We start from the raw sequence: 115,343 nt of genomic DNA on the forward strand, positions 1-115,343 counted from the left end.
TCGCCGACGCGGAACACGGCCACGTGGCGCCCCTGCAGCAGCGCGCACACGCCCGTGTCGGGTACGATGTCGGTCAGGGGACAGATGGCCGTCCAGTTGTCGGCGCTGGCGCTGTTCAATTCATTCATTGCATTCATGGCTCACGCCTCCACGGCAAGGATGGGGATCACGGTGCTGCGGCGTTCAAGGGGTGTAGCGGGCCGGATCTGGCCCCGCTCTTCGACGAACACCACGTTTTCATCGTTCTTCCCGCTGTTGACGAAGTGGCGGAAACGCTGGCGCACGGCGGGGTTGGACACGGCTTCCTTCCACTCGCAGGCATAGGTGTCGACCACGTGCTGCATGTCCGCTTCCAGCTCGTGGGCGATGCCCAGGCTGTCGTCGATGATGACGCGCTTGAGGTAATCGAGGCCCCCTTCCAGGTTGTCGCGCCACACGCTGGTGCGCTGCAGGCGGTCGGCCGTGCGCACGTAGAACATCAAAAAGCGGTCGACATAGCGCACCAGGGTGGCTTCATCGAGATCGGAGGCGATCAGTTCCGCGTGGCGCGGCTTCATGCCGCCGTTGCCGCACACGTACAAATTCCAGCCCTTTTCCGTGGCGATCAGGCCGATGTCCTTGCCTTGCGCCTCGGCGCATTCGCGCGTGCAGCCCGAGACGCCGAACTTGATCTTGTGCGGCGTGCGCAAGCCCTTGTAGCGGTTTTCCAGTTGAATGGCGAAACCCACGCTGTCGGCCACGCCGTAGCGGCACCAGGTGGAACCGACACAGGATTTGACCGTGCGCAAGGATTTGCCGTAGGCGTGGCCCGATTCGAAGCCGGCCGCGATCAGCTCTTCCCAGATGGCCGGCAACTGGTCCACGCGGGCGCCGAACAGGTCGACCCGTTGGCCGCCCGTGATCTTCGTATAGAGGCCGTATTTTTTCGCCACCATGCCCACGGCGATCAAACCGTCGGCCGTCACTTCGCCGCCCGGCATGCGCGGCACGACGGAATACGTGCCATCCTTCTGGATGTTGCCAAGGAAATAATCATTACTATCCTGCAAGCCGGCGTGGACGGGCGTCAGCACGAAATCGTTCCAGCACGAGGCGAGGATATTTGCCGCCACGGGCTTGCACACGTCGCAGCCCAGGCCTTGGCCGTGGGCGGCCAGCAGTTCGCCGAAGCTGCGGATCTTGCCCACGCGGACCAGGTGGTGCAGTTCCTGGCGCGAGTAGGCAAAGTGTTCGCACACGTGGTTGTTCACGGCCAGACCCTGCTTCTGCATTTCCGCCTTCATGATCTGCGTCACCAGCGGTACGCAGCCGCCGCAGGCGGTGCCGGCCTTTGTGCAGCTTTTGAGGGCAGCGATGGTGGTCGCGCCATCGGCGACGGCCGCGCACAGCGCGCCTTTCGACACGTCGTTGCACGAGCAGATTTGCGCCGCATCGGGCAAGGCGTCCACACCGAGTCCCGCCTTTTGCTGGCCGTCCGCCTGCGGCAGGATCAGGAATTCGGGGAACTCGGGCAGCTCGATTTTATTGAGCATCATCTGCAAGAGCGTGCCGTATTCGCTGGCGTCGCCCACCATCACGCCGCCCAGCAGGTATTTGCCGCAGTCGGAAACGACGATCTTCTTGTAGATCTGCTTGCGCTCGTCCATGAACTGGTAGGAGCGGCTGCCCGGCGCATTGCCGTGCGGGTCGCCCAGGCTGGCCACGTCCACGCCCATCAGTTTGAGCTTGGTGCTCATGTCGGCGCCCTTTGAACGACGCTTCGCCCTCCTCCTGCAACAGGTGGCGGGCAGCGATGCGCGCCATTTCGTAGCCGGGCGCCACCAGGCCGAACACCAGGCCGCCCCACAGCGCGCATTCGCCGATCGCGTAGATGTCCGGGTCGGACGTGACGCAGCTGTCGTCGATGGCGATGCCGCCGCGCGGCCCCACCTCCAGGCCGCAGGCGCGCGCCAGCTCGTCGCGCGGGCGGATGCCGGCCGAGAAGACGATCATGTCCGCTTCCAGGTGGCTGCCGTCGGCGAACTGCATGCGGTGCGTGGCAGATTCGCCATCAAGGATGGCCAGCGTATTCTTTTGCGTGTGCACGGTCACGCCCAGTTCCTCGATCTTGCGGCGCAGGACGCGCGCGCCGCCCTCGTCGACCTGCACGGCCATCAGGCGCGGCGCGAATTCCACCACGTGGGTGTCGAGCTGCAAATCGCGCAAGGCCTTCGCGCATTCGAGGCCCAGCAAGCCACCGCCGATCACCACGCCCGTGGTGGACTTGGCGCCCCAGGCCAGCATGGCTTCCAGGTCTTCGATGGTGCGGTAGACGAAGCAGCCATCCCTCTCCTTGCCCGGCAGCGGCGGCACGAACGGCGTGGAACCGGTGGCGAACACGAGTTTGTCGTAGATCAAGACTTCGCCCGTGCTGGCTGTGACGGTTTTCGCCGCGCGGTCGATGGATACGGCGCGCGCATTGAGCTTCAACACGACGTTGCCCTTGTCGAAGAAGCCGGGCGCCACCAGCGACAGATCCTCGGCCGACTTGCCGCTGAAAAATTCGGACAGGTGTACGCGGTCGTAGGCGGGACGCGGCTCTTCGCACAAGACGGTGACGGACAAGTGCGGCGCGTTTTCCAGCGCCAGGCGTTCGAGGAATTTATGTCCGACCATGCCATGGCCAAGGACGACGATCTTCAGGGGGTGGTTCATTGCGTTCTCCTCAGGCCGCGGCCATGTTCGGTTCGGCCGCTTCGCGGGTAAAGCGCACGGCGATGGCGCACAGGGCCGAGACCACCACCAGCGCGCTCAGGATGATCAGGGTCTGGCGGATGTCGCCCGTGCCCTTCATCAGGAAGCCGGCCGCCACGGCGCCCACGTTGCCGCCCGCGCCGATGATGCCGGCCACGCCGCCCAGCGCGCGGCTGTCGATGAAAGGCACCAGCGCATAGGTGGCGCCGCACGCCATGTGGGTGAACAGGCCGAAGACCAGCATGGCGATAACGGCATACGTGACGCTGTCGACCTTGGCAAACCACAGCAAGCCCACGCCTTCGCCGATCATCAGCATGAACAGCAGGGTGACGCGGCTGTTCAGGTTGCCGCGCAGGGCCAGTTTGTCGGACAGCCAGCCGCCCAAAGCGCGGGCAAACAGGGCCAGCAAGCCGAAGCTGCCGGCGGCCAGGCCCGCCGATTTCAACGACAGGCCGAAATGGTCGACGTAGTAGACGGCGGCGATGTTGTGGATGAAGATCTCGATGCCGAAGCAGGCGCCGTAGGTAACGAACAGCAGCCACACGCGATAATTGCTGCTGGCGGCCTTGAAGCTGGCCCAGCCGCCTTTCTTTCCCCCCTCAATAGACACGCCAGCCTTGCGCAAATCCGAGTAATTGCCTTCCGGGCAATCCTGCGTGTAGCGCCAGTACAGCACGGCCATGACCAGCATCAGCACGCCCGGCACCAGCAGCGCCACGCGCCAGCCCAGCGACTCGGACACGCCCAGCATCACTACGGCACCGAGCAGCAAGGGCATCAAGGCCTGTGCCGCGCCGCCGCCCGCATTGCCCCAGCCGGCGGCCGCCGCATTCGCCGTGCCGACGACGCGGGGGGCGAACATCACGGAGGTGTGATATTGCGTAATGACAAAGCTGGCACCGACGGCGCCGATGCCCAGGCGGAAGAACAGGAAACTTTCATAGCTTTGCGACGCGGCCACGCCCAGCACGGGAATGGCGCCCAGCAGCAGCAAGCCCGTATAGGTCTTGCGCGGGCCGTAGCGGTCGCACAAGGGTCCGACGATCAGGCGCACGAGGATGGTGATGGCGACGGCGGCGATATTGATGTTCGCCACTTGCGCCAGGGAAAGGCCGAACTCGCCCTTGATGACCGGCATCAGCGGCGCGCAGGCGAACCAGGCGAAGAAGCACACGAAAAATGCCATCCACGTCAGGTGGAATGCCCGCATGGGCGGCGTGGCGAGGGAGAAGAGCGCGATGCTTGTTGCTTTTTGGCTGGCCATGATGGTTTCCCGAAGTATCCCGAAAATAACAAAAATGCAAACAAAAACGGCGCCCGCCCCCGCCGATGGAAAAAATCAGCCAGAGCGGACGCCGTTGTCCAGGTGGTCCGTCGTTGGACCGTTGTGCGTTTATTCAGGGGATCGCCGTTGATCCGTATCTCCTGTTTAGCAAGCGCCGTGCCAGGCCCGTCCCAAGGGGGACGTCCCCTATCCGCACGGTCTTTGCGCCAGATCATGGCATCTGGCGGTGCAGGCGCGCCTCTTCTTGGTGCGTCGCGGAACTCGAAAGTGGCAATGATTGTCTAATTATTATTGAGTTCATCAAGCGGAGGCCGGCATGCTCGGGCAACTGCGGCAATGGCAGTCACGGCACGGTGTGGCGCATGCGCTGGCGTGCGCCTGCGTGGGGGCGTTGTTGATCGCCTGGAGTAACAGTGCCGCGGCGCAAGATGGCTCCCCCGAACCCAGGGAGCACAGCGAACTGGACGCGACCGTGTTCGCACCGTTCCACGCCGCGCGCGGCGAGCGGGTCACGCAGGCGCGCAGCGCGCAGTCACGTACATTTATTGTGCGCCTCACTTATCCGGACGAGGGCCGCCCCCATGCGGTGCGCTGGACCTTGACCCTGTCCGGCCCCGGCCCGCAAGGGGCCGTGCTGCAGCGCTGGTCGGGCACGGAACAGGTGGGCGCCGGCGGCAAGAGCGTGAACTTGCCCTGGGATGGCCGCGCCGATGCCGATGCGCGCGAACGGCGCATGCTGGCGCCGGACGGCTTGTACGCGCTGCGCCTGCTGGCCGTGGCCGATGCCGGCACCCCACGCGAGGCGCAGGTGGAACAGCAGTGGCAAATCCAGGTGCAGCGGGGCGCCAGCACGGCGCCCAGGGTGCCCGCCTTCCGGGCCGGACTGCTGCAGCTGCCCAGCCTGGACGGCCAGCCTGGCTACCGCATCGTCTACGCCAACCTGCACAGCCAGACGCGCCACAGCGACGGCGGCGCGGCGCTGAACGACTGCCATGGCGCGCAGAAACCGCAAACGGCGCCCTTCGGCCCCATCGATGCATACAAGTATGCGCAAGATCACGGCCTCGACGCGCTGCTGACATCCGAGCACAACCATATGTATGACGGTTCCGACGGCACCAACAGCGCGGCCGAGCCAGCCGAAGCAAAAACCCTGTACCAGACGGGGCTGGCCGAAGCGGCCGCGTACACGGCCGCGCACCCGGGCTTCCTGGCCCTGTACGGCATGGAATGGGGCGTCATCAACAAGGGCGGCCACCTGAACATCTTCAACAGCGAGCAATTGCTGGGCTGGGAAAGAAATGCCCGGGGCGAACTGCTGGCCGACGTGGCAACGCCGAAAAGCGACTACGCCGCCCTGTATGCGCTGATGCGCGAACGGGGCTGGATCGGCCAGTTCAACCACCCGGCGCAAACGGGCCAGTTTCTCGTCTACGGCCAGCCGCTCGGCTACACGCCGGACGGCGACGCGGCCATGGTGCTGTGCGAAGTCATGAACACGTCCGCTTTTTCCACCAACGACGGGGAAACGGAGACGCGGCGCAGCAACTACGAGGCGGCCTGCAACCGGGCCCTGGCGGCCGGCTACCACGTGGCCTTCAGCAGCAACCAGGACAACCACTGCGCCAACTGGGGGGCGTCGTACGGCAACCGCACGGCCGTGCTGGTGGCCAGCCCGGCCGCCGGCATGCCCGTGTCGCGCGACAGCTTCCTCGACGCGCTGCGCGCGCGCCGCGTGTTTGCCACCATGGACAAGCACGCGCAACTGCTGTTCACGGCAAATGGCAAGCTGATGGGCGAGCGATTCGACAACCACGGGCCTTTGCAGCTATCCACCCATTTCAGCAACGACACGGGACGGCAAGCGGCCGCCGTCGCCATCTTCCACGGCGTGCCGGGCGGCAACGGTTCCGTCACGCAAGTATCGGACCAGGCCGAGCTCACCCTCACGCCCGCGCCCGGCCCCCATTTCTATTACGCAAGGTTGACGCAAGACGACGGCAATATCGTCTGGTCGGCGCCCGTGTGGATCAATCAGCTGCCGTGAACGCGCCCCCGGCCAATAGCAGCAGGTTTTCCCTCGCACGATTGCCCGTCGTGGCGGTTACGCACACTGATCTATGGCAACATGGCAACGCCGTTTTGACAACAAGGCGGCGCAACCGTCAATGCCAGGGAACAGGATGAAACCAAAAGCACTGATCATCGCCAATATTGAAGAGTTCTTTGCTGGAGCCGCTGACCGCAGCGGGCTTCAAGTTCTCGCCAAGCCAGCTGACCTTCAAGCGCACGCAGAACGAATTCATCCAGACCATCCATTTCCAGGCCAACCGATACAACGAAGAGCATGTCTGCGTGGCATTCTGGAGCCACTATCAGGTTGCGTCCAGGTCCTACGCATCGTGGCACACGGCGCGCTACAGCCGTGAACCTGTCAACCATATCGTTGGCGGCGTGGCGGACTGGAATATCCCGAACTGGCAATTCCCTGTCATCGATGGCAAACAGGACAAAGAACACCAGCTCGTCGATCCATCCCATCGGGCAACCGTCATGGCTTGCCTGCGGGACAATCTGCTGGCGTTGGCCATTCCCTGGCTCGACCACCGGTCCAACTGGGAAAATGCGGCCCTGGCCCTGGTCGAAGCGCAAGACTCGCATGCCAGGGCCTGCGATTTCTATCTGATGGCGGGCAAGCAGGAAAAAGCCTTGTGGGCCTTGAACGAAGGCATTGCCTACTGGGAAAGAAATCCCCAGGCATCTGATCCGCAAGAAAAAGAGGAGATCGCTTTGCGTATGGATAAATACTTCAATGCTTGAACACCCTACACCATGACCGAAATCACTTGTCCCTACGATGGCGACTGCGGGCGCCATTTCGACCCCAGCGCAATGGATGCCTCAGATGAAGCGTTCTTGAAAACGGCCATCGGCAAAAAAATGACATTCATGTTCCTGCACTGCCCCGCATGCGCAAGGACGTTCCAGTTCAATCCGGTCGCCTGGACAGCGCAGGCTTGCGAAGCCGTCGTCCCCAAGGCCGCCAAAGTAGCGAAGCAAAGCGGCAAGCAGCTGGAAAAATGGCTGGCAAGCGAAAAAGTGGCCCTGCCCCAGGCCTATCTCGAGCACCTGCGCAGCGGAAAGCCGCGTCCCGGCGTGGCGATTGTCAGCGATGAAGATCACTTCACGCTGTACAGCCTGGACGCGCTGTGTCAAGACGTCGAGGTGGATGGAACAAGGTATCTGGCAGTCAGGCAGCTGGCCGGCTTTGCGCAAACCCTGGCACAGGCGGCGGGCACGGATTCGAAGCAGGCAGCGCCGTTCAGTCTGGCCGAGCTGGCGGCCTGCCTGTCCATCGGCGAGGAAAACACGCGCATCCTGTTCATCGACAGCCGCGACAACGATGCATTGTGGATTTATCACCCTGACGGCGGCGATGTCGAAAAGACGCGGCTTACCGTGAGCGCCCTGACCGAACCTGGCGCCTCCTGAACGGCGCGACAGGCCGCAGATTCTGCGGCCTGCATCCATTCCAGCAAACAATATTAGAAAAACATGTTATTTTTCAAATAGTCGTCCCTAGACACTGGTTCCCCACAGCAATCCGTGGCACCATGGCTGCGCCGTTTTGCCTGCAAAGCGGCCTCCATCGGACCAACCAGGAAACCCACCATGTCGTCATATCGCACCTTCGCCAGCAGCATGCTGCTCGGCCTGGCCGCAGCGGGCATTGCCCATGCGCAAGCCCCCTCCCCTGCCGCCGCCAACACCGATCCCCATTTGTGGCTGGAAGAAGTCCTCGGCGACAAGCCGCTGGCCTGGGTCAAACAGCATAATGCCGTCACCACGAAGGAACTGGAAAGCCAGCCCGGCTTCGCAGCCCTGCAGGCGCGCCTGAAAACCATCCTCAACTCGAAGGAACGCATTCCCTACGTCAGCAAGGAAGGCGAGTATTACTACAATTTCTGGCGCGACGCCCAGCACGTGCGCGGCATCTGGCGCCGCACCACCCTGGCGCAGTACCAGCAGGCCGAACCCGCGTGGGAAACCGTGATCGATCTCGACCAGCTGGCCGCCGGCGAGAGTGAAAACTGGGTCTGGGGCGGCGCCTCCTGCCTGTATCCGAAGGGCGAACGCTGCCTGATTTCCCTGTCGCGCGGCGGCGGCGACGCCAAGGTGGTGCGCGAATACGACGTGGCGAAACGCGCGTTTGTCGACGGCGGTTTTACCCTGCCCGAAGCGAAGGGCAGCGCCAGCTGGATCGACCAGGATACCTTGTTCGTCTCCACCGATTTCGGCCCCGGCTCGATGACCAGTTCCGGCTACCCGCGCATCATCAAGGAGTGGCAGCGCGGCACGCCGCTGGCGCAGGCGAAAACCTTGTATGAAGCGAAACCCGACGACCTGAGCGCGGGCGCCTACAAGGATTTCACGCCCGGCCACGAACACCAGTTCATCGAGCGGCAGATCGTTTTCTACAGCGGAGAAATGTTCCTGCGCGACGGCGCCGGCTTGAAGAAAGTGCCGAAACCGGACGACGCCACGGCCTTCACCGTGCGCGATCAATTGATCATCACCCTGCGTTCGGACTGGAAGGTCAACGGCAAGACCTATGCGCAAGGCTCGCTGCTGGCCACGGATTTCAAGGCCTTCATGCAGGGCGGGCAGGCGCTGGAAGTGCTGTACGCGCCCACGGCCACGTCGTCGCTGGACAATGTCACGGCGACGAAGTCGGCCATCCTCGTGACCACCCTGGACAAAGTGAAAAACCGCCTGACGGAACTGCGCCACGTGAACGGCAAGTGGCAGCGCCGCGCCGTCGATGCGCCGAAACTGGGCACCCTGGCCGTCAGCGCGCTCGATCCCGTCGACTCCGACCAGTATTTCCTGACGGTAACCGACTTCCTCAATCCAACCACCCTGTACCTGGGCACGGCGCAGAGCGACAAGCGCACGAAAATCAAGTCGCTGCCCGCCTTCTTCGATGCCGCGCCGTACAAGGTGGAGCAGTTCGAATCGACGTCGAAGGATGGCACCAAAGTGCCGTATTTCGCCATCATGGGCAAGAAGACGAAGTTCGACGGCCGCAATCCCACCGTGCTGTATGGCTATGGCGGCTTCGAAGTGTCGCTGAAACCGAGCTACAGCGGCATCATCGGCGAAGCGTGGCTGAACAAGGGCGGCGTGTACGTGCTGGCCAATATCCGCGGCGGCGGCGAATTCGGTCCCCGCTGGCACCAGGCGGCGCTGAAGGAAAACCGCCAGCGCGCGTATGACGATTTCATCTCGGTGGCGCAGGACTTGATCAAGCGCAAGGTCACCAGTCCGCGCCACCTGGGCATCATGGGCGGCAGCAATGGCGGCCTGCTGACGGGCGCCGTGCTGGTGCAGCGTCCCGATTTGTTCAACGCCGTCGTCAGCCAGGTGCCGCTGCTCGACATGCGCCGCTATAACAAGATGCTGGCGGGCGCCTCGTGGATGGGAGAATACGGCGACCCGGATGTGGCGGAACAATGGGCATACATCAGCAAGTACTCGCCGTACCAGAACGTCTTCAAGGACAAGAAATATCCGCGCGTGCTGTTTACCACCTCGACGCGCGACGACCGGGTCCACCCTGGCCATGCGCGCAAGATGGTGGCAGAGATGGAAGAGCAAGGCCACGACGTGCTGTACTGGGAAAACACGGAAGGCGGCCATGCGGGTGCCGCCAACAACGACCAGCAGGCGCTGATGTGGGCGCTGACCTACACCTTCCTGCACGAGCAGCTGAAGTAAAGAAGTTGAAGTAAACGGGGCCCGACGGGCCTTGCGCAAGCAAAAACGCCTGCACCGGAGACTCCGGCGCAGGCGTTCTGCATTTGGCCTTTACTTTGCCTGCGCGCTGGGGCGCTCGGCGATGCGGTCGCGGTAGGCTTGCAGGTTGGATAAACCTTCCGCGCCGGGACGGTACTTCATCAGCCCGCGCGCGAATTCCAGCGCGCAGAAAGCCGTGATGTCGGCAATCGTAAACCGCTCGCCGGCGATGTAGGGCTGGCTGGCCAGCACCTGGTCCAGCCATTGCGCCGTTTCGCGCAGCTTGCCCGCCTGCGCCGTGGCGAAATCGGGAAACTGCGGGTTTTCCAGCGCCACCAGGGCCGGATGGCCGTGGCGCACCCAGTTGGCGGCGGCGCTGAACAGGTGCAGTTCCACGCGGCGGTCGGCCATTTCAATGAAGGCGCGCTCCTCGAAGCCTTCGCCCATCAGGTTCGGCTGCGGCTGCAAGCCTTCCAGATACGTGCAGATGGCGCGCGTCTCGGTCAGCACGCGCCCGTCGTCCAGCTCCAGCACGGGCACGCGGCCCAGCGGGTTTTTCGCCAGGAAGGCGGGATCGCGGTGCTGGCCCGCCATCAGGTCGAGCGCCACTTCCTCGATGCCGATAATGCCCTTCTCGGCGATGAACATGGTGACGCGGCGCGGATTGGGCGTGCGGGGGCTGATAGTCAGTTTCATGTGCAGGTCTCGTCTCGTTGTAGTGGTGGATGGTGTTGACAATCATCTGAAGGACTGGCCGGTGGCAGTACGGTCAGTCGCCCATCATACCAGCGCACCGCCATGGTGCGGCGCCCCTGGCGCGTTGACTTTGCCCCCGTTTCGCCTTAGATTGCTGTACGGGAACGCTGGCCTTCAGTTCCAGCGATGTCCCCCAACCGCCATCAACGCCCACGGCCTATCCGCCCGCCGGCGGGCGTTTTACTCATGAACGAAGGGCATACCATGCATCGCACACCGACTCCGCGTTTCCGCCGCAGCCAACTGGCCGCCGCCATCCTGGCACTGACCGCCGCCACCGCCTTCAGCCCGGGCCACGCCGCCCCGGCCGCCAGGCACGCCTCGGCCAGCCACGCCATCGGCACCACCACGCAGCTGCCGCGCGGCGTCACGCCCTTGCACTATGCGCTGTCGATCACGCCGGACGCCGCCGCCGCCACCTTCAAGGGCGCAGCGGCCATCAAGGTGGCCGTCGACACGCCGACGGCCAGCATCACCTTCAATGCCTTGAACCTGGCGTTTGCCGCCGCCGCCATCGAAGGCGCGGGCGGCAGCAAGCAGGTGACGCGCAAGATCGAGTTCGATGCGGACAAGCAGACGGCCACCGTGCATTTTGCCGAGCCGCTGGCCAAGGGCGAATACCTGTTGCGCATCGACTACAGCGGCAAGATCGGCACGCAGGCGACGGGCCTGTTCTCGCTCGACTACGACACGCCGCAAGGGCGCCAGCGCGCGCTGTACACGCAATTCGAAAATTCCGACGCGCGCAGCATGCTGCCGTCGTGGGATGAACCGGACTACAAGGCCACCTTCGCGCTGGACGTGATCGTGCCGAGCAGCCAGATGGCCGTCGGCAACATGCCCATCGCCAGCAGCGAAGAGCTGGGCAATGGCATGAAGCACGTGTATTTCGCCACCACGCCGCGCATGTCGACGTATCTGCTGTTCTTCGGCCTGGGCGACTTCGAACGGGCGACAAAGATGGCCGACGGCACGGAAGTGGGCGTCATCACGAAAAAGGGCGCGCTGGCGCAAAGCCGCTTCGCGCTCGACGAGTCGGCCGCCCTGCTGCGCGAGTACAACGATTATTTCGGCGTGCGCTATCCGTTGCCCAAGCTCGACAACATCGCCGCGCCGGGCCGCAGCCAGTTCTTCGGCGCCATGGAAAACTGGGGCGCCGTCTTCACCTTCGAATACGGCCTGCTGCTCGACCCGGCCATCTCGACCCAGTCGGACAAGGAAAACATCTACACCACCCTGTCGCATGAAATGGCGCACCAGTGGTTCGGCGACCTGGTCACCATGCGCTGGTGGGACGACCTGTGGCTCAACGAAGGCTTTGCGTCGTGGATGGAAAGCCGCACCACGGAGCGTTTGCACCCCGAGTGGAACACGGCCCTGTCCAACGTGGGCGGGCGCGAATCGGCCATGAGCCAGGACGCGCTGCGCACCACGCACCCGGTGGTGCAGCGCATCGCCACCGTGGAACAGGCCAGCCAGGCCTTCGACGGCATCACGTATCAAAAGGGCGAAGCGGTGATCCGCATGCTCGAAGCGTATGTGGGCGCCGACACGTGGCGCACGGCCGTGCGCAGCTACATGCGCAAGCATGCGTATGGCAATACGGTGTCGGACGACCTGTGGCGCGAAGTCGATGCGGCCGCGGGCAAGCCCGTCAGCGCCATCGCCCATGATTTCACCCTGCAGCCGGGCGTGCCGATGATCACCGTGGGCGACGCCGTGTGCAGGAAGGGCAGCACGCGCGTGACCCTGACGCAGACGGAATTTTCCAAGGACCAGCCGGACAAGAAGCCGCTGTCGTGGAAAGTGCCGGTGATCGCGTCGACCGTCGGCAACGGCAAGCTGGCCAAGGTGGTGCTCAAGAACGGCAAGGCCACCCTGAACGTGCCCGGCTGCGGCGCCCTGCTGGTGAATGCGGGCCAGAGCGGCTACTACCGCACCCTGTACGCGCCCGCCGGCACGCACGCGCTGGCGGGCAGCTTCGCGCGCCTGGCGCCGATCGATCAACTGGGCTTGCTGGCGGACAGCCAGTCGCTGGGCATGGCGGGCTTGCAAGACCCGGCCGGTTTCCTGGAACTGGTGAAAGCCACGCCCCTGTCGGCCGATCCGCAAGTGCTGGGCCGGGTGGCCGCATCGCTGAACGGCCTGTATGAGCAGTATGCGGGAGATGATGCCGCGCGCCAGCAGGCTTTCGGCCGCTTCGCCATGGCGCGCCTGGCGCCGATGATGGCGCAGACGGGCTGGGAAGCGCGCGCTGGCGAAGCGTCGAGCGTGGCGACCCTGCGCGGACGCCTGATTGCCATCCTCGGCGACATGGGCGAGCCCGGCGTGATCGCCGAGGCGCGCCGCCGCTACGCGGCCAGCGAGCAAGACCCGTCCGCCATGCCCGCGCCGCTGCGCCGCACCATCCTGGGCGTGGTGGCGCAGCATGCGGACGCCGCCACCTGGGAGCAGCTGCACGCCAGGGCGCAGCAGGAAAAGACGCCGCTGGTGAAGAACCAGCTGTACGACCTGCTGGCATCGAGCGATGATCCCGCCCTGGCGCAGCGCGCGCTGGCGCTGGCGCTGACGGATGAACCGGGCGTGACCAACAGCCCGGCCATGATCTCGCGCGTGTCGCGCACGCATCCGGAACTGGCCTTCGACTTTGCGCTGGCGCACCTGGAGCAAGTCAATGCGCGCATCGACGCCAGTTCGCGCAGCCGCTACTTCCCGCGCCTGGCAGCCGGCTCGGCGCAGCCGGAGATGATCGCCAAGCTGGAAGCGTACGCGCAGGCCAACCTGCCGGCCAGCGCGCGCGGCGACGCCGACAGTTCCGTGGCCGGCATCAAATACCGCATCAAGGTACGCGCCGAGCGCCTGCCGGCCGTCGATGCGTGGCTGGCAAAACAGGCCGGCTAAGTGGTTTCCCGGCGCCGCGGCGCCGGGAAGTGATGAAAACGCAGGCAAAAAAAAACCGGCTTCGCAAGGTGCGGTAGCCGGTTGAAACGCTGTTTCAGAGCGCAGGGATAAAACGGGAAAAACACATGAAAAAGTGGAAATCGTGCCGGTCATTGAGGTGTCCGGCAACCTTGCGCCCGGGGTTTCCGTGCGCCATGTGTCCACTATGCCAGTCCTTCATTGAGTCAGGCTTAGGACTTCATTAAATCCCCGCCCAATTCCTGCATTTCCCTTGCCCCGCCCTGCGGATCTTGCCATAAAACAATTTTTACATGTCTGGTGCCGATGGTTGAGCTCACCGGCTAAGCTGTTGAGTCATGCCTGCATCCTATCGCTCCCGGAACGTAGTGATTTGCGCACCGCATGCTGTGTGCCAACGAATGCATCATAACAGCGCCATATGACCGCCTTATGACGTAGCTCTAACATTGCGCGCGCGCCGCCGCGCGGATCGCGTACCATTCCCCCATCGCCCTTGTCCCTTCTGCCCTCATGTTCAGCCAGAACCGCCGCCCGCCCTCAGCCATCCGCACCGCCTTCCTGCTCGCCTGCGCCGTGCTGGCGTCCTGCACGCCCCTGCCTCCGGCGCCGGCTCCCGCGCTGGCCGTTCCTGCCGCCCCTGCCGCCATGCCCGCGCCCGCGTGGCAGCAGCCGGGCATGCAGCTGCTGCACATCGTGCCAGCAGAATCCCTGCTGACCATCACCGTGCGCCGCGGCGGCGCGCTGGCGCGGCTCGGGCATGACCACGTGGTGGCCAGCCGCACCCTGCAAGGCGTGGTGGCGCCCGCGCCGGGGCGCGCGCAGTTCCGCTTCCGCCTGGACGAGATGAGCGTGGACGAGGAAGGCTTGCGCCAGGCGGCCGGCCTGTCGACGACGCCGTCGGCCGACGCCATCGCCGGCACGCGCCACAACATGCTGGTGCGCGTGCTCGAGGCCGAGCGCTATCCGTGGGTCAGCATCGAGGCGCGCCGCACGGGCGACAAGCAGGTGCTCGATGCGGACATCACCCTGCATGGCGTGACGCGCGCGGTGCGCTTGCCCGTGCGGATCGAGCAAGCGGCCGATGGGCGCAGCCTGCAGGCCAGCAGCAGCCTGCTGCTGAAACAGAGCGACTTCGGCATCGTGCCGTTTGCCGTCCTGGGCGGTGCCATGGCCGTGCAGGATCAGATGGAACTGGCGTTCCGGATTACCGCCCGGCAAGACCTCAGCGCGCCAGGATCAGGCGTAAGCCCAGGCCGATGAAAATGGTGCCGGCCACGCGGTCCAGCCACAGGCCGGCGCGCGGGCGGCGGTTCAGCCACAGGCCGACGGCGCCGGAAAAATAGCCGAGCAGGCCGAACAGCACGCACGCCTGCGCCGTGAAGACCAGGCCCAGCTGCGCCGTCTGCCAGCTGGCATTGCCCTGGCCGGCAACGATAAACTGCGGCAGGAACGAGAGGAAAAACAGCACGACTTTCGGATTGATACTGTTGGCAAACAGCCCTTTGCCGAACAAACGCAGCAAGGACTCGTCGGGCAAGGCGGCCGCGCCATCGACTCTGGCGCCGCCACGGCTGCGCAAGGCGCCGATGCCCAGCCACACCAGGTACAGCCCGCCAGCCACTTTCAGCGCCGTAAAGGCCGTGGGCGAGGCGGCCAGCAGGGCCGATACGCCGATGGTCGCCAGCACGGTGTGCGTGAGGCAGCCAAGGGCGCAGCCCAGGCCGAAGGCCATGCCCTGGCGGCGCCCGCGCGCGACATGCCCACGCCCAGCACCATCAGGTTGTCGGGGCCGGGACTGGCGGTGATCAAAACGGCGGCGGCCAGGAAGGCCAGGAACTGGTCAGGACTGAGCATGAATATCTCGCAGGCAAAAGCCGACATGATACCGGAGCGGCCGCCATGCCGGCAGGGCAGGAAATTGCCCGTGTGTCACCGAGAGTCGATTAAAATGAGCACTCCACAGCAAACGGCGTTGCCGCCATTTCCCGCGCGACCACCACCCAATCCATCGATGCCAGCCCACCCGCCCCTTTCCCGCCACCGCGCTCCCAGCTCCCGCGTCTGCGCCTGGCTATGCGGCTGGCCGCTCCTGCTCGGCCTGCTGTTCGGTCTGCTGGGCCTGGCGGGCGCCGCGCAGGCGGCACCCTTGCCCCTGAGCAAGCAAGGCATCGCTCATCTGGATGATGGCGGGCAACTATTTCTCGCCAGTAATGACGCCGCGCCTGCCGATGCGGCCGCCCTGCCCGCCTGGCTGGCGCGCCAGCGCCCGGCCGGCCAGGTCGACCTGTTCGGCGGCGCCTACTGGCTGCATGCGCAGGTGCGCAACGACAGCGGCGAAGCGGCCTGGGTCATCGACCCGAACGACACCCTGATCGACCTGGTCGACGTCTACGTGTATGGCCCCGGGCCGCACACGCCGCCGCAGACCTTGCTGACGGGCTACCAGCGTCCGCACGAGTATTTGTTGCACTACGGCAGGAACGTGCAGCTGGCGCCAGGCGCCACGTATGACATCCTGATCCGCTTTTCCAGCCCTTATTACGCGCGCGCGCCCCTGTTCGGCGTGAAGACGCAGCAAGACTACCGCAAGCTGGTGGGCAAGGAAAACTTCCTGATGGTGGCGTCCATCGGCGCCTTGCTGGCGCTGGGCCTGTTCAATTTCTTCATCTTTTCCATCACCCTGGACAAAGCCTCGGCGTATTACGCGCTGTACGTGCTGATGTATGGCCTGGCCTGGGCCATGACCTTCCACGTCTTTGCCGACCTGTTCGACTGGCACCAGCTGCAGCTGCATTACGTGCCGTTTTTCCTGCTGCCCGTCTTCAGCACCCTGTTCTACATGCATTTCCTGCACCTGCGCGACTACTCGCCCCTGCTGTACCGCCTCAGCAAGGTCAACCTGGTGCTGCCCCTGCTGCTCTTGCCCAGCTGCTTCTTCGCCCTGTCGTATGCGCACACGCTGGCCACCATCGCCATCAGCATCTGGATGCTGCTCGCGCTCGTCTGCGGCATCGTCGTCTGGCGCCGCGGCTACCAGCCGGCGCGCTTCTTCGTGCTGGCCTTCGTCGCCCTGATGCTGCCCGGCTTTCTGATCCTGCCGGCCAACCTGGGCCTGATGCCGGCCATGGTGGCCAACGCCCAGCTGGTGACCTTGCTCGGCGGCACCTTGGACGGCTTGCTGCTGGCCTTTGCCTTGGCCGACCAGATCCGCCTGCTGCGCAACAACCTGGAACAGCGGGTGCAGGAACGCACCCTGGCGCTGACCCTCAGCAACGACGCCCTGCTGAAAGCCAAGGAGCACGCGGAAGTGGTCAGCCGCCACCGCATCGATTTTCTGTCCGCCATGAGCCACGACATCCGCACGCCGCTGGCCGGCGTGATCGGCATGCTGAAATTCGCCCTGCGCGACCAGTCCGTCAAGGGCCGCACGCAGGAATACCTGCGCATCGGCCTGCACAATGGCGTCTCGCTCTTGACCATTCTCAATGACATCCTCGATTTCTCGAAGATCGACGCGGGCAAGCTGACCCTGGAAACGGTGGATTTCGACCTGCTGGCGCTGATCGGCGACGCGGCCGGCATCGTGCAGGGCCAGGCCGACGCCAAGAGCCTGCTGCTGCGCCGCGAGCTGGCGCTGGACTTGCCCCGCTACGTGCGCGCCGATCCCACGCGCCTGCGGCAAATCCTCATCAACCTGCTGGGCAACGCGCTGAAATTCACAGCGAATGGCGAAGTGCTGCTGGAAGTGCGGCGCGCCCGCACGCCGCCGCGCCGCGATGGCCGCAGCGACATCGAATTCATCATCAGCGACACGGGCCCCGGCATCGACGCGGACACCTTGCCGCGCTTGTTCCAGAAATTCGAGCAGGCCGACCATTCCACCACGCGCCGCTACGGCGGCACGGGCCTGGGCCTGGCCATCTGCAAGGAACTGGTCGAACTGATGGGTGGCACGATCGGCGTGGAAAGCCGGGTCGGCATCGGTTCGCGCTTTCATTTCACCTTGCCGCTGACGCCCGGCAGCGCGCCCGCGGCCGATGCGCGCCGGCCGGCACGCCAGGCGCGCCATGCCTGCCGCCTGCGCATCCTGTGCGCCGAAGACGTGCGCACCAACCAGATCATCATCGGCACCCTGCTCGAAAGCATGGGCCATGACGTGACCATCGTGGAAAACGGCGAGCAGGCGCTACGCGCGCTGGGATCCGGCCCCTACGACTGCGTGCTGATGGATGGCCGCATGCCGGAAAGGACGGCGAACAGGCCGCGCGCCTGATCCGCGACGGCGGCAACGGCCAATTCCCCATTCCCGACGCGCACATTCCCATCATCGCCCTGACGGCCAACGCCAGCGAACATGACCGGCAACGCTACCTGGCCGCCGGCATGGACGACTTCCTCAGCAAGCCCGTCGACGAAGCGCTGCTGTTCGAGAAAATCGACGCCGTCATCGACCTGCTGCTGGCGCGCGGCCACGCCCTGCCGCCCGCTGCGTCCGCCGGGGACGACACGCTGGCGCGCCAGTTCGGCCTGGACGACGCCGGCGGCGCGCAGGCGCAAACGCCGGCGCCGGCCGATCCCATGACGGCGCCCGTGCACATCCTGCCGCTGGCGGGCCTGTCGCCGCAGCACTTGCAGCGCATCGCACAAGCGTTTTTGACGGAAGCGCCGCGGCGCCTGGACCTGGCTTGCCACGCCGTGCGCGACGGCAATGCCAGCGCAGCGGCCGCCGCCTTCCACGCCTTGAAAGGCAGCGCCGGCTACCTGAGCCGCCCCACCCTGCACGGCCTGTGCCACCAGATGGAAACCCTGGCCTCGAACGGCCAGCTCGATAACGTGGAGCAATTCCTGCCGCAGCTGCAGGCGGCGCTGGAGGTGGCGCGGCGCGACCTGGAAAATCAGCCTGGAGCCTGAGGCAGCCAGCCACGCGATTGCAGCCACGCCAGCAACAGCCGCGGCCAGGCGGCCGGCTCGCTGCCCGGCTTGCCCAGGCCCCAGCCATGGCCGCCGTGCCGGAACTGATGCAGCTCAAACGGCACGCCCGCGCGGCCCAGGGCGGCGGCCATCAATGTACTGTTTTCGGGCGGCGACACGCGGTCATCGAGCGCCTGCGCGATGAAGGCGGGCGGCGTGCGCGCATCGACGTGCCATTCCACCGACAGCGCATCGCGCGCCGCCTGCGTGGGGCGAGCGCCCAGCAGCTCTTTCTTCGCATGCGTCGTGTCGAACGGCGGCTGCATGGTCAGCACGGGGTACAGCAGCACGACGAAATCGGGCCGCGCCGATACGCCATCGATCGCATCAGCGGGCGCATACAGGGCGGCGTCCGGCTGGACGGCCGTCATGCCGGCCAGGTGCGCGCCGGCGGAAAAACCCAGCATGCCGATGCGCGCCGGGTCGATGCGCCACTCGGCGGCGCGCGCGCGGAGCACGCGCATGGCCCGCTGGCCATCCTGGAACGGCGCGGCAACGCCGCCGCCCTCCCGCGGCAGGCGGTACACGAGTTCAAACGCCGTGATGCCCTGCGCCTGCAGCCAGGCGGCGGCCGGTCCGCTTTCCTTGCCCGCCTCGATATGCGCATAACCGCCGCCGCTGACCAGCAGGATGGCCGTGCCGTTCGGCTGCGCCGGGCGGTGCACGATCAGGTAAGGCTGCTCCACCTGCGTGATGGAACCCCTGGCGCTGGCGCGCTGCGGCCCCGGCGCCGCGCCACCGGGCGGCGCGCCTGGCCACAGGAAAATCGAGCCGCCGGCGCGGCGCCCGCGTGCAGGTGGATCAGGACAAGACACAGCAGCATCAGGCCTTGCATGACTAGAAATCCGTCTCGCCCTGGATCACGGCCGGATAGCCCGTCATGGCGCGCGAAGTCTGCATGCCGGCCATCACGGCCGCCTCCACGCAGCCCGCATTGATGCCCGTCCTGATCCAGTCGCCCGTCAGGAACAGGTTACTGAAGCCCGACTGGTCGGTGGCCAGCCGGTACTGCGTGCTGTTCACCACCGACATCACGTAGCGCTCGGACGGGTCGACGTTGGCGCGCCAGTACTGGCTGTCGAAGCGCGCCGGCCCGGTGCCCTGCTTCGCGTCGACCAGCCATTGCCACGGGAACGCGCCCGGCGCGCCCGCCTCGGGCCACAGCGCGCCGATCTCGCGTTCCAGCTGGTGCAGCGCGCCCTGCTTCGCCCTGGCCGCGCAGCGGGCGGGGAAATCCGTATCGGTGACGGGCGGGTAGCTGTCGACGGGGAAGGCGCTGCAAAAATACGAGACGTTTTTCGGTTCCAGCCCCGCCGGCCAGTCCTCGTGCGCCAATAGTTGATCCATCGGTGCCCACGTATCGTACGGCTCCGTGAAGGCCGACAGCACGGGCTGCTGGCCCTTCGGCTGCGTGGTCCAGCCCATCTGCGCCAGGTTTTTGTTCAGCCACACCTGATAAGCCTGCGTGGCCACCGTTTTCACCTTGTCCGATGCCAGTTGCAGGGCCGGACTTTGCGCCAGCAGCTGCGGGCACAGGGCCGGCAGTGAGCCGATGGAAATGCCGAACACCACCTTGTCAAAATCCACGCCCTTCTTCAGGATCGTGGCGGGCAGCTGCCGGCCGAACGCTTGCTGGTATTGCTGCGGCCAGTCGCTCCAGTACGATTCCAGGTTGACTTCCTGCCCTTGCAGCAGCGCCGCTTGCGCTGGATCAAGCTGCGCATAGTCGGGCGCGCTGGGCCAGCAAGCCAGGCCCTTGACGTCGACCAGCGGCGCATAGCCGGCTGCCGGATCCTTCAATTGCACCTGCTGCGTGATGCGGATGCTGTCGATGTCGCCCGCGCCCGGCACCAGTTCCTCCACGCGCTGGAAGAACTTGAATTCCACGCCCCGTTTTTTCAGCACCTCGTACAGCGGCGTAAAAATCGTGTCGCCCATGCCGGCCTGCATCTTGAACATGATGCCGCCCTTGTAGGCCAGGCCGATGCGCGCCATCGCCCGCAGCAAGGTGCCCGCCTCGATGTTCGGCTTGGCGAAATCGCCGCCCTCGTAGGCGAACACCAGGTCGTAAAAGCCGCGCACGGGCGCCGAATTGACGCTGAACTGCTCGTCGCCGCCATGTTTTTTGAGCCAGGCACGGAAATCGATGTCGTTGATGACGTCGAAGCCGTGCTTGAACACGCCATCCTCGAACATGCCTTTCATGACCGTGATGCCCAGGTCCAGGCAGGTGAACAGGCGGCGCAATTCATCGTCGCCATCGATCAGGGCGCGGTAGCGCAGGCGCAGCCAGGCGCGGATGCCGTTCAGGGTGCTGGCCAGCAGCTGGTGGCGGGCCTGGTCGTGGCGCGTGGAATCGGGCGCCAGGTCGGCCACCAGGGCCGCCAGCGCGCCCACGGACAGGCCCACGTCCAGCCCCAGTTCATCGGCCTGCCCCACCACTTCATCGGCCAGGCGGCGCAGCCAGCCCGGCCACACGCCTTCGCCCTGCGATGCACTGGCACGCACGATGCGCGCATCGGCATCGGCCACCTGCCGGATCTGGCGCAGCCACTGCTCGATCCAGCCCACCATGGCGATGGCCATCTGCCACAGCGTGATGTCTTCGCCGCCCTCGCCCGGCTCGCCCGGCAAGGTGGGAAAGACGATCGACCAGTTGCGCCACTTGCCCTTGACGTCTTCCGACAGGGCCACGTAATCGTGCTGCTTGAAAGCGTCGCGCCAGGTGGCCAGCGGCGATCCGGGCGGGCGCTCCAGGCTGGCATACGCTTCCTTGATCATCCTGAAGGCGTTCGCGTAGAAGCCGAACCAGATGTGCAAGCCGTGTTCCTCGATGCGCTGGCCCGCCTGCGCATTGCGCCCGCTGGCGCCCTTGCCGCCCAGGCGCCAGCCCAGCTGGTAGACGGTAATGGCGTGCCGGTTTTGCCAGCCCGGCTGGTTCGTCAAATAATACGCCGCCGTCATGGCGGCCACGCCGCCGCCGAGGATGGCGATCTTTTCCGGCGCGATGCGCGAGTTGTCGACCAGCTCCTCGCCCGGCATGGCCGTGAAGTCGAAATTGACGTTGAACGGCAAGATCGCCGCCTGCGGCCCCAGCTGCAAACCCAGGGTCTGGTCCAGCGGGAAGCTGTCGAAAGCGTGCACCGTGCATTCGTATTCATAGCCGAGCAGGCGCGCGCTGTGCAGGCGGTTGATCTCGGCCGGCGCGGCCACCAGGGCCTGGTACACGGCTTTCACGCCCGCGCTGTCGGGGAATTGCTTGAGGAATATCTGGTCGATGCGTGGATTGCGCAGCAAGGACAGGATATCGGCCCAGCCGGCCTGGTCCATGTCGAAGAAATCGGAGATGGAGAGGAAAATCTGGAATGCCTGCTCGATGAGTTCCAAAAAGCTGTTGACGGGTTTGTGCGGCCCCGTCTGCACGGTGGCATTGACTTCGAGCAGCGGGTGCAGGGCCAGTTTCGTTTCCGGCGAGAAATGCTGGAAACCCTTGGCGGCGACGGAACAGCGCAGCGGCTCGCTGCCGGCGGCGGGAATCTCGTAGTCGCACAGGTATTTCGGATAGCCGAACAGTTCGCGCCCGTTGATCAGGGCCATCGCGTCATCGACAAAAATATGGCATGGATACCAATAGATATGCGCGAGCTTGCCCGCCGCATCCATTTCGCCCACCATGATCCAGGTGACGATGTCGACTTCCGTGATCCAGCCCTTGGCCTGGTCGACGGGGTTGCTTGAATCCGCATGGTTGACGCGCGTAAACGTCAGCATCACGTACGTACGGCGACAGGGCTTTCAGGGTCATCTTGCTGCCTGCCACCTGGTTCAGGGTGGTATTCACGGTCGCTTGCAATTTCGCCAGATCGCCGCGGACAAAATAGCCGTACATTTCCGACTGTTTCAATTGCAGCGGCGCATGCATCATCACCGAACCGCCCTGATAGATATACGAAGGTCTTGCCGAAGGTGTCGCCGTCATTGCCCTGTCCCCTTTAAGTTTCATTCAAACAAGATTTCTACAGTGTATTTGAGAAAGATCAATGAATGATATGAAATAAATTAAAGGATTTGCCAAGATGCATAGGCTCAGCCGGAAGGGGCAGGGACAAGCGTGAGGCAAGCGGCAGCCATCCGGTGTAGGATGGATCATCCGTGCAAAGCAGGCGAACTGACCCTGAAATGATTACTACCGACTACGTATCCACCTATTCCGGCAACCGCTTTTATCCCTTGCGCCCGCATATCGACAAGGTCGCCATCGAAGACATCGCCCACGGCCTCGCGTACCAGTGCCGCTTCAATGGACAGACGCAAGTGTTTTATTCGGTCGCCCAGCACAGCCTGATCGTCGCCGAGCTGGTGCCGCCCCCTTTGCGCCTGGCCGCCCTGCTGCACGACGCGGCCGAAGCCTACCTGGGCGACATGGTGAAGCCCTTGAAAGTGCTGCTGCCGGAATTTGCCGTGCTGGAAGACAAGGTCAGCGCCATCATCGCCGCCACGTATGGCCTGGATTTTTCCGACTACGCCCCCATCAAGCGGGCCGACCTGATCGCGCTGGCCACGGAAAAGCGCGACCTGATGCCGCACTCGGCCGAGCGCTGGGCTTACCTTGACGGCATCGCCCCCTTGCCCGGTATAATCGAGGCCATGGGCCCGGCCGAAGCCAAGCAGCGCTTCCTGCATGCGTTTGCCCGGCTGAGCGGGCTTGGGCTTGCGGCATGACGGCGTTTGCCCAGCCTCGCGAACGGGCGCTAAGCCCCGGTTTTTGCACGGCTTTTTTAGATATCCACAGCAACTGTGGATAAAGTTGTTGATAAGCCCCTCTTGACAAGCCGCAACGCCAGTATTGATGCGGGTTTCAATAATTTGCTGATTTCACAGGCAATTTTTTACCCCAATGAAATCAATGACTTAGGACCATGGGTTTGCGCCAACGCAAAGTTATTCGACAGCCATGAAAATATATTTTGCTGTGCATAAGCAATCCTGCCCAGACCGTCTTGCCTGAACAGCATTATTTTGACAAACCCCGCAGACTGGCATAGTGTGGAGTGAGCGAGCACGATCAACGGTGGATAAACGCATGAATATGGATAGCGACAGTTCCGCCAAGGGGGCGGACGAACCGGACTGGCTGGTCGATGAGCCGCTGGAACGGGCAAATGCGGCGGCAGAGACTGCCAACGCAACACCATGGCGCGTGCTGATCGTCGATGACGATGTCGACGTGCACGTGGTGACCAAGTTCGCCCTCAGCCAGGCCAGCTTCCAGGGCCGCAGGCTGAGCTTTCTGCACGCCTACTCGGGCGCCGAGGCGTTGACCTTGCTGCGCAGCACATCCGATATTGCCGTGGTGCTGCTCGATGTCATCATGGAAACCCAGGATGCCGGCCTGCAAGTGGCGCGCCAGGTGCGCGAAGACTTGCACAACAGTGCCGTGCGCATCATCCTGCGCACGGGCCAGCCTGGCCAGGCGCTGGAACACCGCATCATCATCGACTACGACATCAACGATTTCTGGTGCAAGACCGACCTCACCACGCGCAAGTTGTTTACTACCGTGATCGCCTCGCTGCGCACCTACGCCACCTTGCGCGAAGCGCAGCAACAGCTTGCCGAACTGGCCGCCGCCCTGGCCCAGTGCGGCGATGCGCCACCGGCGCCAGCCGGCGGCACGCCCTGATCGGGCGCAGCTACTTTCAGTCATAAAACAAGAGTACTGGATGGGCATACAGGCTTGTGCCCTGCCCCATTTTGGCCCATCTTGCCAACCCTTTGCATGGACTGAACGACCCCGATTTCCTAAGTGGCGGATTGTTAAGCGCTTTTTCAGATATCCACACGGACTGTGGATATCTTTGTGGATAAGCGCCTATTGACAGCCTTCAAAGCCACAGCCCGTGCGGCTTTCAATAAACTGCTCAATCAAACAGCAAAAATAAAATCCATTAAAATCAAACACTTAGAAAATCACACATAATCACAAGAAAATTATTTCGCCAATTTCGCTAACTCATCATTTGTGCATAACTGAGCCATAGTGATCAATCCGACAATATCGGACTGCGGCCACCGGCAACACAGTTGCCGTGCGGATACTCAATGCACGGTCTGGCGGCGCTGCTCCGGGTGCAGCAGCACGCGCTCGATCAGTTCGGGGGCGATATTGTATGACTTCAGGTATTCCAGCGCGCACAAGGTACTGAAGGCCGCCTGCACGGCAATGCCCAGATCGACGATGTCGGACATCTTCTGGTCGACGCGGGCGTGCCGCACCGCGGGGTTGACGGGCATATGCAGCGTTTCTGTGGAATGAGGCATGATAAGCAACTCCTGCGTAGGGGACGGAGAGATGAAATGGCGTAGCGGTGCGAACCGCGCCAGCGGACAGGGACAGCGGTCATGTTGCCGCTCAAAGTATTGCCGATAAACTCACGATGTCAATGGCAGGGAAACATGAGCCACGGTTTTTTTCTTGCAGGCACAAGCAAAGCCGAAAGCGGTGGACAAGCCCGCTCGGCCACGGCGATAATCAGCCATGCCCTCGCCTTCGCCCCTTCCGCCCGACCCGTCCCGCCCGCAGCCCGCCTCGCTTGCCGACCTGTTCTTCTCGTTCACCTGGCTGGCCCTGCAGGGGTTCGGCGGCGTGCTGGCCGTGATCCAGCGTGAAATGGTCGAGCGCAAACGCTGGCTGACGCAGGAGGAATTCCTGGAAGACTGGGCCGTGGCGCAAATCATGCCGGGGCCGAATGTCGTCAACCTGTCGCTGATGGTGGGCGGACGCTATTTCGGTTTGAAAGGCGCGCTGACGGCGCTGGCCGGCATGCTGGCCGTGCCCCTCGTCATCGTCTTGCTGCTGGGTGTGCTGTACACGCGCTTTGGCGACAACCCGCAGATGGCGGGCGCCCTGCGCGGCATGGCGGCCGTGTCGGCCGGCATGATCGCCGCCACAGGCGTAAAGCTGGCGACCGCGCTGGCCAGGCATCCGCTGCCCCTGTGGCTGACCTTGCCCATCGCCGTGCTGGGTGTGCTGATGGTGGCGATCTTCCGCTGGCCCCTGCTGTACATCCTGCTGGGCCTGGGCGGCATCGGCTGCCTGCTGACGTACCGGAAGCTGTCCGCATGACGCCGCCATTGCAACTGGTGTTGAGCGCGGGCGACTGGCTGAACCTGTTCGGCCACTACCTGATGCTGTCGCTGATGTCGATCGGCGGCGCCATTTCCACCACGTCCGAAATGCACCGCTTCCTCGTCGAACAGCATGGCTGGCTGACCCCAGGCGCAATTCAACGAGTCGATCGCCATCGCGCAAGCCGCCCCCGGCCCCAACGTGCTGTTCGTCGCCCTGATGGGCTGGAACGTGGGCATGAACGCGGGCAGCTACACGGCCGCTTACCTCGGCGTATTCATCACGATGGTGGGCATCATGCTGCCCAGCACCACCCTCACCTACGTGGCGGCCCAGTGGGGCTACCGCAACCGCGACCTGCGCCCCGTGCGCGCATTCAAGCAAGGCATGGCGCCCATCGTCGTCGCCCTCCTGATTTCCACGGGCATGATCCTGGGCGGCGCCAACCACGACATCCGCACGGACTGGCCCCTGTGGAGCCTGTCCATCGTGGCCGGCCTGATCATCTGGCGCACGAAGATCCATTTATTGTGGCTGCTGGCGGGCGGTGCGATCCTGGGCTGGCTGCAGCTCGTCTGACCTTACACGGCCAGGTGGCGCTTCACGTCCTCGCCATCCATCTGCGCCGCCTTGCCACTGGCCACCACCTGCCCCCGCGACAGCACAATGAAGTCGTCGGCCAGCTCGCGGGCGAAATCGAAATATTGCTCGCACAGCACGATGGCCATGTCGCCGCGCTGTTTCAACAAGGAAATGACCCTGCCGATATCCTTGATGACGGAGGGCTGGATGCCCTCGGTCGGCTCGTCGAAGATGATCAGCTGCGGCTCGGCCAGCAGGGCGCGGGCGATGGCCAGCTGCTGCTGTTGCCCGCCCGATAAATCACCGCCGCGCCGCTGCAGCATCTCCTTGAGCACTGGAAACAGCTCGTACACGTGGGGATCGATGCGCGCCGCTTGCCTGCCCCGTTTCACCGCCATGCCCATCAGCAAGTTTTCCTCGACCGTCAGGCGCGCAAAGATATCGCGTCCCTGCGGCACGTAGGCGATGCCCAGCTTTGCGCGCGCATGCGGCGTCATTTTCGTGATGTCGCGCCCCTGGAACACCACCGTGCCCTGCGCCACGGGCAGCACGCCCATCAGGCATTTCAGCAAGGTCGTCTTGCCCACGCCATTACGCCCCAGCAAGGCCAGGCATTCGCCCTTGCGCGCCGACAAGTTGATGCCGCGCAAGGTGTGCGAGGAGCCATAGTATTGATTTAACTGTTGTACTTCCAGCATAGTCTGTGATCTCCCCTATTACCTTCCCAGATAGACTTCGATGACGCGCTCGTCCGCTTGCACCTCGTCCATGCGCCCCTGCGCCAGCACGGCACCTTCATGCAGCACGGTGACGATGCCTTGCCGGGCGATTTCCGTGACGAACCCCATGTCGTGCTCGACCACCATGATCGAATGTTTGCCGCGCAATTCATTGAGGAGTTCCGCCGTGCGCGCTGTTTCCGCGTCCGACATGCCGGCCACGGGCTCGTCCAGCAAAATCAGCTGCGGCTCCTGCATCAGCAGCATGCCGATTTCCAGCCACTGCTTTTGCCCGTGCGACAGCAAACCGGCCGGCCGCGCCTCGTGGCCATGGAGGCGGATCAAACGCAAGACCGCTTCGATCCTGCCCGCCTGCTCGGAAGACAGGCGCGCAAACAGGGTGGGCGCCACGCGCTTGTCCATCTTCATCGCCAGTTCCAGGTTGTCGAACACCGTGTGCTGCTCGAACACGGTGGGCCGCTGGAACTTGCGGCCGATGCCGGCGTGGGCGATCTGCGCTTCCGTCATGGTCGCCAGATTCATGGTCTGGCCAAACCATGCCGTGCCGGACGTGGGCCGCGTCTTGCCCGTGATCACATCCATCATCGTCGTCTTGCCCGCGCCGTTAGGGCCGATGATGCAGCGCAACTCACCCACGGAAATATCGAGGCTCAGCTTGTTGATGGCCTTGAAGCCGTCAAACGACACGCTGATGTCTTCCAGATACAAAATGGCGCCATGCGTCGTATCGACGCCCTCGCCTTTTACGCGCGAGTACGTGGGGCCAGCCTCGGTGCTGGCCATGCCGGGCAACATGCGGATGCTCATGCGGCCTCCTCTGCCACGGGGGCTTGCGTTTGATCTTGCGCAACACGCCCAGCATGCCTTGCTGCATGAACAGGGTGACGCCGATGAACAGCAAGCCCAGCGCGAACAGCCACAGTTCCGGCAAGGCTGCCGTGAACCAGCTTTTCAAGCCGTTGACGGTGAAGGCGCCCAGAATCGGGCCGATTAAAGTCCCCCGCCCGCCTACCGCCACCCACACGACCATCTCGATGGAGTTGGCGGGCGACATCTCCGACGGATTGATGATGCCCACTTGCGGCACGTACAGGGCGCCGGCAATGCCGCACAGCACGGCCGACAAGGTCCACACAAACAGCTTGAACCACAGCGGGTTGTAGCCGAGAAACATCAAGCGCGCCTCGCTGTCGCGCACGCCCTGCAGCACCCTGCCCAGTTTCGAGCGGACGATGGCGCGCGCGCCCACCAGCGCCGCCAGCAGGAAGGTGAGCGTCAGCAGGAACAGCACGGCCCGGGTGGCGGGCGCCGTGATGCTGTGGCCCAGTATCGTCTTGAAATCCGTGAAACCGTTGTTGCCGCCAAAGCCAGTGTCATTGCGGAAGAACAAGAGCATGAAGGCATACGTCATCGCTTGCGTGATGATGGAAAAATACACGCCCTTGATGCGCGAGCGAAAGGCAAAGTAACCAAACACGAAGGCCAGCACCCCCGGCACCAGCACGACGAGGGCCATGCAGTACCAGAAATGTTCCGTGAAGGCCCAGTACCAGGGGTAAGTCTTCCAGTCGAGAAAGACCATGAAATCGGGCAAGCTGCTGTGGTACTGGCCCTGGTCACCGATGGCGCGCATCAGATACATGCCGTGCGCATACGCGCCCAGGGCAAAGAACACGCCGTGTCCCAGCGACAGGATGCCCGTGTAGCCCCAGACGAGGTCCAGCGCCAGCGCTGCCAGCGCGTAGCACATGAACTTGCCCACCAGCGCCACCGTGTAGGCGGACACGTGCAAGGCATGCCCTTCGGCAAATGCCAGATTGAAAATCGGCAACAACGCCGCCAGTAATGTACAGGCGGCAATCGCCAGCCAGACGGGCCGCGTGAACAGGCCAGGCTTGGATTGATATGAGGTAATCATTCGACGCTGCGTCCCTTCATGGCAAACAGGCCCTGCGGCCGGCGCTGGATGAAAATGATGATGAATATCAAAATGGCGATCTTCGCCAGCACGGCACCCGCCACCGGTTCGAGGAATTTGTTGACTTCGCCCAGTCCCAGCGCGGCGATCACGGTGCCGGCCAGCTGGCCCACGCCACCGAGCACCACCACCATGAAGGAATCGACGATGTAGCTTTGGCCCAGGTCCGGCCCCACATTGCCCAGCTGCGACAGAGCCACGCCGCCGAGCCCGGCGATGCCGGACCCGAGGCCGAACGTGAGCATGTCGACCTTGCCCGTGGCCACGCCCACGCAATCGGCCATGCGGCGGTTTTGCGTAACGGCCCGCACGAACAGTCCCAGCCGTGTCTTGTTCAGGATCAACCACACGGCCACGACGACGATGACGGCGAAGACGATGATGGCCAGCCGGTTGTACGGCAGCACGAGGCCGCCCAGCACGGTGACACCGCCCGACATCCAGGCCGGGTTGGCCACTTCCACGTTTTGCGCGCCAAAGATGGTGCGGACCAGCTGCATGAGGATCAGGCTGATGCCCGAGGTGGCCAGCAGGGTTTCCAGCGGCCGCCCGTACAACCAGCGGATCACCGTGCGTTCCAGCATCACGCCCACCAGGCCGGCAACAAAAAAGGCGGCCGGCAAGGCGGCCAGCAGATACGCATCCTGCAGGCCGGGCAAGTAAGTGCGGAAGAACAGCTGGCACAGGTAGGTCGTGTAAGCGCCTATCATCAGCAATTCGCCGTGCGCCATGTTGATGATGCCCATCAAGCCGAACGTGATGGCCAGCCCCAGCGCGGCCAGCAGCAGCACGCTGCCCAGGGAAATGCCGTAGAACACATTGCCGGCCAATTCCATGCGCGCCACTCTGCCCTTGATCTGGCGCATGGTCTCGATGGCGGCCAGCTGCACGGCTTCGTCCGGTTCACCGCCCTGCTCCAGCATGGCTTGCAGCACGGGCAGCAGGCGCGCATCGCGCTGCTGCCGGCCAGCGCCTGCACGGCGGCCTTGCGCGTGGCGGCGTCGGGTGCATGCAGGTTGGCGCTGGCGATCAGCACTTGCAATAGTTGTTGAATTTCAGCGTCGCTTTCCCGCGCCAGCGCGGTGCGGATCAGGGGGAGCTGCGCGGGGTCGACCGCCTTTTGCAAGGCTTGCGCGGCGGCCAGGCGGGCGCTGCGCTCCGGCGCCAGCAGCTGCAAACCCGACAAGGCGCCTGCCACAGCCGCGCGCAAGCGGTTGTTGACCATCACGCCGTCGATGCCTTCCGGCAGCGGCACGTTCCGGCCGCTTGCCGGGTCATATGCCTGCTCGCCCTCGACGATATACACCTTGCCGTCGGGTGCGGCATACAAGGCGTCGTCCTGCAGCGCCTGCAGCACCTTGGCGGCCTCGGGCGTGGCCAGGGCGGCGATCTGCGCGACGGCGGCGACCCTGGCGTCGGAATCGTCGCCGGCCAGCGGCTTGAGCAATTCTGGTGGGATGGCGGCCTGCGCCATGGACGACAGGCACAGGCAGGCGAAGACCAGCAGCGATGTGAATAGCCTCATTGATATCCCGGGAAAGCGTTGATGGTCGGCGCCACCGGACACCTGCCCGATGGCGCTGGCGTGGCTTTTACAGCTTCTGCTTACCCTCATTACCCTTGATAAACGGGCTCCACGGCTGGGCGCGTATCGGTTCCTTGGTTTTCCACACGACATTGAATTGCCCATCGGCCTTGATCTCGCCGATCATCACGGGCTTGTGCAGGTGGTGGTTCGTCGCATCCATGGTCAGGGTAAAGCCCGATGGCGCCTTGACGCTCTGGCCCGCCATGGCGGCGATCACCTTGTCCGTGTCCGTCGATTTGGCCTTTTCCACGGCTTGCGCCCACATGTGGATGCCGACGTAGGTCGCTTCCATCGGGTCGTTCGTCACCACCGAAGCCGCGTTCGGCAGCTTCTGCGCCACCGCATACGCTTTCCACTGCTTGATGAAGGCCGTGTTGACGGGATTCTTGACGGATTCGAAATAATTCCACGCTGCCAGATGGCCCAGCAGCGGCTTGGTATCGATGCCGCGCAGCTCTTCCTCGCCCACGGAAAACGCGACGACGGGCACGTCCGTGGCTTTCAAGCCCGCATTGCCCAGTTCCTTGTAGAACGGCACGTTCGAATCGCCATTGATGGTGGAAATGACGGCCGTCTTGCCGCCCGTGGAAAACTTCTTGATGTTGGCGACGATGGTTTGATAGTCGGCATGGCCGAACGGCGTGTAGACCTCGCTGATATCGCTATCCTTGACTCCCTTGCTTTTCAGAAAGGCGCGCAAGATCTTGTTGGTGGTGCGCGGATACACGTAATCCGTGCCCAGCAGCACGAAGCGCTTGGCCCCGCCCCCATCCTTGCTCATCAGGTATTCCACGGCGGGAATCGCCTGCTGGTTCGGTGCGGCGCCCGTATAAAACACATTCTTTTCCAGCTCCTCGCCCTCGTATTGCACCGGGTAAAACAGCAGGCTGTTGAGTTCCTTGAACACCGGCAACACCGACTTGCGCGACACGGACGTCCAGCAGCCGAATACCACGGCCACTTTATCCTGCGCCACCAGCTGTCTCGCTTTTTCCGCAAACAGAGGCCAGTTCGAGGCGGGATCGACGACGACGGCTTCCAGCTTCTTGCCCAGCACGCCGCCCTTGGCATTGATCTCGGCAATCGTCATCAGCGCCACGTCCTTCAGCGACGTTTCGGAAATGGCCATGGTGCCCGACAGGGAGTGCAAGATGCCCACTTTGATGGTATCGGCGGCCAGGGCTGCCTGCATGTAAGTGGACGTGGCCAGGGCCAGTGCGCCGGCGGCGGCCGCTTTCAGGATGATGCGTCGTGACATGGGGACTCCTGTGATGGGTTCGTGGGGGTCTAGCTGGGCTTGCGATGTTGTTAAAGCAGAATGCATGCCAGCGCCAAGAGGTGTACGCCATGGTGCAAGCGGCTCTCGCCGCACGAAAAAAAACCTGGCTGCACAAGGACTGTGCAGTCAGGTTTCAAATTGCAGTAAAACGGTGCGCCGGAGGTTTTAATGCTTGCGCATCAATCCTTGCGCGGCAAGCCTCTCAAGCGGCGCCAGCCCTTGCGGCCCAGCGGGAACAGCAGCACGAATGCGATCAGCCACGGCAGGATGTAGGCCATGGCCGTGATGGCGTTGGCCACGCCTTCCGACAGGTTTTCCGTGAAATTGCCCAGCGCGCGCTTGACGGGGCGCCAGAACGATTGCTTGCCTTCGGCGCTGATGGTCACGTTCAGCAAGTCCGTATCGATGCGCTGCATCAACAGGGCATTGGCGGCCGTCGCCTGCTCCAGCTCCACTTGCACGGTGGCCAGTTCCTTGCTCACTTGATCAGGGCGTCGACGTTCGTGCCCGAGCGCTTTTCCAGGTCCTGCAGCTGCGCCTGGTATTGCCTGAGCATCTCCAGGCGCTTCTTGCTGTCGAGCACAGGACGGCCCAGGTCTTCCACCTTGGTGCCCTGGCTGGTGACGTCGCCTTCCGCCGCGACCAGCGCGACGAGCTTTTTGATGCCGGCCGGCTTGGCCCGCATGCTGATGCGCGCATGCACGTAGCGGCCACTGTCGACGCTGGAATCGAGCAGCAAACAGCCGTTTTCCGTATCGGCCTTGCAGGCGGCGACGACTTTTTCATACAGGGGCCGCACTTGCGCCTCGCTCGTATCGACGCTGACATTGTGTTCATAGGCAAGAAACTCGCTGCCCTTTTCCTTGCCGTCGAGACGCGCGGCGCTCGATTGCCCGCCGCTCTCGCCCTTGCCGCCGCAACCGGCCAGCAACATCAGGCCTAGCAGGCCAACATACACTTTTTTCATGATTTCTTTCTTGAGATTATTTTTTCAGCGGCAACAATTCGATATCGGGCAAGTGCGCGGCCACGTCCTGCACGGTCGCATGGCCGGTCAGCGATGCGATCACCTGGGGCAGCGGTGCCGGCCAGATTTCCGGCAGATCGCGCTCTTCCGGCGCCAGCACGGGAAACGCCAGTTGCTCCTGCGGCGGCGTAAAGGCGGCATTGACCCCGGGCTTGTTGCCGCGCGCATCGATGCGGTACCAGCCAAATTCTTGCAAGTACACGGCATTCAAGCCGTGCAGGCAAAACGGCGGCCCGATTTCGCCCACGGCCAGGCGCTGGTAGCACAGGCCGGCGGGAATGCCGTTGGCGCGCAGCAGCGCGGCCAGCAGATGGCTCTTCGCATAACAATAACCCGTGCCATGCTGCAACACGTCGGAAGCGCGGCAGGTGACGGGATTGCGCTGGTAATCCCAGCTGTGGGCGATCTCGTCGCGCACGAAGCTAAAGCAGCGGGCCGCGATGGCGGCGTCGCCCACGGCACCTGCCGCCAGTTCGGCCGCCTTGGCGCGCACGGCCGGATGGTCGCTGTCGATGTAAGTGCTGCTGGCTAAATACAGGGAAAAGTCGGTAGACATGGCATCCAGGTCATGCAAAAAGATAATGCGCGATTCTAGTCGAAGCGGCACGAAATCGAACGTTTCCTTGCGCAGGAACAAAGAAAATCCACGCCACAGGCAGGCGGGAACGGGGGCGGCGGCTTTGGCGCCGGCCCCGTAGCTGGTATCATGCGGGCAAACGCAGCCGGCCCTGTTGGCCCCGCACATGGCACTACCTTGCGAAGCGGCCCCCGCCGCCGACGCCACCCTACAGATCAGAGAAACGAGTTCCTATGAGCACACCATCGTCCCACCCATCGTTCTGGCGCCGCGTCCCGCTGGCCTTCGGCGCCTTCTTCAGCACCCTGTCGGACGCCGCCTATGCGGCCCGCGTGGAAAAATTGTCCCTGCCCGAGGCCGCCCCCGTGGCACCCGTGGCCCCGGCTCCGGCGCCAGCGCCCGTGCCGGCCGCCGCGCCCGTCATATTGAAAGAAGCTACGCCCGACGCGGCCCTGCAATTGCTGGCCCTGCTGCAACGCGAAGCGCGCCTGATCGACTTCACCCAGGAAAACCTGGGCAGCCATGCCGATGCCGACATCGGCGCGGCCGCCCGCGTCGTGCATGAAGGCTGCGCCAAGGTCATGCGCGAATACTTCACCATCGAGGCCGTGCGCCAGGAAGCCGAGGGCAGCCGCATCGTGCTGCAGGAAGGCTTTGATTCCGCGCAAGTACGCCTGACGGGCAACGTCGTCGGTTCCGCGCCATTCACGGGCACCCTCAGCCACCGCGGCTGGCGCGCCTCGAGCGTGCGCCTGCCGAAACTGAGCGGCCAGCACGACGCCGCCATCCTGGCGCCGGCCGAGGTGGAACTGTGAGCGATACCATCAACCCTACCCCGCGCTACGCCATCGGCATCGACCTGGGCACCACCCACAGTGCCCTGTCATACGTGAACCTGGTCGAGAGCGACGGCGAGCAATCCAGCCACGGCGTGCTGAAAGTGCCGCAGCTGTCGGCGCCGGGCACCGTCGAAGAATTGCCGCTGCTGCCATCGTTCGTCTACCTGCCGCACGCCGACGAAGTGGCGGCCGGCGACCTGGCCCTGCCCTGGGTCACGGAGGAAGCCGAAGCGCCATTCGTCGTGGGCGAAATGGCCCGCAGCCGCGGCGCCACCACGCCGATCCGTTTAGTGTCCAGCGCGAAGAGCTGGCTGTGCCACCCGGGCGTGGACCGCCGCGCGGCCATCCTGCCGAACGACGCGCCAGCGGAAGTGGCGCGCATCTCGCCCATCACGGCCGCCACGCGCTACCTGACGCACTTGCGCCAGGCCTGGGACAACGCCCACCCGCAAGCGCCGTTCGCGCAGCAGGAAATCACCGTCACCATCCCCGCCTCGTTCGATCCGGCCGCGCGCGAGCTGACGATGGAAGCGGCGCAGGCGGCCGGCTACGCGTCACTGACCCTGCTGGAAGAGCCGCAAGCGGCCTTGTACAGCTGGATCCAGACCAGCGAAGGACGCTGGCGCAAGGAAGTCAAGCCGGGCGACATCATTTTAGTGGTCGACGTGGGCGGCGGCACCAGCGACTTTTCGCTGATCGCCGTACTGGAACGCGACGGCGTGCTGGAACCGCACCGCGTGGCGGTCGGAGAACACATCCTGCTTGGCGGCGACAATATGGACCTGGCCCTGGCCCACCTGGTGGCGCGCAAGCTGGCCGCCAACGGCACCCAGCTGGACGCCTGGCAGATGCGCGCACTCACTTACGGCTGCCGCAGCGCCAAGGAAAGCCTGCTGGCCGACAGCGGCCTCGATGTGGCACCGATCGTCGTGCCGAGCCGCGGCTCGAAACTGATCGGCGGCTCCATCCGCACGGAATTGACGCGCGCGGAAGTGTCCACCTTCATTCTCGACGGCTTCTTCCCGCAGGTGGAAGCGTCGAGCCGCCCCGCCGTGCGCACGCGCGCCGGCCTGACGCAACTGGGCTTGCCGTATGCGCAGGACGCGGCCATCACGCGCCACCTGGCCGCCTTCCTGGGCCGGCAAGTGGCGGCCACCAGCGAACTGGAAGGTTTTGCCGGCCGCCAGGCGGAAGGCGCCAGCTTCCTGCACCCGACGGCCGTGCTGTTCAACGGCGGCGTCTTCAAGTCCGACCTGCTGGTGCAGCGCATCATGGCCACCGTCAACGACTGGCTGTACATGGAAGGCGCGGAACCGGCGCGCATGCTGGCCGGGGCCGACCTGGACCTGGCCGTCGCGCGCGGCGCGGCCTACTACAGCTACGTGCGGCGCGGCCATGGCGTGCGCATCCGCGGCGGCACGGCCAGTTCCTTTTATGTCGCCATCGAATCGGCCATGCCCGCCATCCCCGGCATGGAACCGCCGATCCAGGCCCTGTGCGTGGCGCCGTTCGGCATGGAAGAAGGCAGCGAGCTGGAACTGCCGGGCCAGCAATTCGGCCTCGTCGTGGGAGAGCCCGTGCACTTCCGCTTCTTCGCCTCGTCCACGCGCCGCAACGACCAGATCGGCGATTTGCTCGACTTCTGGGGTCCCGATGAATTGCAGGAACTGAGCGAAATCCAGGCGACCTTGTCCGCCGAAGGCCGCTCGGCCGGCGACGTCGTGCAAGTCAAACTGCACGCCAGAGTGACAGAAGCGGGCACCCTGGAGCTGCTGGCCGTTTCCCCTGACGGCGCCGAACGCTGGAAGGTGGAATTCGACGTGCGCGGCACGCCGCAATAAGCGCCATGGGCAGCACTGCGGGCAAGCCGGCCTTCCTGGTCGGCATCGACCTGGGCACCACCAATACGGTGGTGGCGTATGCGGCGGCTGGCGATGCGCAGGCAGGAATAAACCTGTTCGCCATCGAGCAGCTGGTCGCTCCCGGCGAAGTGGGCGCACGCCCCCTGCTGCCGTCCTTGCGCTACCACCCCGCCGCCGGCGAACTGGCGGCGGGCGATTTGCAGCTGCCATGGCCGCAGCAGGACGCTGAGCATGCCGTGCTGGGCGCCTTCGCGCGCCAGCTCGGCGCGCAGGTGCCGGGCCGGCTCGTGTCCAGCGCGAAGAGCTGGCTGTCGCACGCGAACGTGGACCGCCAGGCGCCGATTTTGCCGTGGGGCGCCGATGCCGACGTGACCAAGGTCTCGCCCGTGGCGGCCAGCGCCAGCTATCTGGCCTACGTGCGCGCCGCGTGGAATCACCGCTTCCCCGACGCGCCCCTGGAAGAGCAGGAACTGGTGCTGACCATCCCCGCCTCGTTCGACGAGGGTGCGCGCACACTCACCCTGGCAGCGGCGCGCATGGCGGGCTTGCCCACCTTGCGGCTGGTGGAAGAACCGCAAGCGGCCTTTTATGACTACCTGCACCGGCGGCGCGACACCTTGCGGCTTGACCTGGCGCAAACGCGCCGCATTTTGGTCTGCGACGTGGGCGGCGGTACCACCGATTTCAGCCTGATCGACGTCGCCTTCGACGACGATGGCGCACCCCAGCTCACGCGCAGCAGCGTGGGCAATCACCTGATCCTCGGCGGCGACAATATGGACCTGGCGCTGGCCCACCTGGTGGAAACGCGCATGGCCGCAGGCGTCGAGGGTGGCATGAAGCTGTCCGCCGCGCGCCTGTCGCAGCTGATGGAGCGCTGCCGCGCCGCCAAGGAATTGCTGCTGTCGCAGGACGCGCCAGAGAGCGCCACCGTCACCCTGCTGGGCGGGGGCTCGCGCCTGATAGGCGGCAGCCGTTCCGCCGACGTCACGCGCGAGGAAGTGGCGGCCATGGTGGTCGACGGCTTCTTCCCGAAGGTGGAACTGGCTGACACGGCGAAAAAGGGCCGCGCCGGCATCGTCGAATTCGGCCTGCCATATGCGCAGGACGCGGCCATCACGCGCCACCTGGCCAGCTTCCTGCAGCAGCATCAAGGGACACTGCCCGATACCCTGCTGGTGAATGGCGGCGTGTTCCGCGCCGACGCGCTGGCGCGCCGCCTGGCCGCCACGCTGGAACACTGGCGCGGTCAGCCCCTCACCATCCTGCACAACGATAACCCCGACGTGGCCGTGGCGCGTGGCGCCGTCGCCTACGCGCTGGCCCGGCGCGGCCAGGCGCCGCGCATCGGCGGCGGTTCGCCGCGCAGCTATTTCCTCGTGCTGGGCGAGGCGGGCAAGGACGACCGCGCCGTCTGCATCCTGCCCCGCGGCAGCGCCAGCGGCGAGGAAATCCGCCTGACGGAGCGCCTGTTCGCGCTGCGCCTGGGCCGGCCCGTGCGCTTCCACCTGGCCTCGTCCATCGCGGAAACGGGCACGCCGCCGCAGCTGGGCGACATCGTCGACCTGGCCGCGGGCGAGTACCTGCGCCTGCCGCCGCTGGCCAGCGTGCTGCACGCCAGCGACGGCAATGACAAGCGCGAAATCACCGTGCAACTGGCCACCGTGATGACGGAAGTGGGCACCCTGGAAGTGCACTGCGTGGCCGCAGCCGATGCAAGCCAGCGCTGGCTGCTGGAATTCCAGTTGCGGGGCGAAGAGGAAACGCAGGCCGAAACGTCCAGCGTGCCGCCACGCGTGAAGGAAGCGGTCGAGAAGATCGAGCGCATCTTCGGCGGCAAGGCGCAAAAGGTCGAAACCAAGGAAGTGCGCCAGTTGCGCCAGCACCTGGAACGGGGCCTGGGCGGGCGCGAGAGCTGGGAGACGCCGCTGCTGCGCCAGCTGTTCGATGCCCTCATGCTGCGCGCGCGTGGCCGGCGCCGCTCCGCCGAACATGAGCGGGTGTGGCTGAACCTGGCCGGCTACTGTTTGCGGCCCGGCTATGGCGATGCGCTCGACCCGTGGCGCATGGAACAGCTGTGGGCGCTGTTCGACGCGGGCATCCAGCATCACAAGGACAACCAGGTGTGCGCCGAATGGTGGACCCTGTGGCGCCGCGTGGCTGGCGGCTTGAGCACGCAGCAGCAGTTGCGCCTGCTCGACGACTTCGCCTTCAACCTGCAAGCCGATGCGGCCCAGCGCGGCAGCCGTCCCGTCACCCTGGTGAACGGCAGCGACGACGACATGCTGCGCCTGGGCGCGTCGCTCGAGCGCATCCCCGGCGCCTACAAGGCCGAAGTGGGCGCCTGGCTGATCAAGCGCCTGCAGAAGGCGGATAAAAAGGGCGAAGCGGCGGACACGAATACCCTGTGGGCGCTGGCCAGGGTCGGCGCCCGCCAGCCCTTCCACGGCAGCGCGCACGAAGTGGTCGACAGCGCCACCGTGGCCGAATGGCTGCACGTGCTGCTGGCGCTGGACTGGAAAAAGACGGAACCGGCCGCGTTTGCCGCCGCCCACCTGGCGCGCATGACGGGCGACCGCTCGCGCGACATCGGCGACGACCTGCGGGCCACCATCCTGGCCCGCCTGAAAGCCGTGGGCGCCCCGCCCCTGTGGCAGGCCATGGTCAGCGAAGTGACGCAACTGGACGAAGCGGCTACCAAGCGCATGCTGGGCGAAGCGCTGCCGCCGGGCTTGAAGCTGATCGGGTGAACACCGTCCTTGATTATGCGATTACATGAATCTACAATGTAGATACATAGGAGGCCGCATGGAACTATCCATCCAAAAATGGGGCAATAGCGCCGCGGTGCGCTTGCCGACAGAACTGCTGGGCATGCTGAAGGTGTCGCTGGGCGACAAACTGGCCGTGGACGTGCGTCCCGACGGCGTATTCCTGAAAGCCAAGCGCCCCGTCTTTACGCTCGATGATCTGGTGGCGCAATGCGATGTCACGGCGCCCGAACCGGCCGACATGGCGGCATGGAGCCAGGTCAAACCGGCAGGCCGCGAAGCATGGTAAAGCGCGTCCAGTTCGGCCGTGGCGACATCGTGATGGTCAATCTGGAGCCAACGGAAGGCCGTGAGCAGCGCGGTACATACCGGCCGGCGCTGGTGCTGTCCACCAGCGTCTTCAACGCGCTTGGCGTCGTGCTGGTCGCTCCCATCACGCAAGGCGGCGATTTTGCCCGCCACGCGGGCTTTGCCGCGTCCTTGAGCGGCAGCGGCACGACGACGCAGGGCGTGGCGCTGGTCAACCAGATCCGCATGCTCGACCTTGAAGCGCGCGGCGCAAAGCGCATCGAAACCGCGCCCGAATTCGTGGTGGAAGACGCGCTGGCACGCCTACGCGCCATTACCGATTAATCAGCGGTCACCGGTGGCCGGATCACCCTCGCTGCGCGCGCCACGATAACGCGGCAAGCCAGCGGCCAATTTCACCTGTTTCAGATCACGGCGATGATCAACAGCACCACCGCCAGCGGCGCCTGCACCAGCACGATACCGGGATGCGTGCGGCGCAGCCGGGCCCACACGGACAGGCCCGGCACTTCCGCGTGCGGGTGGTGGGCTTCGTCGCGCAGCGACATCGCGTGCAGGAACATGCCGGCGATCAGGGGGCCGGGATTGACCCACCAGCCCTGCTCCAGCAAGCCGCGCGACAGGTAGATGGCCAGCGCGCCGATGGCGACGGGCGAAGCCCACACCAGCGCCAGCATCAGGCGGATGCCATAGAATTCCGCCACGGTGCCCATGCGGTGCAGGCGGCTGAAATCATGGTCTTCCATGCGCTTGTCGATGGCCAGCTCGGCGCGGCCGTACAGGGTCCACAGGCCGCCGAACAGGCAGCCCAGCAGCACGCCGATGACGATGTCGGCGACGAAGACCACGTATTTGTTGACGTCGGCCGTGCCGATGCCCAGCGAGGTGTGGGCGGCCGCGTGCAGGTGCAGGCCGGCCTGTTCGCCTTCGGCCGTCGTATAGCGGTCGCGCACGTCATAGGTGCTGCCGATGTACACGACGTGCTTGCGCGGCGCCCCGGCATCCACGCCGGCCTGCCCATCGATCAGTTGGACGTGCGTGCGCGTGGGGTTCAGAAATGGCGGTGCCACGGCGGCCGGGTGAAACGGCGCGGTGACGGCGTTCTGCTCCGCCGCATCCCTGGCGTCGCCGTGGATCACGGGTTCGAACGCCCAGCGCGCCAGCTCCTTTTCGCTGCCCGTGCGCCGCGCCAGCTGGCACACGCGGCCGGCCAGCGCCAGCCCTTCCTTTTGCTCGGACAAGGCGGCCGGCATGGGCTGCTGCCGCTCCTGCCCGTCGGCGCCATGCGCCAGCTCGAAGGCCACGGCCGCCAGCACGGGGCTTTTCAGCTCGATGCGCGTGACGGCGCCCATGCGTTCGCGGATCCGCGGGCTGGCGAAGTGGATGCCGGCCGCGCAGCGCGCGCGTATCCACGCCAGGTTCGCGTTGCGGTCCGATTGTTCGGGTAGGATCAGCACCAGTTGCCGGCCGTCGGCGGCCAGCCGGTCGAGCAGGCGGTCCAGCGGCCGCTCGCCCGCCTTGTGCTGCTCATACACGGCCGGCGCCAGGTCCAGGTCGATGGCCAGCACCTGGCTGCCGCGCGCATCGGCGCTGGCGATCACTTGCTCCAGGCGCGTGCGCTCCAGCGGTTCGCGTTCGTCGAAGACCTGTTCGAACGCGGGCTGGTCGATTTCGATGATGCCGGGCCGGTAGGCGGCGCCCGGGTCCTTGCCCCGCTCCAGCAGCTGCCCCTGTGCCGTGCTGGCGCGCAGCATGGCCGCATCGAGCCATTCGAGCACATGAAAACCTTCCAGCACCAGCATCAGCGCGGCGATCAGGCTGGCGCCGATCACGTGGTGCAGCAAGTGCGTGCCCGTCAGCTTGAAGGCCGAGCCCAGCTGGGCGACCGGCCACAGCAGACGCCGCCACAGCGGGGGACGCGGTTGTTCTGGCTGGCGTTTTTCCACGGTGCATACTCCTTGCGTGCGGCGAATAAATTATCACCCAAGCAACAAGTGATGACGAAAGGACAGTATATTGCAGTTGCGCCCGTTTCGCCGCACGGCTTGCGCCCTACTTCGGCCTGGCCAGCAGCAGCTTGCCCAGCGCTTCGAAAGCCGGCGTGGTGGTGGGATCGTTGGCCGCATTGGCCGCCGTCGGCGTCGAGGCGAAGCGCACGATCACCATTTCCGCCTTCGGATCGATGTAGATGCGCTGTCCGTACACGCCGCGCGCCATGTAGGCGCCATGGTCGTTATGCGTGACCCACCACATGTCGCGGTAGCTCCAGCCCTTGAGCAAATCGTAGCCGCCCTTGGCGAACAGCTGCTTGTCGCCGCCACGGCGGATATCGTCGACGGCCGCCTTCGGCAGTATCTGCTGGCCGTTGTAGCGGCCATCGTTGCGCAGCATCTCGCCGAAGCGGGCCAGGTCGCGCAAGCCCGCATTCAGGCCGCCGCCCGCAAACGGCGTGCCCGTCGAGTCGACCGTCATGTAGGCATCCTGCTCGGCGCCCAGCTTTTGCCAGACATGCTCGGACAGGTAGTCATTGACGTTCTGCCCCGTGACGCGGGCGATGATCCAGCCCAGCACGTCGGAGTTGACCGTGCGGTAGCCGAACGCCTCGCCGTGCCGCCCCTCGTGCTGCACCGTTTGCAGGTACTCGAAATAGCTGCGCGGGCCCGAGTAATCCTTGGGCTTGGGCAGCGGGCTGCCGGCCGCCGCGTGCTGCCACACTTCCGCTTTCGGGTCGGCGTAGTCTTCGCTGAATTTCAGGCCCGTGGTCATGTCGAGCACCTGGCGCACGGTGGCGTCGCCAAACGCGGATTTGGCCAGTTCCGGCACATACTCGGCCACTTTCTTGTCCGCATCGAGCTTGCCTTCGGCCACCAGCGCCGCGCCGATGGTGCCCATGACGGACTTCGTCACCGACATGGCGCCATGCTGGCCGCTTTCCTTCAATACGCCAAGATAACGTTCATACACGATGCGGCCCCGGTGCAGCACCACGATGCCGTCCGTGTAGTTGGCGCCCAGCGACTGCTCCCAGGTCATCGTTTCCTTCGCGCCCAGGGGGGTGAAACGCAGGCCGTCGATATCGTTGCGCAGCGCGCGTTTCAAGGGCACGGGGGCTTTCAAGCCGCGCGCCACTGCCACCGTCGGCATCAGCTGGCGGAAGTGCGACACGCTCCAGCGCAGCTGCGGGAAATTGAAATAGCTGCCATCGTCGAAACGGATGATTTTATCGGCCGGCGGCGGCGCGCCCACCATCCATTGCAAGGCGGCCGGATCGCTGGCGGCGGCCGACAGCGGCGCCGTTGCCTCGGCCGCGTGGGCGCCGGCGGCCAGCGCCAGGCAGGCGGCGGCCAGGGCCAGGCGTTTCATGCTGGGATAATCGTTCATGCGGTGCTCTCCTTGATAAACAGAATACAGAATGCTTAATAGACCCATACCACGTTGGCCAGCCAGCCCGTCCACGTTTTGGCCTGGCCATTCACCAGCTGGTTCACGCCCGACTGCGCGAACGAGGCGCTGAAACCCAGGGTCAGGTAGGTATTCGGGTTCACCACGCGCACGTACTTGACGAAGACATCGTTGGCCAGCATCGGGCGCAGCACGCCGGCGATCACCACGGGTGCCTCGCCCGGCACGTCGAGACGCGTGGCCTGCCCGAACTGCAGCGGGCTGCCCATCCGGTTGGCCCGCACCTGCGCCAGGTAGGCGGTCACGGTGTCTTTCGGCGTCGGGTGCAGCTCGATGGTGGCCTGCAGCGCATTCACGTTGGCATTGACGAAAACCCAGGTCGCCTTGCTGCCCGAAGCCCAGGCGCCCGGCGTGCCTTCGAAGAACAGCGGGTCGAAGCGCTCGTTGCGCGCCGTGCGCGGATCGTCGCCGGAAAAGCTCTGGTAACCAAGGGTGAACTTCGGCGTCCACGCCACGCCGGGCAGGGAAAAGCCCCCTTCCGTGCGCCAGCCCCAGGCCCGCATTGGCTCGCGCGCATTCCACTCGCGCGCGGCATCGACGCCGAACCAGCCTTTCGACAGCACGCTGGGCAGCACGGGAACGCGCGCGTAGCCATACACGAACTGCAAATCCTTGCGGCCATCGGGGGACGGCCAGCGGCGCGCCGATGCCGCCCGGCGCCGCCTGCGGATACGCGGCATGCGAACGGGGCACCTTGCCATACGCGATGCCGGCCTTGCGGTCGTTCGCGGGCGCGTAGCTGACATCGACGCCGACGACGCGCGTGCCGCTATCGTTGTCGGGGTTTTCATTCGGGTCGAGGTAAAAAGCCTGGGCGCTGAACGCGTCCTGGCTTATTTTGGCCACCACGGAATTCTGGAAGGCCTTGCGCGGCCCCAGTTTCAGCGCGCCACGGTCAAAGCCGTTCGAGCCGCCATTGGCGATCAGCATGCCCGTGCCGAGCGTGAAATTCTGCGCCCCGGCCGACAGGTCAAGGCGCGCATTCGTGCCGCCGAGCGGCATGCGGATGCCGGCGACGAATTCCTCGACCGAGATGCGGCCCGTGTCGCCCGCGCCAAACGGGTCGTGGCGCACGGTGCCCGAGCCGACGGCGGACACGCGCGCATACAGCTGCCTGCCATCGCCCAGGTTGCGCTTGAAGCCGAGCGCCGGCTTGACATAGAACTCGTACCAGTAGGGGTTGAATTCGAAGCCGGGGTTGCGCGCCGGCGTATTCGACAGCTTCCAGAACAGATTGCTCTCGCCGGCCACCTGCACGCCCGCTTCCACGGAACGCGTCATGTGCCAGCCGGCGCCGATGGCCGGTTCGACGGCAGCGCGCCGGGCCACCTCTTTTTCCATGCTGCTCTGGCCATCGGGATCGAGCTGGCCGGCGGCGCCGCAGGCGGCGCTCCAGCCCAGCAGGGCCAGGACGAGTGAGCTGCGCACCGGGAACATCGCTTGCGTTGCCATAGGTATCCCTTGCGATAGCTGTCTTTAGATTTGAACGAATGTTATCAGAGATGCTCTTTTTTATTGTTGTAAAGCATCCTACTGTGCGGCGCCAGGCGCTGAGACGAACGTCTCACGCGCACGCCATGCTGCAGCGCAGGATGCGCCATCCCCGGCCTTCATGCTACAAACGGGCATACCATCAAAAATACCGAGACACCGGAGAGCACCATGCCCTACGTCCGCCAGACCAGCCATATCGACCGCGTGCGCGACCTGATCGCCGGCCACATCGTCCATCCGGGGGCCGACACGGCCAGGCTGGCGTCGTCGTACCGGCGCTCGCTGGACGATTACCGGCTCGACCCCGCCTCCACCACGGGGCCGCGCATCCTGACGGGCGCCGAGCTGCGCGCCATCCAGCAGTCCGAGGAAAATTTTCTGCGCTCCACGGGCCAGTGCCTGCCGCGCCTGCACGCCATGGTGCGCGAAGCGGGCTACTGCGTCATCCTGGCCAATGCGCGCGGCGTGACCATCGACTACGCGGCCGACACGGACCAGCGCAAGGATTTCAAGAAGGCGGGCCTGTACCCGGGTTCGTGCTGGTCGGAAGAGGAGGAAGGCACGTGCGGCATCGCCTCCGTGCTGCTCGACCAGGAAGCCATCACCGTGCACAAGACCGACCATTTCCGCGCCGCCTTCACGGGCCTGACCTGCAGCGCCGCGCCGATCTTTTCGCCGCACGGCGACTTGATCGGCGTGCTCGATGCCTCGGCATTGCGTTCGCCCCCGACGCGCGCGACAGCCAGCGCCTGAAACAGCTGGTGCGCCAGGGCGCAACGCTGATCGAGGACGGCTTTTTTCTCACGTCCTACAGCCACTGCTGCATCCTGCTGGCGCACCGCAACCGCCATTTCGTCGAAGTGCAGCCGGAAATGCTGCTCGCCATCGATGAACATGGCGACATCGTCGCCGCCAACCGCTGCGCGCGCGAGGTCATCCCCGGGCTGGGCACCCTGCCGCGCCCCGTCGCCGAGGTGCTGGAAGTGCGCGCCGAACGGCTGTTCGATGCGCGCGCGGGACACAATCTGCTGTCCCTGCGCCTGGCGGGCGGAAGCACCTGGCTGCACGCGCGCATACGCGCGCCGCTGCGCCAGGCCAGCGTGCGTGCGCACATCAAGAGCGCCGTCCCCGTGACGCACGCGCCGGCCTGCACGCCGCAGGAGCTGGCCGAGCGCACGCGCATCGTCAACGCCATGAACGCCGCCAAATGGCGCCCGCTGCAGGCGGCCGCCATGCTGGGCGTCTCGCGCGCCACCCTGTACCGGCGCCTCAAGCAGCTGCACATCGTGCCGCCGCACCGCCAGTAAGGCATCCGGCAAGCTGAGATTTCCGTCTCATTCGCCGCCATGCTGCACTGCAGGATGCGACGCCAGAACGCCAGTGTTACAACATCGTCAGCGGCAACACAGCCGCATCCCATCATAAAGTCAGCAGACTTGGAGGAGACACGATGCAAACCGAAATCAACCCGCACGACCTGGCCGTGGCCGGCATCCTGGAGCAGCTCGAAGGTGCCCTGCGCGCCGGCGACGGCACGGCCGCCGCGCAGCTGTTCGAACAGGATGGCTACTGGCGCGACCTGGTGCTGTTTACCTGGAACCTGAAAACCCTGGAAGGCCGCGAGCAGATCGCCGCCATGCTGGCCGCCCAGCTGGGCGCCGTGCAGCCCGTCTCCATCCGCATCGCCGACGGCGAACATGCGGTGGAAGCGGGCGGCGTACTGCAAAGCTGGATCACGGTGGAAACGAAGGTGGCGCGCGGCGTGGGCTTCATCCGCATCCGCGACGGCAAGATCTGGACCCTGCTCACCACCATGAGCGAATTGAGGGGTTTTGAGGAAGCCAAGGGCGGCCGGCGGCCCATGGGCGCCGAACACGGCGCGCGCACCAACCGCAGCAGCTGGCTGGAGCACCGCGAACAGGAAGCCAAAGAACTCGGCTACGCGCGCCAGCCGTATTGCGTCATCATCGGCGGCGGCCAGGGCGGCATCGCGCTGGGTGCGCGTTTGCGCCAGCTCAACGTGCCGACCATCATCATCGAGAAAAACGCCCGCCCGGGCGACAGCTGGCGCAAGCGCTACAAGTCGCTGTGCCTGCACGACCCCGTCTGGTACGACCACATGCCGTACATCCCCTTTCCCGACAACTGGCCCGTCTTTACGCCGAAGGACAAGGTCGGCGACTGGCTGGAAATGTACACCAAGGTGATGGAACTGAACTACTGGGGTTCGACGTCATGCGAGTCGGCCAGCTTCGACGAGGCCACGGGCGAGTGGATGGTGCAGGTGCTGCGCGACGGCCAGCCCGTCACCCTGAAGCCGCAGCAGCTGGTGCTGGCCACGGGCATGTCGGGCAAGGCGAACATGCCGAAGTTCAAAGGCATGGACGTGTTCCAGGGCGAGCAGCAGCACTCGTCGCAGCATCCGGGGCCGGACGCGTATGCCGGCAAGAAGGTGGTGGTCATCGGCGCGAACAATTCCGCGCACGATATCTGCGCCGCCCTGTGGGAAGCGGGCGTGGATGTGACCATGGTGCAGCGCTCGTCGACGCACATCGTCAAGTCCGATTCCTTGATGGACCTGGCCTTGGGCGACCTGTATTCGGAACGGGCGCTGGCGGCCGGCATGACCACAAACAAGGCCGACCTGACGTTCGCCTCGATCCCCTATAAAATCCTGGCCGACTTCCAGAAACCCGTCTTCCAGGCCATCCGCGAGCGCGATGCGGATTTTTATGCGCGCCTGGAAGAACGGGGCTTCATGCTCGATTTCGGCGACGACGATTCCGGCCTGTTCATGAAATACCTGCGCCGCGGCTCTGGCTACTACATCGACGTGGGTGCCTCCGAGCTGGTCGCCGACGGCAAGATCAAGCTGAAAAGCGGCGTCGGCGTGCAGGAGCTGAAAAACCATTCCATCGTGCTGTCGGACGGCACGGAACTGCCGGCCGACCTGGTGGTGTACGCCACCGGCTACGGCTCCATGAATGGCTGGGCGGCTGACCTGATCTCGCCCGAGGTGGCGAATAAAGTGGGCAAGGTGTGGGGCCTCGGCTCCGCCACGACGAAGGACCCCGGACCGTGGGAGGGCGAACAGCGCAATATGTGGAAACCCACGCAGCAGCAAGCGCTGTGGTTCACCACGGTGGTAACCTGCACCAGTCGCGCCACTATTCCCAGTACCTGTCGCTGCAGCTGAAGGCGCGCATGGAAGGCTTGAACACGCCCGTGTACGGGCAGCAGGCGGTGCATCACCTGGCGTGATGGCAGAGGCAAGCAGATAAAAAAATGGCGGCGGACCGAAGTCCGCCGCCATTTTTACGTCATGCAGCCAACGATTACTGTTTGATGGCTTCGATGGCAAACGTCAAAGTGACATCATCGCTGACGGCTGGCGCATATTTGCCGGCGTTGAATTCCGAGCGCTTGATCTTGGCCGTGGCGTTGGCGCCGCAAGCGTCTTTTTTCAGCATCGGGTGCGGTGCGCAGGTGAACGAGGTGACGGTCAGGGTCACTGGCTTGGTCACGCCTTTCAGGGTCAGGTTACCTTCCACGGAGGCCAGCTTGTCGCCGTCGAAATTGAACTTGGTCGACTTGTAGGTGGCGACCGGGTACTTGGCCGTGTCGAGGAAGTCTTCACCCTGGATGTGCGAGTTGAACAGGGTCGAACCCGTATCGACGGATTTGGTGTCGATCAGCACTTCGACGGCGCCCGTCTTTGCGGCGCGGTCCAGCGTGACCTTGCCGGTGGTGTTATTGAAACGGCTTTGCTGCGTCGAGAAGCCCATGTGGGTGTACTCGAAACGGGGGAAAGTGTGGCTGCCATCGATGACATAGACTTCAGGAGCGGCAACGGCGGACAGCGAGAAGCCGGCGGCGGCGATAAAAGCGAGCAGTTTTTTCATTGTAGGTTCCTGGCAGAAAGTGGAGGATGTCAAAACCGCAAGCAGCTGCAGGCGAATGACGGCTGCGGCTGATTGTCTGGCTTCAGTTGCAACAGATTATGCATGGCATGAAGATCGATGTAAAACGGAAAATATACCTAGTTAGTATCGATAAAATCGATAATACAGGGTAATCATGTCCGCGACAGCGCCTTCTGCTGCCGATTATTGTCTGCATTGCCAAAAATATCCAGCGTTATCCGGCACCTCAAAAAGACATCAGATGAGAATGATTCTTGTTATTATTTGATGGGCTTGCTATCATGGCGCGCTTTGATCACGGGGACATGCGCGGTGCTTGAACGCTATTACCAGGAATTGCTGCGCCTGATTTCGCGCTCCACCGGATGCCGCGACAAGGCACAGGACGTGGTGCAGGAAGCCTACGCCCGCCTCCTGGCGCGCAAGCCGCTCGGCGACGCGCCTACCCTGCAAGGAGGCGCCCGCGCCCTGCATGGCGATACGCCTCCCGACAGCGGCCAGCGCGCCCTGCTGTACGTCACGGCGAAAAACATCGCCATCGATGAACAGCGCTTGCGCCAGAGACGGCCCCATGACGCGCTCGACGAGCCGCACCTGCAACTGCGCGCGCCGCGTGCCGATGAACCCGAGCAACGGCTGCACGACCGGCAAACCATGGAACGCCTGCTGGCCATCATCGAGGCCTTGCCGCCTCGCTGCCGCCAGGCTTTCGCGCTGTACAAGTTCGATGGCCTGAGCCAGATCGAGATCGCCGCCCAGATGGGTATCTCCGTCAACATGGTGGAAAAACACATCATCAACGGCATGCTCGCCTGTAAAAAAGGCTTGCCCGAGCGGGATACGCTATGAAACAGCACATGACATCACAAGACACGACGGCCGACGACATCGACTTCCTGGCGGCGCAATGGCTGCTGCGCCACGACGCGGGCCTGGCCGTGCACGAACTGGCGGCATGGCGGCAATGGCTGGCAGCGGACACGCGCCACCAGCAGGCCTGGGAGGCGCTGGCCCGCACCGATGCGCTGCTGGCCAGTCTGCCGGCGCAGCGCGTGGCGGCCTTCAGCCAACCCGCCCCGGCGGCGGGCACGCCGTCATCGCTGCTGCAGCGGCTGCGCCAGGCGGCCTCCTTCCCGCCGCGCGGCGCGCTGGCCGGCGGCTGCCTGCTGCTGTGCGGCCTGCTGGCCTGGCCGCTGGCCGGCCATCTGCAGCGCCCCGGCTTCCAGCACGATTACAGCACGGCGCGCGGCCAGTTCGCCACGCAAGTCCTGCCCGACGGCAGCCGCATCGAACTCGATAGCGGCAGCGCCGTCGACGTGGCCCTGTACCGCGACCGGCGCAGCGTGCGCCTGCTGCGCGGCCAGGCCATGTTCCATGTCCACGCCGACCCTGCGCGTCCGTTCCAGGTCATCGCGGGAGCGGCCACGGCGACGGTACTGGGCACGCATTTTTCAGTGCGCCACGTGGGCGCCACGACACAGGTCAGCGTGGCGCAAGGCACGGTGCGCGTGGAAAGCGAAGCCGGCGCGCATGCCGAAGTGCTGCGGGCGGGCGACACGGTCACCGTCACGCCGCACGGCGTGAATGCGCTGGCCAGGGTCAACGCGCAAGCGGTGGGCAACTGGCGTGCCGGGCGCCTCGATTTCGAGGACGCCACCCTGGCCGAGGCGCTGGCCGAATTCGAGCGCTATGGCGATTCAGGCCTCGTGCTAGACGACCCGGCCCTGGCCGGCCTGCGCCTGAACGGCAGCTTCGACGCCAAGCTGCCGGCGCAATTTGCCGCCGCCCTGCCGCTGGCCTTGCCCGTGCGCCTGCTGCGCCAGGACAGCAAGCTGCATATCGTCGCCCGCTGATGCGTCCCCATGTCGCGAAATAAAATGCATCCGCACGTCAGGGTAAATGATACTCATTCGTTTTAACTATGAAGGATCACCACATCACCATAGGAAAAACATGCATATGACTCCACCGCGCCATCCCTTGCACGCCCGCCTGTCCCCCCTCTTCCTGGCCATCGGCCTGGCCTTCGCCACGCCCGCCGTGCATGCCGCCGCCGCGCCGGCGGCGCAGGTGGAATGGCACATCCCCGCACAGCCACTGAACCGCGCGCTGAACGAACTGGCGCGCCAGGCCGGCATGGTGCTGCTGGCCGACGCGCGCCTGACGCAGGGACGGCAAAGCGCGCCGCTGCAAGGCCGGCATTCGCTGCCCGAGGCGCTGCGCCAGCTGCTGGCCGGCAGCGGCCTGCAGGCGCAGCTGCAAGGCGGCACGACCATCATCATCAGCGCGCCTGCGCCTGTCTCTGCCGGCGCGGTGCAGATCGGCACCCTGCGCGTGACTGGCCAAGGCGGCAGCGGCACGTTCGAGGCGGACGACGCGGATCCGGCCGACCTGCCCTACGTCACGTCCGCATCGTCCGCCTACATCGGGCGCGAGCAGATCGAACGCTTCCGCGGCACGTCGCCGGCCGATATCTTCAAGGGCGTGGCCGGCGTGCAGGTGGGCGACAGCCGCAACAGCGGCGCCGTCGACGTCAATGTGCGCGGCATGCAGGGCCAGGGCCGCGTGCCCGTGCTGATCGACGGCAGCCTGCAATCGTCCACCGTCTACCGCGGTTACGCGGGTATCGCCGACCGCAGCTACATCGACCCTGACCTGATCAGCGCCATCCGCATCGACAAGGGCCCGAACCTGTCGGCGCAAGGCGCGGGCGCCATCGGCGGCATGGTCAGCATGCAGACCCTGCGACCGGAAGACATCCTGCGACCGGGCCAGCGCACGGGCGTGCGCCTGCGCGGCGGCATCCAGGACAACAGCGTCCCGGCGCCCGCCGATTTCGGCAGCACGCCGCGCACGCAGCGCAACAAGCTGGGCGACCCGCGCAGCGGTTTTGGCAGCATCGCCGTGGCCACGCGCCAGGACGACTACGACCTGGTGGCCGCCATCAGCCAGCGCAGCATCGGCAATTATTTTGCCGGCACGCGCGGCTTCGAACGCTATCAAATGCTCAACGAATGGGGCGACGACAATGGCGTGACGCAGTTCTTCAAGAAAGGCGACGAAGTGCTGAACACGGCCAACCGCACCACTTCGGCCCTGCTGAAGGCCAACCTGCGCCTGCCGCACGCGCAGAAGCTGGAGCTGGGCTACCGCTATTTCGACAGCAGCTATGGCGAAATCATGCCCTCGCAAATCTACCGCAACAGCACCGGCAGCATCCCGCAATGGGACCCCAGCCAGGTGCGCACCAACGCGCTGACGGCGCGCTACGAGTGGAAGCCGGAAGGCCAGAACCTGATCGACCTGAAGGCCAACCTGTGGCTGACGGACATGCAGAGCAAGTCGCGCAACGGCGACATCTTCAGCAATCCGCTGGAAGGCAAGACCAATCCGGGCGACCACGAATGCAAGGAATGCGTGGAAGTACTGTACCTGGCGAAGAACCAGGCGCGCAGGGCCGGCGCCGACCTGACGAATATCTCGCGCCTCGCCACCGGCATGGGCCCACTCAAGCTCGATTACGGCCTGTCCTTGCAAAATGAAGATATCGGCCCGGCCGACAGCGTGCGCATCCTCGACGACGACCTGAACGCCAATCACACCCTGCGCAACGGCAAGCGCCACGAGCAAAGCGTGTTCGCCTCGCTGCAGTGGCAGGCGCGCGACTGGCTGAGTGTCGAGGCCGGCGGGCGCTTCCAGCGCTTCGATACGCGCGACCGCAACCGCCGCGCGGAACAGCAATACCAGCCGCAAGGCTGGCAATGGGTCACCATGTGGGACAAGGACGGCGATCAGCTCGGCGCAGCGAAGTGGTACCAGGATGCGCAGGGCCGGTTCACGCCCGCCACCAATCCCGCGCTGGTGGGCGGCATGGTGGAAAACTACGGCGCCGAGCCGGCGCCGCTGGACGTCTCGCAGGTCGCCGACTGGAGCGGCAATGATTATGTCTTCCGCGACGCCATCCCCGGCCTGTTCAGCTACAGCAAGCCGATCCGCCGCAAGGACCACGGTTTTGCGCCCACGTTTGCGCTGACGGCGCGCCTGTCCGACAGCGTCAGCCTGTTCCTGCGCGATGCGCGCGGCCTGCGCATGCCCAGCCTGTATGAGTCGACAATGGGCTTCTCGGCCACGTATTCGTCGCCCTTGAATGCCGAGCGCAGCCACAACCGCGAGATCGGCGTGAGCCTGGTCAAGGATGGCGTATGGAGCGCCGCCGACAAGCTGCGCCTGCGCGTGGCGTATTTCGACAACGTCACCCACGGCTACATCACGCGCCGTCCGATTCCCGACTTGCCGGCCTACGCGCAGAATTTCTCGATGGCGAATACGGACAAATACAGCGTCTCGGGCATCGAACTGCAGTCGTCCTATGACCGGGGGAGCGTGTTTGCCGACTTTTCCGGCACCTGGAACCGCAAGACCCTGATCTGCGACGCGGCCACGGCGGCCTATTTGCGCAAGGCCAGCAAGTGGCCATCGGATATCTGGAACACGCCCGACTGCTCGCCCATCGGCTTTAGCAGCTCCTACGTGAGCAACCATATCCAGCCCAAGCTGAGCGCCAACCTGACCCTGGGCACGCGCTGGCTGCAGGAAAAACTCACCGTCGGCACGCGCCTGACGCACGTCGGCCATCCGCTGGCGCGCCAGGACGACAAGGCCGTGTGGCAGTCGTGGACAGGCACCTCGCCGCAGGTGCTGACGCAGGCGTACACCCTGGCCGACCTGTTCGCCAGCTACAAGATCACGCCCAACGCCACCGTCGACGTGGCAGTGGACAACCTGACGGACCGCTACTACCTCGATCCGCTGACCCTGAGCCTGATGCCGGGACCGGGCCGCACGGCGCGCGTCACGCTGGGCCTTCGTTTCTGATTTGATTCATCCTTATAATAGAGAGCAGATATTCCATGCATGCAGCAAGCGACACCACCAGCACCTTGAACGCCGTTCCGATTAACGCGGCCCCGACCCGCAGCCAGCGCCTGAAAGCCGACACCATGGCCACCCACGAATTGCTGGACCAGCGCATCATGGCCAGCGCGCCGTTTTCCAGCCGCGACAATTACGCGCGCTTCCTGCAGGCACAGTACGCGTTCCTGCGCGACGTCGACGCGCTGTACGACAACGCGCAGCTGGCCGCCCTGCTGCCGGACCTGGAACAGCGCCGCCGCTACGCCAGCATCGCGGCCGACCTGCGCGACCTGGGCACCGCCCTGCCGGCCGATGCGGCCACGCCGCCGTTCGACGCGCAGCTGGACCTGGCCACGGCGCTGGGCTGGCTGTACGTGAGCGAAGGCTCGAAGCTGGGCGCGGCCATCCTGTATAAACTGGCCGGCAAGATCGGCCTCGATGAACACCACGGCGCGCGCCACCTGGCCGGCCACCCGGACGGGCGCGCGCGCCACTGGCGCGAGTTTACGTCGGTGCTCGATACGGCCGCCCTCGATGACGCCGGCGAAGCGCGCGTGATCGACGGCGCGCGCGCCGCCTTTTTGCGCATGCACGGCCACGTGGAGGCTTGCGCCTGATGGAGGAACCAGTGACCCGGGCAAGCGCGGAAGCGCACACGGCACGGCTGCGCCGCTGGGCCTGGACGGCCGCCGGCATGCTGATGGTGGCACTGGGCGTGATCGGCGCCCTGCTGCCCGTCATGCCGACGACGATCTTCCTGATCCTGGCGCTGGCCTGCTTCAGCCGCGCCTCGCCGCGCCTGGAACACTGGCTGCTGCACCACCCGCGCTTTGGCGCGCCGCTGCGCCAGTGGCGCGAACACCGCGCCGTGTCGCGGCGCGGCAAGATCCTCGCTTGCCTGGGCATGGCCATCGGCTTTGTCGCCATGTGCCTCGGCCATCCGCCGTGGTGGATCATCGTCCTCGTGGCAACGCTGGAAATTGCCGTCATCATTTACCTGCTGCGCCGCCCGGAGGGGCCGGCGCCGGCGCCAGAAAAGACGCCGCCGCCGGACTGGCACAAGCCGCTGACCATCGCCACGGTCTTCGCCATGCATGGCGCCCTGCTGGGATGGGCCGTGTACCACCGCGCGCCAGCGGCGCCCGTGCTGGCCATCGCGCCCGACTCCACCCAGCCGGCCATGCTGCTGTTCCTGCCGGCCGCCGCCCCGCCCCGCCCTTTGGAGCAGAATCTTGCTGAACAGGTCAGCGCGGCCGCCTCGCCATCGCGCGCCATTGCCAAAAAGGCAGCGCCGGCAATCAAACAAATTGTGCTGCCGCAGCCGGATGCCGCGCCCATGCCGCCGCAAGCCGAGGCCATCGCGGCCGTCGCCGACGTGCGTCCTGCCCCCGTCACGCCGGCACCGGCGGCCACGGCGTCCGTCGCGGCGGCGCCGCCCTCGCCTGCCCTGCCGCCCGCGCCACAGGAGCTGCGCAGCGGCGTATCGAGCTGGGAAGGCAAGGTTTTGGCGCGCATGGAGCGCTTCCGCCGCTATCCGACGGCGTCGCGCGCGAAGCAGGAACAGGGCGTGGTGTATCTGCGCTGCAGCATCGACCGCGATGGCCAGGTGCTGGCAGCCGCCATCGAGCGCAGTTCCGGTTCCCCGGCGCTGGATCAGGCCGCGCTCGACACTTTGCAACGGGCGGCGCCACTGCCGCGCATTCCCAAGGAACGGCCGGACCCGCTGGAATTATCGATTCCCGTCGAATTTTCCATCGGCTGAACACGAAAAAACCGCGTTTACTCTCGCCAAACACCCATATAGACATTATTTGCATATTCAAAGCAAGATTCTGTCGTAGGAGTAATAACACGATCGGAGGTATACTACGCAACCGACGTAGCAGGCTGGGCGATTTGGCCCCTGCAAACAAGCCTGTCACGGTCCAATAAAAAAGGAAACACTGCATGACCACACCACACCGTACGCCGGTGATTCGCATCGATGGCGCGAACAAGACCTTCGCGCTGCCCAAGGGCGAACAATTCCACGCGGTCAAATCGGTCACGCTGGAAGTCTATCCCGGTGATATTTTCGGCCTGATCGGCAAGAGCGGCGCCGGCAAATCGACCTTGCTGCGCCTGATTAACCTGCTCGAGCGCCCCGACAGCGGCACCATTACCGTGGCCGGACGCGAACTGACGCGCCTGGGCAAGAGCGAACTGCGCGACGCGCGCCAGAACATCGGCATGATTTTCCAGCAATTCAATCTGCTGCAAAACGCCAGCGTGTTCGACAACGTCGCCTTCCCCCTGAAAATCCATGGCACGACCAAGGGCGAGCAGATCGCCGCCCGCGTCGAGGAATGCCTGGCGCTCGTCGGCCTGTCCGACAAGCTGCACAGCTATCCGGCGCAATTGTCCGGCGGGCAGAAGCAGCGCGTGGCGATTGCCCGCGCCCTGGCCAGCCACCCGGACGTGCTGCTGTGCGACGAGCCGACGTCCGCGCTGGACGCGGAAACGACGCGCGCCCTGCTCGACACCTTGCGCGACATCAATGCGCGCCTCGGCGTGACCATCGTCATCGTCAGCCATGAGCTGTCGGTGCTCGGTGCCATCTGCAACCGGGTCGCCGTCGTGGAAAACGGCGCCATCGCCGAACAATTTGACCTGAGCGACACAGCCACCCCGCGCAAGACTGCGCTGGGACGCGAGCTGGCTTACTACGGCACCGAGGCGTTTGAAGCCACCGCATGGAAGGATGCATCACATGTTTGAAGAATCGATCAATAACGTCATCAACCTGCTGCCGGAAAAATCTGGGTGGCGCTGGGCCAGACCATGACCATGCTGGGCATCGGCTTGACGGCCGCCATCCTGATCGGCGGCCCGCTGGGCATTTTGCTGTTCCTCGTCTCGGAAGGCCAGTCGCTGGAAAACCGTCCGCTGTCGACGATCCTCGGCTGGCTGGTGAATACCGTGCGCAGCTTCCCCTTCATCATCCTGCTGGTCGCCCTGACGCCGTTTACGCGCATCATCGCGGGCACCTCGATCGGCCCGCTGGCGGCCAGCGTGCCGCTGTCGTTCGCCGCCATTCCCTACCTGGCGCGCCTGGTGGAACAGAACCTGCGCGAAGTGCCGCGCGGCGTGATCGAGGCGGCGCACGCCATGGGCGCCTCGGAAATGCAGATCATCTTCCGCGTGCTGCTGGTGGAAGCGCGCTCCGGCCTGGTGCTGGCCCTGACCGTGCTGTCGATCAGCTTCCTGTCGTATTCGGCCGTGGCCGGCGTGGTGGGCGGAGGCGGCATCGGCGACCTGGCCATCCGCTACTACGGCTACTACCGCTTCGAGACGGACATCATGGTCGCCACCGTCGCCATCCTGATCGTGCTGGTGCAAACCATCCAGTTCGCCGGCACGCGCATCGCCAAGCGCCTCGACAAACGTTAATTTATATTCAGAAACAAGGACCTACATGAACCACATTCGCCGCACCCTGCTGCTGGCCGCCGCCAGCCTGACCCTCGCCACCGCCGCCCACGCCAAGGACCCGAAGGAAATCGTCATCGGCACCAGCTCCGGCCCGTATTCGGACCAGCTGAAGCTGGGCATCAAGCCCATCCTGGAAAAACAGGGCTACAAGGTCAAGATCGTCGAATTCAACGACTACGTGCAGCCGAACTACGCGCTGGCCGAAGGCTCGCTGGACGCCAACGTGTTCCAGCACATCGTGTATCTGACCAAGTTCGCCACCGATAACAAGCTGCCACTGAGCGCATTGATCACCGTGCCGACCATGCCGATCGGCCTGTACGGCGGCAAGCAGAAAACCCTGGCGGAAGTCAAGAACGGTGCCACCATCACCATGCCGAACGACCCGACCAACCAGGCGCGCGCGCTGGTGATGCTGGCCAAGATGGGCTGGATCAAGCTGAAACCGAACGTCGATCCGCTGCGCGCGTCCGAGCGCGACGTGCTGGAAAATCCAAAAAAACTGAAACTGGTGCCGCTGGAAGCGGCGCAGCTGCCACGTTCGCTGGCGGACGCCGACTACGCCTTTGTGAACGGTAACTTCGCGCTGGCCGCCGGCATGAAGCTGACGTCGGCCCTTAGCGTGGAAAAGATCTCGGACAGCTACATCAACCTGGTCGCCATCCGCACGGCCGACAAGGCCAAGCCATGGGTGAAGGACCTGGAAGCGGCCTACCGCTCACGCGCCTTCCTCGACGCGACGAACAAATACCTGGCCGGCTACGAAAAGACGGACTACCAGCTGGCGCTGGAAAAGACGCTGAAAAAATAAACGGCGTGCACCAAACGTAAAAAGGACGGCCAAGGCCGTCCTTTTTTATTGTCCGCGCCGTGCGGACGCTGTCATGCCATGCTTAGAAGCGGTAGCCGACGCCTACGCCGATCAGGACAGGGTCGATCTTGACTTCGCTGGCCTTGGCCGCACCGACGAAGACGTCGCTGCGGATCTGTACTTTCTTGATGTCGAAGTTCAGCGACCAGTTTTTATCCAGTTTGTAATCGACACCGGCTTGCAGCGAGAAGCCCCAGCTGTCGTGTTCCAGGCGGCCGGCGCCGTCCAGCAGTTTCACGCTCGAAATATTCGTGTAGTTCACGCCTGCACCCACATATGGGCTGAACTGTTTTTCCGGCATGAAGTGGTATTGCAGCGACAGGGTCGGCGGCAGATGCTTGAACGTGCCGATATCTTTGCCACCCAGGGTGACGTCATGCTTTTGCGGATACGTCAGGATCAGCTCGGCAGCGATATTGGGGGTAAAGAAATACGAAATATCGATTTCAGGAATCGTCTTGCTGCTGACGTGTATCGTGTCCGATGCGCCAGCGCCCAAGACCGGCGTGGATTTATTGGCCGGATCGATATGCACGGCACGCGCACGCACCAGCCATGGGCTTTCCTGCGCCATTGCATTGCCGGCGAATGCGCCGATGGCGGCCAAAACGATTGCTGCTGCAGTTGCGGACTTCTTCATTCTAGTTCCCTCTTTTTGTCGTTAAGTAACGCAGCGAAGTCTAAGAGTGCAGTGCAACAAAAACTTTGATCCACATCAAATAGTGCTAGATGGCATCAAAAGAGGGATTTTTTTCTTTGCCCAGGTCAAGAAAATGCGGCATTGCAAAATCAAGCCGCCTCGGCAAACAGGCCGGCGACCCAGTCGGCAAACACGCGCACGCGCGGCGACAATTGCCGGTGATGGGGATACAGCACGGACACGGGCAAGGGGTCGGGCCGCAGGTGCGCCAGTACTTCCACCAGCTCCCCGGCCGCCAGCGCCCGCTCCAGGTGGTAGCGGGGCGCCTGGATCAGGCCCAGGCCCGCGCGGCAGCAGGCGTGATACGCGTCCGCGTTATTGACGGACACGGTGCCCGGCAAGGCCACGCTGTGGCGCTGGCCGTCCACCTTGAAATCGAAGGGCCAGACCTTGCCCGTCCGGGCGGAAAAGAAATTCACGGCGCGGTGGCCCGCCAGCTGCGCCAGGGTCTCGGGCGTGCCGTGCGCGGCCAGGTAGGCGGGGCTGGCGCACGTCATTTGCTCCAGCAGCGCGACGCGGCGCGCCACCATGGACGAGTCGCCGGGCTCTCCCACGCGCAGCACGCAATCGACGCCTTCGCGCACCAGGTCGACGAGGCGGTCGCCCATGCCGATTTCCAGTTCGATCAAGGGATAGCGGGCGCAGAACCGGTCCAGCACGGGCATGACGAAATGCATGGCCAGGGTCGCGTGCAGGTCGATGCGCAGCTTGCCGGCCGGCTGCTGCGCCGCCGAACTGAACACGGCTTCCGTTTCTTCCAGGGTCGGCCAGCAGGCGCGCGCAGCGCTGGTAATACGCCTCGCCATCGGGCGTGGGCGTCACTTGCCGCGTGGTTCGCTGCAGCAGGCGCACGCGCAGCCGCGCTTCGAGCTGCTTGATCGCATGCGTGACGGTCGCCTTCGGGTAGCCGAGGTCATGCGCCGCCTGCGTGAAACTGCGCAGCTCGACGATGCGCGTAAAGATGCGCATCGCATCGAATCGGTCCATGGCTCCTCCATTGTTATTGCCTGTTGCACAGTGTAGCGATACGGGCGCCATTTTTCCATCGTTAACGACAACGCGGGCAGAAGTTGTCCGCCACGCAATCGCCACTTGCGCCGATGTCACTGGATTGCCGCCGGCCCGCGCAGCATACTAACTCCTGCACGCACATGAGAATGGTAATGATTATCATTTGCGATATAATGCAGGTTCACGCTTAAGCGCTCGCTCAGGCGATAATAAAAGGAATGGGAGACATGGATATATTGAGGGAACTGCGTGAATCGGGCTTGAAAGTGACCATCCCCCGCTTGCGGATTCTGCAGCTGTTTCAAGAAGGCGGCATCAAGCACCTGAGTGCGGACGACGTGTATAAACTCTTGCTGGCTGAAAAGATCGACGTGGGCCTGGCCACCATCTACCGCGTGCTGATGCAGTTTGCCGAAGCGGGCATTCTGTTTCGCCGGCACTTCGAATCGGGCCACGCCGTCTTCGAGCTGAACGAAGGCCAGCACCACGACCACCTGGTCTGCACGGGCTGCGGCAAGGTCGATGAATTCGTCGATGAAGGCATCGAGCTGCGCCAGAACGAGATCGCCGCCGAGCGGGGTTTCGTGCTGCACGAGCACGCGCTGTCGCTGTACGGCACCTGCGCCGAGTGCACGGCGAAGAAAATCCCGCCGCGCAAAGCCTCCTGAGGCAGCGCGCAAGGTAGCGCCTGGCAAGCCACCTGCGCTACACTGCGTGCGCCGCAGCTCAACAAGGGACAAGCATGTACATCGGAGAAATCGCCCGCCTGGCGGGCACCTCGCCCAAGGCCCTGCGCCACTATGAAACGCTGGGCTTGCTGGGCGACGTGCGCCGCTCGGGCGCCTACCGCGTCTACACGCAGCAGGACCTGGCGCAAGTCAAACTGATACGCCAGGCGCAGGCGCTGGGCTTCCGCCTGGCCGAACTGCTGCCCCTGCTGGCCGGCGACGAGACCGACTGGGCCGCCCTGTCGCAGCACATCAGCGCCAAGCGCGCGCAAGTGCGGCAGGATATCGCCCGCCTGCGCCAGCTCGATGCGCAATTGGCCGACATCGACGCGGAAATCCGCGACTGCCTGGCGCGCCAGCACCTTCAAGCGGCCGCTTGACTCTGCCACTAAGGGCAGGCTTTAGCATGCAAGCTCTTCTTTAACGGAAAGCCTGCAGCATGAGCAAAATTACACCGAAGCGCATTTTAATTCTCCTCGGCCATCCGTCCAGCGACAGCTTTTGCGCCGCCCTGGCCGAGACCTATGCCGCCACCGCCCGCAGCGCGGGCCATACCGTGCGCGAGCTGCGCCTGGGCCAGCTCGACTTCGACCAGAATCTGCATGAAGGCTACCGCCAGGTGCAGCCGCTGGAGCCGGACTTGCTGGCCGCGCAGGAAGCCATCAGCTGGGCCGAACACCTGGTGTTCGCCTACCCGATCTGGTGGGGCGGCGCGCCGGCCCTGCTGAAGGGCTTTGTCGACCGTATCTTCCTGCCCGGCTTTGCCTTCAAGTATCGCCCCGGCAAGGCTTTCCCGGCGCAGCTGCTGAAGGGCCGCACGGCGCAGCTGCTGGTGGCGATGGACACGCCGCCCTGGTATTTCCGCTGGGTCTACCACATGCCCGGCATCCACCAGCTGCGCAAGACGACGCTGGAATTTTGCGGCGTCAAGCCCGTCAGGGTGGCCAGTTTCGGCCCCATGATCGATTCCACCGAAGCGCAGCGCGCGCGCTGGCTGGAACAGGCGCAGGCGCTGGCCCGGCGCCTGTAGGCCCGGCAATGGCTTGCCATGCAGCCATCTTGCATACGGTTTTGACAAGCCGGTAATCAAGCCGTCATATTCCACGGCTACCATGATGGTATTGCCTGTTTGTCAGTCGCCTTGCTCTCGCGACAACAAGGGTCCGATCGTCATGTAAAGGTAGCCGCTGTGGAGTTCAACGCTTCTCGATTGCATCTTCCCCGTTATCGCACGTCCGTGGCGTCTGACCTGTGCATACCCACGGAATCCGTGCAGGCCGACGCCAGCAATTTCGCCGTGCTGGAACTGTTCACGGAGCGGCGCGACATGATGAGCTTGCCCGTCACGGAACAGCAAAAGCCCATCGGCTTGATCAGCCGCAATATCTTCATGTCGCAGATGTCCAAGCCCTTCTATCACGAGGTGTACGGCAAGAAGAGCTGCATCGCCTTCATGGACAAGGAACCGCTGATCGTCGACGGCGCCATGAGCATCGAAGACCTCACCTTCCGCGCCGTGGAAGCGGGCGAGAAGGCGCTGGCCGACGGCTTCATCATCACCGAGGACGGCGCGCTGGCCGGCGTGGGCTTCGGCTTGCAGCTGATGAACGTGGTCGCCACCATGCAGGCGGAAAAGAACCGGCAAATCATGCACAGCATCGATTACGCCAGCGTCATCCAGCGCGCGCTGCTGCGCACCTCCGATGCGGAACTGCGCGCCACCCTGCCCGACGCGCACCTGGAATGGCAGCCGCGCGACGTCGTCGGCGGCGATTTCTACTTTTTCGAGCGCCATGAAGGGGGCTGGTTCGCCGCCATCGCCGACTGCACGGGGCACGGCGTGCCGGGCGCCTTCATGACCCTGATCGCCTCGTCGGCCCTGAGCCAGGCCCTGCGCGAACGGGGGCCGCGCGATCCGGCCGCCCTGATCGGCGCCGTCAGCCGCGCCATCAAGACCTTGCTGGGACAGGATGGCGCCAGCAGCGGCCACGCCGGCCATGCCGGCTCGAACGACGGCATGGATTGCGCCCTTCCTCGCCTACGACACGGCCAGCGCCAGCCTGCGTTTCGCGGGGGCGAAACTGGCGCTGTACGTGGTGGCGCCCGGCGAAGAGGCCGTGCGCGCCATCGATGGCGCGCGCATGGGCGTGGGCTACGTCGACACGCAGGCCGGCTACTGCTGGCACAACGAGACGCTCGACATCCCCGCCGGCAGCCTGCTGTTCCTCACCACCGACGGCTTGCTCGACCAGATCGGCGGCGCACGCGACATCGCCTACGGCAAGCGGCGCATGCGCGAGCAGCTGCTGGCGCGGCGCGATGCACCCGCCAGCGACGTGGCGGCGGCGCTGCTGCGGGACAGCGCGGCATGGCAGGGAAAACAGCCGCGCCGCGACGACCTGACCTTTTTCTGTTTTCGCCTGTAGTCGGGCGCCATCGAGCCACCTTATCAACAAGAAACCGGGTCACCGGCTAGCCAGGAGCACGCACGTGCTGTACGAAGAATTCAACGAGTTTTGGGACGTGGCGCGCAAGCGCAACATCATCTTTTTTTACGTGGGCTATTTCTCGCAGCACGTGGTCAGCGCCATTTCCGAGACCATCAAGGCGCGCCTCGATACTGCCGGCGCGGCCGGGCCCACGCGGCGGCGCATTTTTTCCTCGTTCATTGAGATGTCGCAAAACATCATGCATTATTCGGCCGACAGCCTGACGCCCGATGCGCAGCTGGACCAGCAGATGCGGCGCGGCTCGTTCTGCATCGGCACGCGCGGCGACAGCTTTTTTCTGCTGTGCGCCAACCCCGTCTCGACGGACAACGTGGCGCAGATCCGCGCCCGCCTGGAACCGCTGCACACCATGACGATGGACGAAATCCGCCTCGCCTACAAGAAGGCCCTGCGCGAGGAAGCACCGTCCGACAGCAAGGGCGCGGGCCTGGGGTTCCTTACCATGGCACGCGACGCCAGCGAACCGCTGGAATTCGAATTCGTCCAGGATCCACAGGAGCCTGGCCACACCATCTTCTGCATCAAAGCCATCATTTGAAAGAGCCGACTCAGGAAAGCATATGCAATTACCGTCACCACTGTTCATCGCCGCGACCCCGAGTTCGCCCGAAATCGACTTCCGTTTCGAGCAGCACACCCTGTCGATCAAGGGCGAGTCGTACCCGGAAAACGCGGCCGCCTTCTATGGCCCGCTGATCGCCGCGGTGCGCGCCTACCTGGCTGGCTGCAACGAAGCGGCCATCACCGTCAACGTCTCGCTGGCCTACTTCAACAGCTCCAGCACGAAGATGCTGTTTACCCTGTTCGACACCCTGAACCAGGCGGCCGCGGACGGCAACCAGGTGCGCCTGAACTGGTATCACGACGAGGATGACGACACCATCCTGGAATTCGGCCAGGAGCTGCAGCAGGACTTCACGGCGCTCGACTTCCACGACCATCCCGTGCAGGGCAGCTAGGACATGCACGCCGCCCTCTCCGAGTCCGGACTGGAACCCGACCTGTTCACCGTGGAAGCGGCCGCGCTGGCTGCCGCGCGCCGCATGCACGCCGACCTTCACGCCAGCGGCGAGGCGCAGCGCCGCGTGCTCGGTGAGCTGATCGTTCACTACGAGCGGCTGATGCGCGAAACGCGCCGGCTGATCGGCCGCAGCGACCGCGCCGAACGCGACATGCATCTGCTGAACCGGCAGTTGCAGACGCTGGCCGGCCAGCTCGAATACCGCGCCACGCACGATCCGCTGACGGGCGCCCTGAACCGCGGCGCCGTGATCGACCACGCCTCGCGCTGCCTGGCGCAGGGCGACATGGCCCTGATAGTGCTCGACATCGACCTGTTCAAGCAGGTCAACGACGACTTCGGCCACCCGGCCGGCGACGGCGTGATCCAGGCCGTGGTGGACTGTTTAAAAGGGTTGTTGGGACAGGAAACGGCCATCGGCCGGGTCGGCGGCGAAGAGTTTTCCGTGGTCTGGCCCACCTCCTCGCGCGACGACGCGGCGCAAGTGGCGCACGCATCTGCGAGACGGTCGGCCGCCAGCGCCATGCGGCGCCCATCACGCGCGCCATCACCGTCAGCGTGGGCCTGAGCTGGAACCGCGCCGGCACGGCCTTCGAGACGGCCTACAGCCATGCCGACCAGGCCCTGTACCAGGCCAAGCGCGAAGGACGCAACTGCGTGCGCCAGTGGCTGGAGAGCTGAATCAGCGCAATGAATCAGCGAATATGCTCGCGCGCCATGCTGCCATCGCGGCGCATGGCGGCTGCCGCGCGCTGCATGGCCGCCACCTGCGCCTCGGGCACCTTGAGGTTGCAGGCCAGGTAAGTCTGCACGCGGTTAAAAGTCAGCAGCGGCACCACCTTGCCCTCCCACTCCTTGCCGACGAAAGGCTTGCTGCCCACCGCCAGGCCGACAGCCCACAGGTCGATGCGCCCCAGCAGCAGCTTTTGCGGATTGAGCCACTCCTGCGTGACGGGCGCCACGTTCATGCCGTGCTGGCGCAGGTAGTCGTCGCGCGCGTCGCCCAGCACCGTGCCGATCACCAGGCCGCGCGCATCGGCCAGGGTGCGCAGCGCCAGATGCCGCTCGGCCAGGCCATACAGTATCCATTCCGCTTCATTCAAGGGGCCGATCCAGCGAAACTGCGCCTCGCGCTCTTGCGTGCGCGTGGTGGAAAAGATGCAGGTATCAGGCTCGCGCAGCGCCTGCGCATACGCGCGTTTCCACGGCAGCAGTTCCATCGTATAGACGATGCCGACGCGCGCCATGATCTCGCGCACCTTCAGCGTTTCACGTCCCACGACGACATTGCCTTCCATCATGCTCGATGGCGGCAAATGCTCGCCGACGATGCGCAGGCCGGCCGCCACGGCCAGCACCGGCATCAGCAGCGCCACTGCCAGCAGCCATGCCATGCTTGCTTGTTTCATGCTTGCCTTCTTCTACCACAGGGGATACGCGCCCCTGCCACCTGCAGGATGGTAACATCGGCCCCCACCGGCCATCGCCAAAAAGGTTGCCAAATAAATCATTATTTTTCCGTAACGTGGCTCAGGGCCAACGCTGGGAACGAACATGCGAGGGGAAAATGGCGAGAAAAATAACTGGCGGAAAACAGTAGGAGTCGAACCTACGGGAGAACGTCTGACGCCCTCCACCGGGTTTGAAGCCCGGCCACATCACCGGATGAGTGTGCTTTCCGCGGTGCCAGAGCTAACTGTTGGGCAAGGCGGCGCTGTAGGACCACAATGCTTGCGGGCGCAACAAATGCCCATTGCCAACACGGCGAGTATAACCGACGCGGTCGAAGAACTCCAGAACCTGGATCGCCCGCTTGCGCCCCAGGCCACTCGCATCGCGGAACACGGCCGCGCTGACGGCGCCGGAACCGGGCGCAAGGCTTGCTTCCTCTTCGGCCTTGCGCGCCAGATCCCGCACCAGCTGCGCCAGCCCGGCCAGCGCGGCCGGGTGATAAAACAGGTCGTGCACCACCTGGCTGATCTGGCCCGCTTTCGCCAGTTTACGCAACAGCCTGCGCGTCTCGTCCTCGGCCAGGCCGAAGTCGCGTGCCAGGTCGCGCGTCCAGGGCGGATCGAAGCGCCCCTGTTCCAGCGCCGCCAGCAGCGGCTCGGCCACCGCCTGTTCCTGCGGCGTCAGTTCCACGCTGTGCGTCGGCAGATGCAGGCTGGCGCCGCGCGCCTGCACGCTGCCTTGCGCCAGCAAGCCATCGACCAGATGGCTCCACAAGGCGTCTTCCATCTCCGCGTCGACGATGCGCTTCAGGCGCCACAGCTCGGGGCCCGCCTCGTCCGGCGCACGGCCGTGGAACGCTGCCAGGGCCGCCAGCAATCGCTCTTCCAGCGCCAGCAAGGCCGCCGGCGCCAGCAGCAGGGCGTCGCCACCGCGCAAGGCGATGCGCCGCGTGTCGACCGGCAGCGCGATGGCGGACGCCGGCAGCAGCGACAGGCGCACCAGCAGCGACTCGCGCAGCCCCAGCGGGCTTTGCGCCAGCAGGGCGCCGATGTCGCCGTGCGCGACAAACGCCGCCAGCGCATCGAGCCACGCCAGCCTGGCCGGGCTGCGCCGCTTGCGCGCGGGGCCAAAGGGATCGAGCACCATGCCGCCGCCCACCGTCTGCGTCGCTTGCGCATTGCGCACCACGAAGCGGTCGCCCGGCACGCCGTGCATGGGCGCCTCGAACACCAGCTGCACCCTGCCCGTCTGTCCCGGCGACAGGGTTTCGCCATCGAGCATGACGGCGCGCGCCAGCTGGTGCGCCGCGCCCAGGTGCACGTGCAGCGGCGACCAGGCTTTCAGCTGCACGCCCGCGTCGGGCAGCAGGGTCAGTTCCACGTCGAGGCGCTCGGAGCACTGCGCCAGCGCGGGCGCGACGATCCAGTTGCCCCGCTCGATGCCTTCGCGGTCGATGCCGGCCAGGTTCAGCGCCAGGCGCTGGCCCGCCATGCCCGTCTCGGCCGCGCGGTTTTGCGCATGGATGCTGCGCACGCGCGCCGCCGCGCCGCCGGGCGCCAGCTGCAGGCTGTCCCCCACCGTGGCCATGCCGGCCAACGCCGTGCCGGTGACGATGGTGCCCTGCCCCGGCAAGGTGAACACGCGGTCCACGCCCAGGCGGAACAAGCGCCGCTCGTCGCGTTGCGGCAGGCTGCGCGCCACCTGCGTCAGGTGCGCAAGCAAGGCGGCCACACCGGGATCGTTGTCGCGATTGGCGGCCGTCGGAAAGATCGGGCTGCCCGCCAGCGGCGTGCCGGCCAGCAGCGCCTCGATGTCCGCTTCCACCTGCGCCACGCGGGCGCTATCGGCGCGGTCGACCTTGGTCAGCGCCACGGCGCCACGCGCCACGCCCAGCAGCCGCAAGATGGCCAGGTGCTCGTGCGTCTGCGGCATGACGCCGTCGTCGGCCGCCACCACGAGCAGGGCGAAGTCGATGCCCGTCACGCCGGAGGCCATGGTGCGGATGAATTTTTCGTGGCCCGGCACGTCGATCACGCCAAGAACCGTGCCGTCCGCCAGCGGCAGATAGGCGTAGCCGAGTTCTATCGAGATGCCGCGCGCCTGCTCTTCCTTCAGGCGGTCCGTGTGCACGCCCGTCAGCGCGCGCGTGAGTGTCGTCTTGCCATGGTCGATATGGCCTGCGGTACCGACGATCATGCCGTCAACCCGGCCAGCTGCGCGATGAAGGCCGTTTCGTGCGCCGCTTCCAGGCAGCGCAGGTCCAGCCACAGCGTATCCTGGCCGATGCGGCCGATCACGGGCCGCGGCAAGGCGCGCAGGCGCTGCTCCAGCACGCCCAATGGGTTGCTCAGGCGCGCGCCGGGGGCGCTGCGGATGGCCAGGCCAAAGCTGGGCAGCTGGTCGACGGGCAAGGCGCCGCTGCCGATCTGGCTTTTCATGGATTCAGCCGTGACGGCGTACGATTTTCCCAGCACCTGCTGCAACTGCGGCAGCAATTGCTCGGCCTGCGCGCGCATGGCGGCGGCCGGGCGCGTCAACAGGCGCAAGGTGGTCAAACGGTCGGCCAGCAAGTCGGGCGCGCGGTACAGCTGCAGCACGGGAGCCAATGCGGCCAATGTCAGCTTGCCGACCCTCAGCGCGCGTTTCAATGGGTTGCGCTTGATCCTGGCGATCAGGTCGGCGCGGCCGACGATGACGCCGCACTGCGGACCACCGAGCAGTTTGTCGCCGCTGAAGGTCACCAGGTCGGCACCCGCTGCTATCGTTTCGCGCACCGTCGTTTCATGCGGCAGCCCGTATTGCGCCAGATCAACGAGAGTGCCGCTGCCCAGGTCCACGGCCGTCGGCACGCCATGCTGTGCCGCCAGCGGCACCAGTTCGTCCAGCTCCACGCTTTTCGTGAAACCGGTAATCGCATAATTGCTGCAATGGACCTTCATCAGCAGGCTTGTGTGCTCGTTGATCCCGTTCGCGTAATCGGCCAGGTGCGTGCGGTTGGTGCTGCCCACTTCATGCAGCACGGCGCCCGCGCGCGTCATCACGTCGGGGATGCGGAAGGCGCCGCCGATTTCCACCAGTTCGCCGCGCGAGACGACGACCTCTTTGTTCTGTGCCAGAGTGTTCAGCATCAGCAGCACGGCGGCCGCATTGTTGTTGACGATGGTGGCCGCTTCGGCCCCCGTCAGTTCGCGCAGCAGTTCCTCGACCAGGTCGTCGCGGTCGCCCCGCTTGCCCGTTTCCAGGTCAAATTCCAGGTTCATCGGCCACTGCAGCGCTTCCACCACGGCTTGCACGGCGGCGTCGGGCAGCAGCGCGCGTCCCAGGTTCGTGTGCAGCACGGTGCCAGTCAGGTTGAAGACGGCGCGCAGCTGCGGGCGCGCTTGCGCCTGCAGGCGTTCGCCCATTTGCGCGGCGATGGCGGCTATCGATGCGCCCTCCTCGCCGAAGTTACCAACACCCGCTCCGGCCAGCATGGCCGTGCGCAATTCGGCCAGCACGGCGCGCGCACAGTCCAGGGTCTGCACGCGGCCGTATTCGGCGATCAGGGCCAGGCAATCCCCGTCGCCCAGGATGCGGTCCACCGACGGCAGGCGCACGGTCTGCTCTGTCTTCATCAGGCTGCGCCCTGGGGTTCGCTCTTCCCCAGCCACAGCAGCGGATTGCCGCTGGCGCGCTGGTAGCCCGCTTCGCCCACCAGCAGGTCGAGCATCAGGCTGGCCAGGTCGTCGGCCAGGGGCTCGACGTTGTAATCGTGTTCCTGGTTGAAGACTTTTCGATAGGTATGGCAATCGTCGCAGGTTTCCGCGCGCGCCACCTTTTTCGGATCGTTGGCCTTGTTCGGCAATTTCTCATCCTTCGCCGTCACCGGGTCGAACGGCGCGGCATCGGCCGCATCGAGGCCCTGGTAAGCGATCTTGCCATTCTGTTCGCAGGTCGAACATTTTACGCGCACCATGTGCCATTCACTTTCGCAAATGCCGCAGTGCAGGTAGCGGTAGCCCTGCGACTGGCCGCCGATGCGGATCACGCTGGCGACAGGGTGCGAACCGCAGACGACGGGGCACAGGGTGCCCGTTTCCAGGTCCGGCACGCGCGCGGCGCGCAATGCGCTGGCCGATACCGACCACAGGATCTGCAGCGCGGCGGCGACGAACGGCGCATGCATGGGATTGAGGTTGTCGCCGTTTTCATCGAGCACGGCATCGGCGCAGGCGTCCAGCGCGGCCGCGTCGAGCGCGCGCAGCTGTGCCAGCACTTGCGTCAGGCCGCCGGACAGGGCCGGCTGGCGTGCGGCCGTGGCGGCCAGTTCATCGAGCAGGCTGGCAAAGATGTCGCGCCAGACGGGCGGACGGGCGCCGCTGACGGGCAGCACGGGCATGCGGTGCTGAACCGCGCGGCGCAGCGCGTCGGGATCGGCGGCCGGCACGGCGCCGGGCGCCAGTTTGGCTACCACGGCGGCCTGCGCATCGGCCAGCGCGGCCATCAGCACCAGGTAGCCCTGCATGCCCGCGTCGACGGGGATGCCCTTGATATTGCCCTGCGCCAATTCGCGCAAGCGCAAGGCGCGCGCCGTAAACAGGCTGTCAGGCTGCGGCAGCAGCAGGCGCGGAATCGCGTTGTGGTCCAGGCCTTCGATTTCGCCTGGCTGAAGAATGCGTTGTACCAATGGAGTTCCCATCAAGAAAGGGGATGTAAAAGTATTTTAATCGATAAAGAGAAAGGGGCCGATCCTGTGGGACCGGCCCCGGCTCTTGCAGCAGGGTATCGCTTACGGCAGCTTAATCCTTGCTGTTGCGTACCACCGCCTCAAACCACTTCGGATGGTGCTTGCGCGCCCAGCCATAGGTGACGGTGCCGCGTACCATGGCGCCGATCGAGCCCTTGACCCACAGGGCCGCGTAGATGTGCACGATGATGGCGCAGATGATGGCAAAAGCACAACCCGCATGCAGCAAGGCGGCAAAGCGCACCACGTCGATGGGGAAATAGAACGCAAAATACGCGCGCCAGATCACTACGCCCGACAGCAGCAAGCCAATCATGCTGACCAGCAACACGAAGAACAGGATCTTCTGGCCGGCATTGTATTTGCCGATCTTCGGAAGCTTTTCCTCGCGGTTGTGCAGCACGTCGTCCATCTGTTTCAGCCACTGCTTGTCGCCGTCCTCGAACTTGTTGTGGTGCCAGAAGCGCAGCACCAGGATCGCGAACGAGACGAACATCACCAGGCCGGCAAACGGATGCAAAATGCGCGTCCATTGCCCGCCGCCGAACAGGTTCGCCAGCCACGCCATTGAGGGATGGAACATGGCCAGCCCGGACAGGGCCAGCATGACGAAGGTGATGGCCGTGACCCAGTGATTCGTGCGCTCATTGGGGTTGTAGCGCTCGATCAAGGGATTGCCATCCTTGTCGCGCAGCTTGCCATCGTGAAGTTCACTATGCTTCATGCTGTTCCTCCCGGATGCGCTTGGCCTCTTCCAGCGCCTCGTGCTCTTCGTCCTTGCTCACTTCGTTCGGACCGACACGCGTGTAGTGGAACAGGCCTGCCAGGGGGCCGTGGCCGCCATGCCGGCGACGGCCAGCGGCTTGGACCAGCCCTTCCAGAAGCCCACCATCGGACTGATGCGCGGGCGTTCCGGCAAGTTCGAATACAGCTTCGGCTTGTCGGCATGGTGCAGCACGTACATCACGTGCGTGCCGCCCACGCCCAGCGGATCGTACAGGCCCGCGTTCTCGAAACCGCGCGACTTCAGGTCGACGATGCGCTCTTCCGCATGCACCTTCATGTCTTCCTTGGTGCCGAAGACGATGGCGCCCGTCGGGCACGTCTTCACGCAGGCCGGTTCCTGGCCCACGGCGACGCGGTCCGAGCACAAGGTGCACTTGTAGGCGCGGTCGTCCTTTTTCGAGATGCGGGGCACGTCGAAAGGACAGCCGGCCACGCAGTAGCCGCAGCCGATGCAGTTTTCCTGGTGGAAATCCACGATGCCGTTCGTGTACTGCACGATGGCGCCCGGCGCCGGACAGGCCTTCAGGCAGCCCGGGTCCTCGCAGTGCATGCAGCCATCCTTGCGGATCAGCCACTCGAGGTTGCCGTCGTTGTTTTCGTGTTCGGCAAAACGCATCACCGTCCACGATTGCGGCGTCAGGTCCGTCGGGTTGTCATAGGTGCCATGGTTTTCGCCGACTTCGTCACGCAAGTCGTTCCATTCCATGCACGCCGTCTGGCAAGCCTTGCAGCCGATGCATTTCGACACATCGATCAGCTTGGCCACGGTGCCCGTCACCGGGCTGCGTGCTTGCGGCGGCGTCACCGTGGTAGCCGACAGGCGCCGGATATCTAAGGATTGCAGTGCCATTATTGAGCTCCCATCATGCTTTTTCCACCTTCACCAGGAAGGACTTGAATTCCGGCGTTTGCGAATTCGCATCCCCCACGCCCGGCGTCAGGGTATTGATCAGATACCCCGGCTTGGCCACGCCCGTAAAGCCCCAGTGCAGCGGCAGGCCCACGGTATGCACCGGTTTGCCTTCGATCATCAAGGCCTTGATGCGCTTGGTAACGACGGCCTTGGCGATGATGTGCCCGCGCTTGGAACTGACGCGCACTTCTCCGCCGGCAACGACGCCGATGCTCTTGGCCAGCTCTTCGCCGATTTCGACGAATTGCTGCGGCTGGATGATGGCATTCAGGTGCGCATGCTTGGTCCAGTAATGGAAATGCTCGGTCAAACGGTAGCTGGTGGCCACGTGCGGGTATTCCTCATGCGTGCCGAATTGCTTGCGGTCATCGGCAAACACGCGCGCGGCCGGATTGCTGGTCGCTTGCGGGTTTTTCGGGTGCATGGGGTTATAGCCCAGCGGATTTTCGAACGGCTCGTAATGCTCGGGGAACGGCCCTTCGGCCATGGCCCCGCGCGCAAAGAAGCGCGCCACGCCCTCGCCCAGCATGATGAACGGCCCCATGCCGTTTTCCGGCGGTTCGTCGGCCTTGAAGTCGGGAATATCGGCCCCGCTCCAGTTCGTGCCATTCCATTCGATCAACTTGCGGGTCGGATCGAAAGCCTTGCCCTTCAGGTCGCACGAAGCGCGGTTGTACAGCACGCGGCGGTTGGCCGGCCACGCCCAGGCCCAGCCCAGGGTCTGGCCGATGCCGGTCGGGTCGCTGTTGTCGCGCCGTCCCATCTGGTTGCCCGCCTGCGTCCAGCTGCCGGCGAAGATCCAGCAACCGCTGGTGGTCGTGCCGTCGTCGCGCAATTGCGCAAACGACGCCAGCTGCTCGCCCTTCTTCACCAGCAGCTTGGTCGGATCTTTTGGATCGTACAAGTCGGCCAGCGCCTTGCCGTTGAATTCGCGGGCGATTTCTTCGGGCTGCGGGTTATGCGGCTGCGCATAATTCCACGTCAGGTTGACGATAGGATCGGGGAACTTGCCGCCCTCTTTCTTGTACATGCTGCGCATGCGCAAGAACAGGCCCGACATGATCTCCAGGTCGCTGCGCGCCTGGCCCGGCGGTTCGGCCGCCTGCCAGTGCCACACTGCAGCACGCGCGAGGAACTCACCAGCGAACCGCGCTCTTCGGCGAAGCAGCTGGTCGGCAAGCGGAACACTTCCGTCATGATCTTGGTGGGATCGACTTCGTGGTATTGGCCGTGCGCCTTCCAGAATTCGCCCGTTTCCACGGCCAGCGGATCCATGATGACGAGGAACTTCAGCTTCGACAGCGCTTCCGTGACCTTCTGCTTGTTCGGCGCGGACGCCAGCACATTGAAGCCCTGGCAGATATAGCCCGTCATCTTGCCTTGGTGCATCAACTCGATGGCTTGCATCAAGTCATACGGCTTGTCGAGTTTCGGCAGGTAGTCGTAGGCGTAGTTATTGTCCGCCGTGGCGAAATCGCCCCACCACGTCTTCATGAAGCTGACGTGGAACTTGCGGTAATTGCTCCAGTAGCTGAGCTGGTTCGGCCGCAGCGGCTTGGTGGCGCGCGCGGCGATATAGCCATCGAAATCCTGCTCCGCTTCGTTCGGCAAGGTCATGTAGCCTGGCAACAGGTTCGACATCAGGCCCAGGTCGGTCAGACCCTGGATGTTCGAGTGGCCGCGCAAGGCGTTCATGCCGCCGCCGGCGATACCCATGTTACCCAAAAGCAACTGCACCATGGCGCCCGTGCGGATGGTTTGCGCGCCCGTCGAGTGGTGCGTCCAGCCCAGCGCGTACAGGATGGTGCCGGCGCGTCCCGGCACGGCGGTCGAAGCCAGGGCTTCGGCCACCTTGTGGAACTTGTCGGCCGACACGCCGCACGTGCGCTCGACCATCTCGGTCGTGTAGCGCGCGTAGTGCTTCTTCATCATCTGGTAGACACAGCGCGGGTGTTCCAGGGTCGGGTCGACCTTGGCATAGCCGTCGTCGCCGATCTCGTAATCCCAGGTGGCCTTGTTGGTGTACTTGCCTTTTTCCTTGTCGAAACCCGAGAACAGGCCATCCTCGAACGCATAGTCTTCGCGCACGATGAAAGGCATGTCCGTGTAGTTGCGCACGTACTCATGCTGGATCTTGTCGTTCGTCAGCAGATAATTGATGATCGCGCCGAGGAAGACGATGTCCGTGCCGGTACGCGTGGCGCAGTAGTAATCTGCCACGGATGCGGTACGGGTAAAACGCGGATCGACAACGATCAGCTTGGCCTTGTTATGCGCCTTCGCTTCCGTTACCCATTTGAATCCGCAAGGATGTGCTTCTGCTGCATTGCCGCCCATGACCAGGATCACGTCGGCATTCTTGATATCGACCCAATGATTCGTCATCGCGCCACGGCCAAACGTCGGGGCAAGACCTGCCACCGTCGGTCCGTGTCATACACGCGCCTGATTATCAAAGGTCAGCATCCCCATGCTGCGCACTGTCTTGTGGGTCAGATACCCGACCTCGTTGCTGCCGGCGGACGCGGCCAGCATGCCGGTGGAGAGCCAGCGGTTGACGGTCTTGCCGTCGGCATTCTTTTCGATCAGGTTGGCATCGCGGTCATCCTTCATCAGGCGCGCGATCTTGTCGAGCGCCACATCCCAGGAGATCGGTTGCCATTCCGTGCCGCCCGGCGCGCGGTATTCGGGCACTTTCAGGCGGTTCGGGCTGTGGATGAAGTCGACCAGGCTGGCGCCTTTCGGGCACAGGGTGCCGCGGTTGACCGGGTGATCGGCATCGCCTTCCACGTGGATGATGCTGGAGACGGCGTTTTTCGCGCCATCGCCCAGGCCATACAGCAAAACGCCGCAGCCAACGGAACAGTAAGGACAGGTATTGCGGGTCTCGGTCGTGCGAGCCAGCTTGTATTGCCGTACTTCTGCCATCGCCTGCCCCGGCGCAAAACCGAGCAAGGCGAGGCTGGAGCCAGCAATCGTGGCGCCAGTTACCCGAAGGAACTGGCGCCTGGATATCTGAACCATATCAGACCTCTATGATGTGAGTAAATAAAAAGTCATACGGCGTCATGACAGTGTCATATCACTAAGATATAAGCACCATGCCCGTGCCGTATGACGCGTATTTTCCCCTCAAACCCAGTCAAGGCTCAGTCCGCCGGAAAAAATTACTCGCAGTCAACATTAATTTATCCATACCGAATATTTCCTCTAAATGGACAGGCATGAAAAAACCCGCTCGCGAGCGGGTTTTGTTGGGGAACGGCAAAAATTACAGGCTGTAGCGCAAAGTCAACGCCACGTTGCGCGGCGCGCCCGGCAAGCTCAGGTTCGGGCTGGAACCATGGCCGGAAACGATGTAGCGCGTGTCGCCGATATTGTTGACGTTCAGCTGCACTTCATAGCGGCCCGTGCGGTACGCGGCCATGGCGTCGGCCGTCACGTAGCCAGGCAAGACCACCGTGTTGCCCGCATTGGCGAAACGGCTGCCGACGGCATTCGCGCCGCCGCCCACCGTGTAGCCGTGGCCCAGGTCTTTCGTCAGCCACAGGTTGGCCGTATTGCGCGCCGTCAAAGTGGCGCGCTTGCCCTTGACCGGCACTTCTCTGGCGACGGTGCTGCCTGGCACATTGACGCTCTTGTCCTTGGCGATGGAATCGGTGATGGTGGCATCGAGGTAAGCGTAGCCGGCCATCATTTTCCAGCCATCGTGCAAGTCCGCATTGAAGGTCAGCTCCAGGCCATCCGTGCGCTGCGTGCCGACGGGCACGATGCGGTTGGTGATCGGGTCGCTGGTCTTGATATTGTCGCGCTCCAGGCGGAACAGCGAGACGGTGGCGTTGGCGCGGCCGCCCCACAGGTCGTACTTGGCGCCCACTTCCGTGTTGCGCGTGGTTTCCGGCGCCAGGTCGGCATTATTCGCGGCCAGGGCGAAGTTCTCGCCGCTGGGCTGGAACGAACGGCTCCACGACGCGTAGTACGACTGCGCCGCGCCCGGTTGCCAGACGAGACCGGCGCGGGGGCTGTAGGCCGAATCCGTGCGCGACAGGTCCGCCGTCGTCACGCCTAGCGCATTGGCCAGGCGCGACTGCTGCTTGTAGCGGTCATAGCGCAGGCCGGCCAGCGCGTTCCACTCGTCGCTGAAACTGATGGCGTCCTGCACGTAGGCGGCGGCCGTATCATAGGTGCCGAAGGTATCGCCGCGCGCGCCCAGCTTGGTCCGGTCGACCACGGGCAGCACGGGATGGAAGATCGACACGGGTTTCGCAGGTGTCGATACAGCGATGGCGGCCCAGCTGCTGGCATCCTTGTTCTGCTTGCCGAACTCGGCGCCGTACAGCACTTCGTGGCGCAGGCTGCCCGTGACCAGCTTTTGCGTCAGTTCCGTCTGGTTGAACCAGCCGCTCTCGTCACGGTTGAGCTTGGCGTGACCGAGGTTCATCGTGCCTGTGACTTCGTTGACGTTGCCGGAAATATTCGTGTTGTTGCGGTCCAGGTGGTAGTCGTAGTAGCGGAAGGCATTGCGCAGCGACAAACTATCGCTGAACTTGTGCGTCAGGGTAGCGGCCGTGGAGACCACGCGCGACTGGCTGAAATCCGCATCGCGGGCATTCGCGGCGCCATAATAGGTGCGCGCATCGACGGCGACGGGACGGCCGTGCCAGGACGGGATGCCGAAGTCCGTCAGGCGGCGGTCTTCCAGGTAGTCGCCCTGCAGCAGCAGTTTCGTCGCGTTTGAGAGGCGGATGGCCACGGAAGGCGCGATCGCCGTGCGGTTGATGAATTGCTGGTCGCGGTAGCTGTCGGACAATTCGCGCGCGCCCGTGACGCGCCAGTCCACCGTCTCGCCGACTCTGCCCACGTCGACTTCGCCGCGGCGCCCTTTTGTATTCGTCAGACTCAGCGCCACGTCCGTGATATCGATACCCGGTTTTTTGGTGATGCGGTTCACCAGGCCGCCCGAGGAACCGCGGCCGTACAGCACGGCGGCTGGCCCCTTGATCACTTCCAGGCGCTCCACGTTCGACAGGTCGCGGAAATACAGCGCATCGTCGCGGAAGCCGTCGACGAACTGGTCGCCGATGGCCGTGAAACCGCGGATGAACACCTGGTCGCGCTGGCCGTCGCCGTGGACAGGCCCACGCCGGGAATGTTCTTCATGATGTCCTGGATCGACACGGCATGCTGGTCGCGGATCACGGCAGCCGGCACCACGTTGATCGTCTGCGGCACGTCGCGCAAGGCCATTTCCGTCTTGGTGCCGCTGGCGGAGGTGGCGGCGACATAGCCGGCGTTGTCCTTCGAGGCCGTCACAGTGACGGCGGGCAAACTTTCCTGAGCCCAGGCTGCCAATGGCGTGGCGCCCAAGGTCAGGGCGCCCAGTACGGCGAGAGTGATCGGTTTACATCCTGGCTTGTGCTGTTGCTGCATACAATTCCCTGGTCGATGATTTAATACGAATGATTCTCATTAGTATTTTATCAGCCGGCATGGCGAAAAGTAAGGCAAAATGTAAGTGATAGTACTTATAGACTAGGTACTTGACGTAAAAAAGCAACAATGAATTAATATCAATAAGTAATTAAAATTGCCGTAAAAAACTATTTCCGCGCGTCAATGCTATACTTCCGGTTTGCTGGTTAGCGGCATCCCAGGCCGCCACACCCCTTGTTTTACCTCCAACGCCGTGCACAGCGCGGCGCGCCGCACAGCAATCCTGCGGCACCCGAAGACCCCGATCCCCTGCGCCTTGCGGCGCCTGTCCGCCCCTGCTGGCGGCGGCGATCATGACTATTAAACTGTTAGGAATTACATGAAAAACCTGAACATCGGCAGCCGCCTTGGCGTCGGCTTTGCTGTCGTATTGCTGTTGCTTGCCGCCTTGACCGTCACCGCCCTCGTGCGCATGCAAACGGCCAGCGACCTGACCTATCGCCTCATCAATACCAGCATCAAGAACCAGCGCATGGTGGCCGAATGGTCGAAGATCATTGAACTCAACAGCGTGCGCGGTGTCGCCTCGTTCGAAATCACGGATCCTGTCGTGCGCGCCAAGATCGAGGAAGACTTGAAAGTCGATGCGGACCGTTCCAGCAAGCTGCAGGACGACATCGTCGCCTCGCTGCTCAACCCGGCCGTGATCGAGCAATTCAAGGTCGTGCGCAAGGTGCGTACCGACTACGTGACGACGCGCGCACGCGCCTTCAAGATGAAGGCAGACGGCGACGTGGCCGGCGCCAAGATCGTGTTCGAGAAGGAAGTCGCACCGATCACCGTGGCCTACCTGGCCGAAGTGAAGCGCTTTGCCGGCATGCAGATCAAGGCGGCCGACGGCGTCGGCGCCAGCATCATCGAGGCTTACAGCGGTACGCGCATCTTCCTGATCACCATGGGCGTGCTGGCCGTGCTGATGGGCATCGGTTTTGCGTGGTGGATCACGCGCTCGATCACCGGCCCCATCCGCGACGCCGTGAAAGTGGCGGAAACCGTGGCAGCAGGCGACCTGAGCAGCACCATCACGGTGCAGGGCCGCGATGAAACGGCGCAGCTGATGCACGCCCTGAAAACCATGAACGACAGCCTCGTCGGCATCGTCGGCCAGGTGCGCAGCGGCACCGACACCATCGCCACGGCGTCCGCGGAAATCGCCGCCGGCAACCAGGATCTGTCCTCGCGCACGGAACAGCAAGCCAGTTCGCTGGAAGAAACGGCCTCGTCGATGGAAGAATTGACCAGTACCGTGAAGCAGAATGCGGACAATGCGCGCCAGGCGAATAAACTGGCTGGCGACGCGGCCGGCATCGCCAGCCGCGGCGGCGCCGTGGTGGCCGAAGTGGTCGCCACCATGGGCGAGATCAATACCTCGTCGAAGAAAATCGTCGATATTATCTCTGTCATCGACGGCATCGCCTTCCAGACCAACATCCTGGCCCTGAACGCGGCCGTGGAAGCGGCGCGCGCCGGCGAACAGGGCCGCGGCTTCGCCGTCGTGGCAACCGAGGTGCGCAACCTGGCGCAGCGCTCGGCGGCGGCGGCGAAAGAAATCAAGGGCTTGATCGACGATTCCGTGCAAAAAGTCGACGTGGGCACGGACCTGGTCGACAAGGCCGGCAAGACGATGGAAGAAATCGTGCAAAGCATCGGCTTCGTCACGTCCATCATGAGCGAAATCAGCAACGCCAGCGAAGAGCAGAGCGCGGGCATCGAGCAAGTCAACCAGGCCATTTCGGAAATGGACCAGGTAACCCAGCAAAATGCGGCGCTGGTGGAAGAAGCGTCGGCAGCGGCCGAAGCGATGCAGGAACAGGCGAGCGAACTGGCGCAAGTGGTCAGCGTCTTCCGCCTGGACGCCAACGCGGCGGCGACCGACCGTTTCAGCGTGAAAGCGGCGCAGCGCAGCGCGCCGGCGGCTCCAGCAACCCCGACCGCCCCCGCACGCAAGGCCCCTGCCCTGCGCCTGCCCGTGACGCGCGCCAGCAGCAAGGCAACGGCACCGGCCGAAGGCGATTGGGAAGAGTTTTAAATCTGCTGCATCAAGCCGCGCTGCATCAAGCCGCGCGGGCTTGCTCTTTGGCGATCAGTGCCGCCAGTTCGCGCGGCACGGATTGCCCCAGGAATGCCAGCGCCAGCGCTTCCGGATCGATGGCGGCGTCCGCCGGCATGCCATGCTCGAAGCCGCCCACCATGATGCGGCAGAAATGCGGCGATTCGGCCCGCGTTTCCACATACCAACAACCCGCATGACCTTGCACAAAGTATTCGCCGATAAAGTAGCCGAGCATGGTTTTCACCCATTGCCAGCTTTCGTCGCGGATGACGATGGTGCGCATGGCCGCATCGATGTACGGCAGGTATTCGGCCGCGTTGCTCAGCACTTCGTGCGCGGGCTGGATGCCCAGGCGCTCGACAAAATTGACCAGCGACGCGCCCAGCGCATCATAATAGGCATCAAAAGCCGTCTGGCTTTGTTGCAATAATTGTTCTTGTTCCTTCGACAGCATTCACACTCCACAGACATTCAGCAATCCCGTATTTTACGCCACGCTCACATCCACCCCGGCCCGCTGCAGCAAGGCCTGGTTGCGGACAGACAGATGCGTCACCTGCAGGTGCTTGCCCGCCTTGTCATAGCGTTCATACAAGGCTTCGATGGCGGCGATGGCCGAGTGGTCGGCCATGTGCAGATGCCGGCAATCGAGGATGACGCGGGCAGGATCGGCGGCCGGCTGGAACAGTTCCAGAAAATGCGTGACCGAGGCGAAAAACAGGGTGCCGTGCGGCAAGTACACGCGCATGCCAGGGCTGCTGTCATCGATGTCGGCACGCATGTCGCGCGCATGCTGCCAGGCAAAATTCAAGGCGGCAATCACGATGCCGCACAGCACTGCCGTCGCCAGGTCCGTGAACACGGTGATCACCGTCACGGCAACGATCACCAGCGCATCCTGCAACGGCACCTTGCCCAGCACGCGCAGGGAACCCCAGGCAAACGTCTGCTGCGCCACGACGAACATCACGCCGACCAGCGCGGCCAGCGGAATGCGCTCGATCAGCGGCGACAGGAACAGGATGAACAATAAAATCATCACGCCGGCCGTCACGCCCGACAGGCGCGAGCGCCCGCCCGAGCTCAGGTTGATCATCGTCTGGCCGATCATGGCGCAGCCGCCCATGCCGCCAAACAGGCCCGAGACGACGTTCGAGGCACCGAGGGCGACGCATTCGCGGTTGGGCTGGCCCCGCGTTTCCGTTATCTCATCCGTGAGATTAAAAGTGAGCAAGGTTTCCAGCAAGCCCACCATGGCCATCAGCGCCGCATACGGCAAGATGATGTGCAAGGTGGCCATGTCCAGCGGCACCGTAGGCCAGTGCAGGGCCGGCAAGCCGCCGGCGATATGCGCGAGGTCGCCCAGCGTGCGCGTGGGCAGGTGCAGAAAATGGCTGAGCACGCCCACGCCGAGGATGGCCACCAGCGCGGGCGGCACGGCGCGCGTGATGCGCGGCAACACGTAGACGATGGCCATGGTGAGCAGCACCAGCGCGCTCATCACGAGCAAGGGCGTGCCTTGCAGCCAGGTTTCGCCGTGCGGCGTGGCCTGGCGAAAGTGTTCCAGCTGGGCCATGGCGATGACGACGGCCAGGCCGTTCACGAAGCCCAGCATCACCGGGTGGGGCACCATGCGGATCAGCTTACCCAGGCGCAAGAGGCCGAACAGCGCCATGATGATGCCGCTTAGCACCACGGTCGCCAGCAGATACTGCACGCCATGCTGGGCGACGAGTGCCACGATGACGACGGCCATGGAACCGGCAGCGCCCGAAATCATGCCCGGGCGCCCGCCAAAGATGGCCGTCAATGCGCAAATGATGAAGGCGCCATACAGGCCCATCAGGGGATTGAGCTGCGCCACCAGGGCAAAGGCGATGCATTCCGGCACCAGGGCGAACGAGGTGGTCAAGCCAGCGAGGATATTTTTTTGTATGTTCGAGAACCACTCTTCCCGAAAAGTTGCGTTGATCATTGATGCGTATCCAAAGTTGGAACAGGGAAATGCCGGCCGGATGGAAAATAATCAGGCGCAGCCAAGCCAGCGGGCGTCAAAAAGAAGCCGTGCCGAGGTCTAACGGGGAAAGACTTCGTCAGTGACTACACGGGTATGGCGAAAAGGGGAAGTTTCATCACGGCGCCAGGCGGCGCGGCTGATCTTGTTGGCATTATACAAGATGCACAGCGGACAAAGTCTGGCGAAAGCGCAGACAAAAAAATAGCCCACTCGAAAGTGGGCTATTTTTTTCATCTGGAGGCGAGGACGGGAATCGAACCCGTCTAAACGGCTTTGCAGGCCGCTGCATAACCTCTTTGCTACCTCGCCAGAGGAACTGCTTGGATGCGCCTTGCGGCCCACCTTGAAAACTGGAGCGGGAGAAGAGTCTCGAACTCTCGACCTCAACCTTGGCAAGGTTGCGCTCTACCAACTGAGCTACTCCCGCATTGGAGCTTGTTTACCGCTTAATCACGCCGCATGACTGCTTTGCGGCTGATAAAAAAAGGAAGCCAGCTTAGCTTCCCTTTAGAATTCTGGAGCGGGAGAAGAGTCTCGAACTCTCGACCTCAACCTTGGCAAGGTTGCGCGCTCTACCAACTGAGCTACTCCCGCATTGGAGCTTCTATTTTCTGCCACTGCCATTCTTGCTGCACTGCACCAGCGTTCGCTGGAGCGGGAGAAGAGTCTCGAACTCTCGACCTCAACCTTGGCAAGGTTGCGCTCTACCAACTGAGCTACTCCCGCATACGAACCGCTATTTTACTGCCTTTTGCTACCGTTTACCAGTGCTGCTTTACTGCTGATCCAGTGTTCACTGGAGCGGGAGAAGAGTCTCGAACTCTCGACCTCAACCTTGGCAAGGTTGCGCTCTACCAACTGAGCTACTCCCGCAGTGGACAACATTGTATCAGAAGCTCTACTACATCGCCAGTACTACTTTTTACTGCATTTGCTGTTTTTACCTATGACACGATCCAGAAAACTGGAGCGGGAGAAGAGTCTCGAACTCTCGACCTCAACCTTGGCAAGGTTGCGCTCTACCAACTGAGCTACTCCCGCGTCATCAACAACAGGCCAGCATTATAGAGGGATTACAGGGGCTGTCAACGGGCAATATCTGGTCTTTTGCAAAATATTCCGCATAAAGCAGCCGCCTGCTTATTCTTAGTGCAAATTTCCCGCTTTTTCTTTAATGAGCGGCCATGCCAGGCGCAAGTAATAGAACATCGACCACACCGTCAGCACGCAGGCGATCCACAGCAGCTTCTCGCCCCACACATGGGTGTCGATCGCGCCGAAGATCACTTCGTGGTACAGCAGCAGGGGAATGGCCGTCATTTGCGCGGCCGTCTTGATCTTGCCGATCGAGCTGACGGCCACCGATTTCGACGCGCCGATCTGCGCCATCCATTCGCGCAAGGCGGAAATGGTGATTTCGCGGCCGATGATGATGAAGGCCAGCACGGCATTGACACGGTCCAGCTGCACCAGCACCAGCAAGGCGCCCGCCACCATCAGCTTGTCGGCCACGGGGTCGAGGAAGGCGCCGAAGGCCGAGGTCTGGTTCCAGCGCCGCGCGAGGAAGCCGTCGAACCAGTCCGTGACGGCGGCGATGATGAAGACCAGGGTGGCGACCAGGTTCTGGTCGCCGTGCAGCAGCATCGACGGCGGCAGGTAAAACACGCCGACGACGAGCGGAATCAGGGCCACGCGCAGCCAGGTCAAAAGGATGGGAATATTAAAAGGCATAAGAAGCAATCGGCCGACGGGTAAATTGAATATGAAGAAAGTATGAAGAAAGCGCCACTAGTCTACATGGCCCGGGGGTATTAGCCTAGTCCGGTTGCCGCAGCGCCGGACCAGGCCTGTATGCATCAATGCAACTGCTTGTAGATTTCTTCCGCCAGTTGCGTGGAAATCCCCTCCACCGACATCAGATCCTCGACGCTGGCGTCGACCACGCCACGCAAGCCGCCAAAGCGCGACAGCAGTTTCTGGCGGCGCTTGGCACCGATGCCTTCTATCTCTTCCAGACGCGAGGTCTGGCGCGTCTTGGCCCGCTTGGCGCGCATGCCCGTGATGGCGAAGCGGTGCGCTTCGTCGCGGATCTGCGCGATCAACATCAGGGCCGCCGATTCCTTGCCCAGTTCCTGCGCCGCGCGGCCATCGACGAACAGCAGGGTTTCCAGGCCAACTTTTCTGCCCTCCCCTTTTGCCACGCCGACGATCAGGCTGATATCGAGTCCCAGTTCGGCAAACACCTGGCGCGCCATTTCGATCTGTCCCTTGCCGCCGTCGATCAAGACCACGTCCGGCATCACGCCGTCGCCATTGGCCACCTTTTCATAGCGGCGCATCAGGACCTGGCGCATGGCCGCGTAATCGTCGCCGGGCTTGATGTCGTTGATGTTGTAGCGGCGGTATTCGCCGTTCTGCATGGCGTGGTGGTGGAATACCACGCACGACGCTTGCGTCGCCTCGCCCTGCGTGTGGCTGATGTCGAAACACTCGACGCGCAGGCTGTCGAGGTCTTCCGTCTCCAGGCGCAGCGCTTCGGCCAGCGCCCGCGTGCGCGACTGCTGCGAGCCCTGCTCCGACAGCAAGCGCGCCAGCGAAATCTCGGCGCCCTTTTGCGCCAGCTCAAGCCACTGGCGGCGCTGCCCCTGCGGCTGGAAAATCAGGTTGATGCGGTGGCCGCACTGCTCCATCAGCGCCACCATCAGGGCCGGCTGGTCGAATTCGATGTTCAGGATCAGGGTGCCGGGAATGAATTTTTCCGTGTAGTGCTGGGCCAGGAAGGCGGCCAGCACTTCCACCTCGATCGGCTCTTCGGCAATCGCCGCCGCATCGCTGAGCTGGCTGGGGAAATAGGCGCGGTCGCCCAGGTGGCGTCCGCCGCGCACCATGGCCAGGTTGACGCAGGCGCGCCCGCCCTGCACCAGCACGGCGATGATGTCGACGTCGGCGTCGCCCGTCGTTTCCATGCTCTGCTGGTGCAGCACGCGCGACAGCGAAGCAATCTGGTTGCGCACCACCACGGCCTGCTCGAATTTCAGCTCGGCGGCAAACGCGTGCATCTTCTTTTCCAGGTCGGCCAGCACTTCGCTCTGGCGCCCGCGCAGGAAGCGCGCCGCGTTTTCCACGTCGTTCTTGTAGTCTTCCTTGCTGATCAGGTCCACGCACGGCGCGCTGCAGCGGCCGATCTGGTGCAGCAGGCAGGGCCGCGTGCGGTTCGCGTACACGCTGTCCTCGCAGGTGCGGATCAAAAACACCTTTTGCAGGATCTGCATCGATTCCTTGACGGCCCAGGAACTGGGGAACGGCCCGAAATACTGGTTCTTCTTGTCCACCGCCCCCCGGTAATACACCATGCGCGGCGCATCGCCGTTGGTGATTTTCAGATACGGATACGACTTGTCGTCGCGGAACAGGATGTTGTAGCGCGGCTGCAGCGCCTTGATCAAGTTGTTTTCCAGGATCAGCGCTTCCGCTTCGCTGTGCGTGACCGTCGTTTCCAGGCGCGCGATGCGCTCGACCATCATGGCGATGCGGGGGCTGGCCAGGTTTTTCTGGAAATAGCTGGAGACGCGCTTTTTCAGGTCGCGCGCCTTGCCGACGTACAACACCTTATCGGCGGCGTCGAAATAGCGGTACACGCCGGGCAAGTTCGGCAGCTTGGCGACGGTGGCCAGCACCTGCGCGCGCGGGTCGGGTGGCGTTTCCGCCAAGGAAGATTCTGGGCTTGCTTCGGTCATTGCTGGCTCATTCTTGCACTGCTTGCTCCACGATCACGAACGCGACCGCATATTCTTCTTCATCGCTGATCGTCACTTGCGCGCTCAGCCGGTTTTTTTCCATGAATTCCGCCAGCACGCCGCTGCAGACGATCATCGGCTTGCCGCTGGGGTGGTTCAGCATCTGCGCGGCGGGCCAGGTCATCGGCATGCGCAAGCCCAGGCCGATGGCCTTGGAAAACGCCTCCTTGGCCGCAAAGCGGGTGGCCAGGAAACGCACGCCGCGCACGGCGTTCTTGGCGCTGCGGGCGCGGAATTTCTCCAGCTCCTGCGGCCCCAGTATTTTCTGCGCGAAACGTTCGCCATGGCGCGCCAGAGCCGCCTCGATGCGGGGAATCTTGCAGATATCGGTGCCGATGCCGTAGATCATGGCGCTCTCCCTTGTACGCGCTTATGCTTTACCAGCCAGGCGCGTGGCCACCATGATGGCCTTCATTTCGCGCACGGCGTTTTCCCAGCCGACGAACACGGCATGGGCGACGATGGCGTGGCCGATGTTCAATTCGGCAATATCGGGAATGGCAGCGATCGCCTGCACGTTGGTGTAATGCAAGCCGTGGCCCGCGTTGACCTTCAGGCCGCGCCCCACGCCGAACAGCACGCCAGCCTTGATGCGCTCCAGTTCAGCCTGCTGCTCGGCGCCTGCCGTATCGGCGTAGCGGCCCGTATGCAGCTCGATCACGGGCGCACCGAGCTCGGCGGCGGCGGCGATCTGCTGCTCGTCGGCATCGATGAACAGGCTCACGCGGATGCCCTCGCCCTGCAATTGTTTGACGGCAGCCTGCACTTCCTTGAAGTAGCGCACCACGTCCAGGCCGCCCTCGGTCGTCACTTCCGTGCGTTTTTCCGGCACCAGGCAGACGTCGGCAGGCTTGATGCGGCAGGCGAAGTCGATCATCTCGGCCGTTACGGCCGCTTCCAGGTTCATGCGCGTGAGCAACTGCGGCGCGATGGCGATGACGTCCGCATCCTTGATGTGGCGGCGGTCTTCGCGCAAATGCAGGGTGATGGCGTCGGCGCCCGCCTGTTCGGCCAGCAGGGCCGCGCGGATCGGGTCCGGGTAGGCGGTGCCGCGCGCATTGCGCAAGGTGGCCACGTGGTCGATATTGACACCCAGGTCGATGACGGGGCCGGAAGGCTGCAAAAAGCTCATAGTGATGGTATCCGTAAAGTGCCGTAGCGCAACAATCCAGCGCTACAGCTGCATTAAATCGATCAGTATCTGGCGCGTATTCAAGGTGGCGCCACCCAGTTGATGGGCCAGCAAAAAACGCATCAGCAGCTTGCTTTGCGCCTGCGTGGCCACGTCAAGATAATCTTCGCGCTCCATGTCGAGCAGGGTCTTGCCCGTGATTTTCGGCCAGGCGTCGCTGGCGCGCGCCGGGCGCGGCCCCCGTTCCGGGTCGACCACGTACACCTGCCCTGCCTCGATGGCCTGGCGCGTGCCCGTGCAGCGCGTCAGGTCGGCCGCCACGCCCGTTTCCTTGAGCAGGGCGCGCTCGAACTTGCGCAGCACGATGGGCGGCGGCTCATTGTGCGCCAGTTGATTCAAGGTAGCAACGTAGTGGTCGAACAGCACGGGATGCGGGTCATCGCGCGCGAGCAGTTTGACCAGCAATTCGTTCAGATAGAAGCCGCACAGCAAGGCGGTCTTTTCCAGCGGCAACATGCCGCCCACCCATTCGGCGCCCGTCAGGATGCGCAGCTCGGATTTGCCCGTCCAGCCCGCCTGCAGCGGTTGAAACGTCTGCAGCACGCCGCGCAACTGCGAATGGGGGCGCTTGGCGCCCTTGGCAACGAGCGCGATGCGGCCGTACTCGCGCGTAAACACGTCGACGATGAGGCTGGTTTCTTTATGGGGGTAGCTGTGCAGCACGAAGGCGGGCTGGCCCGTGATGCGGCCGTCGCGCGTGGGCGGACGGCTGCGCCGGGGTGCTGTGGGAGGTACGGCCGGCGGCGCGATGGCCGCCGGCGTGGAGGCGGCGAGTGAAGCTGGCGCGAAATCAGGCTGCGCTGGCGTGGTGGTGCTCATGCGTGTAGCGTCGCCCCCGGGTTGCCGATTACTCGTAGCCGTAGGCGCGCAAGCCCGCCTCGTTGTCGGCCCAGCCCGACTTGACCTTGACCCAGATTTCCAGGTACACGGGGCCGCCGAACAGCTTTTCCATATCCAGGCGGGCCTGGGTGGAGACTTCCTTCAGGCGCGCGCCCTTGTTGCCGATAATCATGGACTTGTGCGTATCGCGCTCGACCAGGATGGCGGCGAACACGCGGCGCAGATCGCTTCCTGCTCGAATTTCTCGATCAAGACGGTACTCGTGTATGGCAGTTCATCGCCCACAAAACGGAAGAGTTTTTCGCGCACGATTTCCGAGGCGAGGAATTTTTCGCTGCGGTCCGTGATGTCGTCCGGGCCAAAGATGGGCTGGTTTTCCGGCAGGAAACGCTTGATTTCGTTCTGCAAGCCTTCCAGCTGGAAATGCAGCTTGGCGGAGACGGGCACGATGGCGGCGAAGTCGCGCATGGCGGCGATCTTTTGCGCAAACGGCAACAATACAGCCTTATCCTTGACGCGGTCGGACTTGTTGATGACGAGGATGCATGGCACTTCCTTCGGCAGCAGATCCATCACTTGCTGGTCGGCCGGGCCGAAGGTGCCCGCCTCGATCACGTACAAAATCACGTCCGAGGAAATCAGTGTGTTCGTCACCGTCTTGTTCAGCGTCTTGTTCAGCGCGTTCGAATGACGCGTCTGGAAGCCGGGCGTGTCGACGTAGATGAATTGCGCGTCCGGCAGCGTCTGGATGCCCGTGATGCGGTGGCGCGTCGTTTGCGCCTTGCGCGAAGTGATGCTGACCTTCGCGCCGATCAGCACGTTCATCAGGGTCGATTTGCCCACGTTGGGGCGGCCCACGATGGCGATATAGCCGCAGCGGAAGTTGTCGGGCATTTTGGTGGCTGTCATGCTAGTGTCGATTCTGTTTAGTGTGAGCGGCGATCGCCGGGGCTGCTGGAGCTTGTGCGTCGTCGCTCTGGATGGTGGCAATGCCGGCCAGCTTGAGCTGGGCGGCGCGCGGTTTGGGCTTGCGGCTGGCGGCAGGCGACTTCAACAGTGCCTGCTCGGCCACGTCCAGCGCCAGTTTGGCGGCGGCTTGCTCACCGGCGCGGCGGCTTCCGCCACGGCCGTAGACCTGGATGTTCAATTTCGGCACCAGGCATTCGATCTCGAATTCCTGGCTGTGGGCGGCGCCATGGGTGGCCACCACGTTGTACTGTGGCAGCGAATTTTCTTGCTTTGCAAAAATTCCTGCAGCAGGGTCTTGGCATCCTTGCCCAGGGTTTGCGGATCGACCGAGTCGAGGATGGGGATGTAGAACGCGCGGATCATCACCGTGCTGGCGGCATCGAAACCCGTGTCGAGGAAAATCGCGCCCAGCAAGGCTTCCAGCGTGTCGGCGAGGATCGATGGACGGCGGAAGCCGCCCGATTTCAGTTCGCCTTCGCCCAGGCGCAGGAATTGCGACAATTCCAGCTTTTGCGCGATTTCATACAGCGACTGCTGTTTCACCAGGTTGGCGCGCAGGCGCGACAAATCGCCCTCGTCGATGGTCTTGAAGCGTTCGTACAGGATGGAAGCGACCACGCAGTTGAGGATGGAGTCGCCGAGGAATTCCAGCCGCTCGTTATGCAAACTGCTGTGGCTACGATGCGTCAAGGCTTGCTGCAACAGGCCAGCATCCTGGAACGTATAGCCTAAACGGGTTTGCAATAGCTGAAGATTCATTATTGTTTCTGTGTCATCTGATTGATTCGGCTGGCCGCCGCGCGGGGGATCGGCGCGGCAGCCATGGGTATTACATGCAAGAAAGACTTAATGGATGCCGCCCACTCTTTTCGGGTTGCTGAAGTTCATCCATACGAGGAAAGCCTTGCCGACGATGTTTTCGTTCGGCACGAAGCCCCAGTAGCGGCTGTCCGCGCTATTGTCGCGGTTGTCGCCCATCATGAAATAATTGCCTTGTGGCACTACACACGTAAAGCCGTCTTCGTTGTAGTTGCACGCCTCCTTGTGCGGGAAATCCTTGACTTCGCGCAAGTTCAACGTGGGAGCAGGCTCGTCGTTGAGGATGCGGTGGCTCACGCCCGTCAGGTTTTCTTCCAGCTGCTTGTGGTAGACCGTGCTTTCGTCGTCGAGGTAGTCGTCCAGCGGCGTGTACTGCACTTCCTTGCCGTTGACCGTCAAACGCTTGTTTTCATAGGTGATTTTATCACCGGCACACCGATCACGCGCTTGATATAGTCTTGCGACATATCTTTCGGGTACTTGAACACCATCACGTCGCCGCGCTGCGGATCGTTGACTTCAATGATGCGCTTGTTGACGATCGGCAAACGAATGCCATAGGTGAACTTGTTGACCAGGATCAAGTCACCGACCAGCAAGGTCGGCACCATCGAGCTCGACGGGATCTTGAACGGCTCGTACAGGAACGAGCGCAGGCAGAACACCAGGGCGATGACGGGGAAGAAGCTGCCCGAATACTCGACCCAGGTCGGCTGGCGCAACAGCGCTGCCTCGATGGTGGCGCGGCTGCCGCCCGCATCGGACTTGATGCCCTCGGCGGCCAGCTTGGACTGGCGCGCATCGAACTCGGCCAGGGCAAGGTCGGCCGCCTTGCGGCGCTGCTTGGACAGATAAAACACATCCAGGCACCAGACCAGGCCCGTCAACACCATCAGCACGAACAGGATTAAAGCGAAATTTCCTAAAATCACTTGCAGGTTCATGTATTAACCGTCCACTTGTAAAATTGCCAGGAATGCTTCTTGCGGGATCTCCACGGAACCCACTTGCTTCATGCGTTTCTTACCCGCTTTTTGTTTTTCCAGCAATTTCTTCTTGCGGCTGATGTCGCCGCCATAGCACTTGGCCAAGACGTTCTTGCGCAAGGCTTTCACGTTCTCGCGCGAAATGATGTTCGCGCCGATGGTCGCCTGAATCGCTACGTCGAACATCTGGCGCGGGATCAGTTCGCGCATCTTGGCGGCCACCTGGCGGCCACGGTACTGGCTGTTCGAACGGTGGACGATGATGGCCAGCGCATCGACTTTTTCGCTGTTGATCAGCATGTCGACCTTGACCACGTCGGCCGCGCGGTATTCCTTGAACTCGTAATCCATCGAGGCATAACCGCGCGACGTCGATTTCAGGCGGTCGAAGAAGTCCAGCACGATCTCGGCCATCGGCATTTCATACACGAGCTTGACCTGGCGGCCGTGGTAGCTCATGTCCATCTGGATGCCGCGCTTGCCGATACACAAGGTAATCACGGAGCCCACGTATTCCTGCGGCATGTACAGATTGACCGTGACGATAGGCTCGCGCACTTCCTCGATGCGCGACGGATCGGGCATCTTCGACGGATTGTCGACGTTGATCATGGTGCCGTCGCGCTGGATCACTTCGTACACGACGGTAGGCGCCGTGGTGATCAGGTCCATGTCGAATTCGCGCTCGAGGCGTTCCTGCACGATTTCCATGTGCAGCAAGCCCAGGAAGCCGCAGCGGAAGCCGAAGCCCAGCGCCTGCGACACTTCCGGCTCGTACATCAGGGCAGCGTCGTTCAGTTTCAGCTTTTCCAGCGAGTCGCGCAGCGCGTCGTACTGGTTCGCTTCCACCGGGAACAGGCCGGCGAATACTTGCGGCTGCACTTCCTTGAAGCCAGGCAATGGCGCAGCGGCAGGACGGTTGGCCAGGGTGACGGTATCGCCCACTTTCGCCGCCTTCAATTCCTTGATGCCGGCGATGATGAAGCCCACCTGGCCTGCCGACAATTGCGGCAAGGATTGCGAACGGGGCGAAAAGACGCCGATGTCTTCCACTAGCTGCACCGAATCGGTGGCCATCAGGCGGATCTTGTCTTTCGGCTTCAGGGTGCCGTTGATCACGCGCACCAGCATGACCACGCCCACATAGGCGTCATACCAGGAGTCGACGATCAGCGCCTGCAGCGGCGCATCGGGATCGCCCTTCGGCGGCGGCACCTTGACGATCAGTTGTTCGAGCACGTCCAGCACGCCGAAGCCCGTCTTGGCCGAGCAATGCACGGCGTCGCCCGCGTCGATGCCGATCACGTCTTCGATCTCGGCAATGGCGCTCGGCGGGTCCGCGTTCGGCAAGTCGATCTTATTCAGCACGGGCACCACTTCCACGCCCAGGTCCAGCGCCGTGTAGCAGTTGGCCACGGTTTGCGCTTCCACGCCTTGCGATGCGTCAACGACCAGCAGCGCGCCTTCGCAGGCCGACAGCGAGCGCGACACTTCATAGCTGAAGTCGACGTGGCCTGGCGTATCGATCAGGTTCAGATTGTAGATCTGGCCATCGCGCGCCTTGTAGTGCAGGGCCGCCGTTTGCGCCTTGATGGTAATGCCGCGCTCGCGCTCCAGATCCATCGAATCGAGCACCTGCGCCTCCATCTCGCGGTCGGACAAGCCGCCGCACAATTGAATGATGCGGTCAGCCAGGGTCGATTTACCGTGGTCAATATGGGCGATGATGGAGAAATTGCGTATGTTGTTCATTAACTAATATAAGTGCGAAGTTGACGACACTGCTTTAACAGAAATCAGGGGGATCATGTCCGGGCCAAACAGGGCCAAAACCAGGCGCCCCACTCATGATGAAAAAAGCGCTCCGAGCAGGACATCTGCATGCCCAGGCGAGCGCTTTTGAAGCGACAGAAGCTGCTGCCTCGGACAGTAGCTTTTTCGACCTCCCATTTTACCGGATTTCAGAGCGGAAAGCCCGTCTTATGAGGCCGGCACCGGGCCAAGCCCACATTTTCGGCTGATTTCAGCACCAGAATGGTGCAATGCAGTGTCAATATTGACAGTTAAGCTACACCAGGCAGCGCCGCACGGCCGCTTCGTCGAGAAAATAATGGCATAGCTCGGGCTGCGCCAGGTCGGCAAACAGCACCGGCACCAGCTCGTCGAAACGGGCCAGCAGCGTGGCATCGGGCGAGGCGTCGATATCGATCACGTCCACCGTGAACGGTTTTTCAGGCGGCTGCAGCAAGAGCAAGGCGTCGAGCATGTCCTGGCATAAATGACAATAACTGCGGGAATAGAGGGTGAAGTGCATGAAGAAAAGGGAAAGGCATCCCGGCCGGAGCCGGGATGCAGGTGAATCAGAAACTTACTTGGCCGACGGACGCAGCGAAACGAATTGCGCCACGTCGCCGCGGCGCACCAGCACGGCCGACGACTTCTTTGGATCGAGCTTGGCCACCAGGGCATTGAATTGCTTGGCATCTTTCACGGCAACGTTGTTCAATTGCAATATCACGTCGCCAGGCTGCAGGCCGGCCTGGGCCGCCACGCCATCCGCATCCTCGACCAGCACGCCCGCGTCGATCTTCAATTCCTGCTTCTTCGCGGCCGGCACGTCGCTGACCTTCAAGCCCAGTGCATTGACGGCTTGCGCTTCCGGCTCCTTGGCGCCCTTCTTCGCCGTTTTCTCGCTTTCCAGCTCGACGACGGTGACGGGAATATCCTGCTGCGCCCCCTTGCGCCAGACGGTGACCGTGGACTTGCCATTGACGGCGGCGCCGCCTACCAGGCGCGGCAGGTCGGACGAACGCTCGATCGCAGCGCCATTGAATTTCAGGATGATGTCGCCCGGCTTGATGCCCGCCTTGTCGGCCGGACCACCTGGCTCCACCATCGACACTTGCGCGCCCTTGGCGTTCGGCAAGCCCAGCGATTCCGCCACGTCCTTGCTCACTTCGCCGATCTGCACGCCGATGCGCCCGCGCACGACCTTGCCCGTCTTTTTCAGCTGCTCGCCCACGCGCATGGCTTCATCGATGGGCACGGCAAACGAAATGCCGTTGTAGGCGCCGGACAGGGTGGCGATCTGCGAATTGATGCCGATCACTTCGCCGCGCATATTGATCAAAGGACCGCCCGAGTTGCCGGGGTTGACGGCCACGTCGCTCTGGATCAGCGGCAGATAGTCACCCGTATCGCGCGATTTGGCGGAAATGATGCCGGCCGTCACCGTGTTTTCCAGGTTGAATGGCGAGCCGATGGCGATCACCCACTCGCCCACGCGGATCTTGTTCGAGTCGCCGATGGTCAGGCGCGGCAAGTTGGCGCCCTCGATCTTCAGCAGGGCCACGTCGGTGCGGGCGTCAGCGCCGATCACCTTGGCCTTGAACTCGCGCTTGTCCGTCAGGGTCACGTAGACTTCATCGGCGCCATCGACCACGTGGGCATTGCTGAGCACGTAGCCATCGGCCGAAATGATGAAGCCGGAACCGACACCGCGCTGCACTTCCTGTTCCTGCGGCACGGCACGTCGGCCGCCGCGCGGCGCCTGCTGGCGCGGCGTCGGCATGGCGCCGCCGAAGAAGCGGCGCAGGAATTCCTGCATTTCCTGCTCATCCTGGCCGCCCGCGCCGGGCGCAGCCATCTTCAGGCGCTCGGTGGTGCGGATATTCACGACGGCCGGGCCGACGGCGTCGACCAGATCCGAGAAATCAGGCAGTTTCACTGCCGCCACGGCGGCCTGCGCCTGTGGCGCCAGCCCCAGCATGGTGGGAGCCAGAAACACGCCAGCCGTACCGAACAATAAAGCGGAAAGTGTCTTCACTGAAAACGACTTGCTGGCGGCACACATGTTTTTTTTCATGGAAAGGATCTTTTCGAGTATGTAAACGGATCAAAACGCGGACAGGCGATTGCCTGCGTGCATGATTGGCCGTCATGACGGCATCCCAGGGGCAAACACACCTGGCTGCGCGCATGGCCAACAAAACAACAATATATCGCAAAAGCAAGATATTGCCTGCACACAGTGTCAATCGTACCGAAGTCCAGTGTCAAGAGGGCGACAGGAACGTTAAGCCTGGCATAAGATGGTGCAGCGCTAGCGTTGCGCCAGCGGTCCCGCCTCCAGCGGCTCGGCCGCGCCCGGCGGCACGATGGCTGCGGACAGCGGGGGCAGCGGCTCCGCATGGGCAGCCGGCCCGTCAGGCGCCGCCTCGGCGGCCAGGCGGCCGGCCAGGCGCGCGTCGAATTCGGCGCTCAATGCATGGCCGCAATGCTCCGAGCGCAGCACGTCGCCGATGAGGCGATAGGCATCCCAGGCCTGGCGTCCCTCATCCGTGTCGAGGGCCGCAAAAGCCAGTTCGAGTTCGCTCGCCGCCAGCTCGCCATCGGCCAGCGCGGAAATAGTCTCGTGCAATCGTGTGTGCGTATCCATGATGGGTCCTGCCATTTCAAGAGAATCGGTGCGGAAACCGGACGCAGCCATGCCAACCTCATACTCTCCAGATTACCAGCGCTTGTCAATCGGCATGTCCAACAAGGGCTTCAATTTCTCCGCAATCACTTCGCGCGCGCGGAAAATGCGGCTGCGCACGGTGCCGATGGGACACGCCATGATCTCCGATATCTCTTCGTAGCTGAGGCCCTCGATCTCGCGCAGCACGATGGCCGTGCGCAACTCGAGGGGCAGCACATCCATGGCCGCATTGACGGTGGCCGCAATCTGCTTGCTGGCCAGCACCGATTCGGGCGTATTGTTGTCGCGCAATTTATTGCCGTCATCGAAGGATTCCGCCTGCTCGGCGTCGGCATCGCTGGACGTGGCGGCGCGCCGCCCCTGCGTAACGAGATAATTCTTGGCCGTATTGATGCCGATCCGATACAACCAGGTATAAAAGGCGGCATCGCCGCGAAAATGGCGCAGCGCCCGGTATGCCTTGATAAAGGTTTCCTGCACCACATCTTCGGCCTCCGCCGGATCATGCACAAGGCGCGACACCAGGCGCATCAAGCGGCGCTGATATTTCGATACCAGCACATCGAATGCCCGTTTGTCGCCCGCCTGCACCCGCTCGACCAGCAACTGATCATACTCGCGCTCTGTCCTCACGCCCAATGTCCCTGTAGTCATGCAGCGTGGGCGCCTGTATGGATATAGAGTTGGCCCGCTGCAAGAAGTTCAGTGTTCGCCCCACTTTTATTCTTCCCTCTTCCGCGCCGCGATAGCCCGGCAAGCCACGGCCAGCGGGCGAAAGGCGGCGCAGCTCTTGCCACGCTGCACCAACAACTGCGTGCGCCGCCCGGCGGCATCGGCCAGGCACAGCACCAGCAGCGACGGCCACAAGGTCGAGCCCGGCAACAGGCGCAGCTCCGGCGCCGTCAGGGGCTGCCGCATGGCCGGCGGCACCCGCTCGCTGGCGCCCGTCCCTGACGCCCCGCCATGCTCCAGATATACCGCCAGCCGCAACTGGCCGACCGGCGAAATATCAAGCGCCTGCGGCTTTCTGCGCCTGCGCAGCAAAGCCAGCAAAAACACGCCGCCTGCCGCACTCAGCAACGCGGCTGGCCAGCCCAGCGCATAGCCGCCCACCAGTTGGCCAGGCACCGCCGCGGCACGCCACGCGCCGCTCAAGGGCCAGGCGGCGAGCAGGGCGCACAGTCCCAGCACCGCTTGCAGCAGGCGCAAACAGACAGGCGTGCGAATAACAGCCGCTACCGCGATCGACATACTTCATGGGAAAAAAAAGGCGCGCCGGCAACATGCCGGGCAAATTCAGGCGCCAACGAACGTTGGCGCCGAATCAGCGCTCACTACGGTTTGACCGTAGCGAGCGCTTGAAAGTTCCTGCTTATTTCGCTTTACCGAAAATCAGCGTGCCATTCGTTCCGCCGAAGCCGAACGAATTCTTCACTGCATAATCGATCTTCATATCACGCGCCGTGTTGGCACAGAAATCAAGATCGCAAGCAGGATCCTGGTTGAAGATGTTGATGGTCGGTGGCGACACCTGATGGTGCAATGCCAGGACCGTAAACACCGCTTCCAGACCGCCCGCGCCGCCCAGCAAATGGCCCGTCATCGACTTGGTCGAGTTGACGACCAGATTCCTGGCGTGCTCGCCGAAGGTGCGCTTGATGCCCATCACTTCCGCCACGTCGCCTTGCGGGGTCGACGTGCCGTGCGCGTTCAGGTACTGGATCTGATCCGCGTTCAAGCCGGCGTTGTTGAGGGCCGCGATCACCGATTTGCTGCCGCCGCTGCCATCTTCCAACGGCGAGGTCATGTGATAAGCATCTGCGCTCATCCCGAAACCATGCACTTCGGCATAGATCTTGGCACCACGGGCTACCGCGTGCTCGTACTCTTCCAGCACCATGACGCCAGCACCCTCGCCCAGCACGAAGCCGTCGCGGTCGGCATCCCACGGACGCGATGCCGTTGCCGGATCGTCGTCGTTGCGGGTCGACAAGGCGCGTGCCGAGGCGAAACCGCCCAGGCCCAGCGGCGACACGGTCGATTCGGCACCACCGGCGATCATGACGTCGGCATCGCCGTACTCGATCATGCGCGCCGCGGCACCGATGCTGTGCAGACCGGTGGTACACGCCGTCACGATCGCCAGGTTCGGGCCCTTCAGACCATATTTGATCGAAAGGTTGCCAGAGATCATGTTAATGATCGAGGCAGGCACGAAAAATGGCGAGATACGGCGCGGACCGCGCTTTTCGTACTCGGACTTGGTTTCCTCGATCAGCGGCAGGCCGCCGATACCGGAACCGATGATCACGCCGATGCGCTCGGCGTTTTCCTCGGTCACTTCCAGGCCGGAATCTTGCATCGCCTGGATGCCCGCAGCCATGCCGTAATGGATAAAGGTATCCATATGGCGGGCTTCCTTACCGGAGATGTACTCTTCGATATTGAAGCCTTTGACTTCACCGGCAAAATGCGTGGTGAATGGCTGTGCATCGAATTTGGTAATCGTGGCAATGCCGGATTTACCTTCGACGATTGCGCCCCACGCCTCGGCAATAGTATTGCCGACAGGTGAAACGCAGCCCAGGCCGGTGACAACAACACGACGGTTTTTAGAACGGCTCAAGCGATTCTCCTGAAGTCGGTCAGACAGGCTTAGGCCTTGACGTGTGCGGTGGCGTAGTCGATCGCCTGTTGCACGGTGGTGATTTTTTCAGCTTGTTCGTCAGGGATTTCCATTTCGAATTCGTCTTCCAGGGCCATCACCAGTTCCACGGTGTCCAGGGAATCGGCGCCCAGGTCGTCGACGAAGGAGGATTCGATTTTGATGTCTGCTTCTGCAACGCCCAGTTGCTCAGCGACGATTTTCTTAACGCGTTGTTCGATATCCGACATGTTATGGCTCCAAAGTGTGTGTTACGGAAAGTGCGCGCATTTTATCAGGTTTGCGCGTCCGAATACTAATTTCGGTGTCTGCTGCTAATTCGACCGAAGCTGCTGCTAAAAGATGCGATTATAGACAAAAACGACCGTTGAATCATGCCACAAACGCCCGCCCCGTCTACCTTTCACATCAATTCATGTACATTCCGCCGTTCACGTGCAGGGTCGTGCCCGTGATATACGCCGCTTGCGGCGAGGCCAGAAAGGCCACCGCCGCCGCCACGTCTTCCGGTTTGCCCAGGCGGGACAGGGGAATTTGCGTCAACAGGGCCGCGTGCTGCTCTTCGCTCAGGGCCTTGGTCATGTCGGTATCGATGAAGCCCGGGGCGATGCAGTTCACGGTAATGTTGCGGCTGCCGATTTCGCGCGCCAGCGCGCGGCTCATGCCTTCCACGCCGGCCTTGGCCGCCGCGTAATTCATCTGCCCCGGATTGCCCGACGACGCCACCACCGACGTGATGTTAATAATACGCCCGGCTTTGGCTTTCATCATGCCACGCAGTACCGCGCGCGACAGGCGCCCGACGGCCGACAGGTTCGTCGAAATCACGCCGTCCCACTCTTCATCCTTCATGCGCATGGCCAGCTGATCTTGCGTGATGCCCGCATTGTTGACCAGGATCGACAGGCTGCCGTAGGTTTTCTGCACTTCATCGACGACGGCAGCGCAGCGCGCCGCATCGGTCACGTTCAGGACCAGGCCCTTGCCCGCCACGCCTTCGGCGGCCAGGTAATCGGTGATCGCTTGCGCGCCGCTTTCCGAGGTGGCGGTGCCGACCACGGTGGCACCCTGCTTGCCCAGTTCGGTGGCGATGGCGCGGCCGATGCCGCGCGAGGCGCCCGTGACCAGCACGACTTGATTTGCTAAATTCATGAGTATCCTTAAAGATGGCTGACGGCAGCCACAACTGCACTGCCGTTTGCTGTTTATTTGAGCTGCGTCAAAATACGTTCCAGCGAGGCCTGGTCGACGATGGCGTCGCCCACCAGCACCGGGTCGATGCGCTTGGCCAGGCCCATCAGGACCTTGCCCGGACCGCATTCGATCACTTGCGTGATGCCATCCGCAGCAACCTTTTGCATGGTTTCCACCCAGCGCACTGGGCTGGCTGCCTGGCGCACGAGCGCGTCCTTGATGCCGGCCACATCGTTGACGATGGCCACGTCGACGTTGTTGATCAGGGCGATCTGCGGCGCGGCGAACGTCAGGCCGGCCATGTACTCGCGCAAGCGATCCGAAGCCGGCTTCAGCAGCGACGAGTGGAATGGCGCGGAGACGGGCAGCTTCATGGCGCGCTTGGCGCCCTTGGCCTTGGCCAGCTCGCAGGCGCGCTCGACGGCGGCCGTGTGGCCGGCGATGACCACTTGCGCTGGCGCATTGAAATTGACGGGCTCGACCACCAGGGCCGGGTTTTCCGCCGCCGCTTCCGCACAGGCGGCGCGCACGTCGTCGTCCGACAGGCCCAGCACGACAGCCATCGTGCCCTGCCCCACGGGCACGGCTTCCTGCATCGCTTGCGCGCGGAAACGCACGAGCGGCACGGCATCCTTGAACGAGATCACGCCGGCGGCGACCAGCGCCGAGTATTCACCGAGGCTGTGACCGGCCACGACCGTCGGCACGGGGCCGCCCGCTGCCAGCCAGGCGCGGTAGAAGGCCACGGCGGCCGTCAGCATCACCGGTTGCGTGTTGGTGGTCAGGTCCAGCTCTTCCTTCGGACCTTCGGCGATCAGTTTGCCCAGGTCGCATTGCAGGGCGTCCGACGCTTCGGCGACGGTCTGCGCCACCACGGGGTTGCCGGCGAAACCGTCGAGCATCGCAATCGCTTGCGAGCCTTGGCCTGGGAAAACAAATGCAAATTGTGTCATGGTGACTCCGTTTTTTTAATAGTATTGCGGGATTACATGCGCGCCAGCACGGCGCCCCAGGTAAAGCCGCCGCCCACGCCTTCCATCATGACGTTGTCGCCCTTTTTTACCCTGCCATCGCGCACGGCGATGTCGAGCGCCAGCGGGATCGAGGCGGCCGAGGTGTTGCCATGCTGGTCGACGGTGACGACCATCTTGTCCAGCGGCAAGCCGAGTTTCTTGGCCGTGCTGTTCATGATGCGGATATTTGCCTGGTGCGGGATCAGCCAGTCGATCTGGTCCGACGTCATGTTGGCGTGTTCGAGGGCTTCGTGCGCGACCTTTTCCAGCACGGACACGGCCAGCTTGAACACGGCCGGACCATCCATGTACAGGAAGGCGCTGCCGGCCAGCGCGCCGCCGGCCAGGCTGCCGGGCACGCTGAGGATGTCCGAATGGCGGCCGTCCGCGTGCAGCTTGGTGGCCAGGATGCCCGGCTCTTTCGACGCCGTCATGACGATGGCGCCGGCGCCGTCGCCGAACAGCACGCAAGTGCCGCGGTCGTCGAAATTGAGGATGCGCGAAAACACTTCGGCGCCGATCACCAGCACGTTCTTGTGCATGCCCGACTGGATGAAACTGTCGGCCGTGGCGACCGCATACACGAAACCGCTGCAGACGGCTTGCACGTCGACGGCGGCGCAATTGTTCGTGATGCCCAGCTTGTTTTGCACGATGCAGGCCGTGCTGGGGAAGCTGCCGAAGAAATCGGGGGTCGAGCTGGCGACGATGATCAGGTCCAGGTCGTTGCCGTTCAGGCCAGCCATTTCCAGGGCCTTTTTGGCCGCTTCCACGCCCAGGTCCGAGGAATTTTGCGACGGCGCCGCGTAATGGCGCGCCGAAATGCCGCTGCGCGAGACGATCCACTCATCCGACGTCTCGATGCCCTTGGCGGCGAGCTGTTCGGTCAAATCCTGGTTCGTGACGCGCTTCTCCGGCAAGTAGCTGCCGGTACCGATAATTTTGCTGTAAGTTTTGCTAAAAACAGTCATGCAAATACCCGTCCACTAAATGGTAGAGCTTGTTGATGTAGGTTCGTCCGGTACTGGCGTGCGCGGCATCAGCTCGGCGATCAGGCTGGCCAGGTGCGCTTGCACGTCATTTTTTGCCGCATCAAAGGCGCGGCGCAAGGCCCATTCGAAGGAATAGGCATCGGCGCTGCCGTGGCTCTTGAAGACGAGGCCACGCAAGCCCAGCAGGCTGGCGCCGTTGTAACGCGAGGGATTCAAGCGGTTGCCGATGGCTTTCAAGGCACCGCGGGCGATCAGCGCGCCCAGCATGGTCAGCGGATTGCGCTTGAATTCGGAAGTGAGCACGTCTTTCACCAGGCGCGCCAGGCCCTCGATGGCTTTCAGGGTGACGTTGCCGACAAAACCGTCGCAGACGACGATATCGGTCGTGCCCTTGAAGATATCATTGCCTTCCACGTTGCCGTAGAAGTTCAGCGCGCCACGCTCGTGGTCGGCCTGCAGCAGCTTCGAGGTGAGTTTCACCACTTCATTGCCCTTGATATCTTCCGTGCCCACGTTCAGCAAGCCGATCGTCGGGCGTTCGATGCCTTCCATGGCGGAAACCAGCACGGAACCCATGATGGCGAACTGGTGCAAGTGATGCGGTTCGCAATCGACGTTGGCGCCCAGATCCAGCATATAGGTAGGACCGTTCTTTTGATTCGGCAAGATGCTGCAGATGGCCGGGCGGTCGACGCCGGACATGGTTTTCAATACATAGCGCGACACGGCCATCAGGGCTGCCGTATTACCGGCGGAAACGGAGGCTTGCGCCGCGCCGCTCTTGACCTGTTCGATGGCCACGCGCATGGAGGAATCCTTCTTGCGGCGCAGGGCCACTTCCAGGGGATCGTCCATGGTAACTTGTTCGGAGGCATGCAATACCGACAGGCGCGGATGCGTGTCGGCTTTATGTTTTTTCAGTTCGGCACGGATCACGTCTTCCAATCCAACAAGGATCAGTTCGGCTTCAGGCTCATGTTTTACGAAGGAAATTGCTGCGGGGATAGTGACTGAGGGACCGTGATCTCCGCCCATGCAGTCGATAGAAATTTTGATTGTCATTTGTTTTGATTCAGTACCGCTGTGGGCTTGCGGCAAGATGTGAATCGGACTGGAGCATATGCAGGGCGCAGCATGTCATGCACCGCCTGAGCAAGCTTGATTCAAAATGACGGGTGCGCAAGATGAATTGCAGCCGATAAAAAAGAAGAAGCGGCGCCACGCCGAATAACCACGCAACACCGCTTTCATCTTACCCAACAAAAACGTCGATTACTCGTCGTTTTTGGTCTTCAACACTTTACGGCCACGATAGAAGCCGTTAGGGCTGATATGGTGACGCATGTGTGTTTCGCCGGTAACTGGCTCGACGCTCAATTGCGGCGCGACCAGGAAGTCGTGCGAACGGTGCATGCCGCGCTTGGAAGGGGTTTTCTTGTTCTGTTGAACTGCCATGATGACTCCTAATACATAAGTTCTAAAATTTTAGCACAATCGATTAGCAAATACATGCGAATCGAGTATCCCAGCGGCAAAGACTACCCGAAAACAGTCCGTACCGACATCGTTTATTACAATTACATTTCACTACACTTGCCATACTCGATTACTACACGCGTTTGACATGTTCTTTAAGCGGAACCTCACAAACCTACGGTTTTTGAGGCCCCCTACAAATACCACTACTACTTAACTTAATCTCTTAACTTATTCTGGCTTCAAGTCTTTCAGTGCCGCGAACGGCGACTTCTTTTCAGTCTTGAGAGCATCGAGCTGCGCCGTATCGGGGCAGACATCGTGTTTGGGTACCTGCGGCAGGGCCAGCAAGGCTTCATCTTCGATCAGGGCCGCGGCATCCATGCTGCGGCTGCCGACGATCACGTCGATCGATTCATCGTTGATGATTTCTTCAATCTCGTCCGCGTGCTCGTCATCCTTGCCCAGCATCAGAACAGTCGAAGAATCAATTACGTAAGCATACGGAGTCAGGCAGCGCTGGCAAACCAGCTGAACGGTGCCGTTGACCGACAAGGTCAGTTGTGGGTAGCCCAGCTTGCTGGTGCCGCCGACGATCTTCCAGGCGATGTCGCCGGAAGCATCTGCACAATCCTTGGTCAACCGGGTCATTTCAGCGACAGGAGTTACACCCTCGCGGCTCCCGCTGATACGACAAAAATCAAAGGCGTCGATCACAAAAGCATTCATTGGTAGAAAATTTCCCCGGAAAACCTGCGATAATAACAGGGTTTTTAGCACCGAGTCAAAGCCTAAGCATCTTTTTTGACGCAATCATTGCCATCAACATGACAACTTCATCAACACCGTCATGCCGCATGGAGCCTCAGTTATGGACTCCGCGCCCGGGAATTTGCGTGAAATTCCACTGACATCGACCAGCGCGGCCATGCCGGCCGCCATCTACTACCGAATGATACCAACTTCCGCCCCATTGCGCTTGATTCTTGCATCGAGTTCGACCTACCGCAAGGAATTGCTGGAACGCCTGCGCCTGCCTTTCGAGGTGGCCGTGCCCGATCTCGACGAAAGCCCCCTGCCAGGCGAAAGCCCCAGCGCCACGGCCCTACGCCTGGCCCAGGCCAAGGCGCAGGCCGTGCTCGACCGCTATCCTGGCAGCCTCGTCATCGGCTCCGACCAGGTCGCCACCCTGGACGGCGCGCAGATCGGCAAGCCCGGCAGCCATGCCAATGCCTTGCTGCAACTGCAAACCATGCGCGGGCGCCAGACCGTGTTCCACACGGCACTATGCCTGCTGGACGGGCGCCAGGCGTTGCCTGTGGCGCAAGTGGAAGATGTGCAAACCCTCGTCACCGTGCGCAACTTGCCCGATGCCGAGCTGGACGCCTACCTGCGCATCGAGCAGCCGTATGATTGCGCCGGCAGCGCCAAGAACGAAGGCCTGGGCATCGCCCTGCTCGAACGCATCGACAGCACCGACCCGACCGCCCTCACCGGCTTGCCGCTGATCGCCCTCACCGGCATGCTGCGCAAGGCGGGCGTGGCGTTTTTCACCATTTAAATTACCGACAAGAAGAATATGACCGGCACCCTGTACCTGATCCCCAACCACCTCGGCCTTCCCGATGGCGCCATCGACCCGCTGGCAAGCATCATTCCCGAGCAGGTGCGGCACCTCACCTCGCAGCTCGACTATTTCGTTGCGGAAAACGCCAAGACGGCGCGCGCCTTCCTGAAACTGATCGGCAACCAGCATCCGCTGGCCAAGCCCTTGCAGGAAATCACGATTTCCGAACTCAACGTCAATACCCCCGCGCAGGCGCTGGCCGGCTTGCTGGCACCGCTGCTGGCGGGACGCGATGCGGGCCTCGTGTCGGAAGCGGGCGTGCCCGCCGTGGCCGACCCCGGCGCCGACCTCGTGCGCCTGGCGCACCAGCACGGCATCAAAGTACGCCCGCTGGTGGGCCCGTCGTCGATCCTGCTGGCCGTGATGGCCAGCGGCTTGAACGGCCAGAGCTTCGCCTTCAACGGCTACCTGCCCACGGATGCGGCCCTGCGCGCCAAACGCCTGAAGGAACTGGAAAGCCGGTCGCGCAATGAAAAGCAGACCCAGCTGTTTCTCGAAACGCCGTACCGCAACGCCGCCATGCTCGAAGCGCTGGTAGCCCAATGCGCGCCATCGACCCTGATCTGCGTCGCCACCGACCTGAGCCTGGACTCGGAAAACGTGCAGACGTGGAATGGCGCGCAGTGGAAGAAACAATTGGCCGCCGGCAAGGCACCGGACTTCCACAAGAAACCGACCGTGTTCTTGCTGCTGGGGCAGTAAACGACAAACGCCACGGGCAATTACCCGTGGCGTTTTTTATTGCAGCCCTACCAAGACAAGTAGGATTACACTCTTCTTGTTCCCGTATTTTTTTGTCCGCCCTTGCCCGTTTCCAAAACGAACTTGGCGCCATCGTCGCGGCCCAATACTTTCACCAGGTACGGCATGACTTCGCGCAACATCGGCTCCAGCGTGTACGGCGGGTTCAAAATGAACATGCCGCTGCTGTGCAAGCCGAAACCGTCCGGCGACGGGGTATTCACCGTCAACGTCACGTGCAGCCAGTCCGAGCTGGGGCAGCTGCTTGAGCTTGTCGGCGAACTGGCGCGATTCCATGCGCTGCAGCACCGGATACCAGACGGCGTACATGCCCGACGGGAAGCGCACGAGGGCGTCGGCCAGGGTATCCTTGACCTTGCGGTAATCCATCTTGTCTTCATACGGCGGGTCGATCAGCACCAGCGCGCGGCGCGATGGCGGCGGCAGCAGGGCCTTCAGGCTCTGGAAGCCGTCCGCCTTGGTGATAATGACGCGCTTGCCGCGCACGGTGGGACGCTCGCCCTGGGCCAGCGCATGCGCCTCGACCTTGCGGAAGTTGTCGGCCAGAATCTTTGCGTCGGCAGGATGCAGCTCGAACAGGCGCAGACGGTCTTGCTCGCGGCTGACCTTGTCGGCGCAGTACGGCGAACCCGGGTAGTAGCGCATCTTGCCGCTCGGATTCATTTCCTTGATCAACTTCATGTACTCGGCCAGCGAGGCCGGCAAGTCCGTGCGGTCCCACAGGGGCGCGATGCCCGTTTCGTACTCGGCATTTTTCGACGCATAACCGCCGTCGAGCGCATACACGCCCGCGCCGGAATGGGTATCGATATAACTATAGGCGGTATCTTTTTGATTCAGATATTGCAACAACTGAATCTGCACATAATGTTTCAACACATCGGCGTGATTACCCGCGTGAAAGGCGTGGCGGTAACTCAACATAAGCTGGCTAATTCCATAATAAAATATAAATAAAGGCGGGAGCGCTGACACCGGGCAGGGCATGAAAACAGACTGGAGGGGTCAGGCTGCGGGGCCAGGAAACAGCATGGACCAGCGTAATCAGCGCGCAATTATCAGCATTATCCACCAGAAAGGTGTATTGCATCAAAAAACACCCATAAACAAGCTCATGCATTCTCGGGACCGCGGGGGCCGGGCGCGGTAGAATACGCGCATCGGGCGCCCGGCGTCCATCCGCCCTACTCTATACATACGACCATGCACAGCCTGACCCTCACGACCGATAACCGCGCCGACGACGTCGCGGCAGCCCTGGCCGGCCCGCGCTGGACGGTGGCCTGCCTGTGCGCGCTGTGGTGCGGCACCTGCGGCAGCTACCGCGCCACCTTCGAGGAACTGGCCGCGCGCCACCCGGACACCGTCTTCGTCTGGATCGACATCGAAGACCAGGCCGACGTGGTGGGCGACCTCGACATCGACAACTTCCCCACCCTGCTGATCCAGCACGAGGACCAGGTCGCCTTCTTCGGCACGGTGCTGCCCGACGGCGGCCTGGCGCACCGCATGGTGCAGGCGCAGCAGGCGCTCAGCGCGGCCGAACTGGCGGCGCTGGCCTGCAGCACGCAGGAGCGGCGCGACTGGCAGCGCGACTGCAATCTGCGTCATTTACTGGCCGCCACCCTGGCCCAGTAAACATCACCCCAGGCGCAGCGGCAGGCTGCGCAGGCGTTTGCCCGTCAAGCTGAACACGGCGTTGGCTACGGCGGGCGCGATCGGCGGCGTACCGGGCTCGCCCACGCCTTCCGGGTGCTCGGCGCTGGCGATGATGATGGTTTCCACCTCGGGCGTCTGACCCATCCGCAGCACGGGATAGTCGTGGAAGTTGCTCTGCTCGACTTTGCCATCCTTGAAGGTGATCTCGCCGCCCAGTGCCGCCGACAGGCCGAACAGCACGGCCGACTCCATTTGCTGGGCAATGATGTTCGGATTCACGGCGATGCCGCAATCGATGGCGCACACGACGCGCTGCACGCGGATCTCGCCGTTTTCCACCGATACCTGCGCCACTTGCGCCACGATGCTGCCGAACGACTGGTGCAGGGCCACGCCATGCGCATGGCCGGGCGGAGGACTGCCCGCCCTGCTGACGGCCGCGTCGAGCACGGCCAGGTGGCGCGGATGGTTCACCAGCATGGCACGGCGGAAAACGATGCCGTCCTGCCCCGCCGCGTGCGCCAGTTCATCGATAAAGCTTTCCTTGAAGAAAGCGTTGTGCGAATGCCCGACCAGCGCCAGTAGCCGACGGGCACGGCACTGTCGGCGATCACGTGGGCGATGCGCTGGCTGGCGATTTCATACGGCATGTCGAATTCGCCTTCGGCCGTGGTCTTGTCCGGCCCCACGCCGGGCAAGCCGAAATTGCGCTGCAGAAACTGGTGCGTGATGGAACCGCTGACGGATTTGTTGTCCCAGGAAGCGATGCGGCCGTGCTCGTCCAGGCGTGCCGCAAACCGCGCCAGCGCGGCGGGACGGTACATATCGTGCTGCGTGTCCTGCTCGCGCGTCCACACCAGCTGCACGGGCGCGCCATTGCATTGCAGTGCGATGGCCACGGCCTGGGCCACCATATCCACTTCCAGGCGGCGGCCGAAACCGCCACCTAGCAGCAGCACCTCGATGGCCACATCCTTCGCATCGACGCCGGCCACCTTCGCCGCCACATCGACGGCGATGCCGGGCGCCTGCGTCGACACCCACAGCGTCACCTTGCCATTGCTCACCTGCGCGGTGCAGTTGACGGGTTCCATGGCGGCGTGCGCGAGGAAGGGCGCGCGGTATTCGGCCTTGACGCTGCGCAAACCCTGCACGGCTTTACTTTCCACCTCGCCGCTGGCGTGGTAGACATGGCCCGCCTCGGCATCCAGCAGGCGGGCAAACTCCGCATACACGCCGGCACTGGACAAGTTCGCCTGCGGCCCGGCCTTCCACTGCGCCGGCAAGGCGGCGGCCGCCTGTCGGGCGCGCCACCAGGTGTCGGCCACCACGGCGGCGCACGAGGTAACCGATGTGCCGCGCTGGGGCAAGTGCAGCGTCAGGTCCAGCACCTTTTTGACGCCGGGCATGGCGAGCACGGGCGCCGCATCGAACGCAGCCAGGGTATCGCCCAGGCGCGGCGGCAGCTGCAGGGCCGCGTACAGCATGCCGGGCGGACGCGCATCGATGCCGAAACGCGCGCTGCCGTTGACTTTGGACGGCGTGTCGCGGCGCGGCGCCGGCTGGCCGATCAATTTGAAATCCTTGGGGGATTTCAGCACGGGCGTGCCCGGATCGATGGCGGCGGCGCGCTGCGCCAGGCTGGCATAGCTGGCGCGCCGGCCGTCCGGGTGGAGCACGGCGCCGTTTTCCGTGCGGCATTGCTCGGCCGGCACCTGCCACTGCGCGGCGGCGGCTTGCAGCAGCATGGCGCGCGCGCAGGCGCCGGCCTCGCGCATGGGACCCCAGCCATCCTTCACGCTCGACGAGCCGCCCGTGACGATCACGCCCAGTTCGCGCGCCGCCTTGGCCACCGTCCACTGCGCCAGCGCTTTTACGCGGCCCTGGTCATCCGGGTGGAACGGCAGGCTGTCCTTGAGCATGGCCACGTTGCCAAAGATTTTATCCATGGGCGCCTGGATCAGTTTGACGCTGCTCAAAGGCACGTCGAGTTCCTCGGCCACCAGCATGGGCAAGGCCGTGTGCACGCCCTGCCCCATCTCGCTGCGCGGCATGGCCAGGAGCACCGTGCCGTCTGATTGAATCGCCAGCCAGCCGTTCAAGGCCACGGCGCCATCGTGCAGCGGCAGCGGCGCGCTGCCGTGCAGGCGCTGGCGCGGCGGCAGCATGCCCCAGCCCAGCACCAGGGCACCCACGCCGGCCACGCCGAGGCCAAGGCCGCCGAGCAGGAAACGGCGGCGCGACGGGGAGGATTCTGCGGCCATGGGCTGTCCTTTATAGTGGTGAGTGATCGATCCAGCGCTCCAGCATATCCTGTGCCAGCACCGGACGGCTATAAAAATAACCTTGCGCCAGCTTGCAGCCATGGCGCAGCAGGAAGGCGGCCTGCTCTTCCGTCTCCACGCCTTCGGCGATCACCGACAATTGCATGCTCTTGCCCAGCTGGATGATGGCAATCGCGATCGCCTCGTCGTTGACGTCCGTCGAGATATCCTTGATGAAGGAGCGGTCGATCTTCAGGGTTTGCACGGGCAGCTGCTTCAGGTAGGCGAGCGAGGAATAGCCGGTGCCGAAATCGTCGATGGCCAGGCCCACGCCGATCGCGTGCAAGTCGTTGATGAAGCCCAGGGCGTCGCCCGTGTTCATGATCACCGATTCCGTCACTTCCAGCTGCAGCCGCTGCGGCTCCAGGCCCGTTTCCTTCAAGATATCGGCCACCATGCCGGCGATGCTGCCCCGCTCGAACTGTTTTACCGACAGATTCACGGCCATCTTCGGCACGTGCAAGCCCTGCGCCTGCCAGCGCATCATCTGGCGGCACGCTTCGTCGAGCACCCATTTGCCCAGCTGGTTGATGAAACCGCTGTCCTCGGCCAGCGGAATGAAGCGCACGGGCGGCACCAGGCCCAGTTCCGGGTGGTTCCAGCGCACCAGCGCCTCGACGCCGACCAGGCGGCCCGTGTCGATTTCCACCTGCGGCTGGTAATTCAGGAACATCTCGTTCTTTTCCAGCGAGCGGCGCAAGAAGGTTTCCAGGCGCAGGCGCTCGACGCCTTCGCCCGTCATCGACGGCGCATAGAAGCGGTAGCCGTTGCGCCCGCGCGCCTTGGCCTGGTACATGGCCACGTCGGCATTGCGGATCAGCATGTTCAAGTCCAGCGCATCGTCCGGATACAGGCTGATGCCCACGCTGCAGGTGACGAACAATTCGTGGTCGGCCACCGTGAACGGCTGGTCGAACATGGTCATCAGCTTTTCCGCCACCTGCGTCGCGCCGTACTCGCCGTCTATGCCCTCGAGCAACACGATGAACTCGTCGCCGCCCAGGCGCGCCAGGGTATCGCCTTCGCGCAGGCGGGCCGCCAGCTGGCCGGCCACCTTTTGCAGCAATTCGTCGCCCACATGGTGGCCCAGGGTGTCGTTGACATTCTTGAAACGGTCGAGGTCGATGAACAGCACGGCCAGCTGCTCCTGGTCGCGCGCGGCGCGCAGCAGCGCGTGCTGCAGGCGGTCGTGGAACAGCAGGCGGTTCGGCAGCGCCGTCAGCGGGTCGTGGTGGGCCATGTGGTCGAGCTTTTCCTGCGACTGCTTGATCAGGGTGATGTCGCTGAACACGCCCACGTAATGGGTGGTGACGGCGCGCGTGTCGCGCACGGCGCTGATGGTCAGCCACTCGAGGTAAATTTCACCGTTCTTGCGCTGGTGCCAGACTTCGCCGCGCCAGAAGCCGCTGGCGATCAGCTCGTCCCACAGCGCCTGGTAGAACGCCGCGTCGTGGCGCGCCGAGCGGTTCAGCGAGGAATGCCGGCCCAGCGCCTCCGCTTCGCTGTAGCCGGTGATCTGCGTAAACGCCGGGTTGACGGTGACGATGATGCCGTTCGCGTCGACCACCATCACGCCGTCGGCGATGTGTTCGAGCACGGTGGCCGACAGGCGCAGCTTTTCCTCGGCTTCCTTGCGCGCCGTGATGTCGGCATACACCCAGATGCTGCCTTCGTTGGGACGCAGCGGATCGAGTGCGCAGCCGCTCACCAGCGCCCAGAACAGGCTGCCGTCGCGGCGCTGGTACTGGCGCTCTTCGCTGAAGTCGCCCCCCTGGGCCAGGGCCGGATACTGGCGCTCGCCCGCCTCTTCGAAATCATACGAGGAAGTGAAGACGATGGCGGTCGAATTGCCCATCATTTGACCTGGATCATAGCCGAACAGCTCCTCGCAGCGGCGGTTGACGGAAATGATGCGGCGGTGGCGCACGAACATCACGCCGAACATCACGTTGTCCAGAATCGCGCTCTGCTCCGTCAGCAGCGCCTCGATGCGCATCTCGTGGTGCTTGCGCTGGCTGATGTCGGCAATGATGCCGTCGACCCAGATGACGCCCTGCTCGCCCGCCTGAGGCTGGCCATTCTCGGCCACCCAGCGCTCGATGCCGAAAGCGTCGATGATGCGGTATTCCAGCGCATACGGCCGCACCTCGGCCACTGCCTGGCGCACGGCGCGGCGGTGCTCGCGGCGGTCTTCCGGGCAGATCAGGTCGGCCCAGGCGTGCGTGCTGCCGCGCATGAACTGGCGCGCCGAATAGCCGGAAATCTCTTCGATGGCATCGCTGACGAAATCGATGGGGCCGTCGGGCCGGTAGCGGAAGACGGCGCCCGGCACCTGCGTGACGATGGTGCGGAAACGTTCTTCGCGCTGGCCCACGTCCTCGAACAGCTGGCCGATGGCCGCGCGCATTTGCTCGAGCTGGGCCGTCAGGCGCCCCAGCTCGTCATTGCTGTGCGAGGCCAGGGGCGTATCGAAATCGCCGTGCGACAGGCGGTCGGAAAAGCGCGTCAGGCGGCGCAGGGGCTTGAGCAGGCGGCGGTTCAGGAACAGCACGATCAGCGCCATCGACACGGCCAGCTGCGCGCCCAGCACGAAAATGTAGGAGATCTGCTTTTCGCGCAGCTCCTGCTGGCTGCGCGCATCGTCCATCTCGACGACGACATGGCCGATGCGTTCGCCGCGCACGAGGATGTCGCGCTCGGCGCGGTACAGATTGCCCACGGGCCGCTGCGGCGCCTGCAGGCGGATGAATTCCGTGTCGCCCTGCCCCAGCACCTTCACCAGCAGCACGGAGCGGTCGCGCATCACCGATTCGACCAGCGAATGGGCCGATTCCGCATTCATGTTCCACAGCGACTCCTGCATGCCCAGCGCCAGGATGTCGGCATTGCGCTGCAAGGCCTCGTTCAGGCTGGTGCGCGCAGACTGGCGTTCATGCACGCCGACCAGCACATAGCTGCCGAAGAGGGCGGGCACGACCAGGCCGCCAAACACCACCAGCAGCAGGGCGCCATAGATCGACGAGCCGTACAGCACACGCAGGCTGGTGCGCAGGCGCTGGTAAGGTGAATTAAACATGCGGCAACAGGGCAACAGGGATCAGGCGGGCGATCATCGAGCTTTACGGGGGAAACTGGGTGGACGGGGCGGGAAGAAACTTTTTCAGGAGCAATTATGCATGGAAAAAGCGGGAAAAGTCACCAATAAACACGCGCCAGCGGCGACGTCATGCCATATAGACAGGGCCGAAAAAACACACACGCGCGCCGGCGCGCCCGGCCCGCGCCAGCAGAAAAGCGCGCAGCTTGCTATCATCGCGCCACTTTACCTAGAGGAACCACCATGACCTTCTCCATCTACTCCGCATCGATCCCCGTCTTCAAACAGATCCTGGGCAGCCTGGCCGCCATCCTGGACAAGGCGGAAACGCACGCGCAAGACAAGAAAATCGACCCGAACGCCCTGCTGCAATTCCGCCTGTTCCCGGACATGCTGCCGTTCGTGCGCCAGATCCAGATCGCCACCGACTTCGCCAAGGGCTGCGGCGCGCGCCTGGCCGGCGTGGCCGTGCCTCCATATGAAGACAGCGAACAGAGCTTTGCAGAACTGAAAGCGCGCATCGTGAAAACCATCGCCTTCCTGGAAAGCCTGCCGCAAGCGGACATCGACGGCAGCGAAACGCGCGCCATCACCACCGGCAGCGGCGAAAAGACCAAGCACTTCACGGGCCAGACCTATCTGTTCCACTACGCGCTGCCGCACTTCTTCTTCCACGCCACGACGGCGTACGACATCCTGCGCCATAACGGCATCGAAGTCGGCAAGAAAGACTTTATCGGCAGTTACTGAGACGCATAAGCAAATCTACTGCGCGGCGCGCTTTGCGGCCTGCGATGCTCGCCGTACTTGAGTACGGCTGCGCTTCTTAGCCACAAATCATCGCCGCTCGCTACGATTTGCTTAAGCGTCGACGCAATAGGGGGATACTGCTCTATTGCGTCGCTATTAAGTATTCCGGCGCGGATACCCTTGCGAAAGAATCCGCACCCACACCACTTCCTTCTCTTCATCCGTCATCGACACCCAGTGGGCCACTTCCACCACGCTACGGCCGCAGCCGCGGCAGATTTCATCGAAGGTCGTCGAGCACACGGCCACGCAGGGTGTGTCTGGACGCAGCGGCAATTCCTTGTCCGCCATCAAGACACCTTCGGCAAACCGAGTTTTTCCCAGCCTTCGTTGCCCAGCGCTTCCAGTGTGGCAATATTCTTGTCGAAAATTTCCGATGCTTCCGGGAAGGCCTCGACGGCGCGCTCGATGCTGTCTTCGCGCAGCAGGTGCAGGGTCGGGTACGGCGAACGGTTCGTGTAGTTGCTGATGTCGTCCTCGAACGTCTCGGCAAACTGGTAGTTCGGGTGGAAACTGGCCACCTGCAGTTCGCCGGCCAGGTGCATGTCTTCCACGGCCGCATCGGCCACGTCGAGAAACTCGTTGTAGTCGAGGAAGTCGTTCAGGGTGTACGGATGGATCAGCAAGGTCGTGTCGATCTGCTCCGGGTCCGTGTCGGCCAGGGTTTGCAGCTCGTCCATCAGCAGCGCCAGCAGATCTTCCGGGTTCTCAGACTCGCACACCACATAACGGATCTGCTTCTTGACGTGCACGGCCTTGGCGAACGGGCACAGGTTCAGGCCGATCACGGCCTTTTCCAGCCAGGCGACGGTATTGGCGATGATGACGGCGTTGTCGTCGTCGTGGCGCGGCGGGGTGTTCATATGCTTGACTCTCTATCAATAAGGCGGCCGGCAGCCGAATGGCCGGCCAAAGCCAAATTGTACGCACTCTTTGCGCAGTCTCATACCGGACGGCTGCCACGCTTGCGCCAGCCTTCCCGACATGTATGCTATAACAGCGGCCGAATCACGCATCGGGCAAATTAAATTTGCAATAATGACAGCATTTGCGAATGGAAACTCAGCCGTTACCCGCTTATTGCCGCTTATTTCCTGTCATCATGCTGACATAATTCTTGACTCCTGCATGTGGATATACGTACACTCGCACCTGAATCATGGGTCTGTCCGATGTTTCTCCGACGACAACAATGGAACACTATGCACGAAAACTCCTTTAAATCTACCGTCCTGGCGGCGTTGGCCCTGGCGCTTGCGCCCGCCCTCAGCCAGGCGTACGAAGCCGGTGTTGAGAGCGATAACGCGCCAGTCGCCGCCGCCGCACCCGCCCTGATCCCGATGACCGCCCAGGTCACGGCGAAACTCCCCACCCTCGACAACCGCCTGCAAAAGACCGACCGCCTGCTGAAAAACCTCAGCGACAATTCCGATCCGCTGCGCGAAGCCGACGTCTGGGGCCGCATCCGCAGCGGCTATGCGATTCCCGACATCAACAACCAGCTGGTGGCCAACCACGTCAACTGGTACGCCACCCGCCCCGACTACATCGCCCGCACCACGGCGCGCGCCTCGCGCTACATCTTCCACGTGGTGCAGGAACTGGAAAAGCGCGGCATGCCGACGGAACTGGCCTTGCTGCCGTTCATCGAGTCCGCCTTCAACCCGCAAGCGTTCTCCAGCGCCAATGCGGCCGGCATGTGGCAATTCGTGCCCGCCACGGGGCGCGATTTCAACCTCAAGCAAAACATGTTCAAGGACGAGCGCCGCGGCGTGCTGGCCTCGACCGATGCGGCCCTGACGTATCTGCAGCGCCTGTATGACATGTTTGGCGACTGGCAACTGGCCCTGGCCGCCTACAACTGGGGCGAAGGCTCGGTGCAGCGCGCCATCAAGAAAAACCAGGCGCTGGGCAAGCCGACCGATTTCGAAAGCCTGGCCGACCTGATGCCGGCCGAAACGCGCAACTACGTGCCGAAATTGCAAGCGGTCAAGAACATCATCGCCAATCCGGCCCAGTTCGGCCTGACCCTGCCCGTGGTCGACAACCAGCCGTATTTCACGGCCATTGACAAGACCAGCGACATCGACATCACCGTCGCCGCCCAGCTGGCCGAACTGTCGATGGATGAATTCAAGGCCTTGAATCCGCAATTCAACCGCCCCGTCATCATCGGCGGCGAAAAGACGAAGATTCTGTTGCCACAGGAAAACGCTGCCAAGTTCACCACCAACCTGGCGCAATGGGGCCATGCCTTGTCGAGCTGGACCACGCACAAGATCACGAATGCGCGCGAGCGCATCGAAACCCTGGCGTCGAAATTCGGCACCACGGCCGACGTGCTGCGCCAGGCCAACAACATTCCGCAGCGCACCAGCCTGCGCGCCGGCTCCACCATCCTCGTGCCGAAGACTTCGGCCACGATGAACAAGGACATCACCCAGGAAATCGCCGACAGCGCCACCATGCTGCTGGAAGCGGATCGTCCGGAACGGGCCGCCAAGGCACTGCGCCGCGCCGCCAAGGGCGGCAAGGCGCAAACGGCGCCAATTTCCCTGGTGAAACCGCGCATCCAGCGCGGCGGTGGCAACAGTCGCGCCAAGGCCCGTCACTGATCGCCTGAGCTGTATTGACCTACCTCACCGGCCGCCACAGCATTGCTGTCGCGGCCGGTTGCACATCCGCCTTACCCGCCCACCTACCCAGACAGGAGTCGTCATGGCTTTCTTGCAAGGCAAAAAAATCCTCATCACGGGCTTGCTGTCGAACCGCTCCATCGCCTATGGCATCGCCAAGGCTTGCCACCGCGAAGGCGCCACGCTCGCCTTCACCTATGTGGGCGAGCGCTTCAAGGAGCGCATCACGGAGTTTGCGGCGGAATTCGGCAGCGAACTGGTGTTCGACTGCGACGTGTCCAGCGATGAACAGATCGCGGCCGTCTTCCGTGACCTGGCGCAGCACTGGGAACACCTCGATGGCCTGGTGCATGCCATCGGCTTCGCCCCGCGCGAGGCGATCGCCGGCGACTTCCTCGACGGCCTGTCGCGCGACAGCTTCCGCATCGCGCACGATATTTCCGCCTACAGCTTTCCCGCCATGGCCAAGGCCGCCCTGCCCCTGCTGCATCCGGGCGCCTCGGTGCTGACCCTGACTTACCTGGGCGCCGTGCGCGCCGTGCCCTACTACAACACCATGGGCCTGGCCAAGGCATCGCTGGAAGCGTCCGTGCGCTACCTGGCCGAATCGCTGGGCCCGCGCGGTATCCGCGCCAACGGCATCTCCGCCGGCCCCATCAAGACCCTGGCCGCCTCCGGCATCAAGGATTTCAGCAAACTCCTGGGCTTCGTGGCCGAGCACGCCCCGCTGCGCCGCAACGTCACCATCGAAGAGGTCGGCAACACGGCCGCCTTCCTGCTGTCCGACCTGGCTTCCGGCATCACGGGCGAGATTACCTACGTCGATGGCGGCTTTTCGCAAGTGATGGCCGTCAATCCCGAAGTAGAGTAATTGGCACCTGGTCGACGTGGCGCAAGCGGCCCGGCAAATCAACCTGGCCAGGGAAACGCGGCAGGCGCCGCCGCTGCCCGCCGACATCGTGGCCATGCTCCATTAAACGGAAGAAAACTACGTATTCTTACTGATTTCACATAGGAAACATGATCAAAACGTGGTAGGACTGTCGTTTCTTCCCATTTAGGCCGTGCAAAACGGCGGCAAATACGGTATAGTGTCGTTGTGCGCTGCAATATGTTTCCTTGAAGCGATGGCAACACCGCAGTTACATGCACTACAAACTTAGCAGCTTCGCAAGCCTTAGCGCATCCACAGGATGCCGCTTAATAAAGCCCCCTCCCGCCTTGTGTGTCGCACCTGACACCGTCCCGGCGCAAAGCTTTTGTGCCGAAATTTCTTTCTAGTTGAGTCATTTCGTTTTGGTTGGCGTTGCTAT

At 63.6% G+C, this 115,343-nt stretch carries 85 protein-coding genes, 7 tRNA genes and 17 pseudogenes (1 of these 109 cut by a window edge); 43 read left to right on the forward strand and 66 right to left on the reverse strand.

Going from position 1 to position 115,343, the window contains the following annotated elements:
• The 3 genes and pseudogenes from nirD to ACQVLG_RS27775 all read right to left on the reverse strand — a co-directional run.
• Nucleotides 1-137 carry the 5' end (the start) of a nitrite reductase small subunit NirD gene (gene nirD / locus ACQVLG_RS27765; RefSeq protein WP_474291955.1) on the reverse strand. It extends 226 nt beyond the left edge of the window, so the window shows 137 of its 363 coding nt (coding positions 1-137); the start codon lies at nucleotides 135-137; the stop codon falls past the left edge of the window.
• A gap of 3 nt (nucleotides 138-140) precedes the next feature.
• A pseudogene (gene nirB / locus ACQVLG_RS27770) lies at nucleotides 141-2,682 on the reverse strand (nitrite reductase large subunit NirB).
• Between the two features lie 22 nt (nucleotides 2,683-2,704).
• Nucleotides 2,705-4,000, reverse strand: a complete 1,296-nt coding sequence (locus ACQVLG_RS27775; RefSeq protein WP_474291956.1) for an MFS transporter — start codon at nucleotides 3,998-4,000, stop codon at nucleotides 2,705-2,707.
• A gap of 337 nt (nucleotides 4,001-4,337) precedes the next feature.
• Between ACQVLG_RS27775 and ACQVLG_RS27780 the strand changes: the two genes are divergently transcribed.
• From ACQVLG_RS27780 to ACQVLG_RS27795, 4 genes are all read left to right on the forward strand, one after another.
• Nucleotides 4,338-6,068 (forward strand): CehA/McbA family metallohydrolase, encoded by a 1,731-nt coding sequence (locus ACQVLG_RS27780; RefSeq protein ID WP_474291957.1) that lies wholly within the window; start codon nucleotides 4,338-4,340, stop codon nucleotides 6,066-6,068.
• A 179-nt stretch (nucleotides 6,069-6,247) separates the two neighbouring features.
• Nucleotides 6,248-6,841 carry a DUF4304 domain-containing protein gene (locus ACQVLG_RS27785; protein ID WP_474291958.1) on the forward strand — a complete coding sequence of 198 codons (594 nt, stop codon included), beginning with the start codon at nucleotides 6,248-6,250 and terminating at the stop codon, nucleotides 6,839-6,841.
• Nucleotides 6,842-6,853: 12 nt separating this feature from the next.
• Nucleotides 6,854-7,513 carry a hypothetical protein gene (locus tag ACQVLG_RS27790; RefSeq protein ID WP_474291959.1) on the forward strand — a complete coding sequence of 220 codons (660 nt, stop codon included), beginning with the start codon at nucleotides 6,854-6,856 and terminating at the stop codon, nucleotides 7,511-7,513.
• Between the two features lie 180 nt (nucleotides 7,514-7,693).
• Nucleotides 7,694-9,799: a prolyl oligopeptidase family serine peptidase gene (locus ACQVLG_RS27795; RefSeq protein WP_474291960.1), complete on the forward strand. Its 2,106-nt coding sequence runs from the start codon at nucleotides 7,694-7,696 to the stop codon at nucleotides 9,797-9,799.
• Between the two features lie 90 nt (nucleotides 9,800-9,889).
• Here ACQVLG_RS27795 and ACQVLG_RS27800 read toward each other — a convergent pair whose 3' ends face one another.
• Entirely contained in the window at nucleotides 9,890-10,513 is a 624-nt protein-coding gene (locus tag ACQVLG_RS27800; RefSeq protein ID WP_474291961.1) for a glutathione S-transferase family protein, read from the reverse strand.
• Between the two features lie 264 nt (nucleotides 10,514-10,777).
• On the opposite strand from ACQVLG_RS27800, the gene ACQVLG_RS27805 reads away from it, so the two are divergent.
• Nucleotides 10,778-13,474: a M1 family metallopeptidase gene (locus ACQVLG_RS27805; protein WP_474291962.1), complete on the forward strand. Its 2,697-nt coding sequence runs from the start codon at nucleotides 10,778-10,780 to the stop codon at nucleotides 13,472-13,474.
• Between the two features lie 531 nt (nucleotides 13,475-14,005).
• The gene (locus tag ACQVLG_RS27810; RefSeq protein WP_474291963.1) at nucleotides 14,006-14,755 is read left to right on the forward strand and encodes a YceI family protein; all 750 of its coding nucleotides are present in this window, start codon (nucleotides 14,006-14,008) and stop codon (nucleotides 14,753-14,755) included.
• On the opposite strand, the pseudogene ACQVLG_RS27815 reads toward ACQVLG_RS27810, so the two are convergent.
• A pseudogene (locus tag ACQVLG_RS27815) lies at nucleotides 14,718-15,349 on the reverse strand (LysE family translocator). The gene ACQVLG_RS27810 and the pseudogene ACQVLG_RS27815 sit on opposite strands and share 38 nt — an antisense overlap.
• A 94-nt stretch (nucleotides 15,350-15,443) precedes the next feature.
• Between ACQVLG_RS27815 and ACQVLG_RS27820 the strand changes: the two are divergent.
• Both ACQVLG_RS27820 and ACQVLG_RS27825 read left to right on the forward strand, forming a co-directional pair.
• Entirely contained in the window at nucleotides 15,444-17,768 is a 2,325-nt protein-coding gene (locus ACQVLG_RS27820) for a 7TMR-DISM family protein (protein WP_474291964.1), read from the forward strand.
• 110 nt (nucleotides 17,769-17,878) lie between these two features.
• A complete protein-coding gene (locus tag ACQVLG_RS27825; RefSeq protein ID WP_474291965.1) occupies nucleotides 17,879-18,406 on the forward strand; it encodes an Hpt domain-containing protein in 528 nt (175 codons plus the stop codon).
• Here the strand turns inward: ACQVLG_RS27825 and ACQVLG_RS27830 are convergent.
• The gene (locus ACQVLG_RS27830; protein WP_474291966.1) at nucleotides 18,391-19,281 is read right to left on the reverse strand and encodes an alpha/beta hydrolase; all 891 of its coding nucleotides are present in this window, start codon (nucleotides 19,279-19,281) and stop codon (nucleotides 18,391-18,393) included. The two genes, ACQVLG_RS27825 and ACQVLG_RS27830, sit on opposite strands and share 16 nt — an antisense overlap.
• 22 nt (nucleotides 19,282-19,303) lie before the next feature.
• On the reverse strand, nucleotides 19,304-22,237 hold the full coding sequence (locus tag ACQVLG_RS27835; protein WP_474295827.1) for an NAD(P)-binding protein: 2,934 nt from the start codon (nucleotides 22,235-22,237) through the stop codon (nucleotides 19,304-19,306).
• Between the two features lie 408 nt (nucleotides 22,238-22,645).
• Between ACQVLG_RS27835 and ACQVLG_RS27840 the strand changes: the two genes are divergently transcribed.
• Nucleotides 22,646-23,188: a phosphohydrolase gene (locus ACQVLG_RS27840; protein ID WP_230540682.1), complete on the forward strand. Its 543-nt coding sequence runs from the start codon at nucleotides 22,646-22,648 to the stop codon at nucleotides 23,186-23,188.
• A gap of 361 nt (nucleotides 23,189-23,549) precedes the next feature.
• Nucleotides 23,550-24,149, forward strand: a complete 600-nt coding sequence (locus tag ACQVLG_RS27845; RefSeq protein ID WP_474291967.1) for a hypothetical protein — start codon at nucleotides 23,550-23,552, stop codon at nucleotides 24,147-24,149.
• Between the two features lie 416 nt (nucleotides 24,150-24,565).
• Here the strand turns inward: ACQVLG_RS27845 and ACQVLG_RS27850 are convergent, their stop codons facing one another.
• The gene (locus tag ACQVLG_RS27850) at nucleotides 24,566-24,787 is read right to left on the reverse strand and encodes a hypothetical protein (RefSeq protein ID WP_474291968.1); all 222 of its coding nucleotides are present in this window, start codon (nucleotides 24,785-24,787) and stop codon (nucleotides 24,566-24,568) included.
• 217 nt (nucleotides 24,788-25,004) lie between these two features.
• On the opposite strand from ACQVLG_RS27850, the gene ACQVLG_RS27855 reads away from it, so the two are divergent.
• Together ACQVLG_RS27855 and ACQVLG_RS27860 are read left to right on the forward strand one after the other, a co-directional pair.
• Nucleotides 25,005-25,592, forward strand: coding sequence for a chromate transporter (locus ACQVLG_RS27855; RefSeq protein WP_230540679.1), 588 nt, complete (start codon nucleotides 25,005-25,007; stop codon nucleotides 25,590-25,592).
• A pseudogene (locus ACQVLG_RS27860) lies at nucleotides 25,589-26,174 on the forward strand (chromate transporter). Before ACQVLG_RS27855 ends, ACQVLG_RS27860 begins: the two are co-directional and overlap by 4 nt.
• 2 nt (nucleotides 26,175-26,176) lie before the next feature.
• Here ACQVLG_RS27860 and urtE read toward each other — a convergent pair.
• The 8 genes and pseudogenes from urtE to ACQVLG_RS27900 form a co-directional block, all read right to left on the reverse strand.
• Nucleotides 26,177-26,875 carry an urea ABC transporter ATP-binding subunit UrtE gene (gene urtE, locus ACQVLG_RS27865; protein ID WP_474291969.1) on the reverse strand — a complete coding sequence of 233 codons (699 nt, stop codon included), beginning with the start codon at nucleotides 26,873-26,875 and terminating at the stop codon, nucleotides 26,177-26,179.
• An 18-nt stretch (nucleotides 26,876-26,893) separates the two neighbouring features.
• On the reverse strand, nucleotides 26,894-27,700 hold the full coding sequence (gene urtD / locus ACQVLG_RS27870; RefSeq protein ID WP_474295828.1) for an urea ABC transporter ATP-binding protein UrtD: 807 nt from the start codon (nucleotides 27,698-27,700) through the stop codon (nucleotides 26,894-26,896).
• Nucleotides 27,594-28,835, reverse strand: coding sequence for an urea ABC transporter permease subunit UrtC (gene urtC / locus ACQVLG_RS27875; RefSeq protein WP_474291970.1), 1,242 nt, complete (start codon nucleotides 28,833-28,835; stop codon nucleotides 27,594-27,596). The genes urtD and urtC overlap by 107 nt, the downstream gene beginning before the upstream one ends.
• A pseudogene (urtB, locus tag ACQVLG_RS27880) lies at nucleotides 28,832-30,420 on the reverse strand (urea ABC transporter permease subunit UrtB). Before urtB ends, urtC begins: the two are co-directional and overlap by 4 nt.
• Before the next feature lie 67 nt (nucleotides 30,421-30,487).
• A complete protein-coding gene (gene urtA / locus ACQVLG_RS27885; RefSeq protein WP_474291971.1) occupies nucleotides 30,488-31,741 on the reverse strand; it encodes an urea ABC transporter substrate-binding protein in 1,254 nt (417 codons plus the stop codon).
• A 200-nt stretch (nucleotides 31,742-31,941) separates the two neighbouring features.
• A complete protein-coding gene (locus tag ACQVLG_RS27890; RefSeq protein ID WP_474291972.1) occupies nucleotides 31,942-32,244 on the reverse strand; it encodes a DUF4349 domain-containing protein in 303 nt (100 codons plus the stop codon).
• Entirely contained in the window at nucleotides 32,241-32,729 is a 489-nt protein-coding gene (locus ACQVLG_RS27895) for a DUF4349 domain-containing protein (protein WP_474291973.1), read from the reverse strand. The genes ACQVLG_RS27890 and ACQVLG_RS27895 overlap by 4 nt, the downstream gene beginning before the upstream one ends.
• A gap of 16 nt (nucleotides 32,730-32,745) precedes the next feature.
• Nucleotides 32,746-33,345 carry a transglutaminase-like domain-containing protein gene (locus ACQVLG_RS27900; protein ID WP_474291974.1) on the reverse strand — a complete coding sequence of 200 codons (600 nt, stop codon included), beginning with the start codon at nucleotides 33,343-33,345 and terminating at the stop codon, nucleotides 32,746-32,748.
• Between the two features lie 254 nt (nucleotides 33,346-33,599).
• On the opposite strand from ACQVLG_RS27900, the gene ACQVLG_RS27905 reads away from it, so the two are divergent.
• From ACQVLG_RS27905 to ACQVLG_RS27925, 5 genes are read left to right on the forward strand one after another with little or no spacing between them, the layout of a single operon-like run.
• The gene (locus ACQVLG_RS27905; RefSeq protein WP_474291975.1) at nucleotides 33,600-34,181 is read left to right on the forward strand and encodes a DUF2760 domain-containing protein; all 582 of its coding nucleotides are present in this window, start codon (nucleotides 33,600-33,602) and stop codon (nucleotides 34,179-34,181) included.
• Nucleotides 34,178-36,046 (forward strand): Hsp70 family protein, encoded by a 1,869-nt coding sequence (locus ACQVLG_RS27910; protein WP_474291976.1) that lies wholly within the window; start codon nucleotides 34,178-34,180, stop codon nucleotides 36,044-36,046. The genes ACQVLG_RS27905 and ACQVLG_RS27910 overlap by 4 nt, the downstream gene beginning before the upstream one ends.
• 5 nt (nucleotides 36,047-36,051) lie before the next feature.
• Nucleotides 36,052-38,817: an Hsp70 family protein gene (locus tag ACQVLG_RS27915; RefSeq protein ID WP_474291977.1), complete on the forward strand. Its 2,766-nt coding sequence runs from the start codon at nucleotides 36,052-36,054 to the stop codon at nucleotides 38,815-38,817.
• A gap of 58 nt (nucleotides 38,818-38,875) precedes the next feature.
• On the forward strand, nucleotides 38,876-39,127 hold the full coding sequence (locus ACQVLG_RS27920) for an AbrB/MazE/SpoVT family DNA-binding domain-containing protein (RefSeq protein ID WP_474291978.1): 252 nt from the start codon (nucleotides 38,876-38,878) through the stop codon (nucleotides 39,125-39,127).
• Nucleotides 39,121-39,471, forward strand: coding sequence for a type II toxin-antitoxin system ChpB family toxin (locus ACQVLG_RS27925; protein WP_474291979.1), 351 nt, complete (start codon nucleotides 39,121-39,123; stop codon nucleotides 39,469-39,471). The genes ACQVLG_RS27920 and ACQVLG_RS27925 overlap by 7 nt, the downstream gene beginning before the upstream one ends.
• Nucleotides 39,472-39,551: 80 nt before the next feature.
• On the opposite strand, the gene ACQVLG_RS27930 is transcribed toward ACQVLG_RS27925, so the two are convergent.
• From ACQVLG_RS27930 to ACQVLG_RS27940, 3 genes are all read right to left on the reverse strand, one after another.
• Nucleotides 39,552-41,093 carry a CHASE2 domain-containing protein gene (locus tag ACQVLG_RS27930; RefSeq protein WP_474291980.1) on the reverse strand — a complete coding sequence of 514 codons (1,542 nt, stop codon included), beginning with the start codon at nucleotides 41,091-41,093 and terminating at the stop codon, nucleotides 39,552-39,554.
• A 106-nt stretch (nucleotides 41,094-41,199) separates the two neighbouring features.
• Complete coding sequence (locus tag ACQVLG_RS27935) at nucleotides 41,200-42,528, reverse strand: serine hydrolase domain-containing protein (RefSeq protein ID WP_474291981.1); 1,329 nt, start codon at nucleotides 42,526-42,528, stop codon at nucleotides 41,200-41,202.
• Between the two features lie 35 nt (nucleotides 42,529-42,563).
• Nucleotides 42,564-43,289, reverse strand: coding sequence for an alginate export family protein (locus ACQVLG_RS27940; RefSeq protein WP_474291982.1), 726 nt, complete (start codon nucleotides 43,287-43,289; stop codon nucleotides 42,564-42,566).
• Here ACQVLG_RS27940 and ACQVLG_RS27945 point away from each other — a divergent pair.
• From ACQVLG_RS27945 to ACQVLG_RS27960, 4 genes and pseudogenes are all read left to right on the forward strand, one after another.
• A complete protein-coding gene (locus ACQVLG_RS27945; RefSeq protein ID WP_474291983.1) occupies nucleotides 43,288-44,028 on the forward strand; it encodes a hypothetical protein in 741 nt (246 codons plus the stop codon). The two genes, ACQVLG_RS27940 and ACQVLG_RS27945, sit on opposite strands and share 2 nt — an antisense overlap.
• A gap of 243 nt (nucleotides 44,029-44,271) precedes the next feature.
• Nucleotides 44,272-44,856, forward strand: coding sequence for a GAF domain-containing protein (locus ACQVLG_RS27950; RefSeq protein WP_474291984.1), 585 nt, complete (start codon nucleotides 44,272-44,274; stop codon nucleotides 44,854-44,856).
• Nucleotides 44,857-44,864: 8 nt separating this feature from the next.
• Nucleotides 44,865-45,410: a helix-turn-helix domain-containing protein gene (locus ACQVLG_RS27955; RefSeq protein ID WP_474291985.1), complete on the forward strand. Its 546-nt coding sequence runs from the start codon at nucleotides 44,865-44,867 to the stop codon at nucleotides 45,408-45,410.
• Nucleotides 45,411-45,553: 143 nt separating this feature from the next.
• Nucleotides 45,554-47,364, forward strand: a pseudogene (locus ACQVLG_RS27960) (NAD(P)-binding domain-containing protein).
• 74 nt (nucleotides 47,365-47,438) lie between these two features.
• On the opposite strand, the gene ACQVLG_RS27965 reads toward ACQVLG_RS27960, so the two are convergent.
• Nucleotides 47,439-48,005 carry a YceI family protein gene (locus ACQVLG_RS27965; protein ID WP_152282492.1) on the reverse strand — a complete coding sequence of 189 codons (567 nt, stop codon included), beginning with the start codon at nucleotides 48,003-48,005 and terminating at the stop codon, nucleotides 47,439-47,441.
• Between the two features lie 333 nt (nucleotides 48,006-48,338).
• Between ACQVLG_RS27965 and ACQVLG_RS27970 the strand changes: the two genes are divergently transcribed.
• The 8 genes and pseudogenes from ACQVLG_RS27970 to ACQVLG_RS28005 all read left to right on the forward strand — a co-directional run bounded on the left by ACQVLG_RS27970 (nucleotide 48,339) and on the right by ACQVLG_RS28005 (nucleotide 57,222).
• Nucleotides 48,339-48,875 carry an RNA polymerase sigma factor gene (locus ACQVLG_RS27970; RefSeq protein ID WP_230540661.1) on the forward strand — a complete coding sequence of 179 codons (537 nt, stop codon included), beginning with the start codon at nucleotides 48,339-48,341 and terminating at the stop codon, nucleotides 48,873-48,875.
• Nucleotides 48,876-48,883: 8 nt separating this feature from the next.
• Nucleotides 48,884-49,879, forward strand: a complete 996-nt coding sequence (locus ACQVLG_RS27975; RefSeq protein WP_474291986.1) for a FecR family protein — start codon at nucleotides 48,884-48,886, stop codon at nucleotides 49,877-49,879.
• 100 nt (nucleotides 49,880-49,979) lie between these two features.
• Nucleotides 49,980-52,901, forward strand: a complete 2,922-nt coding sequence (locus ACQVLG_RS27980) for a TonB-dependent receptor (RefSeq protein WP_474291987.1) — start codon at nucleotides 49,980-49,982, stop codon at nucleotides 52,899-52,901.
• Between the two features lie 35 nt (nucleotides 52,902-52,936).
• On the forward strand, nucleotides 52,937-53,557 hold the full coding sequence (locus ACQVLG_RS27985; protein ID WP_230540658.1) for a biliverdin-producing heme oxygenase: 621 nt from the start codon (nucleotides 52,937-52,939) through the stop codon (nucleotides 53,555-53,557).
• A gap of 11 nt (nucleotides 53,558-53,568) precedes the next feature.
• Nucleotides 53,569-54,702 (forward strand): TonB family protein, encoded by a 1,134-nt coding sequence (locus ACQVLG_RS27990; protein ID WP_474291988.1) that lies wholly within the window; start codon nucleotides 53,569-53,571, stop codon nucleotides 54,700-54,702.
• Between the two features lie 185 nt (nucleotides 54,703-54,887).
• The gene (locus tag ACQVLG_RS27995; protein ID WP_230540657.1) at nucleotides 54,888-55,697 is read left to right on the forward strand and encodes a methionine ABC transporter ATP-binding protein; all 810 of its coding nucleotides are present in this window, start codon (nucleotides 54,888-54,890) and stop codon (nucleotides 55,695-55,697) included.
• Nucleotides 55,690-56,369 (forward strand): annotated as a pseudogene (locus ACQVLG_RS28000) (methionine ABC transporter permease). The gene ACQVLG_RS27995 and the pseudogene ACQVLG_RS28000 overlap by 8 nt, the downstream one beginning before the upstream one ends.
• A gap of 25 nt (nucleotides 56,370-56,394) precedes the next feature.
• Nucleotides 56,395-57,222: a MetQ/NlpA family ABC transporter substrate-binding protein gene (locus ACQVLG_RS28005; RefSeq protein ID WP_474291989.1), complete on the forward strand. Its 828-nt coding sequence runs from the start codon at nucleotides 56,395-56,397 to the stop codon at nucleotides 57,220-57,222.
• A gap of 82 nt (nucleotides 57,223-57,304) precedes the next feature.
• On the opposite strand, the gene ACQVLG_RS28010 is transcribed toward ACQVLG_RS28005, so the two are convergent.
• Together ACQVLG_RS28010 and ACQVLG_RS28015 are read right to left on the reverse strand one after the other, a co-directional pair.
• Complete coding sequence (locus ACQVLG_RS28010; RefSeq protein WP_077406595.1) at nucleotides 57,305-57,922, reverse strand: OmpW/AlkL family protein; 618 nt, start codon at nucleotides 57,920-57,922, stop codon at nucleotides 57,305-57,307.
• Between the two features lie 149 nt (nucleotides 57,923-58,071).
• Nucleotides 58,072-58,969 (reverse strand): annotated as a pseudogene (locus ACQVLG_RS28015) (LysR family transcriptional regulator).
• A 251-nt stretch (nucleotides 58,970-59,220) separates the two neighbouring features.
• Here ACQVLG_RS28015 and fur point away from each other — a divergent pair.
• The 7 genes and pseudogenes from fur (at nucleotide 59,221) to ACQVLG_RS28050 (ending at nucleotide 63,933) form a co-directional block, all read left to right on the forward strand.
• A complete protein-coding gene (gene fur, locus ACQVLG_RS28020; RefSeq protein WP_474291990.1) occupies nucleotides 59,221-59,661 on the forward strand; it encodes a ferric iron uptake transcriptional regulator in 441 nt (146 codons plus the stop codon).
• A gap of 74 nt (nucleotides 59,662-59,735) precedes the next feature.
• Nucleotides 59,736-60,101, forward strand: a complete 366-nt coding sequence (locus tag ACQVLG_RS28025; protein ID WP_474291991.1) for a MerR family transcriptional regulator — start codon at nucleotides 59,736-59,738, stop codon at nucleotides 60,099-60,101.
• Nucleotides 60,102-60,160: 59 nt separating this feature from the next.
• Entirely contained in the window at nucleotides 60,161-60,751 is a 591-nt protein-coding gene (locus ACQVLG_RS28030) for an NAD(P)H-dependent oxidoreductase (RefSeq protein WP_474291992.1), read from the forward strand.
• A 240-nt stretch (nucleotides 60,752-60,991) separates the two neighbouring features.
• Nucleotides 60,992-62,147 (forward strand): annotated as a pseudogene (locus ACQVLG_RS28035) (SpoIIE family protein phosphatase).
• Between the two features lie 64 nt (nucleotides 62,148-62,211).
• The gene (locus ACQVLG_RS28040; protein ID WP_230540651.1) at nucleotides 62,212-62,769 is read left to right on the forward strand and encodes a SiaB family protein kinase; all 558 of its coding nucleotides are present in this window, start codon (nucleotides 62,212-62,214) and stop codon (nucleotides 62,767-62,769) included.
• Nucleotides 62,770-62,791: 22 nt separating this feature from the next.
• Complete coding sequence (locus ACQVLG_RS28045; RefSeq protein WP_230540650.1) at nucleotides 62,792-63,190, forward strand: DUF1987 domain-containing protein; 399 nt, start codon at nucleotides 62,792-62,794, stop codon at nucleotides 63,188-63,190.
• 3 nt (nucleotides 63,191-63,193) lie between these two features.
• A pseudogene (locus ACQVLG_RS28050) lies at nucleotides 63,194-63,933 on the forward strand (GGDEF domain-containing protein).
• A 14-nt stretch (nucleotides 63,934-63,947) separates the two neighbouring features.
• Here the strand turns inward: ACQVLG_RS28050 and ACQVLG_RS28055 are convergent.
• The 9 genes and pseudogenes from ACQVLG_RS28055 to ACQVLG_RS28095 all read right to left on the reverse strand — a co-directional run bounded on the left by ACQVLG_RS28055 (nucleotide 63,948) and on the right by ACQVLG_RS28095 (nucleotide 76,559).
• The gene (locus ACQVLG_RS28055; protein WP_474291993.1) at nucleotides 63,948-64,661 is read right to left on the reverse strand and encodes a substrate-binding periplasmic protein; all 714 of its coding nucleotides are present in this window, start codon (nucleotides 64,659-64,661) and stop codon (nucleotides 63,948-63,950) included.
• A 175-nt stretch (nucleotides 64,662-64,836) separates the two neighbouring features.
• Nucleotides 64,837-64,932: transfer RNA gene (locus ACQVLG_RS28060), tRNA-Sec, on the reverse strand.
• 12 nt (nucleotides 64,933-64,944) lie between these two features.
• Nucleotides 64,945-66,900 carry a selenocysteine-specific translation elongation factor gene (gene selB, locus ACQVLG_RS28065; protein ID WP_474291994.1) on the reverse strand — a complete coding sequence of 652 codons (1,956 nt, stop codon included), beginning with the start codon at nucleotides 66,898-66,900 and terminating at the stop codon, nucleotides 64,945-64,947.
• Entirely contained in the window at nucleotides 66,897-68,318 is a 1,422-nt protein-coding gene (selA, locus tag ACQVLG_RS28070) for an L-seryl-tRNA(Sec) selenium transferase (protein WP_474291995.1), read from the reverse strand. Before selA ends, selB begins: the two co-directional genes overlap by 4 nt.
• A complete protein-coding gene (gene fdhE / locus ACQVLG_RS28075; RefSeq protein ID WP_474291996.1) occupies nucleotides 68,318-69,382 on the reverse strand; it encodes a formate dehydrogenase accessory protein FdhE in 1,065 nt (354 codons plus the stop codon). The genes selA and fdhE overlap by 1 nt, the downstream gene beginning before the upstream one ends.
• 100 nt (nucleotides 69,383-69,482) lie before the next feature.
• Complete coding sequence (locus ACQVLG_RS28080; protein WP_474291997.1) at nucleotides 69,483-70,154, reverse strand: formate dehydrogenase subunit gamma; 672 nt, start codon at nucleotides 70,152-70,154, stop codon at nucleotides 69,483-69,485.
• Nucleotides 70,144-71,066 (reverse strand): annotated as a pseudogene (gene fdxH / locus ACQVLG_RS28085) (formate dehydrogenase subunit beta). Before fdxH ends, ACQVLG_RS28080 begins: the two are co-directional and overlap by 11 nt.
• 13 nt (nucleotides 71,067-71,079) lie before the next feature.
• Nucleotides 71,080-74,153, reverse strand: a pseudogene (gene fdnG / locus ACQVLG_RS28090) (formate dehydrogenase-N subunit alpha).
• Nucleotides 74,154-74,400: 247 nt separating this feature from the next.
• A pseudogene (locus tag ACQVLG_RS28095) lies at nucleotides 74,401-76,559 on the reverse strand (TonB-dependent receptor).
• A 382-nt stretch (nucleotides 76,560-76,941) separates the two neighbouring features.
• On the opposite strand from ACQVLG_RS28095, the gene ACQVLG_RS28100 reads away from it, so the two are divergent.
• The gene (locus ACQVLG_RS28100; RefSeq protein WP_474291998.1) at nucleotides 76,942-78,651 is read left to right on the forward strand and encodes a methyl-accepting chemotaxis protein; all 1,710 of its coding nucleotides are present in this window, start codon (nucleotides 76,942-76,944) and stop codon (nucleotides 78,649-78,651) included.
• Between the two features lie 25 nt (nucleotides 78,652-78,676).
• Here the strand turns inward: ACQVLG_RS28100 and ACQVLG_RS28105 are convergent, their stop codons facing one another.
• The 30 genes and pseudogenes from ACQVLG_RS28105 to ACQVLG_RS28250 all read right to left on the reverse strand — a co-directional run bounded on the left by ACQVLG_RS28105 (nucleotide 78,677) and on the right by ACQVLG_RS28250 (nucleotide 101,844).
• On the reverse strand, nucleotides 78,677-79,129 hold the full coding sequence (locus ACQVLG_RS28105) for a hypothetical protein (RefSeq protein WP_230540640.1): 453 nt from the start codon (nucleotides 79,127-79,129) through the stop codon (nucleotides 78,677-78,679).
• Nucleotides 79,130-79,162: 33 nt separating this feature from the next.
• The gene (locus tag ACQVLG_RS28110) at nucleotides 79,163-80,650 is read right to left on the reverse strand and encodes a SulP family inorganic anion transporter (protein ID WP_474291999.1); all 1,488 of its coding nucleotides are present in this window, start codon (nucleotides 80,648-80,650) and stop codon (nucleotides 79,163-79,165) included.
• Nucleotides 80,651-80,927: 277 nt separating this feature from the next.
• A tRNA-Cys gene (locus ACQVLG_RS28115) sits at nucleotides 80,928-81,001 on the reverse strand.
• A gap of 42 nt (nucleotides 81,002-81,043) precedes the next feature.
• Nucleotides 81,044-81,119 (reverse strand) — tRNA-Gly (locus ACQVLG_RS28120).
• A gap of 89 nt (nucleotides 81,120-81,208) precedes the next feature.
• Nucleotides 81,209-81,286 (reverse strand) — tRNA-Gly (locus ACQVLG_RS28125).
• A 56-nt stretch (nucleotides 81,287-81,342) separates the two neighbouring features.
• Nucleotides 81,343-81,418, reverse strand: a tRNA-Gly gene (locus ACQVLG_RS28130).
• A gap of 71 nt (nucleotides 81,419-81,489) precedes the next feature.
• Nucleotides 81,490-81,565 (reverse strand) — tRNA-Gly (locus ACQVLG_RS28135).
• 92 nt (nucleotides 81,566-81,657) lie between these two features.
• Nucleotides 81,658-81,733, reverse strand: a tRNA-Gly gene (locus ACQVLG_RS28140).
• Between the two features lie 105 nt (nucleotides 81,734-81,838).
• A complete protein-coding gene (gene pgsA / locus ACQVLG_RS28145; protein ID WP_215408951.1) occupies nucleotides 81,839-82,423 on the reverse strand; it encodes a CDP-diacylglycerol--glycerol-3-phosphate 3-phosphatidyltransferase in 585 nt (194 codons plus the stop codon).
• 125 nt (nucleotides 82,424-82,548) lie between these two features.
• The gene (gene uvrC, locus ACQVLG_RS28150; protein ID WP_474292000.1) at nucleotides 82,549-84,429 is read right to left on the reverse strand and encodes an excinuclease ABC subunit UvrC; all 1,881 of its coding nucleotides are present in this window, start codon (nucleotides 84,427-84,429) and stop codon (nucleotides 82,549-82,551) included.
• A 7-nt stretch (nucleotides 84,430-84,436) separates the two neighbouring features.
• Nucleotides 84,437-84,838 carry a holo-ACP synthase gene (gene acpS / locus ACQVLG_RS28155; RefSeq protein ID WP_230540637.1) on the reverse strand — a complete coding sequence of 134 codons (402 nt, stop codon included), beginning with the start codon at nucleotides 84,836-84,838 and terminating at the stop codon, nucleotides 84,437-84,439.
• A gap of 21 nt (nucleotides 84,839-84,859) precedes the next feature.
• Nucleotides 84,860-85,621: a pyridoxine 5'-phosphate synthase gene (pdxJ, locus tag ACQVLG_RS28160; RefSeq protein WP_230540636.1), complete on the reverse strand. Its 762-nt coding sequence runs from the start codon at nucleotides 85,619-85,621 to the stop codon at nucleotides 84,860-84,862.
• 42 nt (nucleotides 85,622-85,663) lie between these two features.
• The gene (gene recO / locus ACQVLG_RS28165) at nucleotides 85,664-86,500 is read right to left on the reverse strand and encodes a DNA repair protein RecO (protein ID WP_474292001.1); all 837 of its coding nucleotides are present in this window, start codon (nucleotides 86,498-86,500) and stop codon (nucleotides 85,664-85,666) included.
• A gap of 28 nt (nucleotides 86,501-86,528) precedes the next feature.
• Nucleotides 86,529-87,430 (reverse strand): annotated as a pseudogene (gene era / locus ACQVLG_RS28170) (GTPase Era).
• A 61-nt stretch (nucleotides 87,431-87,491) separates the two neighbouring features.
• Nucleotides 87,492-88,249: pseudogene (gene rnc / locus ACQVLG_RS28175) on the reverse strand (ribonuclease III); the annotation flags it as partial.
• Between the two features lie 87 nt (nucleotides 88,250-88,336).
• Nucleotides 88,337-89,253, reverse strand: a pseudogene (gene lepB / locus ACQVLG_RS28180) (signal peptidase I).
• 3 nt (nucleotides 89,254-89,256) lie between these two features.
• Nucleotides 89,257-91,047 carry a translation elongation factor 4 gene (lepA, locus tag ACQVLG_RS28185; RefSeq protein ID WP_034749621.1) on the reverse strand — a complete coding sequence of 597 codons (1,791 nt, stop codon included), beginning with the start codon at nucleotides 91,045-91,047 and terminating at the stop codon, nucleotides 89,257-89,259.
• A gap of 316 nt (nucleotides 91,048-91,363) precedes the next feature.
• Nucleotides 91,364-91,609: a glutaredoxin family protein gene (locus tag ACQVLG_RS28190; protein WP_474292002.1), complete on the reverse strand. Its 246-nt coding sequence runs from the start codon at nucleotides 91,607-91,609 to the stop codon at nucleotides 91,364-91,366.
• A 54-nt stretch (nucleotides 91,610-91,663) separates the two neighbouring features.
• The gene (locus tag ACQVLG_RS28195; RefSeq protein WP_230540632.1) at nucleotides 91,664-93,160 is read right to left on the reverse strand and encodes a DegQ family serine endoprotease; all 1,497 of its coding nucleotides are present in this window, start codon (nucleotides 93,158-93,160) and stop codon (nucleotides 91,664-91,666) included.
• A gap of 237 nt (nucleotides 93,161-93,397) precedes the next feature.
• Nucleotides 93,398-93,733: a sigma-E factor negative regulatory protein gene (locus ACQVLG_RS28200; protein WP_474292003.1), complete on the reverse strand. Its 336-nt coding sequence runs from the start codon at nucleotides 93,731-93,733 to the stop codon at nucleotides 93,398-93,400.
• 72 nt (nucleotides 93,734-93,805) lie between these two features.
• A complete protein-coding gene (gene rpoE, locus ACQVLG_RS28205) occupies nucleotides 93,806-94,429 on the reverse strand; it encodes an RNA polymerase sigma factor RpoE (RefSeq protein WP_230540630.1) in 624 nt (207 codons plus the stop codon).
• Between the two features lie 66 nt (nucleotides 94,430-94,495).
• Nucleotides 94,496-95,026, reverse strand: a complete 531-nt coding sequence (locus ACQVLG_RS28210) for a hypothetical protein (protein WP_474292004.1) — start codon at nucleotides 95,024-95,026, stop codon at nucleotides 94,496-94,498.
• A 121-nt stretch (nucleotides 95,027-95,147) separates the two neighbouring features.
• On the reverse strand, nucleotides 95,148-96,401 hold the full coding sequence (gene fabF, locus ACQVLG_RS28215) for a beta-ketoacyl-ACP synthase II (protein ID WP_474292005.1): 1,254 nt from the start codon (nucleotides 96,399-96,401) through the stop codon (nucleotides 95,148-95,150).
• A gap of 29 nt (nucleotides 96,402-96,430) precedes the next feature.
• A complete protein-coding gene (gene acpP, locus ACQVLG_RS28220; RefSeq protein WP_008449912.1) occupies nucleotides 96,431-96,670 on the reverse strand; it encodes an acyl carrier protein in 240 nt (79 codons plus the stop codon).
• A 178-nt stretch (nucleotides 96,671-96,848) separates the two neighbouring features.
• The gene (fabG, locus tag ACQVLG_RS28225) at nucleotides 96,849-97,592 is read right to left on the reverse strand and encodes a 3-oxoacyl-ACP reductase FabG (RefSeq protein WP_474292006.1); all 744 of its coding nucleotides are present in this window, start codon (nucleotides 97,590-97,592) and stop codon (nucleotides 96,849-96,851) included.
• A gap of 53 nt (nucleotides 97,593-97,645) precedes the next feature.
• A complete protein-coding gene (gene fabD / locus ACQVLG_RS28230) occupies nucleotides 97,646-98,587 on the reverse strand; it encodes an ACP S-malonyltransferase (RefSeq protein WP_070223879.1) in 942 nt (313 codons plus the stop codon).
• Nucleotides 98,588-98,619: 32 nt separating this feature from the next.
• Entirely contained in the window at nucleotides 98,620-99,618 is a 999-nt protein-coding gene (locus ACQVLG_RS28235; protein ID WP_230540619.1) for a beta-ketoacyl-ACP synthase III, read from the reverse strand.
• Nucleotides 99,619-99,633: 15 nt separating this feature from the next.
• A complete protein-coding gene (gene plsX, locus ACQVLG_RS28240; protein WP_230540617.1) occupies nucleotides 99,634-100,701 on the reverse strand; it encodes a phosphate acyltransferase PlsX in 1,068 nt (355 codons plus the stop codon).
• 210 nt (nucleotides 100,702-100,911) lie between these two features.
• Complete coding sequence (gene rpmF, locus ACQVLG_RS28245) at nucleotides 100,912-101,094, reverse strand: 50S ribosomal protein L32 (RefSeq protein WP_034749653.1); 183 nt, start codon at nucleotides 101,092-101,094, stop codon at nucleotides 100,912-100,914.
• A gap of 252 nt (nucleotides 101,095-101,346) precedes the next feature.
• Nucleotides 101,347-101,844, reverse strand: a complete 498-nt coding sequence (locus ACQVLG_RS28250; protein WP_230540742.1) for a YceD family protein — start codon at nucleotides 101,842-101,844, stop codon at nucleotides 101,347-101,349.
• Nucleotides 101,845-102,067: 223 nt separating this feature from the next.
• Here ACQVLG_RS28250 and ACQVLG_RS28255 point away from each other — a divergent pair, with 223 nt between their 5' ends.
• Both ACQVLG_RS28255 and ACQVLG_RS28260 read left to right on the forward strand, forming a co-directional pair.
• Complete coding sequence (locus ACQVLG_RS28255) at nucleotides 102,068-102,676, forward strand: Maf-like protein (RefSeq protein ID WP_474295831.1); 609 nt, start codon at nucleotides 102,068-102,070, stop codon at nucleotides 102,674-102,676.
• Between the two features lie 18 nt (nucleotides 102,677-102,694).
• Nucleotides 102,695-103,444 carry an SAM-dependent methyltransferase gene (locus ACQVLG_RS28260; RefSeq protein ID WP_474292007.1) on the forward strand — a complete coding sequence of 250 codons (750 nt, stop codon included), beginning with the start codon at nucleotides 102,695-102,697 and terminating at the stop codon, nucleotides 103,442-103,444.
• Between the two features lie 65 nt (nucleotides 103,445-103,509).
• On the opposite strand, the pseudogene ACQVLG_RS28265 reads toward ACQVLG_RS28260, so the two are convergent.
• A pseudogene (locus tag ACQVLG_RS28265) lies at nucleotides 103,510-104,428 on the reverse strand (23S rRNA (adenine(2030)-N(6))-methyltransferase RlmJ).
• Nucleotides 104,429-104,707: 279 nt separating this feature from the next.
• On the opposite strand from ACQVLG_RS28265, the gene ACQVLG_RS28270 reads away from it, so the two are divergent.
• Nucleotides 104,708-105,142, forward strand: a complete 435-nt coding sequence (locus ACQVLG_RS28270; RefSeq protein ID WP_474292008.1) for a thioredoxin family protein — start codon at nucleotides 104,708-104,710, stop codon at nucleotides 105,140-105,142.
• A 3-nt stretch (nucleotides 105,143-105,145) separates the two neighbouring features.
• On the opposite strand, the pseudogene ACQVLG_RS28275 reads toward ACQVLG_RS28270, so the two are convergent.
• Nucleotides 105,146-107,427 (reverse strand): annotated as a pseudogene (locus ACQVLG_RS28275) (xanthine dehydrogenase family protein molybdopterin-binding subunit).
• Nucleotides 107,428-107,437: 10 nt separating this feature from the next.
• Nucleotides 107,438-110,563 carry a sensor domain-containing protein gene (locus tag ACQVLG_RS28280; protein ID WP_474292009.1) on the reverse strand — a complete coding sequence of 1,042 codons (3,126 nt, stop codon included), beginning with the start codon at nucleotides 110,561-110,563 and terminating at the stop codon, nucleotides 107,438-107,440.
• A 264-nt stretch (nucleotides 110,564-110,827) separates the two neighbouring features.
• Here ACQVLG_RS28280 and ACQVLG_RS28285 point away from each other — a divergent pair, with 264 nt between their 5' ends.
• A complete protein-coding gene (locus ACQVLG_RS28285) occupies nucleotides 110,828-111,334 on the forward strand; it encodes a DUF1993 domain-containing protein (RefSeq protein WP_034779265.1) in 507 nt (168 codons plus the stop codon).
• Nucleotides 111,335-111,490: 156 nt separating this feature from the next.
• On the opposite strand, the gene ACQVLG_RS28290 is transcribed toward ACQVLG_RS28285, so the two are convergent.
• A complete protein-coding gene (locus tag ACQVLG_RS28290) occupies nucleotides 111,491-111,685 on the reverse strand; it encodes a DUF1289 domain-containing protein (protein ID WP_077406743.1) in 195 nt (64 codons plus the stop codon).
• Complete coding sequence (locus tag ACQVLG_RS28295; RefSeq protein WP_474292010.1) at nucleotides 111,685-112,257, reverse strand: DUF1415 domain-containing protein; 573 nt, start codon at nucleotides 112,255-112,257, stop codon at nucleotides 111,685-111,687. Before ACQVLG_RS28295 ends, ACQVLG_RS28290 begins: the two co-directional genes overlap by 1 nt.
• 339 nt (nucleotides 112,258-112,596) lie before the next feature.
• On the opposite strand from ACQVLG_RS28295, the gene ACQVLG_RS28300 reads away from it, so the two are divergent.
• Complete coding sequence (locus tag ACQVLG_RS28300; RefSeq protein ID WP_230540592.1) at nucleotides 112,597-114,009, forward strand: transglycosylase SLT domain-containing protein; 1,413 nt, start codon at nucleotides 112,597-112,599, stop codon at nucleotides 114,007-114,009.
• A gap of 103 nt (nucleotides 114,010-114,112) precedes the next feature.
• The gene (fabI, locus tag ACQVLG_RS28305; protein WP_230540585.1) at nucleotides 114,113-114,901 is read left to right on the forward strand and encodes an enoyl-ACP reductase FabI; all 789 of its coding nucleotides are present in this window, start codon (nucleotides 114,113-114,115) and stop codon (nucleotides 114,899-114,901) included.
• The last annotated feature ends 442 nt before the right edge of the window (nucleotides 114,902-115,343 follow it).

The sequence above is a fragment of the Janthinobacterium sp. TPC_1 genome, assembly GCF_056037845.1.

Bases quoted from the DNA above. Each gene is read 5' to 3' on its own strand.
- ACQVLG_RS27775 (WP_474291956.1), bottom strand. From the start codon at position 4,000: ATGGCCAGCCAAAAAGCAACAAGCATCGCGCTCTTCTCCCTCGCCACG.
- ACQVLG_RS27780 (WP_474291957.1), top strand. From the start codon at position 4,338: ATGCTCGGGCAACTGCGGCAATGGCAGTCACGGCACGGTGTGGCGCAT.
- ACQVLG_RS27790 (WP_474291959.1), top strand. From the start codon at position 6,854: ATGACCGAAATCACTTGTCCCTACGATGGCGACTGCGGGCGCCATTTC.
- ACQVLG_RS27795 (WP_474291960.1), top strand. From the start codon at position 7,694: ATGTCGTCATATCGCACCTTCGCCAGCAGCATGCTGCTCGGCCTGGCC.
- ACQVLG_RS27800 (WP_474291961.1), bottom strand. From the start codon at position 10,513: ATGAAACTGACTATCAGCCCCCGCACGCCCAATCCGCGCCGCGTCACC.
- ACQVLG_RS27805 (WP_474291962.1), top strand. From the start codon at position 10,778: ATGCATCGCACACCGACTCCGCGTTTCCGCCGCAGCCAACTGGCCGCC.
- ACQVLG_RS27810 (WP_474291963.1), top strand. From the start codon at position 14,006: ATGTTCAGCCAGAACCGCCGCCCGCCCTCAGCCATCCGCACCGCCTTC.
- ACQVLG_RS27820 (WP_474291964.1), top strand. From the start codon at position 15,444: ATGAGCACTCCACAGCAAACGGCGTTGCCGCCATTTCCCGCGCGACCA.
- ACQVLG_RS27825 (WP_474291965.1), top strand. From the start codon at position 17,879: ATGGACGACTTCCTCAGCAAGCCCGTCGACGAAGCGCTGCTGTTCGAG.
- ACQVLG_RS27835 (WP_474295827.1), bottom strand. From the start codon at position 22,237: ATGCTGACGTTTACGCGCGTCAACCATGCGGATTCAAGCAACCCCGTC.
- ACQVLG_RS27840 (WP_230540682.1), top strand. From the start codon at position 22,646: ATGATTACTACCGACTACGTATCCACCTATTCCGGCAACCGCTTTTAT.
- ACQVLG_RS27845 (WP_474291967.1), top strand. From the start codon at position 23,550: ATGAATATGGATAGCGACAGTTCCGCCAAGGGGGCGGACGAACCGGAC.
- ACQVLG_RS27850 (WP_474291968.1), bottom strand. From the start codon at position 24,787: ATGCCTCATTCCACAGAAACGCTGCATATGCCCGTCAACCCCGCGGTG.
- ACQVLG_RS27855 (WP_230540679.1), top strand. From the start codon at position 25,005: ATGCCCTCGCCTTCGCCCCTTCCGCCCGACCCGTCCCGCCCGCAGCCC.
- urtE (WP_474291969.1), bottom strand. From the start codon at position 26,875: ATGCTGGAAGTACAACAGTTAAATCAATACTATGGCTCCTCGCACACC.
- urtD (WP_474295828.1), bottom strand. From the start codon at position 27,700: ATGGCCAGCACCGAGGCTGGCCCCACGTACTCGCGCGTAAAAGGCGAG.
- urtC (WP_474291970.1), bottom strand. From the start codon at position 28,835: ATGATTACCTCATATCAATCCAAGCCTGGCCTGTTCACGCGGCCCGTC.
- urtA (WP_474291971.1), bottom strand. From the start codon at position 31,741: ATGTCACGACGCATCATCCTGAAAGCGGCCGCCGCCGGCGCACTGGCC.
- ACQVLG_RS27895 (WP_474291973.1), bottom strand. From the start codon at position 32,729: ATGAAAAAAGTGTATGTTGGCCTGCTAGGCCTGATGTTGCTGGCCGGT.
- ACQVLG_RS27900 (WP_474291974.1), bottom strand. From the start codon at position 33,345: ATGTCTACCGACTTTTCCCTGTATTTAGCCAGCAGCACTTACATCGAC.
- ACQVLG_RS27905 (WP_474291975.1), top strand. From the start codon at position 33,600: ATGAGCACACCATCGTCCCACCCATCGTTCTGGCGCCGCGTCCCGCTG.
- ACQVLG_RS27915 (WP_474291977.1), top strand. From the start codon at position 36,052: ATGGGCAGCACTGCGGGCAAGCCGGCCTTCCTGGTCGGCATCGACCTG.
- ACQVLG_RS27920 (WP_474291978.1), top strand. From the start codon at position 38,876: ATGGAACTATCCATCCAAAAATGGGGCAATAGCGCCGCGGTGCGCTTG.
- ACQVLG_RS27925 (WP_474291979.1), top strand. From the start codon at position 39,121: ATGGTAAAGCGCGTCCAGTTCGGCCGTGGCGACATCGTGATGGTCAAT.
- ACQVLG_RS27935 (WP_474291981.1), bottom strand. From the start codon at position 42,528: ATGAACGATTATCCCAGCATGAAACGCCTGGCCCTGGCCGCCGCCTGC.
- ACQVLG_RS27945 (WP_474291983.1), top strand. From the start codon at position 43,288: ATGCGAACGGGGCACCTTGCCATACGCGATGCCGGCCTTGCGGTCGTT.
- ACQVLG_RS27940 (WP_474291982.1), bottom strand. From the start codon at position 43,289: ATGCCGCGTATCCGCAGGCGGCGCCGGGCGGCATCGGCGCGCCGCTGG.
- ACQVLG_RS27950 (WP_474291984.1), top strand. From the start codon at position 44,272: ATGCCCTACGTCCGCCAGACCAGCCATATCGACCGCGTGCGCGACCTG.
- ACQVLG_RS27965 (WP_152282492.1), bottom strand. From the start codon at position 48,005: ATGAAAAAACTGCTCGCTTTTATCGCCGCCGCCGGCTTCTCGCTGTCC.
- ACQVLG_RS27975 (WP_474291986.1), top strand. From the start codon at position 48,884: ATGACATCACAAGACACGACGGCCGACGACATCGACTTCCTGGCGGCG.
- ACQVLG_RS27980 (WP_474291987.1), top strand. From the start codon at position 49,980: ATGCATATGACTCCACCGCGCCATCCCTTGCACGCCCGCCTGTCCCCC.
- ACQVLG_RS27985 (WP_230540658.1), top strand. From the start codon at position 52,937: ATGCATGCAGCAAGCGACACCACCAGCACCTTGAACGCCGTTCCGATT.
- ACQVLG_RS27995 (WP_230540657.1), top strand. From the start codon at position 54,888: ATGACCACACCACACCGTACGCCGGTGATTCGCATCGATGGCGCGAAC.
- ACQVLG_RS28005 (WP_474291989.1), top strand. From the start codon at position 56,395: ATGAACCACATTCGCCGCACCCTGCTGCTGGCCGCCGCCAGCCTGACC.
- ACQVLG_RS28010 (WP_077406595.1), bottom strand. From the start codon at position 57,922: ATGAAGAAGTCCGCAACTGCAGCAGCAATCGTTTTGGCCGCCATCGGC.
- fur (WP_474291990.1), top strand. From the start codon at position 59,221: ATGGATATATTGAGGGAACTGCGTGAATCGGGCTTGAAAGTGACCATC.
- ACQVLG_RS28025 (WP_474291991.1), top strand. From the start codon at position 59,736: ATGTACATCGGAGAAATCGCCCGCCTGGCGGGCACCTCGCCCAAGGCC.
- ACQVLG_RS28030 (WP_474291992.1), top strand. From the start codon at position 60,161: ATGAGCAAAATTACACCGAAGCGCATTTTAATTCTCCTCGGCCATCCG.
- ACQVLG_RS28045 (WP_230540650.1), top strand. From the start codon at position 62,792: ATGCAATTACCGTCACCACTGTTCATCGCCGCGACCCCGAGTTCGCCC.
- ACQVLG_RS28055 (WP_474291993.1), bottom strand. From the start codon at position 64,661: ATGAAACAAGCAAGCATGGCATGGCTGCTGGCAGTGGCGCTGCTGATG.
- selB (WP_474291994.1), bottom strand. From the start codon at position 66,900: ATGATCGTCGGTACCGCAGGCCATATCGACCATGGCAAGACGACACTC.
- selA (WP_474291995.1), bottom strand. From the start codon at position 68,318: ATGAAGACAGAGCAGACCGTGCGCCTGCCGTCGGTGGACCGCATCCTG.
- fdhE (WP_474291996.1), bottom strand. From the start codon at position 69,382: ATGGGAACTCCATTGGTACAACGCATTCTTCAGCCAGGCGAAATCGAA.
- ACQVLG_RS28080 (WP_474291997.1), bottom strand. From the start codon at position 70,154: ATGAAGCATAGTGAACTTCACGATGGCAAGCTGCGCGACAAGGATGGC.
- ACQVLG_RS28100 (WP_474291998.1), top strand. From the start codon at position 76,942: ATGAAAAACCTGAACATCGGCAGCCGCCTTGGCGTCGGCTTTGCTGTC.
- ACQVLG_RS28105 (WP_230540640.1), bottom strand. From the start codon at position 79,129: ATGCTGTCGAAGGAACAAGAACAATTATTGCAACAAAGCCAGACGGCT.
- ACQVLG_RS28110 (WP_474291999.1), bottom strand. From the start codon at position 80,650: ATGATCAACGCAACTTTTCGGGAAGAGTGGTTCTCGAACATACAAAAA.
- pgsA (WP_215408951.1), bottom strand. From the start codon at position 82,423: ATGCCTTTTAATATTCCCATCCTTTTGACCTGGCTGCGCGTGGCCCTG.
- uvrC (WP_474292000.1), bottom strand. From the start codon at position 84,429: ATGACCGAAGCAAGCCCAGAATCTTCCTTGGCGGAAACGCCACCCGAC.
- acpS (WP_230540637.1), bottom strand. From the start codon at position 84,838: ATGATCTACGGCATCGGCACCGATATCTGCAAGATTCCCCGCATCGAG.
- pdxJ (WP_230540636.1), bottom strand. From the start codon at position 85,621: ATGAGCTTTTTGCAGCCTTCCGGCCCCGTCATCGACCTGGGTGTCAAT.
- recO (WP_474292001.1), bottom strand. From the start codon at position 86,500: ATGAGCACCACCACGCCAGCGCAGCCTGATTTCGCGCCAGCTTCACTC.
- lepA (WP_034749621.1), bottom strand. From the start codon at position 91,047: ATGAACAACATACGCAATTTCTCCATCATCGCCCATATTGACCACGGT.
- ACQVLG_RS28190 (WP_474292002.1), bottom strand. From the start codon at position 91,609: ATGCACTTCACCCTCTATTCCCGCAGTTATTGTCATTTATGCCAGGAC.
- ACQVLG_RS28195 (WP_230540632.1), bottom strand. From the start codon at position 93,160: ATGAAAAAAAACATGTGTGCCGCCAGCAAGTCGTTTTCAGTGAAGACA.
- ACQVLG_RS28200 (WP_474292003.1), bottom strand. From the start codon at position 93,733: ATGGATACGCACACACGATTGCACGAGACTATTTCCGCGCTGGCCGAT.
- rpoE (WP_230540630.1), bottom strand. From the start codon at position 94,429: ATGACTACAGGGACATTGGGCGTGAGGACAGAGCGCGAGTATGATCAG.
- ACQVLG_RS28210 (WP_474292004.1), bottom strand. From the start codon at position 95,026: ATGTCGATCGCGGTAGCGGCTGTTATTCGCACGCCTGTCTGTTTGCGC.
- acpP (WP_008449912.1), bottom strand. From the start codon at position 96,670: ATGTCGGATATCGAACAACGCGTTAAGAAAATCGTCGCTGAGCAACTG.
- fabG (WP_474292006.1), bottom strand. From the start codon at position 97,592: ATGAATTTAGCAAATCAAGTCGTGCTGGTCACGGGCGCCTCGCGCGGC.
- fabD (WP_070223879.1), bottom strand. From the start codon at position 98,587: ATGACACAATTTGCATTTGTTTTCCCAGGCCAAGGCTCGCAAGCGATT.
- ACQVLG_RS28235 (WP_230540619.1), bottom strand. From the start codon at position 99,618: ATGACTGTTTTTAGCAAAACTTACAGCAAAATTATCGGTACCGGCAGC.
- plsX (WP_230540617.1), bottom strand. From the start codon at position 100,701: ATGACAATCAAAATTTCTATCGACTGCATGGGCGGAGATCACGGTCCC.
- rpmF (WP_034749653.1), bottom strand. From the start codon at position 101,094: ATGGCAGTTCAACAGAACAAGAAAACCCCTTCCAAGCGCGGCATGCAC.
- ACQVLG_RS28250 (WP_230540742.1), bottom strand. From the start codon at position 101,844: ATGAATGCTTTTGTGATCGACGCCTTTGATTTTTGTCGTATCAGCGGG.
- ACQVLG_RS28255 (WP_474295831.1), top strand. From the start codon at position 102,068: ATGATACCAACTTCCGCCCCATTGCGCTTGATTCTTGCATCGAGTTCG.
- ACQVLG_RS28260 (WP_474292007.1), top strand. From the start codon at position 102,695: ATGACCGGCACCCTGTACCTGATCCCCAACCACCTCGGCCTTCCCGAT.
- ACQVLG_RS28270 (WP_474292008.1), top strand. From the start codon at position 104,708: ATGCACAGCCTGACCCTCACGACCGATAACCGCGCCGACGACGTCGCG.
- ACQVLG_RS28280 (WP_474292009.1), bottom strand. From the start codon at position 110,563: ATGTTTAATTCACCTTACCAGCGCCTGCGCACCAGCCTGCGTGTGCTG.
- ACQVLG_RS28285 (WP_034779265.1), top strand. From the start codon at position 110,828: ATGACCTTCTCCATCTACTCCGCATCGATCCCCGTCTTCAAACAGATC.
- ACQVLG_RS28290 (WP_077406743.1), bottom strand. From the start codon at position 111,685: ATGGCGGACAAGGAATTGCCGCTGCGTCCAGACACACCCTGCGTGGCC.
- ACQVLG_RS28295 (WP_474292010.1), bottom strand. From the start codon at position 112,257: ATGAACACCCCGCCGCGCCACGACGACGACAACGCCGTCATCATCGCC.
- ACQVLG_RS28300 (WP_230540592.1), top strand. From the start codon at position 112,597: ATGCACGAAAACTCCTTTAAATCTACCGTCCTGGCGGCGTTGGCCCTG.
- fabI (WP_230540585.1), top strand. From the start codon at position 114,113: ATGGCTTTCTTGCAAGGCAAAAAAATCCTCATCACGGGCTTGCTGTCG.